Origin of the sequence: Pyxidicoccus caerfyrddinensis, assembly GCF_010894405.1 — a bacterium.
GTDB classification, from domain to species: Bacteria; Myxococcota; Myxococcia; order Myxococcales; family Myxococcaceae; genus Myxococcus; species Myxococcus caerfyrddinensis.
Genome location: NZ_JAAIYA010000039.1, coordinates 1 through 85,354, shown reverse-complemented (window position 1 = coordinate 85,354; position 85,354 = coordinate 1). Strand labels below are relative to the sequence as shown.

Sequence of the window (85,354 nt, the reverse complement as noted above, 5' to 3'; positions counted from 1 at the left end):
CTTGAGACCCTGAGGACCCATGTCACCCTGGGGGCCCTGAGGACCAGTCGCGCCAGTCGCGCCAGTCAGGCCGGTGTCGCCCTTGAGACCCTGAGGACCCATGTCACCCTGGGGGCCCTGAGGACCAGTCGCGCCAGTCGCGCCAGTCAGGCCGGTGTCGCCCTTGAGACCCTGAGGACCCATGTCACCCTGGGGGCCCTGAGGACCAATCGCGCCAATCGCGCCAGTCAGGCCGGTGTCACCCTTGGGGCCCTGAGGACCAGTCGCGCCGGTCAGGCCGGTGTCGCCCTTGGTGCCCTGAGGACCAGTCGGGCCGATATCACCTCGGGGCCCCTGCGGACCGGTGGGCCCTACGGAGCCAGCGGGACCCTGCGGACCGATATCGCCCTTGGGGCCCTGCGGGCCTACGGGCCCCGGCGGGCCCACTGCTCCAATCGTGACGTTGAACGAAGCCGTCGAAGACGGCTTGTCCGTTGTAGTCACCTCCAACTGATGGGAACCGGGCTGGGTCAGGAAACTGGCGGGGAGGGTCGCGATGACCGTAGTGCTGTTATTGCTGACAACGCTCAGGGTGACCCCGGCCAGGGAGACATCCGGCACTCTCGTGCCGAAATTCTGGCCGAAGATCAGAATCTGTTGCTGCGCAGTGTCGATGTCGACGGTGGAAATCGCCGCGGACTGAGGGCCGGCGCCGTATGCAGAGGCAGCCAGCAGCAGCATGGCTGCAAGGGAGACGGTTCTTGAATACCGAGTGGCTGAATTCACTTGTGCTTCCTACCTTCCTGGGGCTGCTCTGTTCCTGGAACGCGTCCACTGGGAGCACTCGCATGGCGCTCCAGTGCTGCATGAGTGCGGGCGTTCGGTTCGTCCCGAACTCACGGTTGTGAGGCCGAGCAGGCCCCACGAATTGAATGAGCCGACGGGGCGGAAAATGATGCAGGAAATGCGGGTGCGGCCTTCGGGCTCCCGAGCGTGGACGGCAGCCGAGAGCTGCTGGAGCGCAGTTCACCCACTGCCGGTAGGGCAGGTGCGGTAGCACCCGCTCCCTTGCAACATCGCGAAACGTCTCGCAGTGGCGTGCCGGCCAACGGCGCATATCGCGCACGGTGTAGAACAGTATCCACGCCAAATCATTGCGCGTGCTGCTGCGTGGGAATCATCGGCGCGGCGGAGGCGATTTCCCGCGACATTCTCCGGAGCCACGTCGATGAGGCCACAGCCGCGACGACGCTGGCCTCGCTCATCGCCAATGGGCTCTCGAAGAAGCCATAGCCCACTGTCAATCCTGGGTTGTAATCACCACCCTGGTGTTGGCATGACCCAGGTTCAGACTCATTTGCAATCCCTGTACAAGGAGACGCCGTAGTCGTCAGTGCAAGGGCTTCATGGACAGTCGCAGGTCGTGTGAGCGGGGAGCGTGGGAAACCATGCTCCGGCCCAGAGGGCTTCTTCTTGCCCTTGCACGGGGAGGCACCGTGCTCATTCCGCACCGTGTGCATGCCCGGGACAAGGTCGAGTTGCAGGACTACGTCCATGCCGCGCGAGGTCGCTACATCGCCGGATGACCGAGCCCCACTGGAGGCTGGTTGGGGTTCAAGGAGCGTGAAGGTGAGGCACGTACTCAAATGGACGGTGGTGGTGCTCTGCTGCACGGCCGTAGCGGCGGCAGCGCAGCAGCCGACGGATGCGCGGCTGGTGGAGGCACAGGCAGCCTTTGACGAGGCGACGACGCTCTACAAGACGGGCAGGTACGCCGAGGCCGTGGTGCAGGGCGAACGTGCTCTCTCCCTACGGGAGACGGTGCTCGGGGGCACACACCTGGACGTCGCCATTTCGCTCAACCTCCTCGGCATCCTCTTCTGGAACCAGGGGTTGTATGACCGGGCGGAGTCGCTCTACCAGCGCGCGCTGGCCATCCGGGAAGCGGCCCTGGGCAAGCACCATCCCGTCGTCGCCAACTCTGTCAACAACCTCGCGCTCCTCTACGTGGATCAGGGGCTGTATGACCAGGCAGAGCCGCTCTACCATCGCGCACTCGCCATCTGGGAAGAGGCTTTTGGCAAGGACCATGCCGTTGTCGGTTCGGGGCTCAACAACCTCGCCATTCTCTACTTATCGCGGGGGTTGTACGGCCAGGCCGAGCCGCACTTCCAGCGCGCGCTGGCCATCCGGGAAGCGGCGCTCGGCAAGAACCATCCCGACGTTGCCACCTCACTCAACAACCTCGCCAACGTCTACATGCGGCAGGGGCTGTATGACCGGGCCGATCCACTCTACCAGCGCGCGCTGGCCATCCGGGAAGCGGCGCTCGGCAAGAACCATCCCGACGTCGCCACCACGCTGCACAACCTCGCCCTCGTCTACGACGAGCAGGGGTTGTACGGCCGAGCCGAGCCGCTCTATCTGCGAGCGCTGGCCATTGAGGAAGCAGCCCTCGACAAGAACCATCCCACCATCGCCACCTCGCTGAACAACCTTGCCATCGTCTACAAAGCGCAGGGGCTGTATGACCGGGCCGAGCCGCTCTACAGGCGGGCGCTCGCCATTCGGGAAGTGGCCCTCGGCGGGAACCATCCCGACATCGCTCAATCGCTTGAGAACCTTGGCAACATCTACGCGGAGCAGGGGAGGTACGGCCGGGCCGAGCCGCTCTACCAGCGCGCGCTCGCCATCTGGGAGGCAGCCCTCGGCAAGAATCCTCCCCAGGTCGCCTCCTTGCTGAACAGCATCGCCCTGATCAGGTTGGCTCAGCGTCGCCCTGGCGCGGCCGTCCCTCTGTTCACACGCGCCTTCGCCGTGTCCGAGCTGCGCCTTCGCCACGAGGCGCTCGACTTCTCTGAGTCGCGTCTGGCCAGCTTCCTCCAACACCTGCGTGTGGACGCGCAGGTGCTCAACGCGCTGGTGCGCGCGCACCCGGAGGATGCCCGCGTGCGGAGCCTGGCCCTCAGCGCCGTGCTCCTGATGAAGGGGCGCTCCGTCGAGGAGACAGCCAATATCTCCCGCACCCTCTACCGGAGCCTGGGCGCCGAGGACCGTCGTACCTTCGAACGGCTGCGGGGCCTGCGCACACAACTGGCCAATCTCTCACTCGAGGGGCCCGGCTCGCGCTCTCCGGCCGACTACCAACAGCGGCTCAATACGTTGGCCGTCCAGGGCGACTCACTCGAAGCTGAGCTGGCCAAACGCTCCGCTCCCCTCCGAGCACTCACCGCACTGCCTCGTCCCGCGGAGATCGTCGGCCGCGTTGCCGCCTTCCTGCCCAAGGACGGCGCCCTCGTTGAGTTCGTCGCGTACGAGGACCGGCCCCTCGTCCCCAGACCCGGCACGCCTCGCACCGGGCCGCCGGCCCAGCTCCGCTACCTGGCGCTGGTGCTCTTCCCCGACGCCTCCACCCGCGCCTTGGACCTGGGGCCCGCGGCACCCATCGAGCTCGCCGCCACGCGCCTGCGCGATGGGCTCGCAATCCGCGACGCCCAATTCCAGGCCTCTGCCCAGGCGCTTTACCGGCTCGCCTTCCAGCCCCTGCTGCCCATCCTCGGGGAGACCCGCCGCCTCTTCCTGTCTCCCGATGGCCAGCTGAGCCTGGTCCCCTTTGCGGCCCTCCACGATGGTCGCCGCTTCCTCCTCGACTCCTTCGACTTCACCTATCTCACCTCCGGCAAGGACCTCCTGCCGCGTCCCCAGGACATCCCTCCCTCCTCCTCTGTCTTCGTCCTCGCGGACCCGGACTTCCACGCCTCACCGCGAACGGAGCCCCCCGGGCAGACCCGGCGCTCCGCGTCGCTCGACCGCTTCTTCTCCACCCTGCGCGCGGACCTCGTCACCAGCACCTGGGTGCCACTGCCGGGGACTCGCCAGGAAGCTCAGGGCATTCAACGCCTGCTGCCCCAGGCCCAGCTCTTCCTTGGCCCCGAGGCCACCAAGGAGCGGCTGCTGAAGCTGCCCACTCCGGGCATCCTCCACATCGCCACGCATGGCTTCTTCCTCGAGGACGCTCCCGCCCCCTCGGGCTCGCGCGCCATAGGCCACTTCGGTGCCCTGGGCGACGACCCAGTTGCCCCGCGGGACCCACTGCTGCGCTCCGGCCTGGCCCTCGTGGGCGCACGCGCTCCAGAGCCGGACGCCTCCAGTCCCCGGTCCGACGCCGCTCTGGTCACCGCGCTCGAGTTGGCCGGGCTCGACCTCTGGGGTACCCAGCTCGTCGTCCTCTCCGCCTGTGACACGGGCCGCGGCGACGTCAAGCTGGGCCAAGGGGTTTCCGGCCTGCGCCGCGCCATGGTGGTGGCTGGTGCGGAGACGCTCGTCATGAGCCTGTGGAAGGTCGATGACGGCTTCACCCACCTCCTCATGGAGGCCTATTACGCCAACCTCCTGGCCGGCCAGGGCCGCGCCTCCGCCCTTCGCGAGGCCATGCGCTCGCTGCGAGCTTCCAGGCCCCATCCGCACTACTGGGCTCCCTTCATCTCCCTGGGCAGCGACGCCCCCTTGCGCGCAATCAGCCCCCTGCCACACTGACGGGGACTACCGCCTCCTCTCGGGCTCGCCCTGCCTCGGGACGGGGAGGTGGCGCAGCGGTCAGCCGTGCGCCGCAGCGCAGACCTTGTTGTGGCCCAGCTTCCCGGGGTCGAGCTGGTAGTCCAACCCCAATCGGCTGCAGACCTGATTCGCATTCGTGTTTCGCGGGTCCGTGCGCCTCAGGGCCGGGCGGCCTACACGCGAGAGATGCAGATACGCGCGAAGATATGCCAGGGCGACTCGTTCGGATTGGCGCGCAGCACGACGTCCGCGACCTGATCCGTGTTGCCGGACTGGTGTTCCATGAGGATCCGGGCGTCGACGTTCGTGGTGAAATAGGTCTCAATCAGACTGGGTATCGCGTTGGGGGTGCTGATGCTGCCGACGACGATGGCGTCCTCGTTGGGGATGTCCTCCGCAACACCTCCGGCGTGCCGCAGCCGGCAATACCCACCGTTCGCGAACTTCTTGGTCGCCATCATCCCGGACGGCTCCTCGCCGGTCAGGAAGGCCGTCATCGAGAAACCGGTGATGTGGTACGTCCCTGGCGGAAGCGTGATGATTCCTGTCGCGAGGTCGAGCTGGATGGCGTTGTCCGGCGAGCGCGCCTCCACGCGGGTGAACACGCGCGTGTGCATGCCCCCCACCTCCATCTTCTTCGTCTCGGGGGAGTCCTCGGAGAAGACCGCGAACGAGCGGGAGTAGCTCACCGGCTCCGAGGTCCAGAAGTAGCTGTCCCTGGCCTTCCCATCCCTGCCGTCGAGCGTGAACACCTTCTTCTGGTCGTTGTCGCGGCCGCCTGACAGCCACCGTTGCTCCTTGCCGCCCACCTTGAGGCAGACGGCGCTCCCTCGCTTGACACTACCGCTGCCCACGGTGTCGAAGTCCTGCATCACGGTCCAGCGGTAGGTGTCCTCCTTCGCGCCCCCCTCGCCGTCGCGCGTGTACACCTGTTTCTGGCCATCGCTGCGGCCGCCGGAGAGCCACCGCTGCTCCTTGCCGCCCACCTTGAGATAGATGGTGTCGCCATAGCTCACGGGCCCGCTGCCCACGGTGTCGCGCTTCTTCATCACGGTCCAGCGGTAGCTCTCCTCCGCCGTGCCGCCCTCGCCGTCGAGCGTGTACACCTGGGCCTGCTGATCGCTGCGGCCACCCGAGAGCCACAGAGGCTTATCGCCGCGCACCTTGTTGAGGTAGAGCGTCTCCCCATAGCTGAGTGTATCCGTGGTGGGTATGCACTCCGGCGCGGGCTGGGGCTTCGCCGGGCTGCTCATCACTCGCTCATGACTGGCTTGATTTGACAAGACATCCTCCTGTGGGTGCGCTGGACAATGGCACACGGAACCATGAGGTTCTTCAGAGGATACGAAGCGATACAAAGGAGCCGGCGCGGACGTGCTCGCAACGGGTCGGTTATACTCCAGCCGGGAGCATCGGCGCCTATGGACAAGAAGAGTCAGACATCCACGTCGGAACCCAGCGTCTTCATCGTGGATGATGACCGGGCGCTCACGGCAATGATTGCCGACTACCTTCGACTGCATGGGTTTCGCGCCGAGAGCGAGGGCAGCGGCGAGCGCGCGGTGACGCGGATCCTCGCCACGCGGCCCGACCTCGTGGTGCTCGATGTGATGCTCCCCGGCAAGGATGGCTTCGCCGTCTGCCGCGAGCTGCGCGGCGCCTATCCGGGCCCGATTCTCATGCTGACCGGGCGTGGCGCCGAGGTGGACGAGGTCGTGGGTCTGGAGAGCGGCGCCGACGACTACCTGCCGAAGCCTGTCCGTCCCCGCGTGCTCCTCGCGCGGCTGCGCGCGCTCCTGCGCCGCACGAGCGCGCCCCCCCAGCCGGAGGGCACGCCCGTTCGCGTCGGCGAGCTCACGGTGGATTCCACGCGGCGAACGGCCTGGCTGCGGGGGAAGGAGCTCGACCTGACCTCTGGCGAGCTCGACGTGCTCCTCCTGCTCATGACCCACGCTGGACAGGTCGTGAGCCGACAGCTCATGTATCAGCGGCTTCGGGGCGTGGAGCAGGACGACATCGACCGCTCCGTCGACCTCAGGGTCTCCCGGCTTCGCCACAAGCTGCGCGAAGCCTCCGGCGAGGCGGAGGCCATCAAGACGGTCCGCGGCGTCGGTTACCTCTACACAGTGAGCTGACCCGTGGACAGGCTCTTCCTCCGCGTCTATCTCCACATCTTCGCGGGCGTGCTGCTGGCCGGCGTCGCCGCCAAGGCGTTCGTCATCCCTCGGATCAACGCGCAGCTCGCGCGGAACATCGAAGCCTCTTTCGCGGTGCCGGTCGCGTTGATGGCCGAGATGTTCCAAGAGCGCTACAGCCAGTACCACGACTTCGGAGGTCCCGCTGAGCAAGCCTCGAAGCGCTTCGAGGTGCCCGTCGTCATCATTCCCCGGGCGGACGCACCGCTCGGCGCCGCCGCTCTCGGACGCCTCGACGTCGGGGAGGTCGTGCGGGCGGGCCACGTGTTCGAATCCGTCCTCTATGCGCGCATCGAGGGGACCGGGCACGTCCTCCAGGTGGGGCCCTTGCCCCTGATGTTCCCGCTTGGCGGCGCGCGCGGCGCCGGGCTCTTCCTCTGCTTCGTCGGAGGGCTCTCGCTCGGCGTCTTCGCGCTCCTGCGCCCCGTCCGCCGACAGCTCCTGGACCTCCGGCGAACGGCCGAGGCGCTCGGGCGGGGGGAGCTCGACGCGCGGGCCGCGGTCGGCTCACGCGACGTCATCGGCGCGCTCTCGACGGCGCTGAACCACATGGGCGAAGACCTCCAGCGCTCGATTGCCATGCGCGAAGAGCTCCTCCACATCACCTCGCACGAGCTCCGAGCACCGACCCAGCGGTTGCACTTCAGCCTCGCGCTCGCGCGTGAAGCGGTCGAGCCCGACGAACGCGAACAGGCGTTCGAGCGGGTGGAGCGCAGTCTCGAGGAGCTCGATCAGCTCATCGATGAACTGCTCACCTACGTGCGGTTGAAGGGGCGCCGCGCGCCAGCTGGGGCCGCGGTGGACGTGCGCCCGGTCCTCGCCGCGCTCTGCGAAACCCTCACCATTGTACCCAGCAGGGCGACAATCGCCGCCCCCGTGCCCTGCGCGGAACCGCTCGTCGTTCGCGTCGAAGCCCGGCTCGTCGAGCGCGCGACGTCGAACCTGATACTGAACGCCCTGCGGTACGCGAGGTCTCGGGTCCAGGTCAGCCTGACGCGGGAGGGCCGCGCGATTCACATCCACGTCGACGACGATGGGCCGGGGATTCCGCTCGCGGAGCGGGAGCGGATCTTCGAGCCGTTCCACCGCCTCGACGACGAACGTACGGAGGAGAGCCCTGGCTTCGGGCTCGGCCTCGCGATTGTCCGCCGTATCGCGGAGGTACACGGCGGGAGCGTCGCCGCCCTCGGCTCGGAGCTTGGCGGCGCACGGTTCACCTTGTCCTTTCCGGTCTGACTCCAGCCTCGTTGCTTCCAATACCCCGCGCTTGCCGCTGTCCCCTCCCCAGAAGGAGGGGCGCCTCTCGGCTGGCGGCTGCCTACCTTGGAGGGGCGCGGCATGGGCCCGCGACGGGGCTGGCGGATGGGTGGGGCGCGGTCATTCGCTACGGGAACAGGCAGCCTCGGTCCGCGACGTGGAGGGAGCCGGCGCGGGGTCCAGGCGGGGCGGCTCGCCCTGGGGGTGCTGGCGCTCACCTCCGCCGCCGCGCGCGCGGCGGAAGCAACGCTGCCCGCGGATGCCCCCCGGTCCGAGCTCTCCGTCGAGGAGGCCACGGCGCCGGAGCAACACCCCTGGCTCGCGCTGGGGGAGGTCACCGCCATCAACCTGGTGGTGTGGACCTATGACCGGACGCTCGGCCAGAAGGACTGGTCCCGTGTCAGCCTCCAGACATGGAAGGACAACCTGCGTACGGGCTTTGTCTGGGATGGGGACGGCTTCTCCACGAACCAGTTCGCGCATCCCTACCACGGTGGCCTCTACTACACGGCCGCGCGTGACAACGGCCTCTCCTTCGTGAGCGCCATCCCCTTCACGCTGCTGGGGAGCATCCAGTGGGAGCTGTTCGCGGAGACCGAGCCGCCGTCCATCAATGACCTCGTCAACACCACGATGGGCGGGGCGGCCGTGGGCGAGGCACTCTACCGACTGTCTTCCACCGTGCTCGATACAGAGGCCACGGGGAGGGACCGGTTCGGCCGGGAACTGACGGCGGGCCTCATCAGCCCCATTCGCGGAGTCAACCGGCTCCTGCGCGGCGATTCCTTCCGGCATGAGCCCACCCCCTCCGACTGGAAGTCGCGCGCGCTCGCGGGCTGGGTCTCGCTGGGCTACCTGAGGCTGGGGGACGGCAAGCTCCTGGCGCAAGGCAAGGACCAGTTCTTCACCCAGTTCGCCCTGCGCTACGGGGACGCGTTCCGTGGCGACATCCGTCGCCCCTTCGACGCATTCGACGTGCACATCCAGTTCACCACGCGGGAGGACAGCCTGGTCAGCCACGCACTGCTGACGGGCCTGCTCGCGGCGAAGGCGCTGGTGCGCACCGAGCAGGACGAGCTGCGGCTGGGCCTCTCGCAGCAACTGAGCTACACGGACACGCTCGCGTACGAGGTGGGCGGACAGTCCCTGGACGTGAGCCTTCTGCACCAGCGCAACCTCTTCGCGCGCTCGAAGCTGAAGACAGTGCTGTCGTTGAAAGGCAGCATCCTCACCGGCATCTCCTCCGCCCACCAGGGGACCGAAGGCCGCGACTACGACTATGGTCCCGGCGTGGGGCTGCAGCTCCGCGTCACCTACGCGCGCGACGCGTGGGACCTCCTCACGCTGGAGGCGGACGTGTCACGCGTCGCGGTGCTGGACGGCGCGGGCGGCTCGCACCAGGTGCGCACCGCGCAGCTCCAGGTGGACCTGCCCGTGGTCGGCGGGCTGGGCCTGGGCTCGGAGGTCAACGTCTTCCAGCATCACAGCCGCTTCGACGGCTTCCCGGACGTGAGCGAGGACACCTACGAGCTGCGCTTCTTCCTGTCCGTGCACTGACGTACCACCGTCTCACGGGCCTTCCACGAGCGCCGGCTCCAGCACCGCGGCCGTGGGCAGCGCGAAGTCCGCCACCACCGGGAAGTGGTCGGAGAGCCACACGTGCTCGACCTGGGACCTGCGCTGCTTGAGTCCCTTGAAGAAGATCCAGTCGACCTGATGGGGCGTCAGCGTGAGCGTGCGGTTGTATTTCTTGAGCGTGGGCTGCAGCCCCTGGCGTTCGATCTCGTGGATGGACTCCTCACGGCTCCAGACGTCCCAGTACGTGCTGAGGCTGTTCAGGTCTCCCAGCAGGATCACCGGCGCGTCGGGGTTCGTCGCGCGCCACGCCGCCATGTGCTCGAGAATGACCCGCGTCTGTCGCAGCCGGCCCTCCTCCCAGGTCAGGTGGTCCTTCTCCGGACGATTCTCCAGGTGCGCGTTGTAGACGCGGATGCGCACCGTCCCCGTCCCGTTCGCGGAGGGCACGTCGATGTCCGCCCATACGGCGGAGCGGGGCTGGCGGACGTTCGGCAGCTCGATGGCGCCGGAGTCGACGATGGGATGTCGGCTGAAGATGGCCTCGACCCGGCCGCACATCATCTTCCCGACGGGGTCGGAGAGTGCGAACGCCGAGTAGGACGGGCCACCGAACGAGCGCATGAGCGTGTCGAAGTAGTCGAGCTGCCAGCCGCCCTCATCCGAGCACAGCTCCTGGAGCCCGAGGATGTCGACGTCCCACATCATCTTGCGCTCGTGGAACGCCTTGCTCATCGAGCTGGACCCTCCATCCCGCTCGTCAATCAGGGCTTCGCCGAGGTGCACGTTGTAGGAGATGACGCGCAGCCTCCCCTCGGAAGCGGGGATCCTGTCGAACAACGGCTCCGGCAGACTCATGCAGCTCGTCCCGAGCAGGAGCTGCACCGCACAGAACGTCAGCAGCCGAGCGAGCCGGGGCCCGCGAGCGTGGAATGGATTCGAAGAAGGCACGGGCCCGTAACTTCTGGAGCCGGCCTTCTCTTTCGCAGTGCGGAGCGCGCGGGCGGCCGGCTGCCCTGCGGCAACCGGCCTTTTCCTGACGAGCCAGACGCTCGTTCACCCGCAGGCTACGGCTGGCACAGGTAGTACTTGATGTCGTCGCAGTAGTCGCCACGGCACCACGCGCCCGTGGGGTAGACGCCAGGGCCGAAGTTGAGGAGGCCGGTGTTCTCCTCGGAGTGCCATCCAGACCAGAAGCAGTTCTTGGGGCTGATGCCGGACATGTACGTGCACTGGAGGGAGAGATTGTCGCAGTACTGGCCGGTGCAGGCGATGCCCGTCATCCAGTAGCCGGGGTCGCAGAGCCTGAAGACCGGGATGCCATTGTCCGAGAAATAGGGCGTCCAGTACGAGCCACCGCGATAGGCGCCGGAGTCCTGGCAGTTGAGCCGCATGTTGTCGCAATAGCTCCCGTTACACTGGGCTTGCGTGGGCAGGCTGCCGCCATCACAGACGATGGGGGGCCGCTCTTCCGAGGTGTACGCAGTCCAGCCGATGTAGACCGCCTGCTCGGTGCTCCCGAGCTCGACCGCCTCGTCACTGCCGCTCTCGTCCTCCGGGGCCTCCGCGCCGCAGCCTCCGAGTATCAGGGCGCTTCCAACAAGCAAGACAGTCGCCAGGGAGCCAGACTTGATGAACATGGATGGGTATTCCTCGATGCACGGGGCGTGGGGCTGCAGCCGCAAAATCCGGAATATCCGAGATTGCCGAGCCTGATTTGTGTCTGGGCGCCAACCCATTGCGTGGAGCCGTCAGGGGAACAGGAATCCCCTGGGGTTGCGCGGACTCATCGAGTGGCGGATGCGTGGGGCTGGGGGCGCGGCGTTCAGCCATGCGCCGCGGCGCAGACCCTGTTGCGGCCGGTGTTCTTCGCGGCGTAGAGCGCCTGGTCGCCGCGAGACAGCAGCTGCTCCAGCCCTTCGCCCGGGAGCCTCTCCGCCACCCCCACGCTGACCGTGAATGAGAGGGCCTTCCCGACCTCGGGCACCACGGCCTCCGCGAGGGATTGTCGCAGCCGCTCGGCCACTCGCAGCGCCCCTTCCGTGCCGGTCTCCGGCAGGACGATGGCGAACTCCTCGCCGCCCAGCCGCCCGAGCACGTCCACGCTGCGCAGTGCGCTCTGGCAGGTGCTCGCCAGCGTGCGGATGACCGCGTCCCCCACCGGGTGGCCATGGGTGTCGTTGATGCTCTTGAAGCGGTCGATGTCCAACATCAGCAGCGAGACCGGGCGTGTGCCGCGGCGCGCGCGGTCGAGCTCGTGCTCGGCCTGCTGCAGGAAGCTGCGCCGGTTGTGCGCCCCGGTGAGCGAGTCGCGCGTGGCCAGCACTTCCAGGTCCAGCTCCATCCGGAAGGCGCGCCGGGAGAGCCGCTCCGAGAGCGCCGCCAGGATGACGCCCGCCGTGGCCCCCGAGAGGAGGAACACGTTGACCGCGAAGAAGAAGAGGCTGCTTGCCCCGAAGACGGGCCCGAGCACGTTGACCACCGCGAGCAGGAGCGCATGGCTGGTGAGCGCCTGGCGCGGTGAGGTCGTCAGCGCCGCGAGCATCACCACCATCAGGAGCAGCGAGCCCACCGCGAGCAGCTCTCCGAAGCGCAAGCCCACCGAGAGCCGGGTCACCGACGCGGCCCCCACGCCCACTCCCGCCAGCAGCAGCAGCTCCACCCGCGCCCGGGCCGGCTCCCAGCGCGCGAGCAGGTGCAGCACGAGGTACGCCCCCACCGCCAGGAGCCGCACCGCCATGTTGCGGCCCAGCTTCTCGGGGTCGAACTGGTAGTCCAATCCCATGAAGACGAAGAACAGCGTCGCGGCCACCAGGAACGTCCAGCGCAGCTTCGCGTGGAGCTCGCTCGAGCCCCGCTCCGCGTAGCGCTGTTCCTCCTCGGTAGAGAACACCGTGTCCATCCCCATCCTTGTCGGCGAAAAACGAGGAGGCTGACGACCCGGCCGGGTGGGCACGGTCGGGTCAGTACGTGTCGTCGTCGCGGATGCTCCACTGGTCATCGCGGGTCTCCGGCTTGCCCGTGGGCCGGAGGTGCGCGAACGACAGGGTGAGCTCCACCACGAAGTCACGCGGCTGCGGTGGCTTGCCCAGATAGACGTAGCGCGTCCTGTTGCTGATGCACGCGTTCGACATCGCCACCCCCGCGGGTTCCACCCGACCGCCCGTGCCCTGACCGTCGGCGCCGAATCTAGCGCGCAACGTGTAGCGCCGGGGAGTGTCCTTCTGGCGAAGGATGGCCTCTCGGCCACAGTAGTCGTAGTCCTTCAGGTGCCGCGCCAGCCGCTGGGCGCCCCAGGCCTCGTTCGTCTGGGGCGTTCGCGGAGCGGGCTTCGCCACCACGGGTGGAGGGGTGGGCTCGGGCGCCACCGGCGGCGGCCTGGGGGGCTCCTCTGGAGGGGACAGGGGCAGAGGGCGTGTCGCCTGGGGCACGGGCGTGGCGGCGGGCCGTGGCCGTGGTGCGGGGCGCTCCAGCTCTGCCGGGGCCATGACCAGGAAGGCCACGAGCGTGCCCGCGACGCACATCACGGCACCGGTCCCGAGCGCGATGAACAGGACCGCTCGGCTCTGCCGCGCGGAAGGGGGGTGGGGGGTGGTCTGAGACGCGGTGCGTTGCGGCAGCCAGGGAGCCGGCCGCGCGGCGCCGCAATGGCCGCAGACCGGCTCTTCGGCGGGCGGCTTCAGGAAGGGAGCGCCGCAGTTGAAGCATCGGGGAGGAGTTGCCACACGGTGACTCTAGTGGTTTGGCTGACACCTGGGGCGAAGTCGTGAATCCTGCGTCGGTGGTAGCCCTGGGCTTCTCATCGCGGGGGACCGTGGGCGGAGAGCCGCACTGACGCTGGCGCGAGGCTTGCTGTTGCCTGGGGCATGCACCTGAACCGCACCCTCGCAGCCTCCCTGTTCCTCTGCGCCAGCGCGGTGGCGGCGGACCCGAAGCCGACCCAGGAGTCGAAGCCCACGGCGGCCGTCGCCTCCGCGTGTGCCCAGGTGCCCCTGTTCCAGCGCTACGCCCGGAAGGGCATGGTGGACACGCTGCCGGAAGGACACGTACGCCTGTCGGTGGTGACGGATTCGCACGGCGCGGACTGCGGCACCCCGGACTGCTACTTCACGAGCGTGAAGGCCGTGTTCCACCTGTCCACGAAGGGGGGCGACTGCCGCGTCCGGGAGGTCGAGGTGTCGACGGAGGAGGGTGGCTGCATCCCGGAGGATCAGCGCTCGCCGCCCCGGCGTGAGTCCTTCTTCACGAAGGGCGCCGTGAATCTGGCGGATCCCGAGCTCCAGAGACTCACCCTGCGCACGCGCAAGGGAGACCGCGCGCTCGTCATCCTTCCGGACAACCTCTTCTACTTCGAGGACGTGAAGGCGGGCGCTCCGCTCCACACCACGCTTCCGAGCGGTGACGTGGGGGAACCCGAGTGCTGCTGGGGTGCGTCCATCGCGGCGTCGCACTTCCTGGAGGAGGGCGCGCAGTAGCTCAAGCAGGTGTACCGAGGTCAGCGCTTGGGCATGACGTTCTTCTGGAACTCCCCCATCATGTTTCCTGGAGCCTGATAGTTACAGACCACATACGTTTCGTACCACTTGGAGCCTTTTCCCTGGGCGACAGCACAGCCGATCCTGGTGGTGCCCTTCCAGACCAGCTGCGTGAAGTGGCCAGTGGCTCCAGAGAAACCACCGCTCTTGAAGTTGTATTGGCTGATCTCGTCGTACCAGGCCTTGACGGCGGCAGTCGCGAAGCCGGACGACCCCGCTTTTGTTTCACTCCCACCCCAATAAAGATTCTCACCGTATTTGTGGTCGAGTCCTCGGTGGCCCTCGCCGAGGCCTTCATATGTCGAGACAACCTTCGCGCGGCTCTTCGCGTAGGCCACGATGGAGGGATCCACCACCAGGTTGGGAGCGCCATGCCTCGCGCGGTACTCATTGTGCAATTTCAGCAAGGCATTGTTGAGCTCGGCCGTCGTAACGTCAGCGAAGGGGTCGCGCGCGAATGCGATGGGAGAGGTGAGTAGCAGCAGGGTGAACACGACTCGATGGATACGCATGGTCTGCGGGCTCCTGGTGGCAATGGATGGCGAATCCACCCCACCGGGTTACCACACTCCTCTGCTTCTGAAGTGGCACGACGCGGCGTGCCCGCCCTCTTCCGGGCGGGCACGCCGAAGCTCAGCAGCAGTTCGACGGCTTCTGGGCGATGAGCACGATCAGCGTCACCAGGTTGAGCGCGAGCTGCGCCAGCACGACGGCCAGGTAGGCGCCTCCGGTGGTGAAGAGGCCGGCGACCATCAGGATGAGCATCGCGCAGTTGAGGGCGATGGTGTACCAGCTGCCCGTCAGCATCGCCCCGAACACCTTGCCGAGCGTCCCCCCGATGTAGAGCGCCTTGATGACCCGGATGACCGTGGAGGCGTCCGTGGTGCCCTTGGCCGCGTCCCCGACGGACTTGAGCAGCGCCGTGCTCTCCGAGATGAGGGGCCGCAGGGCGGAGACGGCCTTCGACGCCGAGAAGCCCAGCCCCACCACCGACAGCAGCAGACAGATGGAGGTCGCGGCCACCGAGATGACCCAGCCGATGCACTCGGTGTTGACGGCCAGCTCCATCCGCCCGCACTCCACGGCCCCCTGGGCGGTGTGGTGGTAGAAGACGTACTCACTCCCGACGACCTTCCCGGCGATGGTGCCCACGGGCATGCCCGAGGGGCCGTTGGCCCGGGCCAGCCCCAGGTAGAGGTTGTTGCGGAACAGGGAGCGCAGGCGGTCCTTCATCGCCCCCGGGACGGCCGCGAGCACCGGCTCGTAGGCGGCGAGGATGGAGTCGACCTGGTCGCGCGAGATCGGGCTCTGCGCGGGGTAGGGCACCTCCTCCGAGGACCAGCGGGCGGAGGGCTGGTTCCGGTTGGAGGGCTGCACCGCCGTGACCAGCGTATTGGAGACCCCGGGCGGCGGCGTCGACGCGGCGGGGGCCGTGACGACGATGGAGGGCATCGCCGTGTTGAGGAGCACCGGCGGGTTCCCGGTCACCTGGTTGGCGAGGATGGCGCCGTTCCAGGCGTAGTACGCGACGCAGCCCTCGGCGTCGCTGGGGTCCGACGCCATGTACTGCTGGACCTCGTTGGCGGAGAGCGCCCTGGACCAGAGCCCGGCCGCCTGGAGGTGGCCCTGGAAGTCATAGGCGGCCCCTCCCGCGACACTGGCATCGGGCGAGGCGCCGAACAGATAGACCGGGGCCGCCAGCGACGGGAACGTGCACGAGATGTTCATGTCGATGACGCCGTCGAGGTAGATGCTCAGCGTCGTCCCGTCGTAGGTGGCTGCCAGGTGGTGCCAGTCACCGGGGGCCAGTTGCAGGTTGTGCCCCCAACCCCCCCCGGAGGCCGCCGAGCTCAGCGAGAGCTGTAGGTTGAAGCCGGTGCCGTTCCACTCCAGCCCCATCGTGAAGCCGTAGCCGTTGTTGGGGTCCTTGCACGCGAACACCGTCCGGGACGTGGCCTGGAAGTCGGAGGGCGCATCGGCGTTGAACCACGCCTGCACGCTGAAGGGCGCGCCATTCGCCACCACCGCGAGCGCGTCGCGGGGCGAGGGCTGGACCGCCGCGTTGACCAGCCGCAGCGCCGGGGCGAGCATCACCACCTGCGCGCCTCCCAGGAAGGTGGCCGCCCCCCGGTTGTGGCCGGAGACGTCGCCGGTCGAGCCGTCGCTGAAGCTGTAGCAGGCGGCGAGGGTGGGGCCAGGCTGGGGCACGTCCCACACCGGCTGGCGCTCGCCCTCCGGCAGCGCCGTGGACCAGAACGCGACGTTGCAGAACTGTGCGTCCGTGGTGGTGCCCAGGGTGAACAGGCCGCTGGAGGCGGTGACCCGGGAGATGGAGCCTTCGAGGAGCGGCGTGCCGTTCACGGACAGCGCATAGCTGCCGGCGTTGGCACCGGTCGACTCGAAGACGAGCAGGACGTACTGCCACTGGTCGGGCAGCAGCTCGAGCTCCGAGCGCTGCGGGGTGTTCATGCCCGGGATGCTGAGCGTGAGCTGCATCCCGTGCAGCCCGATGTAATAGGACATGCCAGACATCACCAGGTAGCCGTCGTAGGCGGGCGCCCGGGGACGCAGCCAGAACCCGATGGAGTAGGACGCGCTGCCGCTCAGGTCGATGGGGGACGACGTGCCCAGCTGGATGCGCTGGCCGTAGCGCACGTCCGCTGCGCCGTACTGGTACATGGGTCTCATGGTGTGGGCTCCAGGTGCGAGGGCCCCGCTCCCGGCCGACACCGGCGGGGAGCAGGATGGCTCCCGCGCAGAGCAAGGGGCGAGCCAGCCTGTGCGCCGCGTCGTTTCCCCTGGTCCGCGCGACGCGGCCGTGGTGGCTGCGTCCTGGCGCCACGCGGGCGTGTCGAGCCAGGACGCACACCGCCCGTGCCCCCTTCGTGACGGGCGTCTTCTCCTTTTCAGGATTGGCGGAGCATCAGCAAGCTCCTGGATGACAAGGGCGCAGCCCCCACCGCACCCGGTAGGGGAAGGACAGCGTCCACTGCCGGTAGGGCACGTGCGGCAGCACCCGCTCCACGCTCAGGGTGTGTACAACTCCGCCGCCGCGAGGGGGACGTTGGTAATCCCCGCTGAAGTGAGGACCTTACCGTTGTTCAGCAGCGTCGCCGTGTGGAGCTGGCGAGCAGAGGCCATGGGAGCGGTCGCGCTATAGGTGCCCGAGGTCGGGTCGTACACCTCCGCCAACGCGACCACGCCTGTGTTCAATCCCCCCGCGACGAGGAGCTTGCCGTTGGGCAGCAGCGTCGCCGTGTGGCGGTACCGAGCAGAGGCCATGGGGGCGGCCGCGCTCCAGGTGTTGGAGGCTGGGTTGTACACCTCCGCCGCCGCGAGGGGGCTGCCGTTGAAGCCCCCCGAGACAAGGACCTTGCCGTCGGGCAGCAACGCCGCTGCGTGGTCCTCGCGTGAAGAGGCCATGGGGGCCGTCGCGCTCCAGGTGTTGGAGGCAGGGTCGTACACCTCCGCGGTCGCCAGGTGGCTGCCACTCGCGCTCAATCCCCCCGAGACGAGGACCTTGCCGTTGGGCAGCAGTGTCGCCGTATGCTGGTAACGAGCGGAGGCCATGGAGGCGGCCACGCTCCAGGTGCCCGAGGCCGGGTCGTATACCTCCACCGCCGCGAGGCCACCGCTGTCGTTGACGCCCCCCGAGACGAGGACCTTGCCGTTGTTCAGCCGCGTCGCCGTGTGCTGGCGGCGAGCAGAGGCCATGGGAGCGGTCGCGCTCCAGGTGCCCGAGGTCGGGTCATACACCTCCGCCGTCGTGAGGTAGGTACTGGATCTCCATCCTCCCGAGACGAGGACCTTGCCGTTGTCCAGCAGCGTTGCCGTGAAGAGGGTGCGATTGACGACCATGGGGGAGATCGCGCTCCAGGTGCCCGAGGTCGGGTCGTACACCTCCGCCAACGCGAGGGCCGAGCCGGCAAGGTTTTGTCCTCCCGAGACGAGAACCCTGCCGTCTTTCAGCAGCGTCGCCGTGTGGCTATAGCGAGCCGCGGCCAGGGGGGGCGTCGAGGTCCAGGTCGGGACACAGACGGGCAGCCCCGTGACAGCGAAGCTCTGGCTGACCGTCAGGTTGAACGCGTTGGTGACGGTGGCGGTGATGCTGGGCGTCGTGCTTGCCGAGACACAGGAAGGCGCCGTCCACACGACGCGGCTGGTGCTGACAGTGTTCTGCGCCGTGGCCATCGAGCCGGTGGTGGCAGTCCAGGCAAACGTCAGGGCGCTGGACTGGGGGTCCAGGGCGGTGACGTCGAAGGCCACCGTCTGGCCCGGGGAGGTGGAGGTGGCGGACTGGTAGAAATTGGTGAAGCGGGGAGCGAAGCGCTCGGTCGAGGAGGAGGTGATGCAGAGGTTGAGCGTCCCCGTGGTCTGCCCGCCGCGACCGTCCTGAACGGTGACGGAGAGTTGGCAGTTGTTGCACACCCCGGCGGGAATGGCGGAGGGGACGAAGGAGGCAGCGCTGGAGGTGGCCTGGGTCCAGGTGCCGGGGCAGGAGGAAGCCCACTGGTAGGAGAGGGCATCGCCATCGGCATCCGAGGCGTTGGCCGAGACGGCGGTGGACTGTCCGGCGTCCAGGCGGTTGAGAGAGGCCGAAACCCGGGAGACGACAGGCCCGAGGTTGAAGGAGATGTTGACGGCGGCGTTGCCGGTGGCGACGCCGGAGACGACGTTGACGGCCAGGGAGACGGAGGCGGCAGCGCCCTGGGAATCCGTCACGGTGAAGGTGAGGGTCTGGATGCCTGTGGAGGACGGCGCCGTCCAGGAGGTCGTCGCAGCGGTGGGAGCAGAGAAGGTTCCGCCGGAGGCCGTCCAGGACAGGGTCAGGGTGTCCGCGGTGTTGGGATCATGAACGGTGGCCGTCAGGGAGAGGGAGGAGCCCGCCGGGACAGAGGTGGTGGAGGCGACGACGGAATCAATGACAGGCGCTTCATTGGCGTAAGGAGGAGGTGGAGCAAGCTCTTGGAGGGTGATGGCGGCGGCGGTGGTCTGGTTGGCGGTGATGGTGATGCCGGAAGCCTCGCCCTGGAAGCGCCTGGTGCCGGAGGAGTCGAAGGCCTCGGCGAGGAAGGTGCGGTTGGCTCCAGCGGGGATGTTGCCGATGAGTCCACCCCAGGAACCGTTGGACCTGGCCAGTTCGACGGCGAGGGGCGTCATGTCGGAGGAGGAGATGGTCAGCTTCACGCGGGACACATCACTGACGGACAGGGCCCGCTGGGCAGAGGCGAGGAATTGCGCTGAGCCGGTGGGCTGAGAGGTGCAGGCTGCCAGGGAGAGCAGCAGCCCCGCGGCGGCCAAGGGGAGACGTCGACGGATGAGCATGGTTTTCCGCGTGGGCTGGTGGACGGCAGCCCAGGTCCAGGTCCTCAGTACAGGGCGCAGCAGCGCCTGGTGAATGGAATGAGCCGGCGAGCAGGAAATTGATGCGCGGGAAAAGCTCTGGAGCAGCTCTTCTTCAGGGAGTCCGCTGTGGGTTCTGGTGGGCAGAAGCCCATCGGGAGTTACAGGGAAGGAGCCCCAAGATTTTCTGCATCACGCAGCGGCTCGCTGGCTCTAGCGAGTTGCGGCATTCTCAGAGCAGGATGCTCGAGCGCAGGTTCGGGGGGCTTATGGAAGACGACGCATTGGGGACACCCGCGGCATTGCCAGAGGAGACGCCGTGGGCGCTCGCGCAGCATCTTGCTGCTCAGGGCTTGCCGCTCTCCGCCGTGCGCGAGCGGCTGTTGCAGGCAGGCCTGCCGTCCGATGACGTGACGACGCTGCTCCGCGCGCTGCAGCTGAAGTCATCGGCGGCCCAGGCGCCCATCGACCACGACGCTGGCCTCCTGGCGGGGATGGCGAAGGCCGGGGTGGGCGTCGCCACCGTCCTCCTCACCCAGCGCGTTTCCGGTCGCACGGGCAAGCTGATGCTCGACGGCCTCCTGCAAGTCACGGCCAGCGTCATGCAGGAAGGGCTGGCTGAAACGCGCGTCGTGCCAGCGCAGCCGGAGCCGGCTCCCTCGGAGCCGGTTTCCTTCGAGGTGACCGACGGCTCGCCACGCTGTCAGGTGCACCCGAGGCTCCCCTCGGCGGGCACCTGCCCGCGCTGCGGTGTTCCAACGTGTCACTCGTGCGCTCCGACGAAGGGCTTCGGCGGCACCGAGTTCTGCGCTGCGTGTGAACGGCTACCCGCGGTGCACGAGCCCCGGGTGAAGACGGCGGCTCGCCGCCTCGCGGCGACGGTTTTCGCGGAGGCCGTGCTCCTCACGGCACTCATGGTCGTCGCGCCGATCCTCGGCCCAGGTCCGGGCTCGGGGTGGGGTTCCGTTCACTACGGGGTGGCGCTGGGGCTTCCATTCGTCGTGCTGGGAAGCGTGCAGTGGTTCGTACGCCACCCGTGGCCAGGAGCGGTCGGCGCCGCCGGCTCGGGCGTACTGGTGCTCACCAGCCTCTCCGTCGCTTCGGATGCGGTGTCCGTGGAACTACTCGCGCTCCTGCTGGCGCCGATGGTCGCGATGCTCTTCGCGCTCGAGCGGCTGACCACACGGCGGAAGGCAGCGAAAGAGAGCAGGCCCGTTTCGGGCATGACAGGCACTTCAGCGCCTCACGCAGTCGCTCCGCCAGCTCCCTGACAGAGCCATGAGGGACACGCCTGCCCGGGCAGCCCACCCAACCGCTTGTGCGCTCCTGTCCCGCGTCCCATGCTGAGTGACATGAGCGACTCCAGCTGCCAGCGCATCCTGGGCGGAGGTGGGGCCGCGGCCGCGCGCCGCGCCTTCCTCGCGAAGGCGTGCGCCGTCGCCGCTGCCGAGCGGCCCGGTCTCGCCATCATGGCGGACGAGGCGCGCTTCGCGCTCAGCGTGGAGCAGCCCGCCGGGCGGCTGAGCGTGCCGCTCGCGGAGCTCTACGAGGACGGCCGCGCGCTCCCCGCGGAGGAGCGGGACGCTGCGCTACGTGAAGGGCTCCGCGCGCTGCTGCCCTGAGACGCTCACCCGTTACATCGAGCACGCGCGGCGCGGATGCGGCCCAGGTTCTCCTCCATCCAATAGGCGAACCCCTCACCAGGAGCGGAGCTCACCGCCTCCGGGATGGAGTCCCGTCGTTCCCGGTGAGTTCCATGATGAAGGGAAGCTTCAGCAGCAGCCCCACCTGCGCATTCTCCCGGAGCCGCCGCTCGCCCCGCTCGTACACGGCGTGGAAGCTCGCGTAGGCGGTCACATAGGCGATGGTCAGCAGGCCGCGTACCTGGAAGCCGCCGCCGAGCTGGCCCCGGCGCAGCTCCCCCAACAACCCCAGGTCCAGCCCCAGCGGCCCCCACCCCACCTCCGGGCCCAGGCTGATGCGCGTGGCCCGGTTGGGCAGCGACTGCACCAGGTCCGCGTAGCCCCCGAGCCAGATGAAGTCCCGGCCGCGGAGCTTCACCATGCTCGCCTCGAGGCCCACCACCGGGTACGTGTCCCCCTGGGGAAGGATTTCGTGCTGGTCCGCGGACTCGTCACCGCCGAAACCCAGGTTGAGCCCGAGGGAAAGGTAGCGCCCCTCGAGCGGCGCCGTCGCGAGCTGGAACGGCTCCGCGCGTGACGCCCGCCGCCCGCGCCCCGCCGCCAGGCCCTCCGAGGAGACCAGTCCCACTCCGCTCACGGCCAGCGCCAACAGGAGAGACGCCGCGCTCCGCGCACGGAGCCACGACTTCGAATCAGCGGAAGAGCCCATGCCCGCATGATGCCGGCCCACCCGAGCCGGACGCCATCCCCCCTGCCTGCCCCAGCCAGGGTCCCACCGCACCCCAACCTTCGTGGCGCCACAGATTCGAAAGACTCGCGAACAGCTCCCTCGTCCACCACCGCGTGTGACGCGCCCGCCAGTTCCAGCGGGTGGGAAATCGAAGTGTACCGCTGACCGGCCACGAGCAGCGCCTGACGCCTCCCCTCAACCCGTCTTCCATCCGCCCATGTGCCCCAACGTATGCAATTGCCACTCTGTGGCATCAACTTGCGGCAGGCTGATATCGTTTCAACGCAGTCCTCTCTCCGAAAGGCTGGTCACCATGTCGAAGTGGCTTGCAGTCACCCTGGGCGCGGTCATTGGACTCGGCATTGGCGTCTCCCCCATTGCGATGGCGGAAGAGCCAGACACCGCGGGCTATGCGGGGCCCTGCTACCTGCACCTGATTTGTGACAACGGCGGCTCCGTCAGTTGCTCCGGCCAGTATGAATGCGACTACCGGTCGGACGCTCCGGGCGCTCCGGGTTGGGTCCGGTGTGATGGCGCCGGTTACTCCTGCGCCGGGGACTCCTGGTAACAGCCGTGAGAGCCCCCCGTGTCGTGCGGTCCTGCTCGGGGGGCTCGCTGCGTGTCACTCGGTGGATTGAAGCGTCACGTGCCTCCGAGGCCTGTTCACCGGGCCGCGGCCTCCGAATGCTCCGGGAGCCCGAGGCGGATGGCCAGGGGCCGGCAGCCCGCGTCGGACCCGGTGGGCGGGGCCCAGGCGCCGAGCGCGTGGTAGAGCCGACCCTCGCGCCGCTCCAGGTAGAGAATCATGTTGAGCGGCCAGCCCGTGCCCTGGAACAGGTGCCGGTCCATGGGCGTGGGCTCCTGGCTCACCCGCAGGCCGCGCTCGTGGGGCGGCCCGATGTGGTGCCAGTCCGGGTGCAGGTGGATGGAGCCGAGCACCTCCAGCCCCTCCGCCTCCGCCTCGGTGGTGATGCGCATCATCTCTCGGGGCTCGCACCAGAAGCCCCGCCGCCCGTTGGCGTAGCAGGCGCCAAAGCGGGGGATGATGGTGGCGTCGAACTCCTGGAGCACGGTGTCGTCCGTCTCGCGGATGTTGGCGGCGAAGCGGACGCGCTCCACCCGCATCGCGTCACCGACGAAGCGCCCCAGCAGGACAGCCCAGCTCCGGGGCGGTAGCTCCGGGGTGCACGTCGTGTACTCGCGGAGGCAGTCCCCGAGGAAGTCCGACAGCACGGCCGGGTCCAGCAGCACGGCGTCCGGGCTCATTCCTTGCCCTCGGGCGTGGGCGTGCGCAGGCGTCCCGCGGCGCGATCATCGTGGAGCTGGGTGATGAGGTGGCGGGCCACGCGCTCCTCGAAGGCCGCGGTGGAGTCCGGCGTCCAGGTGTAGAAGCCCTGTCCTGTCTTCAGGCCCAGCTCGCCGCGCTCCACCTTCTGGGAGAGCACCGGCGGCACCGGGCGGCCCGAGCCCTTGAGGATGGCGGTGACGAGGTCCAGCCCCGCGAGGTCCAGCCGGTCGAAGACGCCGGAGACACCCAGGCGCCGCCCGAGTCCCTGGGTGAGCACGCGGTCCACCATCTCCGGCGTGGCCACGCCCTCCTGCACCAGCCGGATGGCCTCGCCGATGAGCGCCTGTTGCAGGCGCGGGCCCACCGAGCCGGGCACGTCCCTGGCGAACACCACGGGCGCCTTGCCCAGTTCTTCGAGAAAGCGCCTCGTGCGCTCCACGGCTTCGGGCGAGGTCTTCTCGCCGGGGATGACGTCCACGAGCGGGATGAGGTGCGCCGGCAGGTAGTAGTGCGCGGAGAGGACGCGCTCGGGGCGCGTGCAGTCGCGGGCAATGGCCGTCACGCTGAGCGCCGTGGTGTTGGAGGCGAGGAGGGTGTCCGGTGCCGCGAGCCGGTCCAGCTCCCGGAAGACCTCCTGCTTGAGCGCGAGGTCCTCGGGGACGGACTCGATGACCAGGTCCTGGTCCACGGCGGCCTCGGCGAGCACGGTGGTGCGGCGGATGCGCCCGAGCGCCGCGGAGGCGCGCTCCGGGGAGAGCAGCCCCGTCTCCACCAGCAGCGCCGCGTCCCGCTCCAGCTTCACCCGCGCCCGCTCACTGCTTTCGGAGCGCGTGTTGTACAGCACCACCTGCCGGCCGGCGGTGGCGAGCTCGAGCGCGATGCCGCACCCCATCGCTCCACCACCGACGACGCCAATCCGCATCAACCGCTTGGGTGTCATGCGGCGCAGCGTGGCCGTGCCCGCGCTTCGGAGCAATCACTTGAAGGGCTGCTGCAAATGTTCATGCATTCGCGCGAGGCGAGCCGGGAGCCGCGCGGACTCCCCGTGTCACGCGCGCCGCGTTGGCGCACGGAGTCATGACGCCGGGAGCTCCAGATGAGGAAATGCCCTCCCCGCTCGGACGGGCGGCAGGGGAGGGCGTTTCAGACGCCGTGTCTACGCAGAGGCGATGCTCTCAGGGCGTGTAGAGCTCCGCGGAGGAGACGTACGTCTTGTTGTAGCCGTAGCCCCCCGAGATGAAGACCTGGCCAGAGGGAAGCAGGGTGGCGGTGGAGTTGGCTCGCGCCAGGGCCATGGAGCTGACGGAGGACCAGGTGCTGGTGGTCGGGTCGTACAGCTCTGCGGAGGCGAGGACGCCAGATGGATCATTGTCTCCCCCCGCGACGAGCACCTTGCCAGAGGGGAGCAGGATGGCGCGGGGAGCCGTTCGACCCGTGCCCATGTAGGTGGTCGAGGACCAGGAGTTGGTGGCCGGGTCATACAACTGCGCGTAGGCGCGGGAGATGATGTACCAGCCTCCTACGGTGAGCACCTTGCCGGAGGGGAGCCGGATGGCGGTGTGGAGGGTGAGGGTCGTACTCAGAGAGCCGGCGGAGGACCAGGAGTTGGTGGCCGGGTCGTACAGCTCCGTGGAGGAGAGGAGGCTTCCATTGGAGCCCCCCGCGACGAGCACCTTGCCGGAGGAGAGCAGGGTGGCGGTGTGATCGAAGCGGGCCGAGGCCATGGGCGCGACGGAGGACCAGGAGTTGGTGGCCGGGTCATACAGTTCCACGGACGAGGTCGCGCTGCTGCCATTGGAGCCTCCCACGACGAGCACCTTGCCGGAGGAGAGTGAGGTGGCGGTGTGACTGCTGCGGGCCGAGGCCATGGGGGCAGCGGAAGACCAGGAGTTGGTGGCCGGGTCATACAACTCCGAAGAGGCGAGCGCGCCACTGGGATTGGAGCCTCCCGTGACGAGCACCTTGCCGGAGGAGAGTGGGATGGCGGTGTGACTGCTGCGGGCCGAGGCCATGGGGGCAGCGGAGGACCAGGAGTTGGTAGCCGGGTCATACAACTCCGAAGAGGAGAGAGCGCCGCTGGCATTGGAGCCCCCCGCGACGAGCACCTTGCCGGAGGAGAGCAGGGTGGAGGTGGGGTAGCGGCGGCCCACGGCCATCGTGCCTGCGGCCGACCATCCGCTGGCCGCACACGCCGACAGCCCGGAGACCCCGAAGGACCTGGTGGCTGAGAGGCCGTAGGCGTTGGTGACGACAGCTGTGACAGAGGGGGAGACACCCGCCTGTGCGCACGAAGGCGCCGTCCACACGACATGGCTGGTGCTGGCGGTGTTCTGCGCTGTGGCCAGCATGCCGGTATTGGCAGTCCAAACAAACGTCAGGGAGCTGGCCTGCGCGTCCATGGCGGTGACGTCAAAGGCAACCGTCTGGCCAGGGGAGGTGGCGGTGGCGGACTGGTAGAAGTTGGTGAAGCTTGGAGGGAAGCGCTCGAGGGAGGAGGCGGCGATGCAGAGGGAGAGGGCGCCCGTCGTCTGCCCCCCTCGGCCGTCTTGGAGGGTGACGGTGAGACGGCAGTTGTTACAGGCGCTGGCCGGCACGGAGGAAGGGACGAAAGAGGCAGCGCTGGAGGTGGCGTTCGTCCAGGTGCCGGGGCAGGAGGACGTCCACAGGTAGGAGAGGGAATCGCCATCGGCATCGGAGGCAAGGGCGGAGACGGAGGTGGACTGCCCGGCGTCGAGACGGTTGAGGGAGGCGGAAACCTTGGAGACGACGGGCCAGAGATTGAATGAAACGTTGAGGGAGGCATCGCCGGTGGTGGTGCCGGAAATGACGTTGACGGTGAGGGAGACGGAGACGGCGGCCCCCTGGGAGTCCGTCACGGTGAGGGTGAGGGTCTGGACGCCGGTGGAGGCAGGCGCTGTCCAGGAGGTGGTGGCCGCGGAGGGCGCGGAGAAGGTGCCGCCGGAGGCCGTCCAGGCCAGGGTGAGGGTGTCACCGGGGTTGGGGTCATGAACCGTGGCGGTGAGGGCGAGGGAGGAGCCAGTCTGGACGGAGGTGGTGGAGGCGACGAGGGAGTCGATGACGGGCGCCTCATTTCCATAGGGAGGCGGAGGAGGAGTCTCCTGGAGGGTGATGGCCACCGCGACGGTCTGGTTGTCGGTGATGGTGACGCCTGCCGTCTGGCCTTGGAAGCGAAGGGTGCCGGAGGAGTCGAAGGCCTCGGCGAGGAGGGAGCGGTTGGCGCCGGCGGGGAGGTTGCCGATGAGACCGCCCCAGGAGGCGTTGGATTTGGCCAACTCAACGACACGGGAAGGCGTGTCGGAGGCGGAGACGGTCACCTTGACTCGAGCGATGTCGTTGGAGGAGAGGGCCTGTTGGACGGAGGCGGCAAATTGGACGGAGCCAGTCGGCTGGGAAGTGCAAGCCGCAAGGGAGAGCAGCAGGGCAGCGAGTGAGGCGAGACGTCTGTGTATTTTCAAGGCTTGTCCTTCAGGGGAGAGTTTGAGGGTCAGGGATCGGTGTATGTGGCTCATGAGCCGTCGCAGTCAGCAATGCGCGGCCTTGCTCCGTGCCACACCGATGTGAAGAGCCAACCGGGCGGGAAATGATGCAGAAAATCGTGACCGTGTGAGGTTCTACGCCGTCGTGAAAGCTGGCTGGCCCCGCTGCGGCCGCACTTGCAAATCCCCGCCAACGCGCCGGCGACGTATGCCGCCCCGCGGCGCACCATGGTAGACATCCTGAAGGTCCAGCAGACCCTGGCGTCCTACGCGGCCCTGCGCGGGGCGCACGACATGCTCCGCGCACGGCTCCTGTCGCTGGGTGGAGATGAACGCTTGCAGACCGAGGATCTCATCGCTCGCATCCCCGCGGCAGTCTTGCCCTACTACTGCTGAGATGGGCGCTCGCACCGGTGGGGCGTCCCTTCCACCGGCGCGGGTTCCAAGGGGAATCAGCTGGCCTTGCGCTGCGGGAAGACATCCCTGTGCCGGGCAATCCAGGCATGGGCCTCTTCGACGGTCGGCACGAACACCGTCTCGAAGGTCGTCTTGCCGGTGAAGAGCAGGGCCAGGGCGATGGCCTTCCCGAAGGTGCGCTGGACCATGTTCGCGCCCACGTAGATGGCGGCGTGGAACCACTCGGAGCGGCCGTGTTCGGAGAGGTACCTGCGGCCGGCCGTGTCCAGCTGGGAGCGGCCGACGTCGACGATGCAGAAGTATTGCCCGCGGCGCTCGTAGTGGCCCCTGTAGAGCTGCAGCGCGCACATCACCTCTTCCAGGGAGATGAGGCCATTGAAGGTCGCCACCAGGGTGTCTGGCGGCTCGAAATGGACGTGGTGCGCGCCGAACTTCACCTCTTCCTGATGCATGTCGTCCCCCGGGAGTCAGCGATGGCGCGCGCGGTCAGCGCCCGCCTTCTCAGAACGCGGCACCCACCGGATTCTTTGCGCGGGTGCCCTGCGGGGCTGTTCTCTCCACGACATGCACAGGGATTGCGCGAATCGGGGGAGGGCGACGCCTGAGCGCCGTCCTCCCGATCCCGTGGCGGCTGCCGCGCAACAACGGCATCCGCCGACGTGCCTACGGGTAGGTGTCCAGGTATGCGCGGTGGCTGTTGGAGAACTCGAAGTTGGTGAACTTGTCCCAGTTGATGGACCAGGTCATCAGCCCCTTGAACCCGGGGTAGCCCGCCGGGTTGCGCAGGACGTAGGCGCCGCCGAAGGACTGGCCCTTGATGAGGTAGTCCAGCGCCTTCTGCACGTTGGCCGGCGTCGTGTACCCGCCGCCCGCCGCCTGGGGCGAGGAGGGCAGGCCAATCAGGACCTGCTCGGGCCGAAGCGCCGGGAACATCGCGCTGGTGTTGCCTCCCACCGGGAAGCCGCGCAGGAGCATCTCCGCCATGGCCACGTGGAAGTCAGAGGTGCCCTGCGCGTAGGCCCGGCCATCCAGCGCCGTCACCGTCCCGGTGTTGTAGTGCTGCACGTGCAGGTAGGTCAGCCGGTCGCGCAGCGCATGGATGACGGGCAGGTAGGCGCCCCAGGGCCCGCCGTAGGCGGCCATACCACCCTGCACATAGGCCGTCTCGGGCGCCATGGTGAGGATGAAGCTCGCGCCGTTGCGGTCGAGGAGCTGCCGCGTGGCCTGGATGAGGTTGAGGATTCGCGGCGTGGTGGGATTCCGGAAGTCGGTGTCCCCGCCGTTGAGCGACAGCGAGCTGCCTTCCAGGTCCAGGTCCAGGCCGTCAAAGCCATACGTGTCGATGAGTGACTGCATGCTGGTGACGAAGCTCTGCCGGGCGGTGGCGTCATCCAGGTGCACCGTTCCATTCGCGCCGCCGATGGAGATGAGCACCTTCTTGCCCTGGCTCTTCAGGAGGGCGATGTCCGCCTTGAAGTCGGCGACCGTCGCGTTGTACGGCGAGAACGTCATGTTGCCCGCGCCCCCCACCGGCTCTGCGAACGCGACCTGGATGACGTTGAACTTCGGAGACACCTCGCGCAGCCGGATGTTGGTCGAGCCGTTGTCGAAGTTGTGCCAGTAGCCCACGAGAATCTTGCTGCCCGACGGCTGGGTGCCGCTCGTCGTCGCGGACACGGTGTTGCTCGCCACCGAGCGGTTTCCGGCCGCGTCCCGCGCCTTCGCGGTGAACGTGTACGTGGTGTTCGCCGCAAGGCCCGCGACGGTGACGCTGGTGGCGCCCGCGGTGCTCGCGGACGCAGCCGCGCCACCGTTGACGAAGACCTCGTAGCCGGTGACGCCCACGTTGTCCGTGGACGCGTTCCACGCCAGGGAGACGCTGCTGCTGGTGACGCCCGTGGAGCGCAGGCTGCCCGGAGCGGTGGGAGCCTGGGTGTCGGGGGGCGGCCGGGCGGGCGTGGTGGTGCTGTACGCGGCGCTGGCCGCCGAGCGGTTTCCGGCCGCATCCCGAGCCTTCACGGTGAAGGTGTACGTGGTGTTCTCCGCCAGGCCCGTCACGGTGACGCTCGTGGCACCCGAGGTGCTGGCGGACGCGGAAGTGCCGCCGTTGACGAAGACCTCGTAGCCGGTGACGCCCACGTTGTCCGTGGACGCGCCCCAGGTCAGCGAGACGCTGTCATACGTCTTCGCCGGAGAGGTGGGCTGGGACGGCGTGGAGGGCGCCTGGGTATCCACCGGCGGCGGGCCCGACCGCTCCAGCCACAGCGCCAGGACGTTGGGCGGCTCCCACCCGGGCAGGGACGTGTGGGACTGGCGGCAGTCATAGGCCTTGCCTGCATACGAGGCGATGTCGCCCGTGACATAGGCGACGTAGGGCGCCCACTCCCCGCGGTCCGCGGCGGAGGCCGGCGTGGGGAGCAGGGACAGCAACAGGGTGGCGAGGACCACCAGGGCGGAGAAGCCCACCCGGTGGAGGTGACGGAGAGGCGGCATGAGGGTTGCCTTTCAGGAACGGTGAGGTGCCCGCGCAAAGAGAGCGACGAGGCCCGCCTTTCGGGTCAAACCCCCTGAAACGAAGCGGGGGAGGGCGACGCCTGAGCGCCGTCCTCCCCCGGGTGCCCCACCCGGTCGCGAAACACCTCGGTGATGATCTCCGCCTCGAAGGAGCGGGAGACGCCCACCTCACGAAAGGCGAGCCGCTGCACCCCGGATGAAGCTCCAGTCGTGAGCAGCAGGAGCAGGGCGCTCCCGACGAGTCTGACCACACCACGCGTGACGGCGGACATCCGGAGCACCGTACAGCAGAGCGCACGTGCTGAGTGCCTGGCGCAATGAGGATACGCCTCGAGCGCGCTGCTCAGGGCAGGCTGGAGGACCAGCCACCATCCACGGGGTAGGCGCCGCCGGTGCAGTAGCTGCTGTCATCGCTGGCGAGGAAGAGGTTCAGCCGGGCGACCTCCTCGTTGGAGGCGAAGCGCTTGAGGGGCACGCGCCCGGCGACCCATTCCCGGATCGCGGCCTCGTTGCCGGCGCCCAGCGTCCGCTCCACATTGGTCATCATGTCGTTGTCGACGGGGCCCGGGCACACCGCGTTGACCCGGATGCGGTGGGGCGCGCCGTCAATCGCGGCCGCGCGAGCGAGACCCACGACGGCGTGCTTGCTGGTTACATACGGCGAGGAGATTCCCATCCCACCGAGGCCTCCCGCCGAGGAGGTGAGGATGATGCTGCCGCCGCCGCGCTTCTGCAGCTCGGGGAACGCGTACTTGATGGCCAGCCACGTACCGCGCACGTTGATGGCCATCACCGAGTCGAAGGACTCCACGGGGATGTCGGAGATGGGGCGGAACTCCCCCTGGATGCCCGCGTTGCTCACCAGGATGTCGAGCCCGCCGTGGCGCTCCACCGCTTCACGGAGGTAGCGCTGGGTGTCCTCGACCTGGGAGACATCCGCCACGGTGTAGCTGACGTGTTCCTGATTGATCGCCTGCACCGTCTTGCGGAGCTTCTCCTCGTTTCGGCCCACCACCATGACCCGGGCGCCCTCCTGGGCGAAGAGCGCGGCCGTCGCCGCTCCGATGCCACTGCCGCCGCCGGTGATGACCGCGACCTTGTCCTGCAACCGCTTCATGATGTGCTCCCTCTCGAGGCGGCTGGTGCTCCAGCCGCTGCGGATACTAGGGAGCGCGCGTGAGTTGCACTAGTACCCGAGGTGCTGACGCGGCGATGCTCACGGTGCGGATTTCTCGCGAGCGGAAGCCCATTGCGGGAACACCACGACCCGTCCAGCACGAGCGCCGTTCGTTCCGAGCGCAGTCCGCGCTTGTATCAAGAGTGTGGTACGAGAGGCCCATTGCTGGAAAACGGAGGCTCGTTGTGACGTTGTTTCGAGTGTATCTGGCTTCGTTGCTGGTCCTGGTGGTCGCCTGCGGTGATTCGGATCCCGAGGTGACCCCTGATGCCGGCCAGACCCTGTTGGATGCGGGCGTGAAGACGCCGGATGCAGGCGAAGAGACACCGGACGCGGCCGTCGAGACGCCGGACGCGGGAGTCGAGACGCCGGATGCGGGAGTCGAGACGCCGGACGCGGGCGACGAGACACCGGACGCGGCCGTCGAGCCGCCGGACGCTGGAAACGAGACTCCGGACGCGGGAGTCGAGACACCGGATGCGGGCGAGGCGACGCCTGACGCGGGAGTCGAGACGCCGGACGCTGGAAACGAGACGCCGGACGCTGGAAACGAGACGCCGGACGCGGGAGCCGAGACGCCGGACGCGGGAGCCGAGACGCCGGACGCGGGCGAGCAGCCCGAGGTGAGCGTCATCGAAAACTGGGGCTTCGAAGAATGGCCCGCTGCGCTTCCGGAGAAGTGGTTCGGGAGCACGTCGAACATCTCCACCGACGGGGTGCAGAAGGTGACGACGAATGCCTTCGAAGGCGTGAACGCGGTTCGCCTGGCCAACGCTTCGACCGCGCACAAGCGCTTCAGCACCCTGGCGAAGTCGATGCCCGCCGGCCGCTACTCCTGCACCTACCAGGTGCGGGGCACCGGTGACGTTCGAAACGCCTTCTTCGACGACGACTACTCCACCTACTCGGCCTACACCACGGTCGACACCGCGGCGTGGAAGAAGCTGGCGTACAACTTCAACCTCGCCGCCGACGTCTTCGACACCTTCGAGCTCATCTTCAGCGTCCGGAATACCAGCGGCGAGCATCTGCTCATCGACGACGTGCGCTGCGTGCGGGCCGCCGAGCCGTGTGATCAGGTCAGTTGCGAGGCCTGGGAGCGTTGCGTGAATGCCACCGCCGCCTGCGAGCCGCTCTCCGGTCGTTGCAACGACGCCGCGGACTGCAGCGAGTGGCAGGCCTGCGACGAGACCAACACCTGTGTTGTCGCCGAGGGGCGCTGCACCCGTCACGCGGATTGCGCGGGGACCCCGGAGACGCCGGTCTGCGAATCCGCCACGCATCTGTGCGTTGAGGGCGACCCCTGCGCTGGCGTCACCTGCAGCAACCCGGCAACCACCTGCAACCCCACGAGCGGCGTGTGCGAGCTGGCCGAAGGGGCCTGCTTCACCACCTACGACTGCCTCGGTGCGCTTCCTGCCTGCGACCCGGCAACCCGGCGCTGCGTTTCCGCCGCGCACTCCTCGAACATCATCCGCAACGGTGGCTTCGAAGCCTGGGACACGTACTACATCCCGTACTACGGGGACTATTACATCCCCGACTACTGGTACGGCATCGACAACGGCGTCTCCGACCCGGGCACTGAGATCAAGCCCTCGCGCCTCGTGCACTACACGAACGCGGTGCACGGCGGCTCGACGGCGCTGCAGTTCGTTGTCCCCATCCAGGTGGCCGAGCGCTTCTCTTCCGAGAAGTTCGACGTCCCGAGCGGCAACTATTCCTGTTCGTATCGGGTGCGAGGCCACGGCAACATTCGCCATCGCAGCTATTCGAGCGGCGGCTGGAGCCCGCAGACCGACTTCCTCGCCGTCGACAGCGACGAGTGGCAGCCGGTGTTCTTCCGCTTCACCGGCAACGTGCACGACTGGCGCCTGTTCTTCTATCCGAGCCGCAGCGAGGCCGCACGCGATCACCTCCTGCTCGACGACGTCGTCTGCACGAAGGACTGATACACCTTGGTCATTTCCCTCGGGGCCCCGGCGGTTCCCCGAGGGAAATCTCCCTCGGGCAGCCGGGCGCAGCGCATGTCGTGCTAGCAAGCCGGGCCATGAACAAGGTTCTGGCAGTGCTCTGCATCCTGGTGGGCGTAGGTGGATGCTCGAAAAACAGCGTGGGCTTCTCCATCGACAACCCCACGGCCGCGCCCCTTCACGTCGCCATCGATGGGACTGCCTACGACATCCCGCCTCACGACGCGAAGGAGCTCTCCTTGCGCGCGGGGCTGCACACGATGGAGTCCGCCACGACAGGCAAGCTCCAGTTCCTGGTGTATGCCGGTGCTCGCGGCGGGCTCATCAACCCGACCTTCAGTCCGTACGTCGTCGTCAATGAGGTCTACGCCACCAATGCCACCACGGCGCGAGGCTTCCGTCCCGGCGAGCAGGCCGTCAACATCGACGGCGTCGAGTTCAAGGGCCCCTTCGTGCTCAGCGACGAGCTGTTCATCGACAAGACCTGGAGCTACGGCGTCCACGAGGACTTCCCCCACGAGCTCAGGGTAGGCCGGGACTCGAAGGGCAACATCCAGGGCAAGGTGTTCGCCAAGGATGACTTCATCCGCTACGTCGAATCCGGCGAGGGCAAACCCGACCTCTCCGCCAGGAACCGGAAGGACGCGCCGCCCGCGCAGCGTCACTTCCCCCAGGCGCCTCCGCTGCCGACCTTTGCCGATGCGGAGCTGGAGGCGAAGACGGCCCCCTTGAAGGACATCTACCGGCGCTATCAGCGTGCGAGCACCTCGGACGAGCAGGTCGCACTGCAGAAGTCCTACGGCCCCGCGGTCAGTGAGCTGGTGGGCGTCTACGCGGCCAAGGCCAGCAAGGCGAGCCGGGAGGAGAACGAGAAGTACAACACGCTCATCCTGCAGGTGGGCAACGCCTTCGGCCAGTCGGCGCGGGTGGTGGAATAGGGACCGGGATGAGGCGCGGGAGCCCGTCGCGCATGGGGCTTTCACCCGGGCGCGGCCTCCCCTGAAACGCGGGCGTACGAACACGCCCGCCGAGGAGTTCAGGAATGAGGGAAGTCCTGTTGCGGGGGGAGGGCTGGAGGCGAGGGGGCGAGGAGGGCCGCTGACGGGCCCCCCAGGCTGTATCCCAGGCGGGAACTGCAGGTTGGCGACGACGCAACTCCGCGGGTGATAAGACGCGAAGAGGTTGGAGCTTTGCTCCGGCAACGGAGGCGCGTGAGCGTGACCACCTGGCAAGACCGGCTGGAACAGCAGGGCATCGCCAACACTGGCGCTCCTCCAGCGCGACTGCCGGTCGAAGCGGACATCGCCAAGACGGAAGCGCGGCTGAAGGTCCGGTTCCCGGAGAGCTATCGCAGTTTCTGCACCGAGGTAGGCCCGGGACGCTTCGGCGACCTGCTCGAGCTGTGGGTCCCATGGCATGCCAAGGGCTTCTTCGATTCTCCTCGCGACATTCGCGCTCGGCTCACCACCTTGGTGGACGCCAGTGGCGGAACCCGCCAGTCGCTGGAAGAGAAGGCCATCCACATCGGGTACGTGGTCCTGGGTGCCCCGCCGATTCCCCGCGTCATCAGCAATCGCAGCGCGGAGCTGTTCTTCCTGCCGTCGGAAGTGACAGACGGAGACGAGTGCGCGCTCTATGCGCTGGATCACCGAGCCCCTTCGGGGGCCCCCCCGAGGTTGGTGAAGCTGGCACGCACGTTCACCGCCCTCATCCTGGAAGGTTTTGCTGGAAAGCGGCTGGCCCGATTGCCATTCGTATCAGCGCCCGGTCAGGACCAGTTCGCCCCGGAGTTCCACCCGCGCGAGCTCCCCGCGCCGTGAACTGATCCGCCGGCTCCTAGGGCGTGCGCCAGGACCCGGGTTCATGGGAGACACGGGGCGTTGCCAGCGCGAGCGACGGAATCAGCGGGTACTCCTCGGCGATGGAGAGCCGCGCGGCCCGGGCGAGCCGCAGGAGCGCGAGGCCCTCGATGAACATGCACCCGTCAATCGCCCACACCTCCTCCGGAATCCTTCCCTTCTGGAGGCCGGTCTCGTACCAGGCCCGGTGCGCATCAATCAGCGTGAGGAAGGCTGCATGGAACGCCTCACCATCCCCCGTGAGCAGGGCGCGGCATACCTCGAGGCGTTCGCTCGGTGGGCCCTCGGCGACCGCCGCTTCGAACTTCGCCAGGCAACTCCCGACCTCTGCATCGGTGGCGCCGAGGAAGAAGCGCTGCATGAGCAACCGCACATAGAGGAAGTCCTCGAGGTGCTCCTGGCCGGGTCGGGCCTCTCTTGGGGAGTGCCGCGCGATGCTCCGCGCTCCGGCCTCGTCACCGCATGCGATCGCATCGAAGAACGGGTCCGCGCGGCTGGTGAGCGTGTCTCCATCCGGGGCGTGCGCTACAAAGTAGGCGTGTGCCGCTCCGCTCCGCTGCAGGTCGCGATGGAGGCTCTCCGCGCGACCGGTCAGGAAGAAGGCCGCGCACCCGCGTGCCCGGTAGTAGCGGCACACCCGCTCGAAGGCCCACCCTACGACTGGCGTGGTGCCCACCAGTCGCGGCACGAGGCGGCTGAGGTCCACGTCCGCATTCGACAAGATGACAGGGAGGAATCGCGAACGCATGGCGGACCTGGCTCAGGGCTGCTGGTGGATCTCCCGTAGGAAGAGGTTGTCGAAGCCCCGCCCCTGGATGTCACGGATGATGCGCTCGCTGATGAAGTAGCTCATGCGTTGCTCCGGAATGCGAAACATGTCCGGCGCGCCCTCCAGGCGCTTGCTGTCGAAGACGAGCTCGTCGATGCCCACAATCTGCGTCGGATCCGAGGACGCGTACTGGATGCGGCTCGCCTTCCGGTCGAGGCAGTCGATGAGCCGGAGCGGATTGACAATCCAGTAGTCCTTGCTGTGAAGGCGCCGCCGCTGGTTGTAGATGGACACCGGCCGGAGCTCGACGGAGGTCATGTCGTGGCTCCGCAGCCGCTCCACGAAAGCGGCATGGACGATCAGATATCCGATGGAGTTGCCCAGCAGGGTGGTGAGCTTCAGCCCCGGGTTGTAGGGGTCCAGGTAGATGCGGGCATCCGCCGGGTAGATGTCATCGGTGGGGTCTCCCTCCGCGAGCCGGAAGCCGAAGCCATCGAGCCCCTCGGGCTCCCGGTCGATGAAGACGAGCGACTTGTCCTGCTCGTCCCCCAGCGTGTCGACCTCGAAGTACTGCATCCGGTCACCTCCCACCCAGCCCCCCGAACCGCAACTCGTCCAGTGACTTCCCCTTCATGAAGGGGCCGGCCTTGGCGATCGCCTTGTAGATCGTCTCCGAGATGCGCTCGACCTGCTCCTTCGCGAGCGCGTCGGGGGGGGACGGGTGCGCCTCGCTGAGCTTCTGCTTGACCAGTCGCTTGTACTGATTGATCACCGGCCGGAGCATGAATCGCACCCTTCGGGAGTAGTCGGGATGGTCGGCGACCTGTCGGCCCTGGAGCGGCTCGTGTTCCTCCGCCTCGTCACCCAGGAGATGGCGGGGAAGCCCCAGCGAGGCGGCCACGGCCCGGTCCATGGGGAGGATGATGAGGTTGTGCTTGTCGTTGAGGTTGTACCCCGCCTTCAACAGCCCCTGGATGATCATGACCGTGATGCGGGGATCCTCCTTGCCAGCCTCGACGAGCTCGTCGTGGAGCACGGACCTCGGGATGACGTGGTGAGCGTTGTGCCAGTACGGGCGCGTCCAGCTCTCCGTGAAGTTGCGGTGCAGCGTGACATCCCATTGTCCCGGACGAGGCCGCTTCTTGTAGGGGAAGTTGTTGCGCAGGGCGTAGTTGTTCGAAGGCGCTACTGCCTTCGGCCCCCGATACGCGGCGGTGACGAACACGTCGCTCGGACCCGGCGCCTGGTCGACGCAGAGGCTCTTGTAGGCGGGGAAGTTGTAGAGCTTGCCATCAGCGAGCGCGTGCTCTCTTGCGTGCCAGCGATAGGAGCACTGGTGGCCGACCTCGTACTTGGTGTTCCAGGACCAGAGGCAACCCTTGCCGCCCTCGCCACCTTTCGGTTGATGGAGCGCCTTGAAGTCGTCCTTCTTGACGTGATTGCCCGCCATGGTGCCTTCCTCAGCCCAGTGTTCTCTGCCGCGCGGCACCCGGTGTGTCGGGATGACCGAGCCGGATTGCCGCCACTCGTCCTGTCTCCGCGAGCGACATGACGATGCTCTCATTCGTGCGCGCATATCCCCGAGCGAAGGCGCGCGCCGCGAGGCATACGCCGACACCGCCACTGGCGGCGCCGACATCCCCCAGAGAGGTCGCGGGAAGTATCAGCCGGGCATCCGACAGCCCGGGCCCCAGCCGCGCGAGCGCGCCGCCCAGCTCCCGGGCCCGCCACTCCTCGCCATTGAGGTCCGCGACGACGTCCCCTCGGAAGGGGCTTGTTGGAGACATGGAGGCGAGCGTGTCCGCGAGCACGATTCCATCACGCCGGGCACTCCTCGCATCTCGAGGGCTGCCAGTGTCCGCCAGAGCAATGCCCTGCACCCAGGCGTCGACGTGCCCACGACGCGCTTCGACCGCGCGCGGCGCCTCGAGGAGCAGCGCGATGCCCGCCTCTCCGGGCATCAGCCCCACGGGGTTGCCGCCGTGCTTGAGGCGATGTCGGCTCGCCAGCCAGTCGAGCGTGTCGGGCTCCAGGTAGGAGTCGACCGCGACGATGAGGCAGCGCTCGGCACGATCGCCCTCGATGATGCGTGCCGCCTGCTCCAGTGCGGTCGCGACGCCGACGTGCCCGGCAGGGAATGAATGAACACGCTCCAGAGGGATGGACAGGCCGGTCAGCTCCAGCAGCGTGCCCGCGTAGTCCTCCTTCAAGAACGCGGAGTCGACGGGTTCGTCGAGGAGCGGAAACCGCGCGGGCTCCAGGGTGGGGGTGACCACCATCAGCTCGCACGTGCGCCAGAACCCGGCCTGCTCCGGCTCGGGGAGCTGGCCATAGGTGAGCAGGTCCCGGATCGCGCGCTCGGCCATTCGCATCCAGAGTCCCAGGAAGAGGAACCCCTCGGTCACGCCCCGCACGGGATGCCCCATGACCGGGACCATCTCCCCACTTTCGAGGTCGAGGACGTCAGTGCCGATGACCGGAGCGGGGCGGACAATTCCGGCACGAAGCGCCGCGCAAGCGGTAACGACATCGTGCCCGATGGAGGAGAGCATGCCCATGCTGGTGAGTGCCAAAGCCACAGCGGCTCCCCTTCGCTCGAACCTGCTGATATCACACGGGAGCGCAAGCCGACAGACCAGCGCGACCCGGCATGGAGGCGCGAGAACCATGTCTCACGGCGAATCCCCGCTCGACCTGCTCAAGCGGATTCGAGCACGAAGCGGCGCCTCCCTGGCGGAGTGCTCACAGGCATTGAAGGAGGCCCACGGCGACCCCCGCCTCGCACTGAACCGGCTGGCGGCGAAGGGACACACCGGTGGGAGGTCGCGCTACGACGAGACGGCACCCCTCGGGTCCTACGGATTCGATTCCTACGCGCAACGCGTCGTCGACACCTGCGTCCAGGTGCTCGAGGAGTTCCTGCGGCCGGACGACAAACCGATCAGCGCCGTGGTGCTCCACGCGCAGCTGGGCATCCCCGTGTCCCTGGTCCTGGTCCATGGCGAGCGGGGCCTCGCCGGGAATGCCAGGGTGAGTGTCGACGTGGCCCCCGACCCTGGACCCATTCCCCTGACCGCGGGAGATCCGGATCCGCTCCTGGAGACCTTCCGCTACCGCTTCGGATTCCAGGAGACGCGGCCCGACGTCGGGCTCTTCGATGAAGAACCGGCGCTTTATTGGGAGGTGTCATCCCTGCCGGACTCGCTGTATTGCCTCGAGATGATTCGCGCCGCGGCCTTCCTTGCGCGCCGGCTCGCGGCGGACGGCTATCGGGTCGCGCCTGGCTGCGTGGCCGGGTACGCACGGCAGGATCTGCTGCTGAGTGACGAGCAGGACCAACTCGCCCTCGTCCAGCGCCAGCTCAAGTCGCTCCTGGCTGACCCCGAAGCGCTGCGCGCCTTCGCTGGACTCTGCTACGTGTCGGCCGAAGGTCAGCGGAAACTGGTGGAGCTCGCAGCGGGGACGTGACCGCCTCCACTGGCTCGCTGCGTGGTGGGCGTCTCGAAGCGCCAGATGAAGGCCACGCAGGTGCAAGCGCGCCCGCTTCCCAGGGGGAAGCGGGCGCCGGTGCGTCACGGAGGAGCACAGCCGCGTGCAAGCGGTTGCGTCCCGCCTCGCGCGTCAGTTCCCCCGGGCGGAAGCGCCCATCAGCGCGCGGGCCTGCGTGACCAGCCGGACGAACTCGTTCCGGTCGGCGTCACCGGCGGCGGCGCCCTCGGCGAGCTTCTGCGCGGTGGCGAGGCTCCAGTTCTCGGCGGCCGGGTTGCCGCGGAGGATGTCCGCGGCGGACGCCACGGCCACGGCGAAGCGGAAGTCCGGCGACGCAGCCTCCAGCGACGGGCGCAGCAGGGCGCGCTGGAAGGGGAAGGCCTGCTCGGAGGCCTCGGTGCCGTTGGGCGCCTTGGCGCGCACGCGCACGGTGGCCAGCGACTCCTTCGTGTCACCGGTCAGCTCCACCTCGTACACGGCGGTGACGTTGTGGCCGGCGCCAATCTCACCCGCGTCCACCTTGTCGTTGCGGAAGTCGTTGTCCGCAACGTCGCGGTTCTCATACCCGAGCAGGCGGTAGCGGCGCACGGCCACCGGGTTGAACTCCACCTGGAGCTTCACGTCCTTGGCGATGACCTCGAGCGTGCCGGTGAGCTGCGTCTCGAAGACCTTCTTCGCCTCCTTGTAGCTGTCCACGTAGAAGCAGTTGCCGTTGCCCTTGTCCGCGAGCTTCTCCATCAGGTCATCGCGGTAGTTGCCCATGCCGAAGCCCACGGTGGTGAGGGTGACGCCCTCGGCCACGTACTTGTGGATGCTCTCCAGCATGGACTGCGCGCCCAGGTTGGGGCCGATGTTGGTGTCACCGTCGGTGAGGACGACGACGCGGGACACCACGTTGCCGGAGGCCTTCTTCACCGCGTGCTTGTAGGCCAGCTCCATGCCCGAGCCCATCGCCGTGCCGCCGCCGGACTGGAGCGAGTCGAGCGCGTCGGTGATGCGCTTCACGTCCGTGGCCGGCGTGGGCGGCAGCACGTCCCGCGTGGAGCCCGCGTAGGTGACGAGCGCCACCGTGTCGTTCTCGTTGAGGTTCTTGACGGCGATCTTGATGGCTTCCTTCGCGAGCGGCAGCTTGTCCTGCGAGTTCATCGAGCCGCTGGTGTCGATGAGGAACACCAGGTGCGCGGGCTTGCGCTGCGAGCGCGAGATGACCTTGCCCTGCACGCCCACGCGCACGAAGTGGCGCTTGGAGTCGAAGGGGGAGGGCGCGCCCTCCAGGTGGACGGTGAAGGCGCCCGTCTCCGGCGGGGCGTAGCGGTACTTGAAGTAGTTGACGAACTCCTCCACGCGCACCGAGGAGGCGGGCGGCAGGGCGCCCTGGACGAGGTAGCGGCGCGCCACGGTGTACGACGCGGTGTCCACGTCCGCCGCGAAGGTGGACAGCGGGTCCTTCACGGTGTCGATGAAGAGGTTGGGCTTCCACGCCTCGAAGCTGTTGCCGGACTGGGCGGAGGCGGTGTCCGCCGCGTCCATGCCGTCCTTCGGGGCCTTCCGGTCCGCGAACGGCTGGGAGGACATCTCCTTCTTCGCGGGGGCATCGCGGCGCGCCACCGTCGAGGAGGGAGGAGGAGGCGCGACCAGGGGCTCGGGCATGACAGCCCCCGCCGGTCCGAGCGTCCCACCCGCGACGGCACCGGTCGCTACCGGACTCTGGGCCGCGGTCCGGGCCTTCTCCTTCGGGGCGGGCGTCTTGGGGGCGGCGAACTCGGTAGCGAAGGCATCGTCCTCGGCCTCCGCGCCCTTGCCGGACGACTCCGTCTGGGCCACCTGGCGGTCCGGCGTGGCCTGGACCTGCGCGGGGGGACGGTAGGCGGTGTCCACCTCGGCGCTGGATTCGGGGGCCCGTGCGCTCAGGCAGCCGGGCAGCGTGCAGGTGACGAGAAGGGCACTTCCCCACACGGACAGGCGGCGCTTCAGCGAGGTCGGCGTCATGCGGTCTCCAAGGGACGACAAGTAGGTCGCCGGCTCGAAACGCATGACCTGGGGAATGGGTCTATTCCCGTGAATTTTTCCCCGACCCGGGGGCCTGGGAGGGAGCGCCGTCCTTGTCTGGCTCCGTCGCGTTTGGCAGGGTGCCGGCCCATGCAGACCGCCAGGCCATTTCGCATCCTCGGAGTTCAGCAGATCGCCATCGGTGGGGCCGACAAGGGCCCCCTGCGCAAGCTCTGGGTGGACCTGTTGGGGTTGACGCCCCACGGCACCTACCGCAGCGAGCGGGAGAACGTGGACGAGGACATCGTCGTCGCGGGCGCGGGTCCCTTCAAGGTGGAGGTGGACCTGATGCAGCCCATCAACCCCGAGGGCAAGCCCCGGGTCCACGAGACGCCGCTGAACCATGTGGGCCTGTGGGTGGACGACCTGCCCGGAGCGGTGAAGTGGCTGGAGGGGCAGGGGCTGCGCTTCGCCCCCGGAGGCATCCGCAAGGGCGCCGCCGGCTTCGACATCTGCTTCGTGCACCCGAAGGGCAATGACCAGTTCCCCTTCAGCGGCGAGGGCGTGCTGATCGAGCTGGTGCAGGCGCCGCCCGAGGTCATCGCCGCGTTCGACCAACTGTCCGCTGGCGGGCACTGAGCCAGCCCTTCAGGACGAGGGGGCCCGCCGGGTCACGCGGTCACCAAGGCCGCGGAGCGCGGGCCGCACCACGCGCTCCACGCGGTCCGTCACGACGCAGAGCAGGTACGTCAGCAGGATGAGCGCGGCGAGCAGCAGCCAGTACTGGGGCCAGTCGCTGCGGTCTCCCCAGAAGCGCTGGAACGAGAAGACGCCAAAGGTCCGGTAGAACAGCAGCATCTCGTGGAAGAAGTACGCGGACAGCGACGAGGTGCCGAACACCTCGACGAAGCGCCGCAGCCGTGACGGCTGGCTGCCCGCGGGAACCCGGGCCTCCAGCCACATCAACCCGAGCAGCACGGTGCACACCCACGCGAAGCGCACCGCCGAGTTCGACGGGTTCGCGACGAAGAACCGGTGCGGCGGGTACAGGCTGTAGAGGAAGTCCCCGGCCATCATCCCCGCGAAGCCCAGCACGGCCAGCCCCACCAGCGCCTTCGCGAGCCCCGCCCGGCCCCACGCCCCGGCCATCGTCCCCGAGAACGCACCGAGCCACGCGAAGCCCAGCCAGGGCAGCAGCGGGAAGGGCGCGAAGGAGGACTTGTTCGTCAGCGTGGCCCAGGGCCCCGTCACCAGTTCTCCGAACGGCGACACGGCGAACGTGGCCATGGCCAGCAGAAAGGCCACCGCACTCAGCAATCGGGGCCGCGAGGCCAGCAGCGCGGCCACCGGCATCACGATGAGCAGGCACACGCCCACGCACTGGAGGATGTCCATGCGGAAGATCCACACGGGCTCCTTCAGCAGCGGGAACCACGCCCAGTTGACCAGCGTGGCCACGGCGAGCACCTCGCCGATGCGGCGGAGGTTGCGGCGCACGCGCTCGCGCAGGACGCCTCCGGCCGCGCTGCGCACCATCAGCAGCGCCGTCGCGAAGCCCGCGGAGAAGATGAACGCGGGCGCCACCAGCCCGTCGATCTTGAGCAGGCGTCCCACCCAGACGGTCTTGCGCAATTCCGGAGTGAGCAGGGCCAGCGCGTGGGTCTGGATCATGAACAGCACAGCGATGCCGCGCAGCCAGTCGATGGCGCGCACGCGGTCCTGGGAGACGGGGGCAGGGCGGGCGTCATTCGACTTCAAGGTGCACCGCAACCTTTTCGTGCTGGGGGTGTTCCTGTGTCCATATGCTTCGACGACTCATATTGGGGGCGGCAGTCTGCCTGTCAGGGGAAGTGCTGGCAAAGCCTCCAGGGCCGGGCGGCTTCTGCGCCACCTATCCCTCCGCGCCCGCCTGCATCGGCCAGCAGCCGGCGTGCACCCTCTGCCATACCGCGCCGCCCCAGCGGAACCCCTACGGCGCCTCGCTGGAGCCCCACCTGGCGCCCGGCGCGGCGCGCCCGCTCTCCGACGGCGACTTCTCCCTGGCGCTGCCCTCGGCGCTCCGGGCCGTGGAGGCGGAAGACGCCGACGGGGACGGCGTGTCCAACCTGGAGGAGGTCCAGCGGGGCACCCTGCCGGCGGACCCGTCCAGCCGGCCGGTGGACACGGGCGGCTGCGGGCCGGGGCAGAACCCCCAGTACGACGTGTGCCGCTACGACGCGCGCTTTGCATACCGGCGCGTGCTGCTCGACTTCTGCGGGCTGTCGCCCACGTACGCGCAGCTCAAGGCCTTCGCCGCGCTGAGTGCCGGAGGCCAGCAGGCGCTCCTCGACTCCGAGCTGGACCGCTGCACCACCACCGAGTTCTGGCGCGGGAAGAACGGGCAGTTGTGGAAGCTCGCGCACCCGAAGATCCGCCCGGTGGGCTCGCTCAAGGAGGGTGAGGACCGCGGCGCGATTCCCCTCGCGGACTACTACGACGACTACGCGCTCTACGCGTACGCGCAGCTCGACGACCACGACGCGCGCGAGGTGATGACGGCGAGGTACTTCGTGCGCCGGCAGACGCAGCCCACGCGCTACACGCGGGTGGAGTCGCTCCCGTCGCAGTCCGTCGAGTCCTCGCGCCGCGCGGGCAATCTCACCTCCGCGTGGAGCCTCATCTCCTTCGTCATGTTCACCGCGCTGCCGCGCAACGCCGCCGCGCAGAGCTACCGCGCGTACCTGGGGCTCGACATCGCGAAGCAGGAGGGACTCCACAGCATCCCCGGGGAGCCCCGGGACTACGACGCCAAGGGCGTGCAGGCCCCGGCCTGCGCCGCCTGCCACGCGACGTTGGACCCACTGAGCTACCCGTTCCGGAACTACAACGGCATCGCCGGTGCGGCCTCGGCGCGCTACGTGCCGAACCGCCTCGAGCTGTTCTTCAGCGACGTCTCGCCGACGATTTCGCAGACGCCCGAGGCCGGCTACCTCTTCGGCCGGCCGGTGCGCGACCTGCTCGAATGGGCGGAGGTGGGCGCGGACAGTGACGCCTTCGCCATCTCCGCCGTCACCGACTACTGGAAGCTGCTCGTTGGCCATGCGCCCTCGGCCGAGGAGAACGCCGAGTTCGTCGCCACCTGGCGGCGCTTCAGGGACACGCACGGCTACAGCGTGCAGCGCATGCTCCATGACGTGATTCGCACGGAGGCCTACGGTGCGCCCTGAATCCCTTCGTGTGTGGCTGCTCTCCACCGTATGCGCTCTCGCCGCCTGCTCGGAGCAGCCCATTGCCCGGGTGGTGGATGCCGGCTCGCCCGTCGACGGACAGGCGGACGGAGGCGCGTCCTCGGCCCTGGCGCGCTCGTCGCGCAACAACCTGCGCTTCAAAGGGCCCGAGCGACTGACGCTCGACTTCGCGGCGGCGCTCGCGCTGCCCCCGGATGCGGTCTGCCAGGAGCTGGGGCAGTACCCCTGCGCCACCGTCCACGGCGTCACGCTGGGCGGTGTCGAGCCGTACAACAGCGGCCTCTACGAGCCGCTGCCGGCCACCGGAGTCACCACGCCCATCGCCGTGGACCGCGTAGCGCTGTCGGCCTGTGCGCGGCGCGTGGGCCTGGACGTCGGCACACCGTCGAGCGCTGTCATCTTCACGGGCGTCACCCTGGACGCGCAGGGACGGCTGGCGAGCCGGGACGGTGCGCCGGTGAGGAACGCCATCACCGCGCTCTATCAGCGGGGACTGCTGCGCGACCCCACGGAGGCCGAGGTGGAGGCGCTCATCCAGCTCGCCACCCGCGTTGAGGCCACGGGCAGTCCCACTCCGGGCCGGGACTGGATGACCGCGGCCTGCTTCGCCGTCCTCTCCTCCGCCGAGTCCGTCTTCTTCTGAGGGAACACACCATGTCACTCCGCAAGGATGGCCGGCTCTCGCGCCGGGAACTCATGAAGGCGCTGTCGATGTGCGCCGCGGGCTCGGCGGTGCTGGGCCCTCTGCTGACGGGCTGCCGGGACGCGCTCGACACCCCCGAGGTCCTCGAGCAGCGCGGAGGCGTGCGTCAGTCCAGGCTGGACGGCAAGCCGCGCTTCCTCATCGTCGTGGGGGCGGCCGGAGGGGCCTCCATCATCGACAGCCTGCTCGCGGTGCGCGCCTCGGAGGCGGGGGCGCAGGCCTCGCGTCTCAACACCTTCCCGGACGCGCAGGTGCAGGGCGTGGCCGGCTCTCCATTCCGTGCCGTCAAGGTGAGCAGTCCCAAGCTGGGCAGCATCAACGTGCCGGTGAACACGGACCAGCTCCCCTTCGTGCGCAAGCACCGGGACTCGATGCTGGTGGCCACGTCGGTGGGCACGTCGGTGAACCACGTCATCGCGCAGAAGCGGAGCCTCACCGGTAACGCGGCCTGGCGCGGCCGGACGCTGCAGGAGTGCGTGGCCCTCCAGTACGGCGCGGGCTTCCCCATCCCCAACGTCAACATGGGCGTGGGCGGCTACGCCGAGCGTGGGACGGACGACTCGCTGCCCAACCACTGCTTCGGGGAGGTGGTGACCAATCCGTCGCTCTGGCCCCTGGGGCTCGACGGGAGCAAGGGGCTGAAGGACGTGCCCTCGCGGGACGTGGTGGCCCTGGCCCGGCAGACGCGGGACGCGCTGGATGCGAAGTCCATCTTCGGGCAGACCTTCGCGGACGCGGCGGCCCTGAAGCGGTGGAACGAGCAGCGCGGCGTGGGACAGCCGGCGCTGGAGGTGCAGGACCTCATCAACCGCCTCAACGTGCTGCCGAACCTGCCGCCGCGGATTCCGCTCTCCGAGTACGGCCTGTCGAGCTCACCCGATGGCGCGCGGCTGCGCGCGGTGTTCCCGGACTACTTCACGGACCCGGTGGAGGGGCAGGCGGCGCTGGCGTTCCTGCTGCTGAAGTACCGGGTGTCGGTGACGGTAACGCTGGGCCCCACGTTCAACGTGGCTGTGGGCGGGGAGAACGGCATCGCCAACCCGCCGCTCGCCTTCGACTTCAGCCACAACGATCACCGCACGGGCCAGGCCTTCATGTGGGCCCGCGTCCTGGGCGTGGTGGACAGGCTCATCGACCTGCTCGAGGCGGAGCCCTTCGACACGACGACGGGGGAGAGCTTGTGGGACCGCACGCTCATCTACGTGGCCACCGACTTCGGGCGCACGCGCCCCCGCACCGCCGATGCAACGGAGTTCGGCACCGGGCATGACCTGAACAACGGCTTCCTGATGCTGTCGCCGATGCTCCGGGGCAACACCGTGCTGGGCGGGGTGGACCCGCTCAGCACGTTGACCTACGGCTTCGACGCTCGCACCGGCGTCGCGCAGCCGGGCAAGGTGACGTCGAACGAGCCCGACATCTTCTCGGGCGTTCTCACAACCTTGGGCGTTGATACCTCGGGGAGCGGTTTGCCCGACGCGAGCGCCTTCGTGCGCACTTGACGTGTCCCTGGAGCCGCTTCTGGAAGCGCTTCAACTGCTGCTCCGTCCGCACCCGGCCCCGCTGCTCCGGGGCAGTCACCTGGCCGGGCTCCCCGGGAGGGCGCTTCGGTTGGCGATGGAGCACGGGCTTCCGTGCTGGGAGACAGCGGTGCCACCGGTGCCCGAGGAACTCCGCCCGTCTCCGTTCTGACTCCAGCATGCGTGCTCCCTCCGCGTAGCGCTCGAATCGACGCTACGCAGAGGGTAGACGCCCGGTCTGTCATCGTTCTGCCATGATTCCGTCATGCCCTTCAGGGCGATGCCGGCCAGTGAACCCTGGAAGTGCGGACGAACATGTATTTCGAACCGCTCTGTCCGGACCGTTTCATCGTTTAGCCGGCCTTTCTTGTTTCGGACGCAACGAGGAGCGGTCCTCAAAGACCTCCCGAAGTGTTCGTGGCTGGACGGCGCTGCGCCCTGCGGCCTCAGCGCGCGGCGGCGGCGTTGAGGGACGCGATGTCGATGACGAAGCGGTAGCGCACGTCGCTCTTGATCATGCGCTCGTAGGCCTCGTTGATCTTCTGGATGGGGATGATCTCGATGTCGGAGACGATCTGGTGCTGGGCGCAGTAGTCCAGCATCTCCTGCGTCTCGGCGATGCCGCCGATCATGGAGCCGGCCAGCTTCTTGTTTCCGCCGATGAGGGCGAACGCGGCGACGGGGGTCGGCTCGGGCGGGACGCCGACGAGCACCATGGCGCCCTTGGGGCGCAGCATGGACAGGTACTGGTTGTAGTCGTGCGGCGCGGAGATGGTGTCGATGATGAGGTCGAAGTGGCCCTTGAGCTTCTTGAAGGTCCCTTCCTCCTTGGTGACTTCGAACCCCTTCGCGCCCAGCCGGCGGGCATCGGCTTCCTTGGTGCGCGACGTGCTGAGCACCGTCACCTCGGCGCCCATGGACGCGGCGAGCTTCACCGCCATGTGGCCGAGCCCGCCCAGGCCGACGACGCCCACGCGGTCACCCTTCTTGCAGTTCCACTGGCGCAGCGGCGAGTAGGTGGTGATGCCGGCGCACAGCAGCGGCGCGGCGGCGGCGGGGTCGAGGCTCTCGGGGACCTTCAGCGTGAAGCGCTCGGCGACGACAATCTGTGTCGCGTAGCCGCCGTGGGTCGGCGTCTTCCGGTCCATCTGCGTGCCGTTGTAGGTGACGGCGGGGCCCTTCTCGCAGAACTGCTCCAGGTCCTCACGGCAGGGCTGGCAGTCGCGGCACGAGTCCACCAGGCAGCCGACGCCCGCCATGTCGCCCACCTTGAGCTTCTTGACGTGCGCGCCGACCTGACGGACGCGGCCGATGATTTCGTGGCCCGGCACCATGGGGAAGATGGAGCCGCCCCACTCGTCGCGGGCCTGGTGGATGTCGGAGTGGCAGACCCCGGTGTAGAGGATGTCGATGAGCACGTCATGGGGACCGGGCTCGCGCTGCTCGAACGAGTACGGCGCCAGCGGCTTTCCAGCGGCGGCGGCGGCATAGGCATGGGTCTTCAGCATGGGGGACTCCATCAGGGCGTTGGGAACCGGTTCGTGAACGGCCCTGAGATATGCGCCCCGTGAAGGCCATTCGAAACTGGCGTGATTCGCATGGGTCGTTTAGGAATTCTTCACGATGGCCAATACGCCCCTGAATGCCCTGAATGCGTTCCTCGAGGTCGCTCGCCGGCGCAACTTCACCGCGGCCGCCGTGGAGCTCGGAGTCTCCGCGTCGGCGCTGAGTCAGTCCGTTCGTCAGCTGGAGGAGCGTCTGGGCGTCGCCCTGCTCACCAGGACTTCTCGCAGCGTGGCGCTGACGGAAGCGGGGCGGCGGCTGCTGGAGAACGCGGGGCCGGCGGTGGACCAGGCGCTCGAGGCGCTGAAGACGGCCTCGGCCCAGCCGGGGGAAGTCACGGGCAGGGTCCGGCTGTCGGTGCCGTCGCTCGCGGTGCCGTTCATCATCAAGCCGCTGTTGCCCCGGCTGCTGGCGCGGCACCCGAAGATGGAGGTGGAGGTCAACGTCCAGAACCGGTTCGTGGACATCGTGGCGGAGGGGCTCGATGCGGGCATCCGCATGGACGAGTCCATCGAGCGCGACATGGTCCAGGTCCGGCTGTACGGAGCGGCCCGGTTCGTCGTCGTCGCTTCACCCGCGTACCTGGAACGGAGGGGGACGCCGGAGACGCCGAAGGACCTGCTGACGCACGACTGCATCTGCATCCGCTCGGAGACGACGGGAGGGCACTACCAGTGGGAGCTGGAGCGCGGGAAGCAGAGCTGGCGCATCCCGGTGCGCGGGCCGATTGCCACCAATAACGGGGAGCTGATTCGCGACATGGCCGAGGCGGGCATGGGGCTCGCCTACCTGTTCGAGCCGCAGCTGGAGGCCGAGCTGCGGCGAGGCGCTCTGCGCGTGGTCCTCGAGCCCTACGCGGCCCATGTGTCGGGCCTCTTCCTGTACTTCCCCAGCCGGGCCCAGGTGTCCCCCGCGCTCAGGGCCTTCGTGGACGTGGCACGGGAGGACGCGGCACAGCGGCTGTCCGCGGAACGGACGGGCAGTGGCTCGCGTCCGCCGCGAAGGCGGTGAGGGAAGGCCCCTCCCTCGCGTGACGAGGGAGGGGTGAACGGCATCTGCGGGACTACCAGGAGATGCCGTCGAGATACGCCGTGCCGGTCCAGCTCCCGCTGGTGGTGAACTCCACGCCCAACTGGAACAGGGGCGTGGTGCTCGCGGACGGCAGCGTCACCGTCACGGTGTTCCAGGCATTGGCCTGGAGGCTGGAGATGCCAGTCCACTTCCCGGTGTAGCGCCAGCCGCCCGCGGCCCCTTCCAGCGCGAAGGGCTGGATGGCGGTGATGCGGCTGCCCGAGGGAATCCACACGCGGAACGTGACAGTCGCTCCACGAGGGACGGACGCATTCGTGACCACCGCGACGCCGGTACCTGACGTGCCGCTGAAGGGCACCGCGAGCGAGCGCGTTCCCGCATAGGCGCGCGCCGTGGAGGAACTCACCGGCTTGAGCTGACCACCGGAAGCGGCCCACTGCTCGGTGCCAGACTCGAACCCGTAGCCGCGCGTCGTGCCACCACCGGTGCCCGCGTCCGTGCCGCCACCGGTGCCCGCGTCCGTGCCAGCGTCTCCGCGGGTGCCCGCGTCGGTGCCGCCGGTGCCGCCGTCGCGAGTTCCCGCATCCGTACCGCCGTCGGTGCCACCGTCGCCAGTCCCCGCGTCGGTGCCGCCACCCGTTCCGGCATCCGTTCCGCCCGGAGTGCCCGCATCCGTCCCGCTGCCAGGCAGGGGTAGGGTGGTGCCCACGGCAGGCAGTGTCAGGCCGCCAGCCGACAGGAAGCTCCCGGCGCGGCTGCGGACGTACGGCTGTCCATCCGTGGCCTGGTCATTCTGGTACGAGCTCTGCCCGCCGGCGCCCGCGCCGAAGAGCAGGGCGATGACACCCGAGTTGGCGAACTTCCTCCGGTGCAAATCGCCCAGCGTCCCGAAGAAGTACTCCGGCCGGTTGTCGCGGTAGCCCGCGCGCGCCGAGCCGTCGTTGTTGATGTTGCGGTGGTTGGCGTTGCCGAGCGGAATCTGCCACAGCACCCAGCGCTTGCCGCTGGACGCGTTGAACAGCCGCAGCCACTCCGCGTAGCGATTGAAGGAGCGCGAGGAAATCGAGGCGAGGTCGCTCGCGTCCCACCAGACATCCTGGCCGCGCGTGAGCTTGTAGAAGTCCGCGTCGCGGTCGAGCGGGTCGCCCACGAGCACGTCGTAGGTGGCGCCGGTGGTGTTGGGGCCCAGGCCCATCGGCTTGAGGAAGTTGACGACCTTGTCCACCTCGGGCTGGAGCGGGTCCGTCACCGAGCAGCAGGAGATGTCCTTGCCGCTGGCCCACGCGGACACGTGGATGCCGAGGATGACGTTGTTCGCGCCCACGGCCTTGCGCAGCTGGAGGAACGCCAGGCCCCAGCCCGCGACGGTGTTGGGGAGGCTCGCCAATTCGGGCATGCCGGTGGCCGCCACAGCGGCGTACGCGTTGGGATTCGAGTTCGTCTGGAACTGGAGCAGGCCGAACGCGTCCGGCTCGATGAGGACGAGCACGGGCTTGCCGTGCTCCTTCGCGCGCTGCATCAGCAGCTTCACGTCGTTGAAGTAGCTGCGCATGGTGGTGGCGTTCTGCACCTTGGCGAGCGACTCGCCCTCGCCACCGCCGGGCTCGGAGAAGAGTTGATAGAAGACGGGGGCCGCGATGTAGCCCTGGGTGAACGACTCCTGCAGGAAGGTCGCGCCCCAGGCGCCGTCGTACGGGCCCCAGCCCCAGTTATCCACCCAGCCCTTGGTGAAGTACCGGTAGCGCACGTCCCAGGGCACGCCGCTGTCGCGCATCCAGTTCTGCCCGGCCTCCTCGAAGAGTCCGACGAGCAGCCGGTTGGGGAGCCCCGGGGGGACGGGCCCCTTCACGCCGGTCGCTGATTGCGCGAGCGCGGGGGCGGAGGCGAGGGCGAAGAGGGTCATCAGCGCCGTGAGGGCGCGTCGAAGGTTCGTTCTCATGGCACCCTGGATTACAAACGGCGGGCGTATCGCACGCCGCCCGCCGGGGCAGGTGCCGACATTCCAACCGCCTCGCCTGCCCCATGAGCCCGCGGCCGAACACCTGCTCGTGACGACGCAGGGCAGGCGGACATTCACTCGCCCGCGAGGGCGCTCGAGGTCAGTCGGGGAGCCTCTCCGACTGGAGGCCGAGACAGGTGTGCTGAGAAGGACGCTGGCTCAGAGGCCGGGGCACGCGAGGCCCGGCTCGGGGGCGTCGACGTCCTGGTGCTCCAGCAGGCACCGCAGGGCTTCCGGGTCCGCGGTGTCCGTCACGTACGCACGCCGCCACAGCAGCGCGGCCACGCGGTTCGGCAGCAGCGGGTCCTGCGCCACCACCGCGCGGCGGATGCCATTGGAGCCCGTCGCCACCGAGGCCGCCGCGGCCTCGAGCTTCGCCACCTCGTCCGGGCAGCCCTCCGGGCAGTTGTAGAGGAACACCGCGTGCCCGTGCTCCAGGTTGTGGATGTAGAGACAGCGCGAGATGGGCTCCGTGTACACGCCGCATCGGGCCACGCTGCCGCAGTGCAGGCCGGAGCTCGGCGGGTTCTCGGACGCGGTGTCCCCGGAGCCGCACGCGCTGCTGCTGCACGAGCTGAGGTGGCGGTTCTCGGTCTGTGCGGACAGGGGGAAGTCGAACTGCTCGCAGCCCTGGGACGTCGGCTCCGGCTCGGGCTCCGTGGAGTCGCAGGCGGAGAGGGAGATGACGGCGACGAGGGCGGAGAGGAAGAGGCGCGGACGGGGCATCACGCCTCCGTCATATCGCATCAGCCGGGGAAGGCGCCCCGGCGTTCCACGTCGAAGGTGCGCAGCCCGCGAAAGCCCACCGCGTCGGCGAAGCGGATGAAGTCCTCCTGCGACAGGCTGCCTCCCATGGCGCGCGCATGGCCGTGGGCGAACTCCTCGCCCATGGGCGGCAGGTTCAGCCCCTTCAAGAAGGCAATCAGGTCCACGGGGGCCCGGCTGCGCATGGCGAAGTTGACCTGGCCCGGCAGGTAGCCCGCGTTGGCGGCGATGACGATGTGCTCGGGCAGGCGCTGTGCCCAGCGCACGGCGACCAGCGGGTGCACCTGTGCCTCGGAGCTGAACAGCAGCAGCGCCACGTTGCCCGCGAGGCGCGGCGGTGTCTTCGCGCACCGGGCCACCTCGCGCTGCACCTCCAGCCGGCAGTCGTGCAGCACGTCCACGCCGGGCACGCGTCCCTCGGCGATGTCCGCCGCGCTCCCGGCGCGCAGCAGCACCTCCAGCGCCTGCGGTGCGGCGAACCGCGACGAGCGCCGCGCCGCGTTCAGCAGCGCCACCGACTCCGTCACCGCCTTGCGCCCCGCGCGCTTGAGCGCGTCCTTGAGGAACGGCATCGGCGCTGTCGCTCCCAGGGCCGCCACCGTGCCCAACACCGCCAGCCACTCCAGCGGCCCGGGCACCACCAGCGGAGACACCAGCACGTACGTCAGCAGGCTGCTGTTGGCGGTGGGCTCATGCCTGTGCGCGCTCAGCACCTGCGCTCCGGGAGGGAAGGCGTCGGACGCGTGGTGGTCCACCACGAGCGTCGGCAATTCAGGGACGATGGGAGCGCCGCGGCTGCCCATATCGAGCACCACCAGCGCGTCGTGCGAGCCCGCGCGCAGCCGCTCCTGGAAGGCCGGCGAGTGGGCGCGCTCTCCTTTGCCGGGAACCCGTGCCAGTGGGCGGGCGCCGATGGCCTCCAGCGCGCGAAGCGCCAGCACGCCGGAAGTGAGGCCATCCACGTCCGTGTGCGGTGCCACCAGCACGCGCCGCCCGGCCTGCTCGCGCAGGAAGAGGCGGGCGTCCTCCACCGCTTCCAGAGGGGCCGGCCAGAGCGGGTCCTGCGTGTGTCCCAGCAGCATGGAGGGAAGCTGTAACGCGGCGTGGGCGCGAGGGAGGGCGGGGCCGGAGTGCTCGCACGCTGCCCGGCCGGGCCCGCGTGTCATGTCGGGCTGACGCTCGGCGTTGGCGCAACTCGTCGAGAGAACAGTGCACGACGGCTCCCTGACGGAGTCCTACTTTTCGGGGTGTCATCGGACGGCGGTTCTTCTACGGTCCGCCCCCATGACCCGGAAAACTCCCCTGCACCCCCTGCTGCGCACGGTCCTGGCGGCCGTCGCGCTGCCCGCCTTCCTGGGCTGTGCCCAGGACTCGCAAGTGACGCGTGAGACCCCGGCCACCGGCGAGTCCGCGCCTGCGGCCGCTGCTTCCCAGGCTGGCGCCGCCTCCCAGGCTGGCGCCACCGCTCAACCGGCGGCCGCCACGTCCCAGGCCACACCCGACGAGGCGAAGCAGTTCGCCGAGAAGGTCAACGCGGACCTGAAGAAGCTGTGGACGAAGCAGGCCACCGCCGAGTGGATCAAGAACACGTACATCACCGACGACACCGAGCGGAACGCCGCCACCATCAACGAAGAGGTGTTGGCGTACGTCAACGGCGCCATCAAGGGCGCGCGCCGCTTCGAGGGCGTGCAGCTGGACGCGGACTCCGCGCGCATGCTGCACCTGCTCAAGGTGTCCCAGGCGCTGCCCGCGCCGTCGGACGCGCAGAAGCGCGCGGAGCTGGCCGCCATCGCCGCGAAGCTCGAGGGCATGTACGGCAAGGGCAAGTACTGCGGCAAGGACGGCAAGGGGAAGTGCCGCGACCTGGAGGAACTGTCCGAGGTCATCGCCGAGAGCCACAACTACGACGAGCTGCTCGACGCGTGGCAGGGCTGGCACGGCATCTCCCGTCCCATGCGCCCGCTGTTCGAGCGCCTGGTGTCCATCTCCAACGAGGGCGCGCAGGACATCGGCTTCAACGACCTGGGCACGCTCTGGCGCTCGTCGTACGACATGCCGCCCGCCGAGTTCGAGAAGGAGGCCCAGCGCCTGTGGGGCCAGGTGAAGCCCCTCTACGACGAGCTGCACTGCTACGTGCGCGGCCGCCTCGCGAAGCAGTACGGCGAGGGCAAGGTGCCCGCCGGCAAGCCCATCCCCGCGCACCTGCTCGGCAACATGTGGGCGCAGGAGTGGAACAACATCTACCCGCTGGTGGAGCCCTTCCCCGGCCAGGCCAGCCTGGACGTGGACGCCGAGCTGAAGAAGCAGAACTACGACCCCATGCGCATGGTGAAGCTGGGTGAGAAGTTCTTCACCTCCATGGGCCTCAAGGAGCTGCCGCAGACCTTCTTCGAGCGCTCGCAGTTCACCAAGCCGAGGGACCGCGAGGTCGTCTGCCACGCCAGCGCGTGGGACGTGACCTACGAGAACGACCTGCGCATCAAGATGTGCATCAAGCCCACCGAGGAGGACCTCATCACCATCCACCACGAGCTGGGCCACAACTACTACTACACGTACTACTACAAGCTCCCCGTGCTCTATCAGGCCGGCGCCAACGACGGCTTCCACGAGGCCATCGGCGACGCGCTCACGCTGAGCATCACCCCCGCGTACCTGCAACAGATCGGCCTGCTGAAGTCGGTGCCGAAGAACGACAAGAACCTCATCAACCTCCAGCTCAAGGACGCGCTGGAGAAGGTGGCCTTCCTGCCGTTCGGCCTGCTCGTGGACCAGTGGCGCTGGGAGGTGTTCTCCGGCCGCACCCAGCCGGCGGACTACAACAAGGCCTGGTGGGCGCTGCGTGAGAAGTACCAGGGCGTGGCCGCGCCGGTGGCGCGCACCGAGCAGGACTTCGACCCGGGCGCGAAGTACCACGTGCCCGCCAACGTCCCGTACACGCGCTACTTCCTCGCGCGCATCCTCCAGTTCCAGTTCCACAAGGCCATGTGCGAGGCGGCCGGCTACAAGGGCCCGCTGCACGAGTGCTCCGTCTACGGGAACAAGGAGGCCGGCAAGCGGCTCCAGGCCATGTTGGAGCTGGGCGCCAGCAAGCCGTGGCCGGACGCGCTCCAGGCCATGACGGGCACGCGGCAGATGGATGCAACCGCGTTGCTGGACTACTTCAGCCCGCTGCGCACCTGGCTCCAGACGCAGAACAAGGGCCAGAAGTGCGGCTGGTAGCCAAGGGCCTGCAGGCGCAGAACGTCCGCGCGGCCTGAGCCGGGCGTCGTTCGAACGACTTCCTGATGCATCATGGGGGTCCGGCCCGCCGAGGGTCGGACCCTTCGTGTTTCTGGAGCTTCCCAACGTGCCCAATCCGAAGAAGCCTCGCGCCCCGCGCGCCCACCTGCTGCCCCTGCTGGCCATGCTCGGCTGCTCCACGCCACGGCCCGTACCGGATGCGCCCGCCGTGCAGCCGACACCTCCGGCGGCTCCCGCCGCGTCGTCCCAGGAGCCCGCGATGAAGCCGTCCTCGTTCGACGCCGCCGCGCTGAAGGCGGAGCTGGTCGCGAAGCACGGCGAGGCGCAGCGCGCGCGCATCGACCGCGGCGTGGACCAGGTGCTGGCGCTGTGGAACGAAGGGGACGGGGACGCGGCGGCCTTCATCCGCGAGCAGTTCCTGTCCGACGCGAAGGCGCTGGATGCCACCTTCGCGCGGCTGGAGCGGCTGTTCGAGCAGCTCGACGGACACATGAACGAGCTGGGCCGTGAGCTGCAGTGGTACTCGGACCTGGATCTGGGGCCGCTGCTGCCGGTGGAGCCGCTGCTGGCTTCGTATGACCCGTCCGCCAACGTCACCTCGGACCTGTTCCGCGCGAAGGCGGGCTTCGTGGTGCTGCTCAACTTCCCGCTCACCACGCTGGCCGAGCGCGTGGAGCAGGGCCCGAAGTGGACGCGGCGGCAGTGGGCGGAGTCGAAGCTGACGTCGCGCTTCAACCGGCGGGTGCCGGCGGAGATTGAACAGGAGTCGTCGCGAGTCATCGCCGCGGCCGGCCTCTACATCGCCGAGTACAACGTCTGGATGCACCACCTGGTGGATGCACGGGGGAACCGGCCCTTCCCGAAGGGGCTGCGGCTCATCAGCCACTGGAACCTGCGCGACGAGCTCAAGGGCGACTACACGGACCCGAATGGGATGGCGAAGCAGCGGATGATCCTCCAGGTGATGGAGCGCATCGTCACGCAGACGATTCCCGCGGCCGTCATCGACAACCCGCGGTTGGACTGGGACCCGGTGACGAACGCGGTGACGGTGGCGCCGCCGGAGACGGTGGAGGAGGACGCGCCCGCGCGCGAGGCGAAGCCGAAGGGGGCTCCGGAGATGGCCCCGGAGCCGGACACGCGCTACGCGCACCTGCTGGCCGTCTTCCAGGCGGGGCGCAAGGCGGACCCGTACTCGCCGGTGGCACCCACGCGGATTGCGCGCAGCTTCGAGCTGATGCGCGAGATTCCGGAGGAGCGCGTGAAGGCGCTGCTCACGCAGGTGCTGGAGTCGCCAGTGGTGCCGCGCGTGGCGAAGGAAATCGAGGCGCGGCTGGGGCGGAAGCTGGGCCCGCAGGACCTGTGGTACCCGGGCTTCAAGCCGGGAGGGAAGCGGCCGGAGGCGGAGCTGGATGCGCTGACGCGCAAGCGCTACCCCACGGCAGCGGCCTTCGCGAAGGACATGCCGCGCATCCTCCAGGGGCTGGGCTTCACGCGGGAGAAGGCGAGCTGGCTGGCGGCGCGCATCCAGGTGGACGCGTCACGCGGGGCGGGCCATGCGCAGCAGGCGCTGCGGCGGGGCGACTTCCCGCACCTGCGCACGCGCGTGGAGAAGGGGGGCATGAACTACAAGGGCTACAACATCGCGGTGCACGAGTTCGGGCACAACGTGGAGCAGGTGTTCAGCCTCTACTCGGTGGACCACACGCTGCTCACGGGCGTGCCGAACAGCGCCTTCACGGAGGCACTGGCCTTCGTGTTCCAGGCGCGCGACTTGGAGCTGCTGGGCCTGGGGAAGCCGGACGCGGCGGCCGAGCGCGAGCGCGTGCTGAACGACTTCTGGCAGACGTGGGAGATTGCCGGCGTGGCGCTGGTGGACATGGCCGTGTGGCACTGGATGTACGAGCATCCGGACGCGAAGCCCGCGGAGCTGCGTGACGCGGTGGTGGCCATCTCCCGGGACGTGTGGAACCGCTACTACGCGCCGGTGCTGGGCTCGGAGGGCACGGCGCTGCTGGGCATCTACAGCCACATGATCAGCTACCCGCTCTACCTGCCGGACTATCCGCTGGGGCACCTCATCGCGTTCCAGATTGAAGAACACCTGAGGACGCACGGCCCGCTGGGCGCCGAGTTCGAGCGGATGGCCACCTACGGCGCGGTGACGCCGGACCAGTGGATGATTCACGCCACGGGCGCGCCGGTGAGCGCGGATGCGCTCCTGCACGCCACCGAGGCCGCGCTGAAGAAGTAGGAAGACGCCCGGGCTCCGGTATTGCGCCGGAGCCCGGAGCTTGGAGACGCTGCTACTGCTTCGAGGTGTCGCCGGGGATGTCCACCAGCTCCACGTCGAAGACGAGCACGGCGTTGGGCGGGATGCGCGAGCCCGGAGGCGGGCGCTCTCCGTAGGCCGTCTCTCCGGGGCAGGTGAGCTTCGCCTTGCCGCCCACCTTCATCTTCGCGACGCCCTGGGTCCAGCAGGGGATGACGCCGTTGAGGGGGAACTCCACGGGGATGCCGCGCTTGGCCGAGGTGTCGAAGATGGTGCCATCCAGCAGCCGGCCCTCGTAGTTGACCTTGACGGTGTCGGTGGCGCGCGGGCTGCGGCCGGTGCCGGCCTGCGTCTCGAGGTAGATGACGCCGGAGGGGAGCTTCACGGCACCGGGCTCCCTCGCGGCGCGCACCAGCATGGCCGCGCTGGCCTGCGCCTGCCGGGTCTTCGCGAGCGCTTGAATCTTCGACGCGTACTCCTTCGGGTCCACGGCGGCCGCGGTGCCGGAGATGCTGTCGGCGATGCCGCGCTGGAGGATCTGCACCTCCTCGGGCGTCAGCGCGAAGAAGGACAGGTCCTTCCCCACGGAGACACCGAGGGCATAGATGGTCTTCGCGTCCTCGGACTCGAGCGCAGGCGGTGCGCCCGGGGCCGGCGTCGCGGCCGGAGCCGGTGTGGCCGGGGGCATCTTCGCCGCGGGCTCGGGCTTCTTCGCGGGCTTGGAGGTCTGCGCGTAGGCCACGGGGGCGCCGAGCGCCAGCACCAGGGCCGCCATCCACATCGATCGCATGCTCTTACCTTTCATGGGAACCGGGGAACTATAGGGGCACACAATGCAACGCGAAGAATGCAGCGAGGAAGCACAGACGGCGCATGCTCCGCAGCCTGGTCCGCGGGGAGCCGGTCGTTTTCTTGCGAGTTCATCGCGCGCCTCTACTGTGAATCCAGGTTGCTTCACCCCCGAAGCGGCCTGTTGCACTACCGGAGGCGACGGAGCGATGAGCGACAAGCGGAAGGCCAGGCGGGCGCCCCTCGACATCTACCTCAACAAGTACATGGGCGGCGTTCCGTACATGTCGCGGGCCGCGGACATCAGCCAGGAGGGCGTGAGCCTCGCCCGGCTGCTCGAGCCGCAGCACGAGGCGAAGCGCGTCGGGCTCCAGTTCCAGCTCCCCGGCTCGGAGGAGATCATCTACGCCGAGGGCGAAGTGGTGCGCGAGTGGGTGGAGGCAGCGTCCGCGAAGCGCGAGCGCTCGGGCGTCCGCTTCACGCTCCTCACCGAGCGCCACCGGAAGATGATCGACGCCTACGTCGACCGACACGGCAACGAGAACTGACGCATCGCGGTGCGCCCGGAGGCGTGCCTTGACTTCGTTGGAAGCGGGCCCTTTCAATGGCGGATCATTCTGTCCTGTGTCTACCCGAGAAGTCGGGTGAGGACTGGAGGATTTCCCGTGAGGCGTTCGCTGTGGGGGATGTTGCTGGCCGTGCCGCTGACGGCACTGGGCCAGGGCAAGGAAGCGAAGGCCCCGTCACCGGCCGCCGCGGCTGAAGTCGCACGGCCCACGAGTCCCGGCGTCAACTGGGAGGGGCAGGTCCTGCGGGCCACCGGAGCCGGAGCACCGGACCTGAAGGCGGCCAACCCGGCGCAGGCGCGGCTGGGCGCGGAGCGGGCCGCGAAGATGGACGCGTTCCGCAACCTTCTCGAGCAGGCGCGTGGCATCCAGCTCAGCGCCGTCCGCACCGTCGGGGACGAGATGTCCCGCGAAGAGGTGCGAGGCCGCGTGGAGGGCGCCATCCGCGGCTACAAGGTCGTGGCCAAGCGGTACTTCTCGGACAGCGGCGTGGAAGTGGACGTGGAGGTGCCGCTCGCGGCCATCACCGCGTCGCTGATGACGGCCGCGCCGGACACGGCCATCGCGCTGAACGCCGAGGGTGCGAAGAAGTACACGGGGCTGGTGGTGGATGCGCGAGGCCTGGGCATGAAGCCCATGCTGGCGCCCCGGCTGCTGGATGGCTCCGGCAAGGCGCTCTACGGAGCGGCGGCGCTCTCCGACGAGAGCCGCGCCACCTCGGGCGTGGCGGCCTGGTTCGACAGCCTCGAGGCGGCGAAGAAGGCCACGCTCGTGGGCGAGAAGCCGCTGGTGGTGAAGGCCACGGGGCTGAAGGGCTCGGACCTGGTGCTCGCCTCGGACGACGCGAAGGCGCTGGCCGAGGTCAACACGCGCTTCCTGGCCGAGGGCCGGGTCGTCATCGTCACCCAGTAGCGCACCCACCCCCGAGAGGCCGGCCATGTCCCTGAAGCTGACCGCGCTGTCCCTGCTGCTGGCCTCGGTGGCGTTCGCCGCGGCGCCTTCGCCCGCCACCGTCACGAAGGAGGTGACGGGCGAGGCGGCCATCGTCGACGGCAACAAGGACAAGGCCTTCGCCGAGGCGAAGAGCGCCGCCCTGCGCGAGGCGGTGGAGCAGGTGGCCGGGGTGCTGGTGTCCTCGGACACGCTCACCGCCAACAGCCAGCTCGTGAGCGACCGCATCTTCACCCGGAGCGCCGGCTACGTGCGCACGCACGAGGTGCTGGAGCGCAAGGAGGAGGGTGGGGTGGCGAAGGTGAAGGTCCGCGCGGAGGTGGCGACGGCCCAGCTCGACAAGGATTTGCAGGCGGTGCAGGCGCTGATCCGCCGCATGGGCAACAGCCGGATGCTCATCGTCCTGCAGGAGCAGGCAGTCACCCCGGACAAGGTCATCACCAGCAGCGCGGTGCTGACGCAGGTGCTCACGGATTCGTTCAGCAAGGATGGCTGGCGGATGATCGACCCGTCCTTCGCGGCGGGGAAGCTGGAGCTGTCCTCGGGGGTGTCGCTCACCACGCCGGACAAGAAGGTCATCCAGGAGCTGAAGGTCGCCGACTACGTCATCACCGGCACCGTCACGTTCCGCCACGAGAAGTCGAGCGGGAATGCGGGCACGCTCCAGGGGCAGCTCAAGGACGTCTACCTGGTCTCCGGCGAGTGGGAGCTCTCGGTGTTCGCGACGGACTCCGGCACGCAGATCGCCCGGCTGGCCGACAAGTTCGACAGCGGCCCCGACAGCCTCGGCTCGGGGAGCCCGCTCATCTCGTATGAGCGCACGTCGTTCCAGATTGCCCAGCGCCGCGGGAAGACCATCGTCGCGGATGTCCGCAAGGCGGTGGTCGACTACCTCTCGCAGGCGGAGCAGAACGGCGCCACGGTGGTGATGAAGGTGCAGGGCCTGGCGGACTTCAAGGCGGTGAAGACCTTCAAGGACGTGCTGACCCGGACCGTCAATGGCATCAGCGACGTGAAGCAGGGCAACTTCGAGAAGGGGCAGATCCAATTCGACCTGCGCTATCTGGGCACCACGGAGGCGCTGGCCGACGCGCTCGGCGAGACGGCCTTCCAGCAGAAGCTCACGACGGCGCTTGGCGGCAAGCCCGCGACGAAGGCCAGCGTGACGGGTGTGACGAGCAACACCGTCGAGCTGACGCTGGCGCGTTGATGCGGGGTGCCTGGCTGGCAGCGGCGGTGGTGGCGTGCGGGTGTGCGGGGCCCAAGGAGCCGGAGTCCATGGCGAGGGCGCGCGAGCTGATGGCGCGCGCGGAGACGCCGAGCGGCAACCTGGCGCTGCGCTGCGAGCCGGTGGACGCGGAGGTGTACCTGGACGGCGTCCTCCAGGGAATGTGCAGCGACTTCACGGGGTCTCCGAGGTCGCTCCGGGTGGGCGCGGGGCTGCACCATATCGAGGTGAAGAAACAGGGCTTCTGGCCGTACACGACGTACTACGAGCCCAGCGGGGCCCGGGCGAGGCTGACCATCCAGCTCCGCACCGCGGTGGCCCCTGGCGGAGGTGCTCCGTGACGCGACGGGACAGGTGGTTTCCGAAGACGCTGGTGACGGCGGTGCTGATGCTCATGCCGGGGCTCGCCACGGCGGCAGTGGGCCGCGTGGTGACGGTGGAGGGCACGGCGTGGCGCACGCCGGAGGGTGCGGAGCGCAAGCCGCTCGAGACGGGTGCGGAAGTCGAGCAGAAGGACATGCTGGAGGTGGAGCCGAAGTCGGGCGTGAAGCTGGAGCTCAACGACGGCAGCGTGTTGATGCTGAGCGCCGGCAGCCAGCTGGTCATCACCGAGGCGGAGTTCTCCGGCCAGGAGCGCAAGAGCTTCTCGGGCTACCTCAAGCTGGGCAAGGTGTGGGCCGAGGTGAAGAAGGCGCTGTCCGGCTCGGAGGCGAAGTTCGAGGTGAAGACGGACCGGGCGGTGGCGGGCGTGCGCGGCACCGTGCTGCGCGTGGATGTGGCGTCGCCGGTCATCGTCGGCGCGCTGTCACCGAGCACGGTGGTGCAGGTGTACACGGGGCTGGTGCAGGTGGTGGCCCGCGTGCCGAAGCCGAAGGACTCCGCGGACGCGGGGACGAAGCCCGGCGAGCGCGTGGAGGTCCCCGGTCCCCAGGAAGTCACCCTGGAGGAGTGGGAAGAGGTCGTCCGCCAGCTGCAGAAGAACCGGCAGATTGAAGTGGGCGAGAAGGTGGGGCCCGTGACGAAATTCGACCCGAAGAAGGTCAATGATGCGTTCGCCACTTTCGTGAAGCGCAATCGCAGCTTGAAGAAGCCGTAGCCCGGACCAGAAGAGGAGCTCGCCATCGGACGCCGCAGGAAACCTGGTGCCCCCGCCGCCGTGAAACCTGTCGCCGGGCCCGCCGTTCCACCCGCTCCCGTGTTGCACGCGGTGACCGTCGCCTCGCGAGAGGCCGGGCAGCCGAGCGCTCCCCCGGCGGGAGGCGTCACGGCGCCCGTGCCCGAAGTGGGGCTCTCCGAGGTGGAGGCGCGGCGCATCGACCTGTGGTGGTCCGCGGTGATGGTGGGCTCCCTGGGGCTGGTGTTCGCGCTGCTCTCCGTGTTCGGCGGGGTGGCGGTGCCGGTGCTGCTGGCGCTGTCGGGGGCCTACATCTTCAACCCGATGGTGTCCCTCCTGGAGAAGCGGGGACTGGACCGGACGTGGGGGACGACGCTCGTCTTCGCGGGCGGCACGCTGCTGCTGGCGGGGGCAGTGCTGTACCTGGTGCCGGTGTTCAGCGACGAGGCGGCGAAGTTGCCGGACTTCTTCAGGAGGGGGAGCACACAGGTGGTGCCGCGCGTGGAGGCGCTGCTGGGCCGCTCGCTGCCGGACCTGGTGCGGCAGCGCACCGCGGAGCTGGGCGCGCAGGCGTCGGACCTGGCGCAGAGCGCGGGCCCCGTGGCGGCGCGAATCCTCGCGAGCTTCGCGGGCAACACGGCGCGCTTCGTGGCCACGTTGCTAGGCCTGTCGGTGGTACCGGTGCTGGCCTTCTTCTTCCTCCAGGACTACCCGCGGCTGATGGGGATGGTGAGGGATTTGCTGCCCCGGCGCACGGTGGCCCTGGTGGTCCGCCGGTTCGCGGAGGTGGACGAGGTGCTCTCTGCCTTCGTGCGCGGGCAGCTCACGGTGGGGGCGGTGCTGTCGGCCATCTACGCGGTGGGGCTGTCGCTGGCGGGCATCGACATGGCCATCGTCATCGGGGTGATTGCCGGGTTTGGCAACATGGTGCCGTACCTGGGCACGGGCGTGGGCATCCTGCTGTCGCTGGTGGGACTGGCCCTGTCGTGGCAGGGGCCGTGGCAGCTCGCGGCGGTGGCGGGTACCTTCGTCGTCGGGCAACTGCTGGAGGGCCTGGTCATCACCCCGCGCATCGTGGGGGAGAAGGTGGGCCTGGCGCCGGTGGCGGTCATCATCGCCATCCTCGCCTTCGGCGAGCTGTTCGGCTTCGTGGGCATCCTCCTGGCGGTGCCGGTGTCGGCCATCCTCAAGGTGGTGCTGCGCGTGGTGGTGCAGCGCTACCGGCGCACGTCGCTATATACGGGCGAGGCCTCCTCGCGGTGACAGGTGGGGGCAGCGGGAGTCCCGGGTGACGAAGCTCGAGAAGCTGCACAAGGAAATCGTCGCGTGCACGGCCTGCCCCCGGCTGGTGGAGTGGCGCGAGGAGGTGGCCCGGGTGAAGCGCCGGGCCTACCGTGACTGGAACTACTGGGGCCGGCCCGTGCCGGGCTTTGGAGACCCCGGGGCGCGGCTGGTCATCGTGGGTCTGGCGCCGGCGGCGCACGGGGCCAACCGGACGGGGAGGATGTTCACCGGAGACCGTTCGGGGGACTTCCTCTTCGCCGGCTTGCACCGCGCGGGCTTCGCCAACCAGCCCACGAGCGAGCACCGGGACGACGGGCTCGCGCTGAAGGACGCCTTCATCGTCGCGGCGGCCCGCTGTGCCCCGCCGGACAACAAGCCCCTGCCCGAGGAGCTGGCCCGGTGCGCCCCATTCCTGGACCGCGAGATGGCCCTGCTGCCCGCTCGGGTGCTGCTCGCGCTGGGGGCCATCGGGTGGAACGCCGCGCTCGCCTCGCTGGACCGCACCGGCGTCCCAGTGGGCTCGCCCCGGCCCGCCTTCGGCCATGGGGCGGAGGTGCTGCTGCCGGACGGGCGGACGCTCATGGGCTGCTACCACGTCAGCCAGCAGAACACCCAGACGGGGCGGCTGACGCCGGCCATGTTCGACGCGGTGATGAATCGCGTCCGGGTGCTGCTGGACGGGAAGAGGTGACATGCCCGCTGTGTTTCCTTGACAGCCGCGGGAGCCCGCTGCTATTCCCGCCCGCGCTTCAAAACGACGGGTCGTTAGCTCAGCGGTAGAGCACTACCTTGACACGGTAGGGGTCAGTGGTTCGATCCCACTACGACCCAACACAGTAGAGGTTTCATCCAGCGGGCGGCACGGCTTCTCAAGAGCCTGCCGCCCGCGGTTTTTCCTGAGGTCTGCATGTCCGAAATGATCACGGTGACGCTCCCCGACGGCAGCCAGAAGCAGACCGCCCGGGGTACCTCCATCGCGGACTTCGTGCGTGAGAGCATCGGGGCGGGCCTGGCGAAGGCCGCCCTGTTCGCCCGCGTCAACGGCCAGGACATGGACCTGGCCCGGAAGCTGGAAGAGGACGCGAAGCTCCAGATCTTCACGCCCAAGAGCCCCGAGTCCCTGGAGCTCATCCGCCACGACGCCGCCCACGTGGTGGCCAGCGCCGTGCAGCACCTCTTCCCCGGCACGCAGGTGACCATCGGTCCCGCGACGGAGGAGGGCTTCTACTACGACTTCTTCCGCGAGAAGCCCTTCACGCCGGAGGAGCTGGAGAAGATTGAAGCCGCGGCCAACGCCGAGCTCAAGCAGGACATGCCCTTCGTCCGCACCGAAATCTCCATGGACGAGGCGGTGCGCCTCTTCGAGGAGAAGGGCGAGAAGTTCAAGGTGGAGATCGTCAAGGACATCGCCGCCAAGGGCGCCAAGACGCTCACCCTCTACACGCATGGCGACTGGGTGGACTTCTGCCTGGGGCCCCACGCCCCGAGCACCGGGAAGATCGGCGTCATCAAGATCCTCTCGTCCAGCGGCGCCTACTGGCGCGGCGACCACCGCAACCCGATGCTCCAGCGCGTCTACGGCACGGCCTTCTTCGACAAGAAGGCGCTGACGGAGTACCTGACGCGCATCGAGGAGTCGAAGAAGCGCGACCACCGCAAGCTGGGCAAGGAGCTGGACCTCTTCCACTTCCACCCGTACGCGCCGGGCTCGGCCTTCTGGACGCCCAAGGGCACCGCGCTCTACCAGACGCTCTCCACCTGGATGCGCAACCTCACGGCCGAGGATGGCTACGTGGAGATCAAGACGCCCCTGATGTTCAACAAGGGGCTCTGGGAGACCAGCGGCCACTGGGGCAAGTACAAGGAGAACATGTTCCTGGTGCTCGACAGCGAGTCCGGCGAGCACGACTTCTCCCTCAAGCCGATGAACTGCCCGTCGCACCACCTGTTCTACGGCTTCAAGAAGCACAGCTACCGCGACCTGCCCCTGCGCTTCCATACGCAGGACGTGCTGCACCGCAACGAGGCGGCGGGCGCGCTCGGCGGCCTCACCCGCGTGCGCCAGTTCGCCCAGGACGACGCGCACATCTACTGCACGGAGAGCCAGATCACCGACGAGGTGCGGCGCTTCGTGAAGCTGTTGGACCGCGTCTACAAGGCGGTGGGTCTCACCTACGCGGTGAAGCTGTCCACGCGCCCCGAGCAGCGGCTGGGGGATGACTCCCTCTGGGACCGCGCCGAGGAGGGCCTCAAGGCGGCGCTGGTGTCGCTGGGCCTGGAGTACGAGCTGGCCCCGGGCGACGGCGCCTTTTATGGCCCGAAGATCGACTTCGCGGTGTCGGACAGCATCGGCCGCCGGTGGCAGCTGGGCACCATGCAGCTGGACTACCTGGCTCCGGAGCGCTTCGACCTGACGTACGTGGGCGAGGACAACGCGGCGCACCGCCCCGTGGTGCTCCACCGCGCCATCTTCGGCTCCTTCGAGCGCTTCACCGCCATCCTCATCGAGCACTACGCCGGCGCCTTCCCGGCGTGGCTGGCCCCGGTGCAGGCGATGCTCGTCACCGTGGCGGACCGGCAGAACGACTACGCCCGCAAGGTGCGCGACACCCTCCGGGCGAAGGGCTACCGGGTCGAGTTCGACGAGCGCGGCATGACGCTCAACGCGAAGATTCGCGAGGCGCAGCTCCAGAAGATTCCCTTCACCCTGGTGGTGGGCGACGCCGAGGTGGAGGCGGGAGGGGTGGCGCCGCGCCGGTACGGCGGCGAGGACCTCAAGTCCATGAAGTTGGAGGACTTCGAGGCCCTCCTGGCGAAGGAAGCGGCCCTTCCGTAAGCGGAAGGGCACGGCTGGCGGGCTGCTTGCTGACGGGCCTTGACTCCGGGTCGCACCCAAGTATCTTGGCGCACTTTCGAGGGGAGCAGGCTCAAGTTCCCCGTATTTCGAGCGTTTCCGCACCGAGCCGCGGAGTCGTCGGTGCTGTGCAAGGAAGGATCAGGACGATGCCGAAGTTGAAGACCCGCAGCAGCGCGAAGAAGCGCTTCCAGGTGAAGAAGAGCGGCAAGGTCAAGCATGGCAAGGCCTACGGCAAGCACCTCTTCACGCACGCCAAGACGCCGAAGCAGAAGCGCGGCAACCGTGGCACTGGCCATCTCCGCGACATGGACGCGAAGAAGGTCATCAAGGAGATGTTCCCCTACGGGGCCTGAGTGAGAGTGGCAGTTCGCGTGGCCTCGTCGGAGCGGCGGTACGCCTGAACCGGGGGGCTTCAAACTACGCAGTCGAGAGTGAGTGAATCATGCGCGTCAAAAAGGGTGTCAAGGCTCGTCGCCGTCGCAATAGGATTTTGAAGCTGGCCAAGGGTTTCCGCGGCCGTCGGAAGAACTGCTACAAGCGCGCCAACCAGGCGGTTGAGCGGGCGCTGGACTACGCCAGCCGCGACCGCATGCAGCGCAAGCGGGACTTCCGTCGCCTGTGGATCGTCCGCATCAACGCGGCGGCTCGCACGGTGGGCCTGTCCTACTCGAAGCTGATCGCCGGCCTGACGAAGGCGAACATCGGCCTCAACCGCAAGGTGCTGTCCGACATGGCCATCGCGGACCCCGCGGGCTTTGCGGCCGTCGCCAACAGCGCGAAGGCGGCCTGAGACACGCCAGGCCCGTGAGGGTCGGCAATAAAACGGATGGGGTGGCGGCTTGAAGCCAGGGCCGCCCCTTCCGGGTGAGTGAACGGGCTGCCTCTTCGGGGCGGCCCTTTTTTTTGCCTCGTGCGTGAGAGCGCACGGGGCGTGGAATGGAGGCGGAAGTCCATGCGGGATCGGTTGCTGGCGCTGGCGGAGTCCGCGCGGCGGGAAATCGGCGTCGCGTCCGAGAAGTCCGCGGTGGAGGCGCTTCGGGTCCGCTACCTGGGCAAGAAGGGCGAGCTGTCCGGAGTCCTGGGCGGCATGGGCAAGCTGCCCCCGGAGGAGCGGCGGGCGCTGGGCGAGGTGGCCAACACCGTCAAGGCGGAGCTGGAGACGCTGCTCGCAGAGGCCGTACAGCGGGTGGAAGAGGCGGAGCTGGCGTCGCAGCTCAAGGGCCCCGGGCTGGACGTGTCGCTGCCGGGGCGGACGGTGGCGCCGGGCAGCCGGCACCCGGTGTCCCGGACGATGGAGGAAATCGTCCGCACCTTCTCGCGGCTCGGCTTCGACGTGGCGAGCGGCCCGGAAATCGAGCTCGACTACTTCAACTTCGAGGCGCTGAACCTGCCGAAGGACCACCCCGCGCGGGACATGCAGGACACCTTCTACGTGGAGGAGTCCTCGCTGGGCCACGCGAAGAAGGCGGACAGCCCGGTGCTGCTGCGCACGCACACGTCGCCGGTGCAGGTGCGGTACATGCTCAACCGCAAGCCGCCCATCCGCGCGGTGATGCCGGGGCGGGTGTACCGCCGCGACTCGGACATCACCCACACGCCCATGTTCCACCAGGTGGAGGGCCTGCTGGTGGACAAGGACGTGACGTTCGCCGAGCTGAAGGGCTCGCTGGACGCGTTCGTGAAGGCGTTCTTCGGCTCGGACACGCGCACGCGCTTCCGCCCGTCCTTCTTCCCCTTCACCGAGCCGTCGGCGGAGGTGGACATCTCCTGCACCTCGTGCGGCGGCAAGGGGTGTCGGGTGTGCAAGCAGACGGGGTGGCTGGAGGTGCTGGGCAGCGGCATGGTGCACCCCAACGTCTTCACGTCGGCCGGGTATGACCCGGGCGAGGTGACGGGCTACGCGTTCGGCATGGGCGTGGAGCGCATCGCCATGCTGCGCTACCGCATCGACGACCTGCGGATGATGTTCGAGAACGACGCGCGCTTCCTCGAGCAGTTCTGAGTCCCGTGGGGGCGCAGGCGGTGCCGCGCGCCCCCGTGTTCCGGCCGTTGGGCAAGAGGGTGGACCTGTGAAGATTTCGGTGAAGTGGCTGGGCGATTACGTGGCGCTGCCGCCGTCGGTGGACGAGCTGGCGCGCAAGCTGACCGCCGCGGGCCTGGAGATTGAAGGGCTGGAGCGTCCGGGTGAGGGCCTGCGCGGCGTGGTGGTGGCGCAGATCAAGGAGTCCGTGCAGCACCCCAACGCGGACAAGCTGTCCGTCACGCAGGTGGACATCGGCGGGACGGCGCTCTTGCAGGTGGTGTGCGGCGCGAAGAACTACAAGGTCGGCGACAAGGTGCCGCTGGCCACGGTGGGCACGAAGCTGCCCAACGGCACGGACATCAAGCAGGCGGCGCTGCGCGGCGTGGACAGCTTCGGCATGCTCTGCTCCTCGAAGGAGCTGGGGCTGAGCGAGGAGTCCAGCGGGCTGCTCATCCTGTCGCCGGACGCGAAGCCCGGTGCCCCCATCGCCGAGGCGCTGGGGCTGGATGACGTGGTGCTGGAGGTCAACGTCACGCCGAACCGGCCGGACGCGCTCAGCCACCTGGGCGTGGCGCGCGAGGTGGGCGTGGTGACGGGCGCCGCGATGAAGGCGCCCCAGCCGAAGCCGGCGGAGTCAGGGACGCCTGCGTCCGAGCGGGTGAAGGTGCGCGTGGACGCGCCGGAGCGCTGCCCGCGGTACGTGGCGCGCGTGGTGGACAACGTCACCATCAAGCCGTCGCCGCAGTGGATGCAGGACCGGCTGAAGGCGTGCGGCGTGCGCGCCATCAACAACGTGGTGGACGTCACCAACTACGTGAACCTGGAGTACGGGCAGCCGCTGCACGCGTTCGACCTGGACAAGCTCGGTGGGCAGGAAATCGTCGTCCGCACGGCGGCGAAGGGCGAGAAGCTCACCACGCTGGACGGCAAGGAGCGCACGCTGGACGTGGATGACCTGGTCATCGCGGACGGGAAGCAGGCGCAGGCGCTCGCGGGCGTCATGGGCGGCGGGGACAGCGAGGTGACGCCGGGGACGAAGCGCCTGGTGCTGGAGTCGGCGAACTTCCAGGGCTCGGGCGTGCGGCGGACGGCGAAGCGGCACGTGCTGCACACGGAAGCGTCGCACCGCTTCGAGCGCGGCGCGGACCTGGACGCGGTGGTGCCGGCGATTGACCGCGCGGCGCAGCTGATTGCCGAGCTGTCCGGCGGCACGGTGGCCCCGGGGCGCGTGGACGTGTACCCGGCGCCGAAGCCGCCGCGGCGGGTGACGCTGCGCTTCGCGCGAGTGGAGAAGGTGCTGGGCGTGGCGGTGGCGGAGCCGGAGGTGCGGCGCATCCTCGCGGCGCTGGGCTTCAAGGCGGTGGAAGAGGGGACGGGGCAGGTGACGTACGAGGTGCCCCGGGCGCGCGTGGACGTGGAGCGTGAGGAGGACCTGCTGGAGGAGGTCGCCCGCGTCTTCGGCTACGACAACATCCCGGCGAAGCTGCCGCGCGGCCTGGCGGAGCTGGCGCCGGAGCCCGCGCACGCGGAAGCCGAGCGGCGCATGCGCCACGCGCTGGCGGGGGCGGGGCTGGACGAGGTGGTGAACTACTCGTTCGTCGCGCCGAAGAGCCTGGAGGTGCTGGGCGTGAAGGAGCAGCCGGTGGCGCTGCTCAACCCGCTGAGCGCGGAGCAGTCGGTGATGCGCACCAGCCTGTTGCCGGGCCTGCTGGAGAACCTGTCGCGCAGCGTGCGGCACCAGGTGGAGTCGGTGACCATCTACGAGACGGGCCGGGCGTACTTCCGGGACCCGCAGGGTGGACAGGGCCAGCGTCCGGCGACGCGCGAGGTGCACCGCGTGGGCGGCCTCGTGTGGGGCCTACGGGGCGGAGGCCGGAGCTGGACGCAGAAGGACGCGCGGGCGGACTTCTACGACGCGAAGGGCGCCGTGGAGGGAGTGCTGGGAGCGCTGCGAGTGGAGGGCGTCACCTTCTCGCCCGCCGAGCACCCGGCGTACCACCCGCGTGCCAGCGCGCAGGTGAAGACGGCGGACGGCACGGTGCTGGGCCACATTGGTGAGCTACACCCGCGCGTGGTGAAGGCGCTGGGACTGCCGGAGGGCGTGTTCGCCTTCGAACTGGACACGGAGCCGCTGTACGCGGCCGCGAAGCTGGTGCCGGCGTACCAGCCGCTGCCGCGCTTCCCGGCGGTGCTGCGCGATTTGGCGGTGGTGGTGCCGGTGGAGCTGGCGAACGACGAGGTGCGCCGGGTCATCCTGGATGTGGGCAGGCCGCTCGTCGAGGAGGCGCAGGTGTTCGACGTGTACACGGGCAAGCCCATCCCCGAGGGGCAGAAGAACCTGGCGTACGCGCTGCGCTACCGCTCGGCCGAGAGGACGCTGACCGACGTGGAGGTCAGCGAGGCGCACCAGCGCATCGTCGAGCAGGTGAAGCAGCGGCTGGGTGCCGCGCTGCGAGCCTGAATTCCTGAGTGAAGTCAGAGGGTTGACACGTCTCCGGCAAGGCTGCAACAGTGCCTGCGCGTTCATCGCACCGAGGGCATCCCGAGGAATCGCATGACGAAGGCGGACATCATCGAGGGCGTCTACGAGAAGGTCGGCTTCTCGAAGAAGGAGTCGGCCGAGATCGTGGAGCTCGTGTTCGACACCCTGAAGGAGACGCTGGAGCGCGGGGACAAGATCAAGATCTCCGGGTTCGGCAACTTCCAGGTGCGTCAGAAGAAGGCGCGCGTGGGGCGGAACCCGCAGACCGGCAAGGAGATCGAGATCTCGGCGCGCCGGGTGCTGACCTTCCGACCGAGCCAGGTGCTGAAGAGCGCCCTCAACGGCGAGGCGGTGCCGGAGAACCACGCCGAAATCGACGCGCGCGAAGAGGCGGCGGCGGACGCGGCGGAGGCCCGGGGCGAGGACTTCGACGAGGAGGGAATGGAGGACGCGGAAGGGTGAGTTTTCCCACGGTGGCCTGCTGCTCTTGCTTGACCTGAGCGTCGAGCGGGGGCATAAGGGCGCACCGTTTCACGGCGGTAGCAGCAGCAGTGCCGGGGCGTAGCGCAGCCTGGTAGCGCACTTGCTTGGGGTGCAAGTGGTCGCAGGTTCAAATCCTGTCGCCCCGACCATCGAAGGCCCTGGAGATTCGCGGGTTTCCCGTGAGCCTCCAGGGCCTTCACCTTTTGGGCTCCCGGACTCCAGCAGCAAACTAGCAGCAATCGGAGTGGGCTCGGCGCCAGCAGCAAGCAGGGCCTCCGTGGGGCCCGGAACCGCGAGCCCGAATGCGAGCAGGTTGAGCCCCTTGCGCATGTCCTCCACGTCGAGGTGGCCGTAGATCTCCGAGGTGATGGCCGGGTCCGAGTGGCGCAGGATGCGCTGCACGGTGGCCAGCGGGACGCCCGCCTTGAGCAGCAGGGTGGCGGTCGTGTGCCGCAGGTCGTGGAAGCGCAGCGGGCGAGGGAGCGCCCGGGGCCAGAGCTTCATGCCGCAACGAGGGCAGGGCTCAGGCACGGCGTGACTCTTCTTCACCGCGTAGCCGCAGCCCTTGCGCCGGCAGACGTGGTTGTAGCCCTCCACCAGCCCTGCGCGCCCCAGGGCCCGGCGCAGCACCTTGTGTAGCGCGGTGTCCGCGGGACGCTGTGAGCCGTCCTCGGCGGGGAACAGCAACTCCGAGGGGGAGGTGGCCAGGGCCTCGCGCAGGAAGGGCACCAGTCCCTCGGCGACGGGAAGCAGGTCCGCGTGGCCGCCCTTCGTCGTGTCGCTCGCGTGCGACCGGGCCACCACGACGGTGCCCGCCATGAGGTCCACGTCCGACTTGCGGAGCGCGAGTAGCTCGCCCTTGCGCATCCCGGTATAGACCGCCGTGGCGAACAGCGGGCGCCAGCGCCGCTCCAGGGCCGCGAGCATCAGCGGGACCTCCTCGGCCTTGAGGTACCGCGGCAGCTTCTTCGGCTTCTTGAAGCGCGGGACGGCCTTGGCGGGATTGAGGCCGGTGAAGAGGCCGCGCCGGAGCGCCAGCTCGAAGATGCGGTGGAGGAGGGCGCGCAGGTGGTTGAGGGACTCGGGAGACAGCTCCCCAGTCTTCGCGTTGAGCAGCACCTCCAGACGCGAAGGCGTGACGTCCTTGAGAGGCAGCGGCCCCAGCTCATCGCGCAGGTGCTTCTCGCCGAAGCCGATGATGGTGGTGGAGCGGAGCCGACTGCCCACCTCGGTCTTCCACGCGTCCAGGGCCTCCCCAAAGGTGGCGTGCTTCCGGTGCTCGGGCAGGGGCTCCAGGCCGCGCCGCTGACGGTCGGCCTGAACCTCCAGGTCGTGCAGAAGGGACCTCGCCTCGGTCTTCGTGGTGGCCTGGGTGGCGGTGTCTCGCCACCGGCCGTGGCCGTCCTTGAAGCGGACGTACCACTTGTCATTCTTCTTGTAGATGGAGCCCATTGGGTAGTTTCTCTTACGTACAACCTGTAAGGTCCAGCTACTTATTGCTGGAGGAGAAGGGCACCACCTTCCGGTTGCTGGCGCCCTCGCCCTTGATGAACGCCCGGATGGCTGCTGGCTCGAAGCGCAGCAGTCCGCCGATCTTCACGCACGGGAGACGGCCTGTCTGCGCCTGCAAGTACACCCAAGAGCGAGAGGCCTTGAAGAAGCGCTTCACGTCGTCGACGTCCCACATCCCTTCATCGGTCACGGGTTCCTCTTCTTTCCCTTGCTCGGAAATCTTCATGGAATCCTCCTTCCTCTTGGGGAACTACGGCTTCAGCACGAGGCCCACCCAGACCGTGCTCCCGTTGGCGCCAGCGCGGATGGCGTTGAATCCCCTCTCGCGCAGGTGGTTGTTGAAGGCTTTCATCGAGAGCGGTGGCTCACCGGCTGCTTGGCAGAACTGCCGGTATCGCTCGTAGACGGCTTGCACAGCCACTCGTCCATTCGAGACTCGCTCGCAGCAATGCACGAGGAATCCACCGAGCGGATCCATCTCCTCCCGATACGCCAGGGTTGCTTCACGCACTTCTGTTGGTTCCCCGAGCCCCTCTCGTTGCCACTGCAGACATCCCCGCACTGCCCACGCCAGGATGCCGGGCAGTTCCGCTCTCAGGCGATTTTCCAGCGTCTTGTCCCGCCGCTCTTCGGGGATGCGCTTGTTGAAGGGGATGAGCTTGACGCGCCGCCAGATGCCTTCGTCGCTGCCCTGGATTCGGGGCTTGTAGTTGGTCGCCAGGAAGATCTTGAAGTTGGGGACAAATTCGAAGTGCTCCTTGTAGAGGTAGCGCACGGCCACTGCGTCTCCTCCTGTCAGCGACTTCACCACGACCTCGGCCAGCCGTTTGTCTCCGTCTGTCTCCACGGCCATGACGAAGCGGGCTCCGCGTAGCCGGGCGATGTCATTGGTGGGGCTCTTCGCGTCTCGCACCATCAAGGTGCTCGCGGGCGCCACCATGGCGTAGTCGCCCAACATCGAGCGCAGGACGTTGAGGAAGGTGCTCTTTCCATTGGCGCCATCTCCATAGAGAAGGAAGAGCACCTGCTCCACGGTGAGCCCCGTCAGTGTGTAGCCGATGGCACGCTGGACGTAGCGGATGAGGCTCTCACTTCCCTCGAAGATGTCCGCGAGGAATGCATCCCAGGTGGGGCAGGGGGCATCCGCGAAGTAGGGGATGAACAGAGCCTTGGTGAGTAGCTCATCGCGATCGTGTGGGTGGAGCGCTCCAGTGCGGAGATCGAGGGTCCCGTTCAGACAGTTGAGCAGATACGGATCGCGGTCGAGCCACCCAGGGTGCATCGGTACGTCCGGTTCGGCTGCAGCGAGTGACACCAGGGCCCGTAGAGCCCGGTCACTCTGAGAGTTGAGGGCGTGAGCCATGAGTTTCTTGCCGCGGTCCACGTCCATTTTGGTGAGAGCCACCGCATCAGCGATCAGGGTCTCCACCACGGCTCGAGCGCGTCGCTGCAGTTCGCCGCGCTCGTCTGGCATCCACCGCTGGCCACTCCAGACGAGCCAGCCATCCAGCTCTCGGACATAGCGCAGATCCTCCCCGTGCATCTGGACGAGGCGGCGAGCATTGCCCAGATCGGTGGGGAGGCATGAAGCGCGGAGCTGCTCCTCGCACGGGCGGGCACCGGCCGCATGCGCGTCGGCAATCGCCCGGTTGAGCTTCTCCCGCACCATCTCCTCCGTCATGGCACCGTGTGGCTGCGTGCGGCGCATCTCTTCGAGGGACGGGCGTAGGAGGTCCAGGACGGTCTCTTCGTCCACATCGGGAGCGCTGAAGGCGATGATGGACACCACCTGCTGAAGAGTGGCATCCCGGAAGCCCTCCACGGCGAAGGACCGGCCTTCGAGCACCTTTGACATGAGGGCGCGATGCTCGGGGTTTTCTAGCCGGCGCAGCCGGACCTGAAGGAGCCAGTGGCTCACAGAGGTGGGTTGCCGCGCCGACGGCTGTGTCGGCGAACTTGTTCTGGTTGATGCACGGTGGAGGAGTGCATCGACATCCACTGGAGCGCCATCTCTGATGAAGTAGATGGCGGACGACCTGCGCTCAGCAGGACACGAGGGCGAAAACCAGATACGGGCCACATCCTTGGCGGCCTCATCCGCAGGAATCCCCAAGTCACGCACCAACTCCTGCCAGACGACAGGGTACTCCTTGGGCTGGAGCGGACGCGTAGGTACCAGAATGGCGCGGAAGCGGTTGTCGTCGTAGCCCTCCGCGAGGTGTCCGTGCGAGCTGTAGAGCAGATATGCTCGACCGGCCAGGGCCTCGAGCAGCGCACTGGTCTGCCTTGCGTTGAGGTGATCGAAGTCCAGGGCGATGAGGTTGACCTGGACGATGTTCTCGTTCTTGCGCGTGGTTCCCGGCCTGTAGTCCACCAGGCTGAAGCAGCGCATTCCGAGCTTGCTCTCGCGCACCTCATGCTGGCGACCGACGAGTTCCAGCAGGGGGCCGGTGAAGGGCTTGGGCTGATTGTCCTTCTCGCTGATGAACTGGACACCTCGGACGACGAGAGTCGCCATCGAGACGGTGCCCAGGGGGTATACCGAAGCCGTGGCGACGAGGGAGCCAGAAAGGAGCGGAAGATTGGAGGCGCTGGTCATCAGCGAACCTCCGGGCCCTGCCGTTGCTCGGGCATACAACTGTCGGCCCTTGGTCCTTGGACATCCGGCAGGAGGGCGCCTGCAGCCAGGCCAAGGACCTGCTCGATTCTCACGATGAGGTCAGGCGGTGGCCGGTGCGCTCCACGCAGCCAGCCCGATAGGGTGGTGGGACTCACCCCGATCTTGGCCGCCAGGGCTCGTTGGGTGAGGTGGAGCTTCACGAGCTCCACACGGAGGAGATCGGTGTTCAAAGGAGGGTTCATCGGCTGCTCTCCATCCCGCAGCACCTGCTGCGGACATGAAGAAGCTACGAAGCCGATGTGAGTGCGCCGCCCGAAAACGTCACGAGCCCAGCGGTTCTTCGTTCCGCTGCGGAAAATCGTGCCCGCTGGTCCGGCTCTTTTCCGCAGGCTCAGCCGTCGCTCTGCGGCGCCGTGGAACCCCCCGCGGGGGGCGGTAAGGGGGTGGACATCTTCCGCCGCGCACGGCTGTCTGGATAGCTGGCTGCCTGGGCGAGCCAGTGACTCCAGCGGTCTGCTCTCTGCCGCGCTGTGTCCGTCGTCGAGCGCGCTTTGATGGGAGAATCGAGTTCGACGACGACAGCAAGGAGCGACAGGTCGGAGCCTTTTGGATCGCGCAGCTTGCGATCCGAGGCACACCAGAGCACGTACAGCGCCATCAGCAACTCGGGTGGTTCCGCCTTGTTCTTGGTGACGTCCTCAAGCACGGAGCCGAGCCCGGTGTCGTACATGTTCTTGAGGAGTTTTTTGGGGAGCTGAATGGAACTGTAGATTCTCTCTGCGTTCTTCTGCATGCCATCAGGGTCTGGCTGCGCGAAGGGGATAAGGGTATGGGCAGGAGGAATGCCCAGATTGATGGGCGGAGTCGAGTCGGGAGGCGGTCTCACCCGTGCCTTCGTGAGCGCTGGCGGCTGGATCTTGTCGAGGATGGCCGCGGCGTGCTGTATCCATTTCGTGGATTCGGACATCGCCCGCCCTTGTTCTCCGAGGGCCGCTCCTTTTCTGGCTGCGTACTCCAGCGCTACGAGATCATCTTCTGTCCAGGGCTCCCGCGCCCCAGGCTGTCCGATGAGGAGTGCGTCACGGGCCGCCTCAGGGCTGGCGTACTGCTCCTCCGCACGCGGTCTGTCCTTCAGCTTCTTCTTGCTGGCCATGGCAATCTCGTCCTCTTCGACCTCTTTCATCCCTGAAGGAACTGAAGGAGTGAGGGGCCGGCATCACAAAGTCCCCACGGAGAGAGGCTGAGGGAGTTTCTTGGAAATGCCCTGGCTGCTTCAGGAGCTTCAGAGAAACGGATGCTCGGGCTCCTACCAGACGATCGGCGGGAGGAGGAGTGCAGAACTGGATGGGGAGGGAAGAGGGCCTGGGCAACGTCGTCTTTCCCGTAGGTGGCGGAGGGGGCTTCTACTTCCCACGCAGAGCGTTCCCGGCGGACAATTCAGCAATGAACGCTTCAACTCGATCTGCCCTGCAAGCTGCTGCCTCAGTTCTCAACGGCGCCAAGAGCCGGGGGCCTCGCACTCAAGCCGGAAAGGCCACTTCCTCCGTCAATGCAGTGCGTTTCGGGTTCAACAGCGCGCACCTGCTGCTCCCTGGCGAGGACGTGGCCGAGTACGAGCACCACATGGACAGCTACTTCGCGGAACTGGTGCCTACCTCAACGCCCGAGGCTGTGATCGTCGCTCAGATTGGCGATGCGAGCTGGAAGTTGGAGCGGCTGACGAAGGTGGAGAACAACCGCCTTCGCGCCAGGTTGGAGGAGGAACTCGAGAAGACGGGCGAGTTCAAGAGCTACGACAACACCCGCACGGCGCTGGCGATGATGACAGGCTTCGTCGAAGCCGTGGAGGCCATCCCTTCTCCGCCGAAGGACGCAGAGAGGACGAGCATCTTTCTCACTGCAGTGGAGCGGATCGTGAATGTGCTGCGCGAACTGCCAGGCCTGCCAATGGCTGTGGTGGAGCCCCTTGCAGCTGTGCTCAAGCTGGCTCAGGAGAGTGAGGAGAAGGATCGCATCCCCCCGACCATTTACGAGGACTTGGGCAACATGGCCCGGGTAGTGAAGGGTGCACTGACCATGAAGCTGGGCGAAGAAGAAGCCCGCCTCGGGCCGCTACGTGAACGGCTGGCTGCCGAGGTGCTGTTGTTGGAAGACGTGGACCTGCGGAAGTTGGAGAAGGCTCGCCGGCTGCTGGAAAACTCCATGCAGCGCCAGCTCGAGCTGCTCGGGCAGATGCGCTCCCAGGTGGCGTCCGCTCGGCCCGAGCACCAGGCCGAGGCCAAGGAACTGCGCGTGAAGCTCCGGCTGGTGAAGTAGCCTCGCCCACGGCTCGGCTCGGGTTCGTTTCGACGGCCTCCTCAGCCATTCTCGAGGTCCTCGCCTTTCGCTAGGGCTATCGAATCCAAGGAAGGCCCCCGCCCATGGGGAGACAGGGGTTCCCTTACCTCGGGTCCACCTGGAGGGCCCCCGCCTTCTTCGAGCCGCCCGGGGGACGGGGTGGGCTCAGAAATTTTTGGGGCCTACATGGCGCTGGCCGCCTACCCCCATCAGGTCCTGATGACCGCACCCCCTGTGTTCGCCCTCTCGCTTCCTCGCGCACGAGGGGTCTGGGCGCCCCCAGCACTTCAGCTTCTGGGGGCGGACCGGGAACGGTGCCCAAGGACTTCGGCCACCCGTGGGGGACTGTCGTCCACCTCCACCTGCAACTAGGGTATGGACTCGGCCCACCCGGTGCTTGAGCGGTAAGAAGAAGGGTGGGGCCGCCGTTGAAGGACAGCCCCACCCTTCCATGTCACCGCGCATCCCTGCGCCGCCCCAGGAAGTCGGACACCACCGTGAGGATGGCGGCGGCCACTTCCCGGACCAGGCGCGAGGTCAGCGCCTTCCGGAGCCAGTCCATGAGGCACCTCTGCTTCCAGCTTTCCGCCTCGGGCCTTACGCCACGAGCCGGAACTGGGACTCGCTCAGGATGGCGGTGAGGGCCTGCCGCTTCATGCTGGCGGCCTTGCCCATCCATATGGACTCCAGCCGCATCGCGTCCACCCGCCTGCCCTGCACGGCGCGCGTGAGCCGGTGGTGGTCCGTGTACTCCGCCACCGCCTGGAGGGCCGCCCAGGCGGAGCCCTGCATGTCCCCCTCGATGCCGGTGCCGGCGTGGTACAGCTCCACCACCTTCTCCCGCGCGTGGATGATGCGCGGGTGGTTGCCCTCGTCCTCAGGCATGGGCAGCACCGCGTCCAGGACGTGGCGGAGCTGCTCCTCGGAGAAGGGCGTCACCGCCAAGCGGTTGGCCAGGTCTCCGAAGCGGGCGTAGCTGTCCATCAGCTCCCGGAACGCCCGGCCGGCTTCCTCGAGTCGCTGCTTCGCGTTGTCGAAGTGCGGGATGTGCCACTCGGCCCCGTCCTGCTCGTTGAGGGCGACGCCGATGGTGTTCTGGCAGACCACGCGGGTGGCCACGTTCTTGAGGGTAATCGCCGTGGTGCCGTCGTGGCCGGTGTAGCCCAGCACGTAGCGGCGGATGGGGCTCTTGTCGCCCCGGACGCGCAGCGGTTCGGGCAGCTCTCCCAGCAGCCAGCCACGCACGCCGTTGCGGCCCAGCGTGCCCGCCGTGTGGAAGATGGCGCCCACGCCACCGGCTGCCTCCACCAGCGTGCGGGCCACCTCCTCGAACTGGACCACCTCGTAGCCCTTGTGGACGGTGGCCAGGTATTCGCCCGTGTCCCCCCGGAAGAGGCCCTTGCGGTCCGGGATGGGCTCCTCCATGGGCGGCGAGAAGAGGGGGCGCTCGACGGCCGTGTAGAAGCCGGCCGCCTGGACCACCTCCTCGTAGGTGCTGCTGGTGGGCAGTTGCGTGCCCAGACCGTGCCAGGGCTCCTCGCCGACATAGGCCATCTGGTGGATGTCGTGAGACATGGTGCTCCTCCTCGTGGTGAGGGCGCACCTCGGGCATGAGGGACGTGGAGCGGGTGCTCCGCGGCCCGTGTGACTCGCGGTACGCCGTGTTGCGGGTTGGGGTTGGAGGAAGGCGTCCGGCCCACAACGGGCTGGACGTCAGCGGAAGTCTCCCGCCAGGTGCTTATGCCGCAGCATGGCGCGCCTTTTCTTCAGGCTCCTGAGCACAGTCAATCTGCTCTGGAACTCCATGGACTTCGACCCTCAAGATGGGGAGCGATGACGCGGAGACGAGCATGATGTTGCGCTGGGGAGCGGTGGTGCTGCTGGTCCTGACGGCCACGGGTTGTGCCACCTCGCGGGTGGTGCGCCTGGACACGGGCGAGGGTCGGCCCATCGTCTACACGCCACGCTCGGACGCGGAGCCCGTCGAACTGGACGAGGACGAGTTCGCGGAGGCGGTCCAGAAGCTGGCGCGCACCGCGCCTCTGTCCTCTCGGCCAAGGGAAGCGGCGTTGAGGCTGTTCAACCTGGGCCAGCCCCGCGCTTTCTCTCCTGTGCGTGGACGCCTGGGACTGGTCTCCGTCGAAGATCCGCAGCGGGGCCGGCTTCTCGTGACCGAGGAACCGGACGCGGAAACGGAGCTGGCGAGCGCCTACGGACGCTGGTGCCAGCGCCAGAAGCAGCCCCGGGACTGCCTGCAACTGCTGGACGAGGACGTCACCCTGGACGAGGAGGGCAAGCGCACCCTGGCCTTCCGTCTGGCCCTGGATTCGGTCTGGGACGAAACGGCCGAGGCCCTGGGCGAGCTGACGGACAAGGAGGCGATGGTGACGATGCTCGCCACGACGGGAGCCATCTACTTCGGCTTGTGGCTGGTGCCCGACCCGGTACTGTCGAAGGGCATCGCCGCGACCCTGACAGTGGTGCTGATCGGCTACCTGGGCTGGGACACGGTGTGGAGCCTGGTGAAGGGCTGGAGGGTGCTGGCGAAGGAGGTGGAAGTAGCGACCACCTTCGATGAGATACAGGACGCGGGAGAGAAGTACGGGAAGGTGATGGGGCAGAACGCGGCGCGAGCGTTCATCATGCTCGCGATGGCGGCGCTGGGCAGCACGGCGCAGACGCTGGCGACGAGGGTCCCCACGCTCCCCGGCTCCGCGCAGGCCTCGCTGGTGGGGGTGGGGCAGGGCGGCTTCCGGCTGGCGGCGGCGGGACAGGTCACCTCGGTGGCGGTGGCACCGGGAGGCGTCATCACCATTGGACTGGACCCGGAGGCTGTCGCGGAGACGGCGCGCGGCACGAGAGCCGTGGCGTCCGAGCCGGTGGCGTCCGATGCCCACGAGCACCACATCGCGACGAACAAGTGGTGGGACTCCACCAGCAGCGGTGGCCCTTGGTCACCCAGGTTCCAGAAGCTCTTCGACCGGGCGGGCATGTCACTCGATGACACGGCCAACAAGGTCCGCGTGCCGGGCCACAAAGGGCCTCACCCCGTTGAATACCATCAAGAGGTCTTCCGCCGGCTGCAGGACGCAACGAGGCGCTGCAGGAGCATCCAGCAGTGTCGTGAAAGTCTGACGGCAGAACTGAGGGATTTGGCCGTGCAGATCTCCAAGCCGGGCACCGAGCTCAACAAGCTGGTGACGCGAGCTGAGTGAGGTGAGGAGGGATTCATGGCGAAGCGATTCTTTGACCTATCTGATGACATGGAACTCCAGGGGCGCTGGCTGCTGGGAGACCCCACGGACTCACAGGGGCAGGAGGTGGACGACCCGTGGCAGTTCGCGGATGGCTGCCCTGTCCAGGTTGAAGCGCGACTCAAGATCCCCATCGACCATCCCGGGAGTCCTCTTGATTTTTCCCTCGCGGGCGTGGGTGTCACCCCTATTGTTCACAAGGGGGTGGCGCACATCTTCGAGGAGCTGGCGCCCGACGACGTGCAGCTCTTTCCAGTCGACGTTGCCGGACAGTCCGAGCCGTACTTCATCCTCGTTGCTACTCGGCTCATTCGTTGCATTGACGACAACGCCTCAACGGAAGTGCGGTACTGGAAGCCGGAGGATGGGCGCCCGGAGAAGGTCGGCAAGTACCGGGCGGTGTCCGGCATGCGCATCGACCCGAAGAAGGTGGGTGACGCCAAGGTGTTCCGCACCTGGGGGTGGAGCATCGCGCTCATCGTGTCCGAGGACATCAAGGAGGCGCTGGAACGCGCGGGCGTCACGGGCTGCCATTTCAAGGAGGTCACCGGCCCGAGCGTCATCAGTCCGGAGGAGCGCGAACGGAACCAGAGGCTCCTGGCGCTTCGGGATGAGACCGACGCGGCCCGCGAAGCATTCTGGCGCACCCTGGGGAAGCTGGACGAAGAGGCCATCATTCCCATCGTCGTCGGTGGTGGCTGGCCGGCCCGGCGCCAGGTCTGGCGCGTCATCCATCGCCCGGAGGGGCGGACCCTGCTGGTGACGGATGGGCTGTCAGACTTCTTCGTGGACCACGTGGAGCCGTCCGTGGGTTTCGGCCTGGAGCTGGCCCTGGAGACGAACGAGCCTCTCGGTGACGTCGAGAAGAGCTGGCCCCTGCTGCTCCTGGAGCGGGTGGGGAACGAGCTCGCGGGCAACGAGCGCGTCCGCGAGAAGGTGAAGGCGGGCTTCCTTTCCATGGAGGTCGCTGGCCAGGGCATGCCCGAGCCGCTGCTGACGAAGGAGGGCCGGGTGGGGGTGCTGCTGGGCATGGAGCCGAGCACGCTTCCCAGGAGCTTCACCATGCCGACCGGAGAGGTGCGGCTGGTCACCGTCACGGTGCTGATGCCCGCGGAGCTGGCGTACCTGCTGGAGCACGGGAAGCGCGGTCGGGACGAGCTGGTGCGGCGCTTCTCCCAGGAAGGTCAGGAGCACCTGTCGCGCGCCTGGCGCCAAGCCGTGGTGTGACCACCGGCCAGCTCCAGGGGCAGGGAACTGGCCGGTGCCATCATGGAGACGCTGGAGCCGATGGAGCGTTGCTCCGGGAAGTAAGGGCTCGTGCCACCACCTGAAGGCAACAACAGCCTGACCAGGCAGGTAGCGAACCTCCCAGCAGCCCCCAGGAACCTGCTAGGTTGGGTCCGAGGTGGGCTGCCGCCATGGTCATGCACGCGGAGAACTTTCAGGTGTACCCGGAGGCGCTGGGGCCCGGCACGGAGGTGGGTACCTGGCGCGTGGTGGAGCGGCTGGGCGTGGGGGGCTTCGGGGCCGTGTACCGCGTGGAAGACATGGCCCGGCCCGGGGAGTTCTACGCGCTGAAGTTGGCGCTGCGTCCCGGGGATGAACGGGCCGAGCGTGAAGTCACGCTGTTGATGGTGAAGGCGGTGCACCCCAACGTCGTGCGCTTTCACGGCTGCGGCAGGTGGCCCCACCCGCAGACCGGCTACCTCTACTTCGTCATGGATTGGGTGGACGGCCGACCGCTGGACACCTGGGCCGAAGAGGTGAACCCGACTTTCCGCAAGCTGGCGCAGGCCGCCGCCAAGGTGGCCCTGGCCTTCCATGCGCTGCATGGGGCGGGGGTACGGCACCGCGACGTCAAGCCCGTGCACATCCTCATCCGGGAGTCGGACGCCGAGCCGGTGCTCATCGACTTCGGCATCGGGCACTACGTGGGGGCGGTCACCATTACCGAGCAGACGGTGCCCCCGGGCACGCTGCACTTGCGCAGCCCCGAGTCGGTGCGCTTCCACCGGGCGAACCACGGCCGGCCGGGAGCGCGGTACGAGTACCAACCCACCGATGACCTGTACGCACTGGGCGTCAGCCTGTACCGGGCGGTGACCGGGCACTACCCGTTCCCTCCGCACCTGCCGCCCGACATGCTGTACTTGGCCATCGAGGCCCAGACGCCACCTGCGCCAGCGGACTTCAACCGGCGCACGCCTCGGGCGCTCAGCGACGTCATCATGCGGCTCTTGGCGAAGAAGCAACTGGAGCGCTACCAGACCGGGGCCGAGCTGCACGCGGCGCTCATGGCGGCGGTGAGCTTCGGACGGTCCGTGGCGTGGGAGGCTAGCCTCTTCGAGTGGGAGGACGTTGAGGGAGCCGAACCTGTGCCCGGCGACGGCGCACGGCGACGCATCCGCAGGCCGGAATGGCCCACGTGCTCCGCGACTCCACCCGCGCCCAGGCTGGTGCTCGCCCCGTCATTACCCTTCGTCCGGCGCCCGGCCAGGCAGGACCCAGGTGCTGTGATGCAGGGGCCTTCAGCGGGCGTACCTTCACGGCATCGGCGGGTGTACTCACCAGTGCTGGTGGTCGCCGTGCTGCTCGTGGTGAGCGTGGGCCTGGTGGCCTGGGGGATGCGGCTGCTGGAGCGCGGGGCTGTCTCTGATGAAAAGGTGCCTGCTCCGTTCTCCGAGGTGGTGACGCTCCCCGCCCCCCTCCGTGAAGTAGCGCCCGTGGAGGCCCTACCGGAAGCTGTCCCCGCCACAGCTCCGCCCATGGTGGAGGCAACCGCTGTGGCCGCCGCGCATCCCGCGGCGATGACGAACGAGGATGCACCCGTGAAGAAGGAGTCGAAGCCGTCTGCCAGCGCGTTGAAGAAGGTGGGGATGAAGGCCATGGGCGTGGCGGGAGCCTGTCTCAATCTCGCCTGTTCCGGCCCCCAGGTTCGTCCTGCTCCGCCACCGGAAGAATGCCCGCCGGGTGCCTTGGAGGCGATGGAGGAACTGGGCATTGAGCTGGGGGACGCCCAAGTCTTCGTCTTCGATGTCATTCAGGGCGAGCCCCACGTCATCACCGTGCACGAGGGGAACGCCACCGTGCGGACGGGGGGAGACTGGAAGGGGCTCCCGAGAGGGGGGCTGCTCTACGGCAAGCTCCACCTCGCCGACCGCGTGTATGGCCGCTTCACATGGTTGCGGGTGAACCAGGGCCGCACCTATCCGGTCTGCATCGAGCTGCTCAGCAGCAGGAGGGAGCGCGGCCTGGAGCGCAAGCCCGGCAGTGACGCCGACTCCGCCCGGATCTGGACGACCGGGTATGCGAACCCCGTGGACCACTTCGAGTGAGGGTGACGGCCCATGCCCGCTTCGTCTTCCGCCGCGCTGGTGGTGCTCACACTGCTGATGGGAACGACGGTCAGCGCAGAGGCGCCTGGCCCACCATGGAATGCGGGCGTACGGCAGCTTGAGCTTCCGGCGGAGCCCACCGGCAACGAGCCCGAGGTGCACATCAGCCCCGGGGTGTCCACCACGCTGGCCTTTGACGCGGAGCTGCTGCGGGACAAGGAGGGCAAGGACACGGTGGGGCTGGAGAAGCGGGAGGCCTTTGTCCTCGTGGACGTTGGCCAGGCCACGCTTCGGCTCCTTCCCTCGGACACACTGAAGAGTGGAGAGCGCCTGCGACTCATGGTGCGCTTCAAGGACGGGGCGGCCCCTGCGGGCGCGGCCTTCACCCTCGTAGTGCATCCAGCTCGTGCGGAGCGGCTGCTGGAGGTGTACCGCGCCCCGCGTACCGTCGCGTCCTACCAGCGGGAGGCGACGGAGGCGAAGGCCGAGGCCCAGCGGTGCCATGAAGAGCTGGAGCGGGAGCGCGCGGAGCGTGGAGGACCGGGGGGACTCACGGGACTCATCGCCGCCGGGCAGATGGACAACATGGGGGTATCAACCCGGATGGTCACCGAGTCCGTCACGAAGTCCCCCGGCAATGCACTCGTGACGCTGGAGGTGCACAGCTACCGGGCCCGCCGGCCGGGTGGTGGTGGAGTTGGTGATGGAGAACCCGCAAGGCGCACAGCCGTGGTCGGCGGTGGGAGCAATGCTGACGGACAGGACGGGCATGGAGCTGAATGTCCTGCCGGTGTGGCAGCGCGGCTCCGAGGAAATGGACAGGATGCAGCAACACATCGTGGTGGAGGCGCTAGCGACGCGAGAGGAGGCCCAGGGCTCCTTCACGCTCAAGCTGTGGGAGGCGGACAAGGGGCGTACCGTCAGCCTGTCCGGGATCTCCTTTCCGTAACGCGGCCCAGGTGTGCACCGGCGAGGCGCTCAAAGCTAAAGAGGTCTGACGACCTCCGGGCGTCCGCACCGTTGCAGGTGCATGACACCCTCGTGGGTGCTCCCGCCCATCCAACAGGTGATGGTTGTCACGGAGCAGTGGAGGCAGGTGGTGCCGACCCGCCCTCGTCTCTTGCCTGGGGTTCCTCTGCTCCACCAGCCGCCGTCTTCCTCGCGGCTCGCTTCACCTGGGGCTTGCGCTTGGCCGTCCTGCCCGCGCGCTTCCTGGTGCCGGGAGTGGCCGATGGCCCGGGCGAACTCCGGGGTTCCAGCCTCACGTCCTCTTCATCCCCTAGAGCGCCGAACAGGTTAGGTCACGCCGCGTGCTGGTAGCGCGCGGCGACCTCGAGGTTTTGGACGACCGCGAGTCGCCTGAGGTCAAAGAGGTTGCGGCGCGTGCCTCGGTAACGAGCCTTCGG

The 85,354-nt window shown here is 68.3% G+C and carries 70 protein-coding genes, 2 tRNA genes and 2 pseudogenes; 41 read left to right on the top strand and 33 right to left on the bottom strand.

Annotation, left to right across the window (positions count from 1 at the left end):
- A partial coding sequence (locus tag G4D86_RS54450; protein ID WP_164002384.1) for an IPT/TIG domain-containing protein occupies positions 1-720 on the bottom strand: 720 nt, incomplete at its 3' end.
- Between the two features lie 888 nt (positions 721-1,608).
- Between G4D86_RS54450 and G4D86_RS48545 the strand changes: the two genes are divergently transcribed.
- Positions 1,609-4,515 (top strand): CHAT domain-containing tetratricopeptide repeat protein, encoded by a 2,907-nt coding sequence (locus tag G4D86_RS48545; RefSeq protein ID WP_240360910.1) that lies wholly within the window; start codon positions 1,609-1,611, stop codon positions 4,513-4,515.
- A 194-nt stretch (positions 4,516-4,709) separates the two neighbouring features.
- Here the strand turns inward: G4D86_RS48545 and G4D86_RS48540 are convergent, their stop codons facing one another.
- Complete coding sequence (locus tag G4D86_RS48540; RefSeq protein ID WP_164002363.1) at positions 4,710-5,789, bottom strand: hypothetical protein; 1,080 nt, start codon at positions 5,787-5,789, stop codon at positions 4,710-4,712.
- 168 nt (positions 5,790-5,957) lie between these two features.
- Here G4D86_RS48540 and G4D86_RS48535 point away from each other — a divergent pair, with 168 nt between their 5' ends.
- The 3 genes from G4D86_RS48535 to G4D86_RS48525 all read left to right on the top strand — a co-directional run bounded on the left by G4D86_RS48535 (position 5,958) and on the right by G4D86_RS48525 (position 9,545).
- Complete coding sequence (locus tag G4D86_RS48535) at positions 5,958-6,671, top strand: response regulator (RefSeq protein ID WP_164002362.1); 714 nt, start codon at positions 5,958-5,960, stop codon at positions 6,669-6,671.
- Positions 6,672-6,674: 3 nt separating this feature from the next.
- Positions 6,675-7,967, top strand: a complete 1,293-nt coding sequence (locus G4D86_RS48530) for an ATP-binding protein (protein WP_164002361.1) — start codon at positions 6,675-6,677, stop codon at positions 7,965-7,967.
- A 225-nt stretch (positions 7,968-8,192) separates the two neighbouring features.
- Positions 8,193-9,545, top strand: coding sequence for a DUF3943 domain-containing protein (locus tag G4D86_RS48525; RefSeq protein WP_240360909.1), 1,353 nt, complete (start codon positions 8,193-8,195; stop codon positions 9,543-9,545).
- A 12-nt stretch (positions 9,546-9,557) separates the two neighbouring features.
- Here the strand turns inward: G4D86_RS48525 and G4D86_RS48520 are convergent, their stop codons facing one another.
- The 4 genes from G4D86_RS48520 to G4D86_RS54095 form a co-directional block, all read right to left on the bottom strand.
- Positions 9,558-10,421 carry an endonuclease/exonuclease/phosphatase family protein gene (locus tag G4D86_RS48520; protein ID WP_164002360.1) on the bottom strand — a complete coding sequence of 288 codons (864 nt, stop codon included), beginning with the start codon at positions 10,419-10,421 and terminating at the stop codon, positions 9,558-9,560.
- Between the two features lie 209 nt (positions 10,422-10,630).
- Positions 10,631-11,203 carry a hypothetical protein gene (locus G4D86_RS48515; RefSeq protein ID WP_164002359.1) on the bottom strand — a complete coding sequence of 191 codons (573 nt, stop codon included), beginning with the start codon at positions 11,201-11,203 and terminating at the stop codon, positions 10,631-10,633.
- Positions 11,204-11,388: 185 nt separating this feature from the next.
- Positions 11,389-12,465, bottom strand: a complete 1,077-nt coding sequence (locus G4D86_RS48510) for a GGDEF domain-containing protein (RefSeq protein ID WP_164002358.1) — start codon at positions 12,463-12,465, stop codon at positions 11,389-11,391.
- A gap of 61 nt (positions 12,466-12,526) precedes the next feature.
- Complete coding sequence (locus G4D86_RS54095) at positions 12,527-13,090, bottom strand: hypothetical protein (protein WP_164002357.1); 564 nt, start codon at positions 13,088-13,090, stop codon at positions 12,527-12,529.
- A 339-nt stretch (positions 13,091-13,429) separates the two neighbouring features.
- On the opposite strand from G4D86_RS54095, the gene G4D86_RS48500 reads away from it, so the two are divergent.
- On the top strand, positions 13,430-14,038 hold the full coding sequence (locus G4D86_RS48500; RefSeq protein WP_164002356.1) for a hypothetical protein: 609 nt from the start codon (positions 13,430-13,432) through the stop codon (positions 14,036-14,038).
- 20 nt (positions 14,039-14,058) lie between these two features.
- Here G4D86_RS48500 and G4D86_RS48495 read toward each other — a convergent pair whose 3' ends face one another.
- The 3 genes from G4D86_RS48495 to G4D86_RS48480 form a co-directional block, all read right to left on the bottom strand.
- Positions 14,059-14,610 carry a CAP family protein gene (locus G4D86_RS48495; protein ID WP_164002355.1) on the bottom strand — a complete coding sequence of 184 codons (552 nt, stop codon included), beginning with the start codon at positions 14,608-14,610 and terminating at the stop codon, positions 14,059-14,061.
- Between the two features lie 121 nt (positions 14,611-14,731).
- The gene (locus G4D86_RS48490; RefSeq protein WP_240360908.1) at positions 14,732-16,786 is read right to left on the bottom strand and encodes a LamG domain-containing protein; all 2,055 of its coding nucleotides are present in this window, start codon (positions 16,784-16,786) and stop codon (positions 14,732-14,734) included.
- 339 nt (positions 16,787-17,125) lie between these two features.
- The gene (locus G4D86_RS48480; RefSeq protein WP_164002354.1) at positions 17,126-19,423 is read right to left on the bottom strand and encodes a Kelch repeat-containing protein; all 2,298 of its coding nucleotides are present in this window, start codon (positions 19,421-19,423) and stop codon (positions 17,126-17,128) included.
- A 260-nt stretch (positions 19,424-19,683) separates the two neighbouring features.
- Between G4D86_RS48480 and G4D86_RS48475 the strand changes: the two genes are divergently transcribed.
- Both G4D86_RS48475 and G4D86_RS48470 read left to right on the top strand, forming a co-directional pair.
- Positions 19,684-20,712, top strand: a complete 1,029-nt coding sequence (locus G4D86_RS48475; protein WP_164002353.1) for a zinc ribbon domain-containing protein — start codon at positions 19,684-19,686, stop codon at positions 20,710-20,712.
- Between the two features lie 81 nt (positions 20,713-20,793).
- Positions 20,794-21,063, top strand: coding sequence for a hypothetical protein (locus G4D86_RS48470; protein WP_164002352.1), 270 nt, complete (start codon positions 20,794-20,796; stop codon positions 21,061-21,063).
- Positions 21,064-21,154: 91 nt separating this feature from the next.
- Here G4D86_RS48470 and G4D86_RS48465 read toward each other — a convergent pair whose 3' ends face one another.
- Positions 21,155-21,721, bottom strand: a complete 567-nt coding sequence (locus G4D86_RS48465; protein ID WP_164002351.1) for a hypothetical protein — start codon at positions 21,719-21,721, stop codon at positions 21,155-21,157.
- Positions 21,722-22,127: 406 nt separating this feature from the next.
- Between G4D86_RS48465 and G4D86_RS48460 the strand changes: the two genes are divergently transcribed.
- Positions 22,128-22,382, top strand: coding sequence for a hypothetical protein (locus G4D86_RS48460; protein ID WP_164002350.1), 255 nt, complete (start codon positions 22,128-22,130; stop codon positions 22,380-22,382).
- 95 nt (positions 22,383-22,477) lie between these two features.
- Here the strand turns inward: G4D86_RS48460 and G4D86_RS48455 are convergent, their stop codons facing one another.
- The 3 genes from G4D86_RS48455 to G4D86_RS48445 all read right to left on the bottom strand — a co-directional run bounded on the left by G4D86_RS48455 (position 22,478) and on the right by G4D86_RS48445 (position 26,632).
- Complete coding sequence (locus G4D86_RS48455; RefSeq protein ID WP_164002349.1) at positions 22,478-23,080, bottom strand: MPN domain-containing protein; 603 nt, start codon at positions 23,078-23,080, stop codon at positions 22,478-22,480.
- A complete protein-coding gene (locus tag G4D86_RS48450; RefSeq protein ID WP_240360907.1) occupies positions 23,077-24,078 on the bottom strand; it encodes a 3-hydroxyacyl-CoA dehydrogenase family protein in 1,002 nt (333 codons plus the stop codon). The genes G4D86_RS48455 and G4D86_RS48450 overlap by 4 nt, the downstream gene beginning before the upstream one ends.
- A gap of 199 nt (positions 24,079-24,277) precedes the next feature.
- Positions 24,278-26,632 (bottom strand): Kelch repeat-containing protein, encoded by a 2,355-nt coding sequence (locus tag G4D86_RS48445; RefSeq protein ID WP_164002348.1) that lies wholly within the window; start codon positions 26,630-26,632, stop codon positions 24,278-24,280.
- A 195-nt stretch (positions 26,633-26,827) separates the two neighbouring features.
- Here G4D86_RS48445 and G4D86_RS52420 point away from each other — a divergent pair, with 195 nt between their 5' ends.
- Complete coding sequence (locus G4D86_RS52420; protein ID WP_205520391.1) at positions 26,828-26,995, top strand: hypothetical protein; 168 nt, start codon at positions 26,828-26,830, stop codon at positions 26,993-26,995.
- 56 nt (positions 26,996-27,051) lie between these two features.
- On the opposite strand, the gene G4D86_RS48440 is transcribed toward G4D86_RS52420, so the two are convergent.
- The 3 genes from G4D86_RS48440 to G4D86_RS48430 form a co-directional block, all read right to left on the bottom strand.
- Positions 27,052-27,468: an STAS/SEC14 domain-containing protein gene (locus tag G4D86_RS48440; protein WP_164002347.1), complete on the bottom strand. Its 417-nt coding sequence runs from the start codon at positions 27,466-27,468 to the stop codon at positions 27,052-27,054.
- Positions 27,469-27,679: 211 nt separating this feature from the next.
- Complete coding sequence (locus G4D86_RS48435) at positions 27,680-29,509, bottom strand: fibronectin type III domain-containing protein (protein WP_164002346.1); 1,830 nt, start codon at positions 29,507-29,509, stop codon at positions 27,680-27,682.
- Positions 29,510-29,873: 364 nt separating this feature from the next.
- Positions 29,874-30,647 carry an SDR family NAD(P)-dependent oxidoreductase gene (locus tag G4D86_RS48430; RefSeq protein ID WP_164002345.1) on the bottom strand — a complete coding sequence of 258 codons (774 nt, stop codon included), beginning with the start codon at positions 30,645-30,647 and terminating at the stop codon, positions 29,874-29,876.
- A gap of 245 nt (positions 30,648-30,892) precedes the next feature.
- On the opposite strand from G4D86_RS48430, the gene G4D86_RS48425 reads away from it, so the two are divergent.
- From G4D86_RS48425 to G4D86_RS48415, 3 genes are all read left to right on the top strand, one after another.
- The gene (locus tag G4D86_RS48425) at positions 30,893-32,659 is read left to right on the top strand and encodes an invertase recombinase-like protein (protein WP_164002344.1); all 1,767 of its coding nucleotides are present in this window, start codon (positions 30,893-30,895) and stop codon (positions 32,657-32,659) included.
- A 98-nt stretch (positions 32,660-32,757) separates the two neighbouring features.
- Positions 32,758-33,618: a hypothetical protein gene (locus tag G4D86_RS48420; RefSeq protein ID WP_164002343.1), complete on the top strand. Its 861-nt coding sequence runs from the start codon at positions 32,758-32,760 to the stop codon at positions 33,616-33,618.
- 273 nt (positions 33,619-33,891) lie between these two features.
- Positions 33,892-34,500 (top strand): SMI1/KNR4 family protein, encoded by a 609-nt coding sequence (locus G4D86_RS48415; RefSeq protein ID WP_164002342.1) that lies wholly within the window; start codon positions 33,892-33,894, stop codon positions 34,498-34,500.
- A 16-nt stretch (positions 34,501-34,516) separates the two neighbouring features.
- Here G4D86_RS48415 and G4D86_RS48410 read toward each other — a convergent pair whose 3' ends face one another.
- Genes G4D86_RS48410 through G4D86_RS48395 form a run of 4 tightly spaced genes read right to left on the bottom strand, consistent with a single transcriptional unit; the run spans position 34,517 to position 37,860 of the window.
- A complete protein-coding gene (locus G4D86_RS48410) occupies positions 34,517-35,287 on the bottom strand; it encodes an Imm49 family immunity protein (RefSeq protein ID WP_164002341.1) in 771 nt (256 codons plus the stop codon).
- 12 nt (positions 35,288-35,299) lie between these two features.
- A complete protein-coding gene (locus G4D86_RS48405; protein ID WP_164002340.1) occupies positions 35,300-35,884 on the bottom strand; it encodes an imm11 family protein in 585 nt (194 codons plus the stop codon).
- Between the two features lie 4 nt (positions 35,885-35,888).
- Entirely contained in the window at positions 35,889-36,758 is an 870-nt protein-coding gene (locus G4D86_RS48400) for an AHH domain-containing protein (protein WP_164002339.1), read from the bottom strand.
- A gap of 10 nt (positions 36,759-36,768) precedes the next feature.
- On the bottom strand, positions 36,769-37,860 hold the full coding sequence (locus G4D86_RS48395) for a hypothetical protein (RefSeq protein ID WP_164002338.1): 1,092 nt from the start codon (positions 37,858-37,860) through the stop codon (positions 36,769-36,771).
- On the opposite strand from G4D86_RS48395, the gene G4D86_RS48390 reads away from it, so the two are divergent.
- Entirely contained in the window at positions 37,859-38,776 is a 918-nt protein-coding gene (locus G4D86_RS48390; protein WP_164002337.1) for a hypothetical protein, read from the top strand. The two genes, G4D86_RS48395 and G4D86_RS48390, sit on opposite strands and share 2 nt — an antisense overlap.
- A 153-nt stretch (positions 38,777-38,929) precedes the next feature.
- Here the strand turns inward: G4D86_RS48390 and G4D86_RS48385 are convergent, their stop codons facing one another.
- Positions 38,930-40,786: a YfbK domain-containing protein gene (locus G4D86_RS48385; protein ID WP_164002336.1), complete on the bottom strand. Its 1,857-nt coding sequence runs from the start codon at positions 40,784-40,786 to the stop codon at positions 38,930-38,932.
- 150 nt (positions 40,787-40,936) lie between these two features.
- Between G4D86_RS48385 and G4D86_RS48380 the strand changes: the two genes are divergently transcribed.
- On the top strand, positions 40,937-41,425 hold the full coding sequence (locus tag G4D86_RS48380; protein ID WP_164002335.1) for a VOC family protein: 489 nt from the start codon (positions 40,937-40,939) through the stop codon (positions 41,423-41,425).
- Between the two features lie 9 nt (positions 41,426-41,434).
- Here G4D86_RS48380 and G4D86_RS48375 read toward each other — a convergent pair whose 3' ends face one another.
- Positions 41,435-42,544, bottom strand: coding sequence for a heparan-alpha-glucosaminide N-acetyltransferase domain-containing protein (locus tag G4D86_RS48375; protein ID WP_240360906.1), 1,110 nt, complete (start codon positions 42,542-42,544; stop codon positions 41,435-41,437).
- Positions 42,545-42,588: 44 nt separating this feature from the next.
- Between G4D86_RS48375 and G4D86_RS48370 the strand changes: the two genes are divergently transcribed.
- Genes G4D86_RS48370 through G4D86_RS48360 form a run of 3 tightly spaced genes read left to right on the top strand, consistent with a single transcriptional unit; the run spans position 42,589 to position 46,218 of the window.
- Entirely contained in the window at positions 42,589-43,992 is a 1,404-nt protein-coding gene (locus G4D86_RS48370) for a hypothetical protein (RefSeq protein ID WP_164002334.1), read from the top strand.
- Positions 43,982-44,656 carry a hypothetical protein gene (locus G4D86_RS48365; protein ID WP_164002333.1) on the top strand — a complete coding sequence of 225 codons (675 nt, stop codon included), beginning with the start codon at positions 43,982-43,984 and terminating at the stop codon, positions 44,654-44,656. Before G4D86_RS48370 ends, G4D86_RS48365 begins: the two co-directional genes overlap by 11 nt.
- A gap of 11 nt (positions 44,657-44,667) precedes the next feature.
- Positions 44,668-46,218, top strand: coding sequence for a hypothetical protein (locus G4D86_RS48360; protein WP_164002332.1), 1,551 nt, complete (start codon positions 44,668-44,670; stop codon positions 46,216-46,218).
- Between the two features lie 464 nt (positions 46,219-46,682).
- Here the strand turns inward: G4D86_RS48360 and G4D86_RS48355 are convergent, their stop codons facing one another.
- The gene (locus tag G4D86_RS48355) at positions 46,683-47,744 is read right to left on the bottom strand and encodes an NAD(P)-dependent alcohol dehydrogenase (RefSeq protein ID WP_164002331.1); all 1,062 of its coding nucleotides are present in this window, start codon (positions 47,742-47,744) and stop codon (positions 46,683-46,685) included.
- 115 nt (positions 47,745-47,859) lie between these two features.
- Here G4D86_RS48355 and G4D86_RS48350 point away from each other — a divergent pair, with 115 nt between their 5' ends.
- A complete protein-coding gene (locus G4D86_RS48350; RefSeq protein ID WP_164002330.1) occupies positions 47,860-48,810 on the top strand; it encodes a LysR family transcriptional regulator in 951 nt (316 codons plus the stop codon).
- Between the two features lie 52 nt (positions 48,811-48,862).
- Here the strand turns inward: G4D86_RS48350 and G4D86_RS48345 are convergent, their stop codons facing one another.
- The 3 genes from G4D86_RS48345 to G4D86_RS48335 form a co-directional block, all read right to left on the bottom strand.
- Positions 48,863-50,770: a hypothetical protein gene (locus G4D86_RS48345; protein ID WP_164002329.1), complete on the bottom strand. Its 1,908-nt coding sequence runs from the start codon at positions 50,768-50,770 to the stop codon at positions 48,863-48,865.
- A gap of 219 nt (positions 50,771-50,989) precedes the next feature.
- The gene (locus G4D86_RS48340) at positions 50,990-51,556 is read right to left on the bottom strand and encodes a DUF3105 domain-containing protein (RefSeq protein ID WP_240360905.1); all 567 of its coding nucleotides are present in this window, start codon (positions 51,554-51,556) and stop codon (positions 50,990-50,992) included.
- Positions 51,557-51,576: 20 nt separating this feature from the next.
- Positions 51,577-52,677: a DHH family phosphoesterase gene (locus tag G4D86_RS48335; protein WP_164002327.1), complete on the bottom strand. Its 1,101-nt coding sequence runs from the start codon at positions 52,675-52,677 to the stop codon at positions 51,577-51,579.
- A 202-nt stretch (positions 52,678-52,879) separates the two neighbouring features.
- Here G4D86_RS48335 and G4D86_RS48330 point away from each other — a divergent pair, with 202 nt between their 5' ends.
- Positions 52,880-54,820 (top strand): M2 family metallopeptidase, encoded by a 1,941-nt coding sequence (locus tag G4D86_RS48330; protein ID WP_164002326.1) that lies wholly within the window; start codon positions 52,880-52,882, stop codon positions 54,818-54,820.
- A gap of 280 nt (positions 54,821-55,100) precedes the next feature.
- Entirely contained in the window at positions 55,101-57,095 is a 1,995-nt protein-coding gene (locus G4D86_RS48325) for a hypothetical protein (RefSeq protein WP_164002374.1), read from the top strand.
- A gap of 52 nt (positions 57,096-57,147) precedes the next feature.
- Here the strand turns inward: G4D86_RS48325 and G4D86_RS48320 are convergent, their stop codons facing one another.
- On the bottom strand, positions 57,148-57,903 hold the full coding sequence (locus G4D86_RS48320) for an FKBP-type peptidyl-prolyl cis-trans isomerase (protein WP_240360904.1): 756 nt from the start codon (positions 57,901-57,903) through the stop codon (positions 57,148-57,150).
- Positions 57,904-58,111: 208 nt separating this feature from the next.
- On the opposite strand from G4D86_RS48320, the gene G4D86_RS48315 reads away from it, so the two are divergent.
- The 15 genes from G4D86_RS48315 (at position 58,112) to G4D86_RS48245 (ending at position 71,039) form a co-directional block, all read left to right on the top strand.
- On the top strand, positions 58,112-58,450 hold the full coding sequence (locus G4D86_RS48315) for a PilZ domain-containing protein (protein ID WP_164002325.1): 339 nt from the start codon (positions 58,112-58,114) through the stop codon (positions 58,448-58,450).
- 117 nt (positions 58,451-58,567) lie between these two features.
- Positions 58,568-59,380 (top strand): LPP20 family lipoprotein, encoded by an 813-nt coding sequence (locus G4D86_RS48310; protein ID WP_205520390.1) that lies wholly within the window; start codon positions 58,568-58,570, stop codon positions 59,378-59,380.
- A 25-nt stretch (positions 59,381-59,405) separates the two neighbouring features.
- Positions 59,406-60,629, top strand: coding sequence for a flagellar assembly protein T N-terminal domain-containing protein (locus tag G4D86_RS48305; RefSeq protein ID WP_164002324.1), 1,224 nt, complete (start codon positions 59,406-59,408; stop codon positions 60,627-60,629).
- A 68-nt stretch (positions 60,630-60,697) separates the two neighbouring features.
- On the top strand, positions 60,698-60,988 hold the full coding sequence (locus G4D86_RS48300) for a PEGA domain-containing protein (RefSeq protein ID WP_338050654.1): 291 nt from the start codon (positions 60,698-60,700) through the stop codon (positions 60,986-60,988).
- Entirely contained in the window at positions 60,985-61,743 is a 759-nt protein-coding gene (locus tag G4D86_RS48295) for a FecR family protein (RefSeq protein WP_164002322.1), read from the top strand. Before G4D86_RS48300 ends, G4D86_RS48295 begins: the two co-directional genes overlap by 4 nt.
- 177 nt (positions 61,744-61,920) lie before the next feature.
- On the top strand, positions 61,921-63,024 hold the full coding sequence (locus tag G4D86_RS48290; RefSeq protein WP_240360911.1) for an AI-2E family transporter: 1,104 nt from the start codon (positions 61,921-61,923) through the stop codon (positions 63,022-63,024).
- A 25-nt stretch (positions 63,025-63,049) separates the two neighbouring features.
- Positions 63,050-63,736: a uracil-DNA glycosylase gene (locus tag G4D86_RS48285; protein ID WP_164002321.1), complete on the top strand. Its 687-nt coding sequence runs from the start codon at positions 63,050-63,052 to the stop codon at positions 63,734-63,736.
- A 68-nt stretch (positions 63,737-63,804) separates the two neighbouring features.
- Positions 63,805-63,876 (top strand) — tRNA-Val (locus G4D86_RS48280).
- Between the two features lie 76 nt (positions 63,877-63,952).
- On the top strand, positions 63,953-65,881 hold the full coding sequence (gene thrS / locus G4D86_RS48275; protein ID WP_164002320.1) for a threonine--tRNA ligase: 1,929 nt from the start codon (positions 63,953-63,955) through the stop codon (positions 65,879-65,881).
- 167 nt (positions 65,882-66,048) lie between these two features.
- Entirely contained in the window at positions 66,049-66,255 is a 207-nt protein-coding gene (gene rpmI / locus G4D86_RS48270) for a 50S ribosomal protein L35 (protein ID WP_164002319.1), read from the top strand.
- An 89-nt stretch (positions 66,256-66,344) separates the two neighbouring features.
- A complete protein-coding gene (gene rplT / locus G4D86_RS48265; RefSeq protein WP_164002318.1) occupies positions 66,345-66,692 on the top strand; it encodes a 50S ribosomal protein L20 in 348 nt (115 codons plus the stop codon).
- 162 nt (positions 66,693-66,854) lie between these two features.
- The gene (pheS, locus tag G4D86_RS48260; RefSeq protein ID WP_164002317.1) at positions 66,855-67,904 is read left to right on the top strand and encodes a phenylalanine--tRNA ligase subunit alpha; all 1,050 of its coding nucleotides are present in this window, start codon (positions 66,855-66,857) and stop codon (positions 67,902-67,904) included.
- A gap of 67 nt (positions 67,905-67,971) precedes the next feature.
- On the top strand, positions 67,972-70,386 hold the full coding sequence (gene pheT, locus G4D86_RS48255) for a phenylalanine--tRNA ligase subunit beta (RefSeq protein WP_164002316.1): 2,415 nt from the start codon (positions 67,972-67,974) through the stop codon (positions 70,384-70,386).
- A gap of 93 nt (positions 70,387-70,479) precedes the next feature.
- Positions 70,480-70,869 carry an integration host factor subunit alpha gene (locus G4D86_RS48250; RefSeq protein WP_164002315.1) on the top strand — a complete coding sequence of 130 codons (390 nt, stop codon included), beginning with the start codon at positions 70,480-70,482 and terminating at the stop codon, positions 70,867-70,869.
- 93 nt (positions 70,870-70,962) lie between these two features.
- Positions 70,963-71,039, top strand: a tRNA-Pro gene (locus G4D86_RS48245).
- 199 nt (positions 71,040-71,238) lie between these two features.
- Here G4D86_RS48245 and G4D86_RS54445 read toward each other — a convergent pair.
- The 5 genes and pseudogenes from G4D86_RS54445 to G4D86_RS48215 form a co-directional block, all read right to left on the bottom strand.
- Positions 71,239-72,342, bottom strand: a pseudogene (locus tag G4D86_RS54445) (tyrosine-type recombinase/integrase); the annotation flags it as partial.
- A 37-nt stretch (positions 72,343-72,379) separates the two neighbouring features.
- Positions 72,380-72,628 (bottom strand): helix-turn-helix domain-containing protein, encoded by a 249-nt coding sequence (locus tag G4D86_RS48230; protein WP_164002314.1) that lies wholly within the window; start codon positions 72,626-72,628, stop codon positions 72,380-72,382.
- 24 nt (positions 72,629-72,652) lie between these two features.
- Positions 72,653-75,001: a DNA primase family protein gene (locus tag G4D86_RS48225; protein ID WP_164002313.1), complete on the bottom strand. Its 2,349-nt coding sequence runs from the start codon at positions 74,999-75,001 to the stop codon at positions 72,653-72,655.
- Positions 75,001-75,264 (bottom strand): helix-turn-helix domain-containing protein, encoded by a 264-nt coding sequence (locus G4D86_RS54440; protein WP_164002312.1) that lies wholly within the window; start codon positions 75,262-75,264, stop codon positions 75,001-75,003. Before G4D86_RS54440 ends, G4D86_RS48225 begins: the two co-directional genes overlap by 1 nt.
- A 149-nt stretch (positions 75,265-75,413) precedes the next feature.
- Positions 75,414-76,175, bottom strand: a complete 762-nt coding sequence (locus G4D86_RS48215; RefSeq protein WP_164002311.1) for a hypothetical protein — start codon at positions 76,173-76,175, stop codon at positions 75,414-75,416.
- A gap of 470 nt (positions 76,176-76,645) precedes the next feature.
- On the opposite strand from G4D86_RS48215, the gene G4D86_RS48210 reads away from it, so the two are divergent.
- Complete coding sequence (locus G4D86_RS48210; protein ID WP_240360903.1) at positions 76,646-77,338, top strand: hypothetical protein; 693 nt, start codon at positions 76,646-76,648, stop codon at positions 77,336-77,338.
- A 618-nt stretch (positions 77,339-77,956) separates the two neighbouring features.
- Here G4D86_RS48210 and G4D86_RS48205 read toward each other — a convergent pair.
- The gene (locus G4D86_RS48205) at positions 77,957-78,934 is read right to left on the bottom strand and encodes a DUF932 domain-containing protein (RefSeq protein ID WP_164002310.1); all 978 of its coding nucleotides are present in this window, start codon (positions 78,932-78,934) and stop codon (positions 77,957-77,959) included.
- A 275-nt stretch (positions 78,935-79,209) separates the two neighbouring features.
- Between G4D86_RS48205 and G4D86_RS48200 the strand changes: the two genes are divergently transcribed.
- The 5 genes and pseudogenes from G4D86_RS48200 to G4D86_RS54085 all read left to right on the top strand — a co-directional run bounded on the left by G4D86_RS48200 (position 79,210) and on the right by G4D86_RS54085 (position 84,897).
- Positions 79,210-80,574 (top strand): AHH domain-containing protein, encoded by a 1,365-nt coding sequence (locus tag G4D86_RS48200; RefSeq protein WP_240360902.1) that lies wholly within the window; start codon positions 79,210-79,212, stop codon positions 80,572-80,574.
- A gap of 15 nt (positions 80,575-80,589) precedes the next feature.
- Positions 80,590-81,840 (top strand): imm11 family protein, encoded by a 1,251-nt coding sequence (locus G4D86_RS48195; protein ID WP_205520388.1) that lies wholly within the window; start codon positions 80,590-80,592, stop codon positions 81,838-81,840.
- A 191-nt stretch (positions 81,841-82,031) separates the two neighbouring features.
- Positions 82,032-83,948 (top strand): serine/threonine protein kinase, encoded by a 1,917-nt coding sequence (locus tag G4D86_RS48190; RefSeq protein ID WP_240360901.1) that lies wholly within the window; start codon positions 82,032-82,034, stop codon positions 83,946-83,948.
- A 12-nt stretch (positions 83,949-83,960) separates the two neighbouring features.
- Positions 83,961-84,566 (top strand): annotated as a pseudogene (locus tag G4D86_RS54090) (DUF2381 family protein); the annotation flags it as partial.
- Positions 84,567-84,651: 85 nt separating this feature from the next.
- Positions 84,652-84,897 carry a DUF2381 family protein gene (locus G4D86_RS54085; protein ID WP_275899240.1) on the top strand — a complete coding sequence of 82 codons (246 nt, stop codon included), beginning with the start codon at positions 84,652-84,654 and terminating at the stop codon, positions 84,895-84,897.
- The last annotated feature ends 457 nt before the right edge of the window (positions 84,898-85,354 follow it).

What these genes read in the sequence shown, in the direction of transcription:
- G4D86_RS48370 (WP_164002334.1), top strand. Translation starts at nt 42,589, where the DNA reads ATGCTTCGACGACTCATATTGGGGGCGGCAGTCTGCCTGTCAGGGGAA.
- G4D86_RS54440 (WP_164002312.1), bottom strand. Translation starts at nt 75,264, where the DNA reads ATGAACCCTCCTTTGAACACCGATCTCCTCCGTGTGGAGCTCGTGAAG.
- G4D86_RS48540 (WP_164002363.1), bottom strand. Translation starts at nt 5,789, where the DNA reads ATGAGCAGCCCGGCGAAGCCCCAGCCCGCGCCGGAGTGCATACCCACC.
- rpmI (WP_164002319.1), top strand. Translation starts at nt 66,049, where the DNA reads ATGCCGAAGTTGAAGACCCGCAGCAGCGCGAAGAAGCGCTTCCAGGTG.
- G4D86_RS48400 (WP_164002339.1), bottom strand. Translation starts at nt 36,758, where the DNA reads ATGGCGGGCAATCACGTCAAGAAGGACGACTTCAAGGCGCTCCATCAA.
- G4D86_RS48500 (WP_164002356.1), top strand. Translation starts at nt 13,430, where the DNA reads ATGCACCTGAACCGCACCCTCGCAGCCTCCCTGTTCCTCTGCGCCAGC.
- thrS (WP_164002320.1), top strand. Translation starts at nt 63,953, where the DNA reads ATGTCCGAAATGATCACGGTGACGCTCCCCGACGGCAGCCAGAAGCAG.
- G4D86_RS48520 (WP_164002360.1), bottom strand. Translation starts at nt 10,421, where the DNA reads ATGAGTCTGCCGGAGCCGTTGTTCGACAGGATCCCCGCTTCCGAGGGG.
- G4D86_RS48195 (WP_205520388.1), top strand. Translation starts at nt 80,590, where the DNA reads ATGGCGAAGCGATTCTTTGACCTATCTGATGACATGGAACTCCAGGGG.
- G4D86_RS48325 (WP_164002374.1), top strand. Translation starts at nt 55,101, where the DNA reads ATGAAGCCGTCCTCGTTCGACGCCGCCGCGCTGAAGGCGGAGCTGGTC.
- G4D86_RS48360 (WP_164002332.1), top strand. Translation starts at nt 44,668, where the DNA reads ATGTCACTCCGCAAGGATGGCCGGCTCTCGCGCCGGGAACTCATGAAG.
- G4D86_RS48320 (WP_240360904.1), bottom strand. Translation starts at nt 57,903, where the DNA reads ATGCGATCGATGTGGATGGCGGCCCTGGTGCTGGCGCTCGGCGCCCCC.
- G4D86_RS48200 (WP_240360902.1), top strand. Translation starts at nt 79,210, where the DNA reads ATGATGTTGCGCTGGGGAGCGGTGGTGCTGCTGGTCCTGACGGCCACG.
- G4D86_RS48490 (WP_240360908.1), bottom strand. Translation starts at nt 16,786, where the DNA reads ATGAGACCCATGTACCAGTACGGCGCAGCGGACGTGCGCTACGGCCAG.
- pheS (WP_164002317.1), top strand. Translation starts at nt 66,855, where the DNA reads ATGCGGGATCGGTTGCTGGCGCTGGCGGAGTCCGCGCGGCGGGAAATC.
- G4D86_RS48480 (WP_164002354.1), bottom strand. Translation starts at nt 19,423, where the DNA reads ATGCTCATCCGTCGACGTCTCCCCTTGGCCGCCGCGGGGCTGCTGCTC.
- G4D86_RS48315 (WP_164002325.1), top strand. Translation starts at nt 58,112, where the DNA reads ATGAGCGACAAGCGGAAGGCCAGGCGGGCGCCCCTCGACATCTACCTC.
- G4D86_RS48215 (WP_164002311.1), bottom strand. Translation starts at nt 76,175, where the DNA reads ATGGCCAGCAAGAAGAAGCTGAAGGACAGACCGCGTGCGGAGGAGCAG.
- G4D86_RS52420 (WP_205520391.1), top strand. Translation starts at nt 26,828, where the DNA reads ATGGTAGACATCCTGAAGGTCCAGCAGACCCTGGCGTCCTACGCGGCC.
- G4D86_RS48395 (WP_164002338.1), bottom strand. Translation starts at nt 37,860, where the DNA reads ATGCTCTCCTCCATCGGGCACGATGTCGTTACCGCTTGCGCGGCGCTT.
- G4D86_RS48405 (WP_164002340.1), bottom strand. Translation starts at nt 35,884, where the DNA reads ATGCAGTACTTCGAGGTCGACACGCTGGGGGACGAGCAGGACAAGTCG.
- G4D86_RS54085 (WP_275899240.1), top strand. Translation starts at nt 84,652, where the DNA reads ATGGAGAACCCGCAAGGCGCACAGCCGTGGTCGGCGGTGGGAGCAATG.
- G4D86_RS48225 (WP_164002313.1), bottom strand. Translation starts at nt 75,001, where the DNA reads ATGACCAGCGCCTCCAATCTTCCGCTCCTTTCTGGCTCCCTCGTCGCC.
- G4D86_RS48210 (WP_240360903.1), top strand. Translation starts at nt 76,646, where the DNA reads ATGGACAGCTACTTCGCGGAACTGGTGCCTACCTCAACGCCCGAGGCT.
- G4D86_RS48470 (WP_164002352.1), top strand. Translation starts at nt 20,794, where the DNA reads ATGAGCGACTCCAGCTGCCAGCGCATCCTGGGCGGAGGTGGGGCCGCG.
- G4D86_RS48305 (WP_164002324.1), top strand. Translation starts at nt 59,406, where the DNA reads ATGTCCCTGAAGCTGACCGCGCTGTCCCTGCTGCTGGCCTCGGTGGCG.
- G4D86_RS48345 (WP_164002329.1), bottom strand. Translation starts at nt 50,770, where the DNA reads ATGAGAACGAACCTTCGACGCGCCCTCACGGCGCTGATGACCCTCTTC.
- G4D86_RS48510 (WP_164002358.1), bottom strand. Translation starts at nt 12,465, where the DNA reads ATGGACACGGTGTTCTCTACCGAGGAGGAACAGCGCTACGCGGAGCGG.
- G4D86_RS48355 (WP_164002331.1), bottom strand. Translation starts at nt 47,744, where the DNA reads ATGCTGAAGACCCATGCCTATGCCGCCGCCGCCGCTGGAAAGCCGCTG.
- G4D86_RS48475 (WP_164002353.1), top strand. Translation starts at nt 19,684, where the DNA reads ATGCTCGAGCGCAGGTTCGGGGGGCTTATGGAAGACGACGCATTGGGG.
- G4D86_RS48440 (WP_164002347.1), bottom strand. Translation starts at nt 27,468, where the DNA reads ATGCATCAGGAAGAGGTGAAGTTCGGCGCGCACCACGTCCATTTCGAG.
- G4D86_RS48300 (WP_338050654.1), top strand. Translation starts at nt 60,698, where the DNA reads ATGGCGAGGGCGCGCGAGCTGATGGCGCGCGCGGAGACGCCGAGCGGC.
- G4D86_RS48535 (WP_164002362.1), top strand. Translation starts at nt 5,958, where the DNA reads ATGGACAAGAAGAGTCAGACATCCACGTCGGAACCCAGCGTCTTCATC.
- G4D86_RS48455 (WP_164002349.1), bottom strand. Translation starts at nt 23,080, where the DNA reads ATGAGCCCGGACGCCGTGCTGCTGGACCCGGCCGTGCTGTCGGACTTC.
- G4D86_RS48390 (WP_164002337.1), top strand. Translation starts at nt 37,859, where the DNA reads ATGCCCATGCTGGTGAGTGCCAAAGCCACAGCGGCTCCCCTTCGCTCG.
- G4D86_RS48230 (WP_164002314.1), bottom strand. Translation starts at nt 72,628, where the DNA reads ATGAAGATTTCCGAGCAAGGGAAAGAAGAGGAACCCGTGACCGATGAA.
- G4D86_RS48205 (WP_164002310.1), bottom strand. Translation starts at nt 78,934, where the DNA reads ATGTCTCACGACATCCACCAGATGGCCTATGTCGGCGAGGAGCCCTGG.
- G4D86_RS48190 (WP_240360901.1), top strand. Translation starts at nt 82,032, where the DNA reads ATGGTCATGCACGCGGAGAACTTTCAGGTGTACCCGGAGGCGCTGGGG.
- G4D86_RS48340 (WP_240360905.1), bottom strand. Translation starts at nt 51,556, where the DNA reads ATGCCCCGTCCGCGCCTCTTCCTCTCCGCCCTCGTCGCCGTCATCTCC.
- G4D86_RS48495 (WP_164002355.1), bottom strand. Translation starts at nt 14,610, where the DNA reads ATGCGTATCCATCGAGTCGTGTTCACCCTGCTGCTACTCACCTCTCCC.
- G4D86_RS48350 (WP_164002330.1), top strand. Translation starts at nt 47,860, where the DNA reads ATGGCCAATACGCCCCTGAATGCCCTGAATGCGTTCCTCGAGGTCGCT.
- G4D86_RS48460 (WP_164002350.1), top strand. Translation starts at nt 22,128, where the DNA reads ATGTCGAAGTGGCTTGCAGTCACCCTGGGCGCGGTCATTGGACTCGGC.
- G4D86_RS48435 (WP_164002346.1), bottom strand. Translation starts at nt 29,509, where the DNA reads ATGCCGCCTCTCCGTCACCTCCACCGGGTGGGCTTCTCCGCCCTGGTG.
- G4D86_RS48515 (WP_164002359.1), bottom strand. Translation starts at nt 11,203, where the DNA reads ATGTTCATCAAGTCTGGCTCCCTGGCGACTGTCTTGCTTGTTGGAAGC.
- G4D86_RS48385 (WP_164002336.1), bottom strand. Translation starts at nt 40,786, where the DNA reads ATGACGCCGACCTCGCTGAAGCGCCGCCTGTCCGTGTGGGGAAGTGCC.
- rplT (WP_164002318.1), top strand. Translation starts at nt 66,345, where the DNA reads ATGCGCGTCAAAAAGGGTGTCAAGGCTCGTCGCCGTCGCAATAGGATT.
- G4D86_RS48420 (WP_164002343.1), top strand. Translation starts at nt 32,758, where the DNA reads ATGAACAAGGTTCTGGCAGTGCTCTGCATCCTGGTGGGCGTAGGTGGA.
- G4D86_RS48250 (WP_164002315.1), top strand. Translation starts at nt 70,480, where the DNA reads ATGACGAAGGCGGACATCATCGAGGGCGTCTACGAGAAGGTCGGCTTC.
- G4D86_RS48380 (WP_164002335.1), top strand. Translation starts at nt 40,937, where the DNA reads ATGCAGACCGCCAGGCCATTTCGCATCCTCGGAGTTCAGCAGATCGCC.
- G4D86_RS48445 (WP_164002348.1), bottom strand. Translation starts at nt 26,632, where the DNA reads ATGAGCCACATACACCGATCCCTGACCCTCAAACTCTCCCCTGAAGGA.
- G4D86_RS48335 (WP_164002327.1), bottom strand. Translation starts at nt 52,677, where the DNA reads ATGCTGCTGGGACACACGCAGGACCCGCTCTGGCCGGCCCCTCTGGAA.
- G4D86_RS48430 (WP_164002345.1), bottom strand. Translation starts at nt 30,647, where the DNA reads ATGAAGCGGTTGCAGGACAAGGTCGCGGTCATCACCGGCGGCGGCAGT.
- G4D86_RS48410 (WP_164002341.1), bottom strand. Translation starts at nt 35,287, where the DNA reads ATGCGTTCGCGATTCCTCCCTGTCATCTTGTCGAATGCGGACGTGGAC.
- G4D86_RS48330 (WP_164002326.1), top strand. Translation starts at nt 52,880, where the DNA reads ATGACCCGGAAAACTCCCCTGCACCCCCTGCTGCGCACGGTCCTGGCG.